General features: G+C 59.6%; 102 protein-coding genes and 1 tRNA gene. 67 read left to right on the top strand and 36 right to left on the bottom strand.

The annotated features are described in order from the left end of the window. The first annotated feature begins 220 nt into the window (after positions 1 to 220). From T424_RS0101120 to rsmA, 3 genes are read left to right on the top strand one after another with little or no spacing between them, the layout of a single operon-like run. On the top strand, positions 221 to 1,162 hold the full coding sequence (locus T424_RS0101120; protein WP_027486084.1) for a SurA N-terminal domain-containing protein: 942 nt from the start codon (positions 221 to 223) through the stop codon (positions 1,160 to 1,162). Positions 1,163 to 1,173: 11 nt separating this feature from the next. Further along, a complete protein-coding gene (gene pdxA / locus T424_RS0101115) occupies positions 1,174 to 2,202 on the top strand; it encodes a 4-hydroxythreonine-4-phosphate dehydrogenase PdxA (protein WP_407921370.1) in 1,029 nt (342 codons plus the stop codon). Next, complete coding sequence (gene rsmA / locus T424_RS0101110; protein ID WP_027486082.1) at positions 2,202 to 3,029, top strand: 16S rRNA (adenine(1518)-N(6)/adenine(1519)-N(6))-dimethyltransferase RsmA; 828 nt, start codon at positions 2,202 to 2,204, stop codon at positions 3,027 to 3,029. The genes pdxA and rsmA overlap by 1 nt, the downstream gene beginning before the upstream one ends. Positions 3,030 to 3,144: 115 nt before the next feature. Here the strand turns inward: rsmA and gmk are convergent, their stop codons facing one another. The 7 genes from gmk to fabD form a co-directional block, all read right to left on the bottom strand. Further along, the gene (gmk, locus tag T424_RS0101105) at positions 3,145 to 3,807 is read right to left on the bottom strand and encodes a guanylate kinase (protein ID WP_027486081.1); all 663 of its coding nucleotides are present in this window, start codon (positions 3,805 to 3,807) and stop codon (positions 3,145 to 3,147) included. 3 nt (positions 3,808 to 3,810) lie between these two features. Further along, entirely contained in the window at positions 3,811 to 4,701 is an 891-nt protein-coding gene (locus T424_RS0101100; RefSeq protein WP_027486080.1) for a YicC/YloC family endoribonuclease, read from the bottom strand. Positions 4,702 to 5,072: 371 nt separating this feature from the next. Further along, complete coding sequence (mltG, locus tag T424_RS0101095; protein WP_051558709.1) at positions 5,073 to 6,278, bottom strand: endolytic transglycosylase MltG; 1,206 nt, start codon at positions 6,276 to 6,278, stop codon at positions 5,073 to 5,075. A gap of 190 nt (positions 6,279 to 6,468) precedes the next feature. Beyond that, the gene (fabF, locus tag T424_RS0101090; RefSeq protein ID WP_027486078.1) at positions 6,469 to 7,731 is read right to left on the bottom strand and encodes a beta-ketoacyl-ACP synthase II; all 1,263 of its coding nucleotides are present in this window, start codon (positions 7,729 to 7,731) and stop codon (positions 6,469 to 6,471) included. Positions 7,732 to 8,095: 364 nt separating this feature from the next. Further along, positions 8,096 to 8,332 carry an acyl carrier protein gene (locus T424_RS0101085; RefSeq protein WP_027486077.1) on the bottom strand — a complete coding sequence of 79 codons (237 nt, stop codon included), beginning with the start codon at positions 8,330 to 8,332 and terminating at the stop codon, positions 8,096 to 8,098. Positions 8,333 to 8,610: 278 nt separating this feature from the next. Continuing rightward, positions 8,611 to 9,348, bottom strand: a complete 738-nt coding sequence (fabG, locus tag T424_RS0101080) for a 3-oxoacyl-[acyl-carrier-protein] reductase (RefSeq protein ID WP_027486076.1) — start codon at positions 9,346 to 9,348, stop codon at positions 8,611 to 8,613. A 26-nt stretch (positions 9,349 to 9,374) separates the two neighbouring features. Next, positions 9,375 to 10,319, bottom strand: a complete 945-nt coding sequence (gene fabD / locus T424_RS0101075; protein ID WP_027486075.1) for an ACP S-malonyltransferase — start codon at positions 10,317 to 10,319, stop codon at positions 9,375 to 9,377. A gap of 208 nt (positions 10,320 to 10,527) precedes the next feature. On the opposite strand from fabD, the gene T424_RS0101070 reads away from it, so the two are divergent. The 11 genes from T424_RS0101070 (at position 10,528) to T424_RS0101015 (ending at position 20,405) form a co-directional block, all read left to right on the top strand. Then, positions 10,528 to 11,571, top strand: a complete 1,044-nt coding sequence (locus tag T424_RS0101070) for an aldo/keto reductase (protein ID WP_027486074.1) — start codon at positions 10,528 to 10,530, stop codon at positions 11,569 to 11,571. Between the two features lie 266 nt (positions 11,572 to 11,837). Beyond that, positions 11,838 to 12,731, top strand: a complete 894-nt coding sequence (locus T424_RS0101065; protein WP_027486073.1) for a hypothetical protein — start codon at positions 11,838 to 11,840, stop codon at positions 12,729 to 12,731. A gap of 263 nt (positions 12,732 to 12,994) precedes the next feature. Beyond that, entirely contained in the window at positions 12,995 to 13,408 is a 414-nt protein-coding gene (rpsF, locus tag T424_RS0101060; RefSeq protein WP_027486072.1) for a 30S ribosomal protein S6, read from the top strand. 12 nt (positions 13,409 to 13,420) lie between these two features. Further along, positions 13,421 to 13,669, top strand: a complete 249-nt coding sequence (rpsR, locus tag T424_RS0101055) for a 30S ribosomal protein S18 (protein ID WP_027486071.1) — start codon at positions 13,421 to 13,423, stop codon at positions 13,667 to 13,669. A 156-nt stretch (positions 13,670 to 13,825) separates the two neighbouring features. Beyond that, entirely contained in the window at positions 13,826 to 14,785 is a 960-nt protein-coding gene (locus tag T424_RS0101050; protein WP_027486070.1) for a DUF2232 domain-containing protein, read from the top strand. Positions 14,786 to 14,846: 61 nt separating this feature from the next. Further along, complete coding sequence (gene rplI, locus T424_RS0101045; protein ID WP_027486069.1) at positions 14,847 to 15,422, top strand: 50S ribosomal protein L9; 576 nt, start codon at positions 14,847 to 14,849, stop codon at positions 15,420 to 15,422. Between the two features lie 231 nt (positions 15,423 to 15,653). Then, entirely contained in the window at positions 15,654 to 17,150 is a 1,497-nt protein-coding gene (locus T424_RS0101040; RefSeq protein ID WP_027486068.1) for a replicative DNA helicase, read from the top strand. A 350-nt stretch (positions 17,151 to 17,500) separates the two neighbouring features. Continuing rightward, the gene (locus tag T424_RS0101030) at positions 17,501 to 18,238 is read left to right on the top strand and encodes a GntR family transcriptional regulator (protein WP_027486067.1); all 738 of its coding nucleotides are present in this window, start codon (positions 17,501 to 17,503) and stop codon (positions 18,236 to 18,238) included. Continuing rightward, complete coding sequence (locus tag T424_RS0101025; protein ID WP_027486066.1) at positions 18,238 to 19,023, top strand: transporter substrate-binding domain-containing protein; 786 nt, start codon at positions 18,238 to 18,240, stop codon at positions 19,021 to 19,023. The genes T424_RS0101030 and T424_RS0101025 overlap by 1 nt, the downstream gene beginning before the upstream one ends. Positions 19,024 to 19,080: 57 nt before the next feature. Next, complete coding sequence (locus tag T424_RS0101020; protein ID WP_027486065.1) at positions 19,081 to 19,752, top strand: amino acid ABC transporter permease; 672 nt, start codon at positions 19,081 to 19,083, stop codon at positions 19,750 to 19,752. After that, positions 19,749 to 20,405, top strand: a complete 657-nt coding sequence (locus tag T424_RS0101015; protein WP_027486064.1) for an amino acid ABC transporter permease — start codon at positions 19,749 to 19,751, stop codon at positions 20,403 to 20,405. Before T424_RS0101020 ends, T424_RS0101015 begins: the two co-directional genes overlap by 4 nt. Before the next feature lie 58 nt (positions 20,406 to 20,463). Here the strand turns inward: T424_RS0101015 and T424_RS0101010 are convergent, their stop codons facing one another. After that, the gene (locus T424_RS0101010; protein WP_027486063.1) at positions 20,464 to 21,327 is read right to left on the bottom strand and encodes an AraC family transcriptional regulator; all 864 of its coding nucleotides are present in this window, start codon (positions 21,325 to 21,327) and stop codon (positions 20,464 to 20,466) included. Positions 21,328 to 21,765: 438 nt separating this feature from the next. Here T424_RS0101010 and alr point away from each other — a divergent pair, with 438 nt between their 5' ends. From alr to T424_RS0100985, 5 genes are all read left to right on the top strand, one after another. Next, on the top strand, positions 21,766 to 22,929 hold the full coding sequence (alr, locus tag T424_RS0101005; RefSeq protein ID WP_027486062.1) for an alanine racemase: 1,164 nt from the start codon (positions 21,766 to 21,768) through the stop codon (positions 22,927 to 22,929). Positions 22,930 to 23,131: 202 nt separating this feature from the next. Further along, complete coding sequence (gene radA / locus T424_RS0101000) at positions 23,132 to 24,523, top strand: DNA repair protein RadA (protein WP_027486061.1); 1,392 nt, start codon at positions 23,132 to 23,134, stop codon at positions 24,521 to 24,523. A 320-nt stretch (positions 24,524 to 24,843) separates the two neighbouring features. Further along, positions 24,844 to 25,419 carry a CvpA family protein gene (locus tag T424_RS0100995; RefSeq protein ID WP_027486060.1) on the top strand — a complete coding sequence of 192 codons (576 nt, stop codon included), beginning with the start codon at positions 24,844 to 24,846 and terminating at the stop codon, positions 25,417 to 25,419. A 133-nt stretch (positions 25,420 to 25,552) separates the two neighbouring features. Next, entirely contained in the window at positions 25,553 to 27,043 is a 1,491-nt protein-coding gene (gene purF, locus T424_RS0100990) for an amidophosphoribosyltransferase (protein ID WP_027486059.1), read from the top strand. Positions 27,044 to 27,057: 14 nt separating this feature from the next. Beyond that, on the top strand, positions 27,058 to 27,798 hold the full coding sequence (locus T424_RS0100985; protein WP_027486058.1) for an SDR family NAD(P)-dependent oxidoreductase: 741 nt from the start codon (positions 27,058 to 27,060) through the stop codon (positions 27,796 to 27,798). Positions 27,799 to 27,920: 122 nt separating this feature from the next. Here the strand turns inward: T424_RS0100985 and T424_RS0100980 are convergent, their stop codons facing one another. Next, the gene (locus T424_RS0100980; protein WP_027486057.1) at positions 27,921 to 29,045 is read right to left on the bottom strand and encodes a glycosyltransferase family protein; all 1,125 of its coding nucleotides are present in this window, start codon (positions 29,043 to 29,045) and stop codon (positions 27,921 to 27,923) included. Further along, positions 29,039 to 30,919, bottom strand: coding sequence for a glycosyltransferase family 2 protein (locus T424_RS21645; protein WP_161712498.1), 1,881 nt, complete (start codon positions 30,917 to 30,919; stop codon positions 29,039 to 29,041). The genes T424_RS0100980 and T424_RS21645 overlap by 7 nt, the downstream gene beginning before the upstream one ends. A gap of 302 nt (positions 30,920 to 31,221) precedes the next feature. Between T424_RS21645 and cysS the strand changes: the two genes are divergently transcribed. The 6 genes from cysS to rarD all read left to right on the top strand — a co-directional run bounded on the left by cysS (position 31,222) and on the right by rarD (position 37,304). Beyond that, positions 31,222 to 32,619: a cysteine--tRNA ligase gene (gene cysS, locus T424_RS0100970; RefSeq protein WP_027486055.1), complete on the top strand. Its 1,398-nt coding sequence runs from the start codon at positions 31,222 to 31,224 to the stop codon at positions 32,617 to 32,619. Positions 32,620 to 32,667: 48 nt separating this feature from the next. Further along, complete coding sequence (locus T424_RS0100965; RefSeq protein WP_027486054.1) at positions 32,668 to 33,156, top strand: GFA family protein; 489 nt, start codon at positions 32,668 to 32,670, stop codon at positions 33,154 to 33,156. Between the two features lie 9 nt (positions 33,157 to 33,165). Next, positions 33,166 to 33,633, top strand: a complete 468-nt coding sequence (locus T424_RS0100960; protein ID WP_027486053.1) for a GFA family protein — start codon at positions 33,166 to 33,168, stop codon at positions 33,631 to 33,633. Continuing rightward, on the top strand, positions 33,630 to 34,592 hold the full coding sequence (pip, locus tag T424_RS0100955) for a prolyl aminopeptidase (RefSeq protein ID WP_027486052.1): 963 nt from the start codon (positions 33,630 to 33,632) through the stop codon (positions 34,590 to 34,592). Before T424_RS0100960 ends, pip begins: the two co-directional genes overlap by 4 nt. A 92-nt stretch (positions 34,593 to 34,684) precedes the next feature. Next, the gene (cimA, locus tag T424_RS0100950) at positions 34,685 to 36,301 is read left to right on the top strand and encodes a citramalate synthase (protein ID WP_027486051.1); all 1,617 of its coding nucleotides are present in this window, start codon (positions 34,685 to 34,687) and stop codon (positions 36,299 to 36,301) included. Positions 36,302 to 36,401: 100 nt separating this feature from the next. Further along, positions 36,402 to 37,304, top strand: coding sequence for an EamA family transporter RarD (gene rarD, locus T424_RS0100945; protein WP_027486050.1), 903 nt, complete (start codon positions 36,402 to 36,404; stop codon positions 37,302 to 37,304). A gap of 557 nt (positions 37,305 to 37,861) precedes the next feature. On the opposite strand, the gene T424_RS0100935 is transcribed toward rarD, so the two are convergent. Continuing rightward, positions 37,862 to 38,482 carry an LOG family protein gene (locus tag T424_RS0100935; RefSeq protein ID WP_027486048.1) on the bottom strand — a complete coding sequence of 207 codons (621 nt, stop codon included), beginning with the start codon at positions 38,480 to 38,482 and terminating at the stop codon, positions 37,862 to 37,864. 346 nt (positions 38,483 to 38,828) lie between these two features. On the opposite strand from T424_RS0100935, the gene T424_RS0100925 reads away from it, so the two are divergent. The 5 genes from T424_RS0100925 to T424_RS23120 all read left to right on the top strand — a co-directional run bounded on the left by T424_RS0100925 (position 38,829) and on the right by T424_RS23120 (position 45,205). After that, positions 38,829 to 40,880 (top strand): Ig-like domain-containing protein, encoded by a 2,052-nt coding sequence (locus tag T424_RS0100925; protein WP_084268355.1) that lies wholly within the window; start codon positions 38,829 to 38,831, stop codon positions 40,878 to 40,880. 230 nt (positions 40,881 to 41,110) lie between these two features. Further along, entirely contained in the window at positions 41,111 to 42,997 is a 1,887-nt protein-coding gene (locus T424_RS0100920) for an ABCB family ABC transporter ATP-binding protein/permease (RefSeq protein ID WP_027486045.1), read from the top strand. A gap of 221 nt (positions 42,998 to 43,218) precedes the next feature. After that, the gene (locus T424_RS0100915) at positions 43,219 to 43,917 is read left to right on the top strand and encodes a phosphatidylserine decarboxylase (RefSeq protein WP_027486044.1); all 699 of its coding nucleotides are present in this window, start codon (positions 43,219 to 43,221) and stop codon (positions 43,915 to 43,917) included. A 9-nt stretch (positions 43,918 to 43,926) separates the two neighbouring features. Beyond that, positions 43,927 to 44,772, top strand: coding sequence for a CDP-diacylglycerol--serine O-phosphatidyltransferase (pssA, locus tag T424_RS0100910; protein WP_027486043.1), 846 nt, complete (start codon positions 43,927 to 43,929; stop codon positions 44,770 to 44,772). Between the two features lie 298 nt (positions 44,773 to 45,070). Continuing rightward, on the top strand, positions 45,071 to 45,205 hold the full coding sequence (locus tag T424_RS23120) for a hypothetical protein (protein WP_269076416.1): 135 nt from the start codon (positions 45,071 to 45,073) through the stop codon (positions 45,203 to 45,205). Positions 45,206 to 45,271: 66 nt separating this feature from the next. On the opposite strand, the gene T424_RS0100900 is transcribed toward T424_RS23120, so the two are convergent. Then, positions 45,272 to 46,075, bottom strand: coding sequence for an SOS response-associated peptidase (locus tag T424_RS0100900; RefSeq protein ID WP_027486042.1), 804 nt, complete (start codon positions 46,073 to 46,075; stop codon positions 45,272 to 45,274). 54 nt (positions 46,076 to 46,129) lie between these two features. On the opposite strand from T424_RS0100900, the gene T424_RS0100895 reads away from it, so the two are divergent. From T424_RS0100895 to T424_RS0100865, 7 genes are all read left to right on the top strand, one after another. Continuing rightward, positions 46,130 to 46,546, top strand: a complete 417-nt coding sequence (locus tag T424_RS0100895; RefSeq protein WP_027486041.1) for an NUDIX hydrolase — start codon at positions 46,130 to 46,132, stop codon at positions 46,544 to 46,546. A gap of 41 nt (positions 46,547 to 46,587) precedes the next feature. Then, a complete protein-coding gene (locus tag T424_RS19890; protein WP_407921369.1) occupies positions 46,588 to 47,007 on the top strand; it encodes a TIGR02301 family protein in 420 nt (139 codons plus the stop codon). A 102-nt stretch (positions 47,008 to 47,109) separates the two neighbouring features. Then, on the top strand, positions 47,110 to 47,367 hold the full coding sequence (locus T424_RS0100885) for a hypothetical protein (protein WP_027486040.1): 258 nt from the start codon (positions 47,110 to 47,112) through the stop codon (positions 47,365 to 47,367). Between the two features lie 11 nt (positions 47,368 to 47,378). Then, the gene (locus T424_RS0100880) at positions 47,379 to 48,098 is read left to right on the top strand and encodes a hypothetical protein (protein WP_051558707.1); all 720 of its coding nucleotides are present in this window, start codon (positions 47,379 to 47,381) and stop codon (positions 48,096 to 48,098) included. Between the two features lie 32 nt (positions 48,099 to 48,130). After that, positions 48,131 to 48,967: a CAF17-like 4Fe-4S cluster assembly/insertion protein YgfZ gene (ygfZ, locus tag T424_RS0100875; protein ID WP_027486038.1), complete on the top strand. Its 837-nt coding sequence runs from the start codon at positions 48,131 to 48,133 to the stop codon at positions 48,965 to 48,967. Positions 48,968 to 49,003: 36 nt separating this feature from the next. Continuing rightward, a complete protein-coding gene (locus T424_RS0100870) occupies positions 49,004 to 49,591 on the top strand; it encodes an HD domain-containing protein (protein WP_037066322.1) in 588 nt (195 codons plus the stop codon). Then, positions 49,588 to 50,112 (top strand): tyrosine phosphatase family protein, encoded by a 525-nt coding sequence (locus tag T424_RS0100865; RefSeq protein ID WP_027486036.1) that lies wholly within the window; start codon positions 49,588 to 49,590, stop codon positions 50,110 to 50,112. The genes T424_RS0100870 and T424_RS0100865 overlap by 4 nt, the downstream gene beginning before the upstream one ends. Before the next feature lie 110 nt (positions 50,113 to 50,222). Here the strand turns inward: T424_RS0100865 and T424_RS0100855 are convergent, their stop codons facing one another. Further along, on the bottom strand, positions 50,223 to 50,870 hold the full coding sequence (locus tag T424_RS0100855) for an EF-hand domain-containing protein (protein ID WP_027486035.1): 648 nt from the start codon (positions 50,868 to 50,870) through the stop codon (positions 50,223 to 50,225). Between the two features lie 310 nt (positions 50,871 to 51,180). Here T424_RS0100855 and T424_RS0100850 point away from each other — a divergent pair, with 310 nt between their 5' ends. Then, positions 51,181 to 52,404, top strand: a complete 1,224-nt coding sequence (locus T424_RS0100850; RefSeq protein ID WP_027486034.1) for an MFS transporter — start codon at positions 51,181 to 51,183, stop codon at positions 52,402 to 52,404. Between the two features lie 377 nt (positions 52,405 to 52,781). Then, a complete protein-coding gene (locus tag T424_RS19885; protein ID WP_037066224.1) occupies positions 52,782 to 53,027 on the top strand; it encodes a hypothetical protein in 246 nt (81 codons plus the stop codon). Here the strand turns inward: T424_RS19885 and recO are convergent. Continuing rightward, on the bottom strand, positions 52,967 to 53,728 hold the full coding sequence (recO, locus tag T424_RS0100840) for a DNA repair protein RecO (protein ID WP_027486033.1): 762 nt from the start codon (positions 53,726 to 53,728) through the stop codon (positions 52,967 to 52,969). The two genes, T424_RS19885 and recO, sit on opposite strands and share 61 nt — an antisense overlap. Before the next feature lie 286 nt (positions 53,729 to 54,014). Here recO and T424_RS0100835 point away from each other — a divergent pair, with 286 nt between their 5' ends. Next, positions 54,015 to 55,064 carry an AbrB family transcriptional regulator gene (locus T424_RS0100835; RefSeq protein ID WP_027486032.1) on the top strand — a complete coding sequence of 350 codons (1,050 nt, stop codon included), beginning with the start codon at positions 54,015 to 54,017 and terminating at the stop codon, positions 55,062 to 55,064. A 41-nt stretch (positions 55,065 to 55,105) separates the two neighbouring features. Here T424_RS0100835 and era read toward each other — a convergent pair whose 3' ends face one another. The 6 genes from era to rpoZ all read right to left on the bottom strand — a co-directional run bounded on the left by era (position 55,106) and on the right by rpoZ (position 60,932). Further along, positions 55,106 to 56,047 (bottom strand): GTPase Era, encoded by a 942-nt coding sequence (gene era, locus T424_RS0100830; RefSeq protein WP_027486031.1) that lies wholly within the window; start codon positions 56,045 to 56,047, stop codon positions 55,106 to 55,108. A gap of 22 nt (positions 56,048 to 56,069) precedes the next feature. Beyond that, positions 56,070 to 56,783 (bottom strand): ribonuclease III, encoded by a 714-nt coding sequence (rnc, locus tag T424_RS0100825; RefSeq protein WP_027486030.1) that lies wholly within the window; start codon positions 56,781 to 56,783, stop codon positions 56,070 to 56,072. After that, positions 56,780 to 57,523 (bottom strand): signal peptidase I, encoded by a 744-nt coding sequence (gene lepB, locus T424_RS0100820; RefSeq protein WP_027486029.1) that lies wholly within the window; start codon positions 57,521 to 57,523, stop codon positions 56,780 to 56,782. Before lepB ends, rnc begins: the two co-directional genes overlap by 4 nt. A 350-nt stretch (positions 57,524 to 57,873) precedes the next feature. Further along, positions 57,874 to 58,026, bottom strand: a complete 153-nt coding sequence (locus tag T424_RS21925; RefSeq protein ID WP_084268345.1) for a DUF3563 family protein — start codon at positions 58,024 to 58,026, stop codon at positions 57,874 to 57,876. A gap of 178 nt (positions 58,027 to 58,204) precedes the next feature. Beyond that, entirely contained in the window at positions 58,205 to 60,442 is a 2,238-nt protein-coding gene (locus T424_RS0100810) for a RelA/SpoT family protein (protein WP_027486027.1), read from the bottom strand. A 94-nt stretch (positions 60,443 to 60,536) separates the two neighbouring features. Next, positions 60,537 to 60,932, bottom strand: a complete 396-nt coding sequence (gene rpoZ / locus T424_RS0100805; RefSeq protein WP_027486026.1) for a DNA-directed RNA polymerase subunit omega — start codon at positions 60,930 to 60,932, stop codon at positions 60,537 to 60,539. A gap of 288 nt (positions 60,933 to 61,220) precedes the next feature. Here rpoZ and T424_RS0100800 point away from each other — a divergent pair, with 288 nt between their 5' ends. Together T424_RS0100800 and T424_RS22385 are read left to right on the top strand one after the other, a co-directional pair. After that, entirely contained in the window at positions 61,221 to 61,802 is a 582-nt protein-coding gene (locus T424_RS0100800; RefSeq protein WP_027486025.1) for a LabA-like NYN domain-containing protein, read from the top strand. Between the two features lie 458 nt (positions 61,803 to 62,260). Continuing rightward, complete coding sequence (locus tag T424_RS22385) at positions 62,261 to 62,506, top strand: hypothetical protein (protein ID WP_154664761.1); 246 nt, start codon at positions 62,261 to 62,263, stop codon at positions 62,504 to 62,506. A 66-nt stretch (positions 62,507 to 62,572) separates the two neighbouring features. Here the strand turns inward: T424_RS22385 and smpB are convergent, their stop codons facing one another. Beyond that, positions 62,573 to 63,049, bottom strand: coding sequence for an SsrA-binding protein SmpB (gene smpB / locus T424_RS0100790; RefSeq protein WP_027486023.1), 477 nt, complete (start codon positions 63,047 to 63,049; stop codon positions 62,573 to 62,575). Between the two features lie 226 nt (positions 63,050 to 63,275). Next, entirely contained in the window at positions 63,276 to 64,160 is an 885-nt protein-coding gene (dapA, locus tag T424_RS0100785) for a 4-hydroxy-tetrahydrodipicolinate synthase (RefSeq protein WP_027486022.1), read from the bottom strand. 346 nt (positions 64,161 to 64,506) lie between these two features. Here dapA and T424_RS0100780 point away from each other — a divergent pair, with 346 nt between their 5' ends. Together T424_RS0100780 and T424_RS0100775 are read left to right on the top strand one after the other, a co-directional pair. Further along, positions 64,507 to 66,573, top strand: coding sequence for a lytic transglycosylase domain-containing protein (locus T424_RS0100780; protein WP_027486021.1), 2,067 nt, complete (start codon positions 64,507 to 64,509; stop codon positions 66,571 to 66,573). 70 nt (positions 66,574 to 66,643) lie between these two features. Continuing rightward, positions 66,644 to 67,510 carry an alpha/beta fold hydrolase gene (locus T424_RS0100775; protein WP_027486020.1) on the top strand — a complete coding sequence of 289 codons (867 nt, stop codon included), beginning with the start codon at positions 66,644 to 66,646 and terminating at the stop codon, positions 67,508 to 67,510. A 228-nt stretch (positions 67,511 to 67,738) separates the two neighbouring features. On the opposite strand, the gene T424_RS0100770 is transcribed toward T424_RS0100775, so the two are convergent. Further along, positions 67,739 to 68,770, bottom strand: coding sequence for a porin (locus T424_RS0100770; RefSeq protein ID WP_027486019.1), 1,032 nt, complete (start codon positions 68,768 to 68,770; stop codon positions 67,739 to 67,741). Positions 68,771 to 68,880: 110 nt separating this feature from the next. After that, a complete protein-coding gene (locus T424_RS0100765) occupies positions 68,881 to 69,918 on the bottom strand; it encodes a porin (protein ID WP_027486018.1) in 1,038 nt (345 codons plus the stop codon). A gap of 582 nt (positions 69,919 to 70,500) precedes the next feature. Here T424_RS0100765 and T424_RS0100760 point away from each other — a divergent pair. After that, positions 70,501 to 70,591, top strand: a tRNA-Ser gene (locus T424_RS0100760). Positions 70,592 to 70,713: 122 nt separating this feature from the next. On the opposite strand, the gene T424_RS0100755 is transcribed toward T424_RS0100760, so the two are convergent. The 3 genes from T424_RS0100755 to T424_RS0100745 all read right to left on the bottom strand — a co-directional run bounded on the left by T424_RS0100755 (position 70,714) and on the right by T424_RS0100745 (position 75,256). Then, positions 70,714 to 72,156, bottom strand: a complete 1,443-nt coding sequence (locus T424_RS0100755; RefSeq protein WP_027486017.1) for a glycosyltransferase family 4 protein — start codon at positions 72,154 to 72,156, stop codon at positions 70,714 to 70,716. 121 nt (positions 72,157 to 72,277) lie between these two features. Then, the gene (locus tag T424_RS0100750; RefSeq protein WP_154664760.1) at positions 72,278 to 73,681 is read right to left on the bottom strand and encodes a hypothetical protein; all 1,404 of its coding nucleotides are present in this window, start codon (positions 73,679 to 73,681) and stop codon (positions 72,278 to 72,280) included. Between the two features lie 357 nt (positions 73,682 to 74,038). Then, positions 74,039 to 75,256, bottom strand: coding sequence for an NAD(P)/FAD-dependent oxidoreductase (locus T424_RS0100745; protein WP_027486015.1), 1,218 nt, complete (start codon positions 75,254 to 75,256; stop codon positions 74,039 to 74,041). Positions 75,257 to 75,489: 233 nt separating this feature from the next. Between T424_RS0100745 and T424_RS0100740 the strand changes: the two genes are divergently transcribed. The 3 genes from T424_RS0100740 (at position 75,490) to T424_RS0100730 (ending at position 77,631) form a co-directional block, all read left to right on the top strand. Next, entirely contained in the window at positions 75,490 to 75,837 is a 348-nt protein-coding gene (locus T424_RS0100740; protein WP_027486014.1) for a hypothetical protein, read from the top strand. A 129-nt stretch (positions 75,838 to 75,966) separates the two neighbouring features. Then, the gene (locus tag T424_RS0100735; protein WP_027486013.1) at positions 75,967 to 76,374 is read left to right on the top strand and encodes a PilZ domain-containing protein; all 408 of its coding nucleotides are present in this window, start codon (positions 75,967 to 75,969) and stop codon (positions 76,372 to 76,374) included. Positions 76,375 to 76,521: 147 nt separating this feature from the next. After that, positions 76,522 to 77,631, top strand: coding sequence for a pyridoxal phosphate-dependent aminotransferase (locus tag T424_RS0100730; RefSeq protein ID WP_027486012.1), 1,110 nt, complete (start codon positions 76,522 to 76,524; stop codon positions 77,629 to 77,631). 47 nt (positions 77,632 to 77,678) lie between these two features. Here T424_RS0100730 and T424_RS0100725 read toward each other — a convergent pair whose 3' ends face one another. Beyond that, positions 77,679 to 77,945, bottom strand: a complete 267-nt coding sequence (locus tag T424_RS0100725; RefSeq protein WP_027486011.1) for an SEL1-like repeat protein — start codon at positions 77,943 to 77,945, stop codon at positions 77,679 to 77,681. 620 nt (positions 77,946 to 78,565) lie between these two features. Here T424_RS0100725 and T424_RS0100720 point away from each other — a divergent pair. The 3 genes from T424_RS0100720 (at position 78,566) to T424_RS0100710 (ending at position 80,711) form a co-directional block, all read left to right on the top strand. Continuing rightward, a complete protein-coding gene (locus T424_RS0100720) occupies positions 78,566 to 78,904 on the top strand; it encodes a DUF2147 domain-containing protein (protein ID WP_027486010.1) in 339 nt (112 codons plus the stop codon). A gap of 103 nt (positions 78,905 to 79,007) precedes the next feature. After that, entirely contained in the window at positions 79,008 to 79,166 is a 159-nt protein-coding gene (locus T424_RS22380) for a hypothetical protein (protein WP_154664759.1), read from the top strand. Positions 79,167 to 79,208: 42 nt separating this feature from the next. Beyond that, on the top strand, positions 79,209 to 80,711 hold the full coding sequence (locus tag T424_RS0100710; protein ID WP_027486009.1) for an AMP nucleosidase: 1,503 nt from the start codon (positions 79,209 to 79,211) through the stop codon (positions 80,709 to 80,711). A 145-nt stretch (positions 80,712 to 80,856) separates the two neighbouring features. Here T424_RS0100710 and T424_RS0100705 read toward each other — a convergent pair whose 3' ends face one another. Beyond that, complete coding sequence (locus T424_RS0100705) at positions 80,857 to 81,816, bottom strand: lysylphosphatidylglycerol synthase domain-containing protein (protein ID WP_027486008.1); 960 nt, start codon at positions 81,814 to 81,816, stop codon at positions 80,857 to 80,859. An 86-nt stretch (positions 81,817 to 81,902) separates the two neighbouring features. On the opposite strand from T424_RS0100705, the gene T424_RS19880 reads away from it, so the two are divergent. Continuing rightward, on the top strand, positions 81,903 to 82,898 hold the full coding sequence (locus T424_RS19880; RefSeq protein ID WP_051558706.1) for a glycosyltransferase family 2 protein: 996 nt from the start codon (positions 81,903 to 81,905) through the stop codon (positions 82,896 to 82,898). Positions 82,899 to 82,900: 2 nt separating this feature from the next. Continuing rightward, on the top strand, positions 82,901 to 84,388 hold the full coding sequence (locus T424_RS0100695; protein ID WP_027486007.1) for an ArnT family glycosyltransferase: 1,488 nt from the start codon (positions 82,901 to 82,903) through the stop codon (positions 84,386 to 84,388). Here T424_RS0100695 and T424_RS0100690 read toward each other — a convergent pair. Next, entirely contained in the window at positions 84,376 to 85,746 is a 1,371-nt protein-coding gene (locus T424_RS0100690; protein ID WP_027486006.1) for an aspartate aminotransferase family protein, read from the bottom strand. The genes T424_RS0100695 and T424_RS0100690 overlap by 13 nt on opposite strands. 132 nt (positions 85,747 to 85,878) lie before the next feature. Between T424_RS0100690 and T424_RS0100685 the strand changes: the two genes are divergently transcribed. The 5 genes from T424_RS0100685 to T424_RS0100665 all read left to right on the top strand — a co-directional run bounded on the left by T424_RS0100685 (position 85,879) and on the right by T424_RS0100665 (position 92,897). Then, entirely contained in the window at positions 85,879 to 87,234 is a 1,356-nt protein-coding gene (locus tag T424_RS0100685) for a glutamine synthetase family protein (protein WP_027486005.1), read from the top strand. Positions 87,235 to 87,580: 346 nt separating this feature from the next. Next, entirely contained in the window at positions 87,581 to 89,179 is a 1,599-nt protein-coding gene (locus T424_RS0100680) for a peptide ABC transporter substrate-binding protein (protein ID WP_037066213.1), read from the top strand. Between the two features lie 61 nt (positions 89,180 to 89,240). After that, the gene (gene oppB / locus T424_RS0100675; RefSeq protein ID WP_027486003.1) at positions 89,241 to 90,164 is read left to right on the top strand and encodes an oligopeptide ABC transporter permease OppB; all 924 of its coding nucleotides are present in this window, start codon (positions 89,241 to 89,243) and stop codon (positions 90,162 to 90,164) included. Further along, the gene (locus T424_RS0100670) at positions 90,157 to 91,290 is read left to right on the top strand and encodes an ABC transporter permease (RefSeq protein WP_027486002.1); all 1,134 of its coding nucleotides are present in this window, start codon (positions 90,157 to 90,159) and stop codon (positions 91,288 to 91,290) included. The genes oppB and T424_RS0100670 overlap by 8 nt, the downstream gene beginning before the upstream one ends. Positions 91,291 to 91,292: 2 nt before the next feature. After that, positions 91,293 to 92,897 carry an ABC transporter ATP-binding protein gene (locus tag T424_RS0100665; protein WP_027486001.1) on the top strand — a complete coding sequence of 535 codons (1,605 nt, stop codon included), beginning with the start codon at positions 91,293 to 91,295 and terminating at the stop codon, positions 92,895 to 92,897. Between the two features lie 51 nt (positions 92,898 to 92,948). Here the strand turns inward: T424_RS0100665 and T424_RS0100660 are convergent, their stop codons facing one another. Next, complete coding sequence (locus tag T424_RS0100660) at positions 92,949 to 93,854, bottom strand: diacylglycerol/lipid kinase family protein (protein WP_027486000.1); 906 nt, start codon at positions 93,852 to 93,854, stop codon at positions 92,949 to 92,951. Between the two features lie 260 nt (positions 93,855 to 94,114). Between T424_RS0100660 and T424_RS19875 the strand changes: the two genes are divergently transcribed. Together T424_RS19875 and mgtE are read left to right on the top strand one after the other, a co-directional pair. Then, positions 94,115 to 95,356, top strand: a complete 1,242-nt coding sequence (locus tag T424_RS19875) for an MFS transporter (RefSeq protein ID WP_037066210.1) — start codon at positions 94,115 to 94,117, stop codon at positions 95,354 to 95,356. Positions 95,357 to 95,640: 284 nt separating this feature from the next. Then, on the top strand, positions 95,641 to 97,017 hold the full coding sequence (gene mgtE, locus T424_RS0100645) for a magnesium transporter (protein ID WP_027485999.1): 1,377 nt from the start codon (positions 95,641 to 95,643) through the stop codon (positions 97,015 to 97,017). 175 nt (positions 97,018 to 97,192) lie between these two features. Here mgtE and T424_RS0100640 read toward each other — a convergent pair whose 3' ends face one another. The 3 genes from T424_RS0100640 to T424_RS0100630 form a co-directional block, all read right to left on the bottom strand. Further along, on the bottom strand, positions 97,193 to 100,324 hold the full coding sequence (locus tag T424_RS0100640) for an efflux RND transporter permease subunit (protein WP_027485998.1): 3,132 nt from the start codon (positions 100,322 to 100,324) through the stop codon (positions 97,193 to 97,195). After that, positions 100,321 to 101,598: an efflux RND transporter periplasmic adaptor subunit gene (locus tag T424_RS0100635; protein WP_027485997.1), complete on the bottom strand. Its 1,278-nt coding sequence runs from the start codon at positions 101,596 to 101,598 to the stop codon at positions 100,321 to 100,323. The genes T424_RS0100640 and T424_RS0100635 overlap by 4 nt, the downstream gene beginning before the upstream one ends. Positions 101,599 to 101,849: 251 nt before the next feature. Next, on the bottom strand, positions 101,850 to 102,635 hold the full coding sequence (locus T424_RS0100630) for an SDR family oxidoreductase (RefSeq protein ID WP_027485996.1): 786 nt from the start codon (positions 102,633 to 102,635) through the stop codon (positions 101,850 to 101,852). 237 nt (positions 102,636 to 102,872) lie between these two features. Here T424_RS0100630 and recQ point away from each other — a divergent pair, with 237 nt between their 5' ends. The 6 genes from recQ (at position 102,873) to T424_RS0100595 (ending at position 110,672) form a co-directional block, all read left to right on the top strand. Next, positions 102,873 to 104,702, top strand: coding sequence for a DNA helicase RecQ (gene recQ, locus T424_RS0100625; protein ID WP_027485995.1), 1,830 nt, complete (start codon positions 102,873 to 102,875; stop codon positions 104,700 to 104,702). 168 nt (positions 104,703 to 104,870) lie between these two features. Beyond that, entirely contained in the window at positions 104,871 to 106,532 is a 1,662-nt protein-coding gene (locus T424_RS0100615) for an electron transfer flavoprotein-ubiquinone oxidoreductase (protein WP_027485994.1), read from the top strand. 357 nt (positions 106,533 to 106,889) lie between these two features. Then, positions 106,890 to 107,993: a branched-chain amino acid aminotransferase gene (locus T424_RS0100610; protein WP_027485993.1), complete on the top strand. Its 1,104-nt coding sequence runs from the start codon at positions 106,890 to 106,892 to the stop codon at positions 107,991 to 107,993. A 149-nt stretch (positions 107,994 to 108,142) separates the two neighbouring features. Next, a complete protein-coding gene (locus tag T424_RS0100605; protein WP_027485992.1) occupies positions 108,143 to 109,438 on the top strand; it encodes an Hsp70 family protein in 1,296 nt (431 codons plus the stop codon). A gap of 53 nt (positions 109,439 to 109,491) precedes the next feature. Further along, complete coding sequence (locus T424_RS0100600; RefSeq protein ID WP_027485991.1) at positions 109,492 to 110,358, top strand: uracil-DNA glycosylase; 867 nt, start codon at positions 109,492 to 109,494, stop codon at positions 110,356 to 110,358. A gap of 26 nt (positions 110,359 to 110,384) precedes the next feature. Next, positions 110,385 to 110,672 (top strand): hypothetical protein, encoded by a 288-nt coding sequence (locus T424_RS0100595; protein ID WP_154664757.1) that lies wholly within the window; start codon positions 110,385 to 110,387, stop codon positions 110,670 to 110,672. Positions 110,673 to 110,953: 281 nt separating this feature from the next. Here T424_RS0100595 and T424_RS19870 read toward each other — a convergent pair whose 3' ends face one another. After that, positions 110,954 to 111,814 (bottom strand): hypothetical protein, encoded by an 861-nt coding sequence (locus T424_RS19870; protein ID WP_154664756.1) that lies wholly within the window; start codon positions 111,812 to 111,814, stop codon positions 110,954 to 110,956. A 770-nt stretch (positions 111,815 to 112,584) separates the two neighbouring features. On the opposite strand from T424_RS19870, the gene T424_RS19865 reads away from it, so the two are divergent. Further along, positions 112,585 to 113,841: an MFS transporter gene (locus T424_RS19865; RefSeq protein WP_051558704.1), complete on the top strand. Its 1,257-nt coding sequence runs from the start codon at positions 112,585 to 112,587 to the stop codon at positions 113,839 to 113,841. Positions 113,842 to 113,864: 23 nt separating this feature from the next. Here the strand turns inward: T424_RS19865 and T424_RS0100575 are convergent, their stop codons facing one another. Continuing rightward, positions 113,865 to 114,806, bottom strand: coding sequence for a DMT family transporter (locus T424_RS0100575; protein WP_027485989.1), 942 nt, complete (start codon positions 114,804 to 114,806; stop codon positions 113,865 to 113,867). Positions 114,807 to 115,343 lie beyond the last annotated feature (537 nt).

Here is a 115,343-nt window from a genome sequence, read left to right as displayed (position 1 = left end):
AGGCTGACTGAAAAATCTGACACCCGGGATCATGATGATGAGTCCGGGTGTTCTGTTACAGGCCCCTCAGGCATTGAAACTGCGGTTTGCGGCAAGGCGCATTTGCTTGCCGCTGAAAAAAGTCATTGTTTCGCCTTAGGCTTTGTGCAAACGATCCGAAACATGAATGCTTGAGATGCGCGCGGGCCGGGTGCCTGCGCTGCGGGAAAAGGGACTGACGATGACGTTCGCCAATAAGATCTTGCGCGCAGTTGTACTGGGGACGGTTGCCTTTGCTGGCGTCAACGGTTTCGCGCCGGCATCGCTGGTTCCGGCCATGGCCGCGACGGAAGTGGCTGCCGTGGTCAACAAGGTGGCTATCACCAGTGGCGACGTTGCCCGCCGCATGGCTTTCATGAAATTGCGCCGCGAAACGGGCAATCTGGCGCCGAAGGCCAAGCAGGAACTGATTGACGAGCAGTTGAAACGTCAGGAAATCGCCCGCGTCGGCATGTCCGTCAGCACCGACGATGTCGATGCAGCCTTCGGCCGCTTCGCCGCTTCCAACAAGCTTTCCGTGCAACAGATGACCGAGATCCTCGAAAAATCGGGTGTGGGCGTCGAGCATTTCAAGAACTACATGGCCGTGCAGATGAGCTGGCCACGTCTGGTCAATGCCCGTTACGGCCGCAACAAGATGAGCAATCAGGAAGTCGTCACCAAGATGCTGCAAAGCAAGGAAAAGCCGGTTACGACCGAGTATTACCTCAAGCAGGTGATTTTCGTGGTGCCGCCTGCCAAGCGGGCCGCAATCGGCGCCAAGCGCAAGGCCGAGGCCGATGCCTCCCGCGCAAAATTCCCCGGCTGCGATCAGGCCATGGATTTCGCCCGCAATTATCTCGATGTTTCCATTCGCGATCTGGGCCGCGTCATGAAGCCGGAAATGCCGCCGGAATGGGCGCCGCTGGTGGATGCCGCCCAGGGCAATACGACCGCCAGCCGCGTGACCGATCGCGGTGTCGAATATCTCGCCATCTGCAACAAGCGTCAGGTCAATGACGATCTTGCCGCCGAAGCCGTGTTCAAGGCCGAGGACATTGGCAAGGTGAAGCAGGACGGCGATCCCAATTCAGACAAGTATCTGGCTGAATTGAAGGCCAAGGCACAGATCATCGAACATTGACGGGCAGGCGTATGGCTGAAACCGAAGGCATGGCGCCGCTCCTGGCGCTTACGCAGGGCGATCCCGCAGGGATCGGGCCGGATGTCACGCTGGCCGCCTTTCTGCGGCGCAGGGAGCTTGACCTGCCGCCCTTCCTGTTTATTGGCGACCCACAGGTTCTGGCCGCCCGCGCGCGCCAGCTGGACATGAAGGTAGAGATCCGGCCCTCCAATCCCGACCGGGCTCGCGCCGATTTTGCCGATGCCCTGCCTGTTCTGGCCATCCCCGCAGGCCTTGATGTCGTTGCGGGCCAACCGCACAAGGCAAGCGCTCCTGCGACGATCAAGGCGATCGAGACTGCCGTTTCCCTCTGCATGGCTGGCGATGTCGGTGCAGTCGTCACCAACCCGATTGCCAAATCCGTGCTGTATGAAGCCGGTTTCGGCTTTCCCGGACATACGGAGTTTCTGGCTGATCTCGCAGCGAAAGCGACCGGAAAGCCCGTGCGCCCCGTGATGATGCTGGCAGGCGAAAAACTGAAGGCCGTGCCGCTCACCATCCATATCCCGCTGAAGGATGTGCCCGCAGCCATTACGCACGAGCTTATCATGGAGACCTGCCGCATCATCCAGAACGACCTCAAGGATCGTTTCGGCCTTGAGGCGCCGCGTCTGGCGGTCTCCGGCCTCAATCCCCATGCTGGCGAGGGCGGCGCGTTGGGCCACGAGGATGGCGATGTCATTGCGCCCGCCCTTACCGCATTGCGCGCCGAGGGCATCGATGCCTTTGGCCCCCTGCCCGCCGATACGATGTTCCACGACGATGCCCGCAAGCGCTATGACGTGGCTGTCTGCATGTATCACGATCAGGCGCTTATCCCTGTCAAGGCGCTGGATTTCGATGGCGCGGTGAATGTCACGCTGGGCCTGCCTTTCGTGCGGACCTCACCGGATCATGGCACCGCCTTCGGCATTGCCGGCCAGGGCGTGGCGCGGGAAGACAGTCTGGTGGCGGCATTGAAGCTTGCCGGCCGGTTGCGTTCCAAAGCCGGTGCGGCCTGATGGCGGCGCTCGACGGCTTGCCTCCGCTGCGCGAGGTCATCCAGACGCATGGACTGGATGCCAAAAAGGCTCTGGGCCAGAATTTCCTGCTCGATCTCAACATCACCCAGAAGGTGGCGCGCACGGCAGGCGACCTGAGCGAAGCAACCGTGTTCGAGGTCGGTCCGGGACCGGGCGGCTTGACACGGGCCCTGCTGGCGCTTGGCGCCAAAAAGGTGATTGCCGTGGAGCGGGACAGCCGATGCCTTCCTGCCCTTGCGGAGATTGCACAGCATTATCCGGGCCGTCTCGAGGTTATCGAAGGCGATGCACTGAAGACGGATTTCGAGGCCCTGGCGCCGGAAGGGCCGGTGAAGATCGTTGCCAACCTGCCCTATAATGTCGGCACGCAATTGCTGATAAACTGGTTGATGCCGCGCCGCTGGCCGCCATTCTGGCAATCCCTCACGCTGATGTTCCAGAAGGAAGTGGGGCAGCGCATCGTCGCCCAGGCCGATGACGACCATTACGGACGGCTGGGCGTTTTGTGCGGCTGGCGTGCCAATGCGCATATGGCCTTCGATCTTTCGCCGCAGGCCTTTACGCCGCCGCCAAAGGTGACATCCACGGTCGTGCATCTCACGCCCAAGGCCGAGCCCCTGCCCTGCGATCTCGCCCGGCTTGAAAAAGTAACCCAGGCGGCATTCGGTCAGCGGCGCAAAATGCTGCGCGCCAGTCTGAAGCCCCTTGGCGGTGAAACCTTGCTGAACAAGGCCGGGATCGATCCGGCCCGGCGGGCCGAAACCCTCTCCGTTGCGGAATTCTGCCAGCTCGCCAATCTGTTGTGACGGCCGGTTTGTTTTTCCAGCCTTTTATAAAAGGCGCGCGGCTTTAATTCAGAGAACCGGATTTGCTGTGGAACGCCTCCGGTGAACACCGGTTTCCCCTTTTTCTGAAAATGCTTTAACGGAAGGGATCTTCCGTGACGAGCGTGGTGACGAAATCGAACAGGCCGTGGCGGCGATCCCGGCGCAGGCGCTCGGCCCGGACAATGGCCTGAACGGCATTGAAGGCCGTATCGAGGTCGTCATTGACGATCACATAGTCATATTCACGCCAATGCTCGATTTCGGCGCGGGAATTCTTCAGCCGCGTCTGGATGACCTCTTCGGTATCCTCGGCGCGGCGGTGCAGGCGTGATTGCAGCTCGCGCATGGTCGGCGGCAGAATGAAGATCGAAACCACGTCGGCAGGCATTTTTTCCTGCAATTGCTGGGCGCCCTGCCAATCGATGTCGAACAGCATGTCGCGCCCTTCGGCCATGGCCTGCTCCACGGGCTCGCGCGGGGTGCCGTAAAAATTGCCATGCACCTGCGCCCATTCCAGCAGGGATTCGGAATCACGCAGGCGCTCGAATTCCCGCTGGGAGATGAAATGGTAGTGGACGCCCTCGATCTCGCTGGGACGGCGTTGCCGCGTCGTGACGCTGACCGACATGCCAATCTGCTTGTCCTTTTCCATCAGTGTCCGGGCAATGGTCGATTTTCCCGCCCCTGAAGGCGAGGAAATGACCAGCATCAGGCCCCTACGGGCGATGGTAACGGGCAATGTTACGGCCGTGTTCATGCTCTACTCCAGATTCTGAACCTGTTCCCGGAACTGGTCGATCACGACCTTCAGTTCGATACCGGCAGCAGTAACAGCAGCTGCATTGGATTTGGAACAGATGGTATTGGATTCCCGATTAAATTCCTGTGCAAGAAAGTCGAGCTTGCGCCCCACCGGCCCACCCTCCATCAGCAGCGTGCGGGCTGCTGCCACATGCGTCTTGAGCCGGTCGATTTCCTCGCGCAGATCCGCCTTGGTGGCGAGCAGCGCGGCTTCCGCATGAAGCCGGTCACGGTCAAGCGATGGCGCCGCCGCCATGGTGAGGGCGATCTGCGCCTCAAGCCGGCGAATGATCTCCTCCGGGCTGCGCGAGGGGTCCACTTCCACGACATGCGCCAGTTCCGCGATGCGCGCTACCTGTGCCAGCAAAACCGCGCCCAGCGCCTCACCCTCTCGCCTGCGCATATCGGCCAATGCCTGCACTGCCGTGCGCAACCCCTCCAGAATGGCGAAATGGCGGGCCGCCAGACTTTCGGCGTCGTCTTCAGCTTCCCGGAATTCCACGAGGCCGCGCACAGACATCAGCGCATCGAGCGACAAGGGCGCTTGCGACACGATGGAAGGGCCAAGCTTTTCCCGCAAGGCCAGCACGGCGGCCAGCGCGTCCTCGTTCACCACCGCATCCATGCGGCTCTCGGCGGCGGTCATGTTCAAGCTGATTTGCAGATTTCCACGGATGATCGCCTCGCCGACAATGGCGCGAATTTCCGCCTCAAGCGAATCCATGCCGGAGGGAAGGCGCAAACGCAGATCAAGCCCTTTGCCATTCACGGAGCGCAGCTCCCATGCCCAGCGATAACGGCCAGTCGTGCCTTCGCTGCGCGCAAACCCGGTCATGGATTGAAGTGTCATGCGGCTTTCCGTTTTTGCTCATGCGGCCAGCGGCGCGTGGCGGGCCTGCATGTCATGTCTTTTCCTGTCGCTGCCGCGGTCGCAGTCTCCCTCCGTGGAGCGTTTCATTGCTTCAAGGAAACAATGAAACCCTCTGACTGTCCGGCTTTACGCATTTTCGGACGGAAAGCCGGTATCCGTCTTTCCTGAAAATGCTCCAGCCCCAGCGCAGGATTTGACAACCGTCAGCAAGCCCTCCTGAATTTCTCTAACGTATAATTGCCTACACAGGAATTGGCGTGAAGAGAAATCACGCGGGAAATCCGCAAGGGGCCATGAAATCAAGGCCCGCTTTTGATGTTTTCCACGGACTTGCCAGAGGGATGCCGCCCTCAGTTCCGCTTTTGCGTTTGCGGCTGGCTCGCCGGATCGGCTTCGGGCTGGCCATCCACGGCCACGCTCGGATCCTGTCCGCGCTCCGCCTCGATCTTGCGCCAGCGCCGCACATTGGCATTGTGGTCTTCAAGCGTTGCGGCAAAAACATGCCCGCCCGTACCATCGGCAACGAAATAGAGATCGCTCGTGCGCCATGGATTGGCCACCGCTTCCAGCGCCGCGCGACCGGGATTGGAAATCGGCCCCGGCGGCAGGCCGCGAATGACATAGGTGTTGTAGGGCGTCTGCTTTTGCAGGTCCGATTGGTAGATGGGACGGTCAGCCGGCTTGCCCTCGCCACCGAACAATCCATAGATAATCGTCGGATCGGATTGCAGCCGCATGTTCTTCTGCAAGCGGTTGAGGAAGACGGAGGCCACATGCGCCCGCTCGTCGTCCTTGCCGGTTTCCTTTTCCACAATGGAGGCCAGCGTCAGAAATTCCTGCTTGCTCTTGAGCTGGAGATCAGGCGCCCGCCGTTCCCACAGCTGGTCTACAAGCTTTTGCTGGCCTTCGCGCATTTGCGCGAGGATTTCCGTGCGCTTGGTGCCGCGTGAGAATTTATAGGTATCCGGCCTCAGACTGCCTTCCGAGGGCAATTGCTGCGGCAGTTCGCCCTCCAGCACCGGGTCTTCGTTCAACCGGTCGAAGATCTGCTTGACCGTCAGCCCTTCAGGCAGCGTCACCGAATAGAGGATGGACTTGCCGGAACGCAGCAGGTCCAGAATGTCCTTCATCGAGGCTCCGGCCTTGATTTCATACTCGCCAGCCTTGAGCGTGTCGCCATCCTTGAGATAGGTCGCGCTCATATAGCGAAAGATGCGGCCATCGGAGATCATGTCGTTGCGTTCGAGATTGGCGGAAATCTCCGACAGGCCGGAGCCGTTGCGCACAACGAAATTGGCATTGGTCTGCAAGGGACCGGGCGCCTGAAAGGCGGAGACGACGTAATAGAAAGCGGCAACGGCCAATCCGCAGCCGAAAACGGCAAGCGTCATCAGGAAATTCAGGAAAATCACGATTTGGCTGCGGGCGCGGCGCGAACGTCTCGGCGGGGCTGGCACCCGTTCGGGACGCAGCGCCTCGGACGGCGATTTCGGCAGGAACGGCCCCTTGCCGGAGGCGCCGGTGGCCTCGTCACGCTTCAACGCTTCGTGATCCATACTGTCCTTCACCGCCACTCCCCTTCGAATCGAACCGCCGCTTTTGAAAGAGCTTTACGGCAAAATGGGGGTAGCGGGTAAGACGTATTGCCCTTACGGCTTCGCAAAGCCGTGAAAACCTGGAGCTTTCCAAGGGTTTTTCAGTGGTGCAAGCCGGGCGCGCCAACCGCGCCCGGCTTGCACGGATTATTCAGCCTTCGTATCGGCGCAGCACCAGCGATGCATTCGTGCCGCCGAAGCCGAAGGAATTGGAGAGCGCGATGCGCACATCCTTCTTTTTCGCCTTGTGCGGCACGAGGTCAATGCGGGTTTCCACATCGGGATTGTCGAGGTTGAGCGTCGGCGGCAACATGCCATCGCGAATGGCAAGGGCCGAGAAAATCGCCTCGACGGCACCTGCTGCACCGAGAAGGTGTCCGATGGCCGATTTGGTCGAGGACATCGAAATCCTGTCTGCCGCCTCGCCAACAAGCCGCTCCACCGCGCCAAGCTCGATGGTATCGGCCATGGTCGATGTGCCATGGGCGTTGATATAGTCGATCTGGTCCGGGGTAATTCCGGCGCGCTTCAGCGCCATGGTCATGCAACGGAAGGCGCCATCGCCGTCTTCGGAAGGCGCGGTAATGTGGAAGGCATCTCCCGACAGACCGTAACCGACCACTTCCGCAAGGATCTTTGCCCCGCGCGCCCTGGCATGTTCCAGCTCTTCCAGAACCACGATGCCCGCACCTTCGCCCATCACGAAACCGTCGCGATCGCGGTCATAGGGGCGTGAGGCCTTTTCAGGCTCGTCGTTGCGCTCCGTCGAGAGCGCCTTGCAGGCGGCAAAACCGGCAAGCGAAATACGGCTGATCGGCGATTCCGCCCCGCCAGCCACCATCACATCCGCATCGCCAAGGGCAATAAGACGCGAGGCATCGCCAATGGCATGGGCGCCGGTGGAGCAGGCCGTCACCACGGAATGGTTGGGGCCGCGCAGCTTGTGGCGAATGGACACATGGCCCGACGCCAGATTGATCAGGCGGCCGGGAATGAAGAAGGGAGAAATACGGCGCGGGCCCTTGTCGCGAAGCGTATAGCCCGCCTCGACAATGCCTTCGATACCGCCAATGCCCGAACCGATCAGCACGCCGGTCGCACACTGGTCTTCGTCGGTTTCAGGCTTCCAGCCGGCATCCGCCAGCGCCATTTCGGCAGCAGCCACGGCATAGACGATGAAAGGATCGACCTTGCGCTGTTCCTTGGGCTCCATCCAGTCGTCGGCGTTGAACGTGCCGTTCGTGCCGTCGCCAAAGGGAATACGGCAGGCGATCTTGGCAGGAAGATCCTCGACCTCGAAATCGGTCACTTTCTTCGCTGCACTTTCACCGGCAAGGAGTCTCTGCCAGGTGACTTCGGTTCCGCAGCCAAGAGGAGATACCATGCCGGTACCCGTGATAACGACACGTCTCATGCGTCTTTTCACCCCACTAGCTAGAGCATTTGCGAAAGAACCGGTCCCCGGCTCGTTTCCTGTCAATGCTTAAAAACAACGATATTGACGACGTCAAGTGAATTGCGGCACCCGATGCCCTGCACTGCCCCGGACCAAACGCCTTTTTGCGCCAGCCAGCCGGGGCGAGTTCATCTACAGCTTTCCCCGCCTTTGAACAATCCCGGAAAAATGACCTCCGCCCCCGTAAAAATCCCGCCTGCTGGCAGGAAAACCATGAAAGCGAGGATGGGATCATACGAAAAAGCCCGCGTGAGCGGGCTTTCCCAGGCGTGAAAACAATCACCCCGTCAAAATGAACGGCCTGACAATCAGGCCTTCCCGATCAGGCCTGCGCCTTCTCGATGAACTTGACGGCATCGCCGACGGTCAGGATCGAGTCGGCAGCGTCATCGGGGATTTCAACGCCGAATTCTTCTTCGAAAGCCATGACGAGCTCAACGGTATCCAGCGAGTCCGCGCCCAGATCGTCGATGAAGCTTGCACCTTCAACAACCTTGTCGGCTTCAACGCCCAAGTGATCAACAACAATTTTCTTTACGCGTTCTGCGATATCGCTCATGTCGGTATCCTCGACCTCTTCTTCATGAGGGAGCCATAATGGCATCCCCACCCTGTTTTTCACCAGCCAGGCATACAACCGGACTGGCATTTCCCGTTGAACCCGCTCTTCGCACGTTCGTTCCGTGCTAACGGGCAGGCGAGGCCTGCCGCTTCCGGGACGACTGCTCACAGTCAACGCCCGCTTAACATGGTTTAAGTTCGCCGCAAAGCCAGAAAATTGCCGGGTTTGCGGCCCACCCACAACCGGCGGACCAGGTTCTCCCGCTCCTCGATGGCTCAGATCATGGCCATGCCGCCATTCACGTGCAGCGTCTGGCCCGTGACATAAGCGGCTTCGTTGGAGGCGAGATAGAGAACGGCGGATGCGATTTCCGCACCGGTTCCCATGCGCTTCATGGGGATAGCCCCCATAATGCCTTCTTTTTGCTTGTCGTTCAGCTTGCCGGTCATGGCGCTTTCGATGAAGCCCGGCGCCACGCAATTGACCGTGACATTGCGAGGCGCGATTTCCTGCGCCAGCGACTTGGAAAAGCCGATCATCCCGGCCTTGGAGGCGCAGTAATTGGCCTGACCCGGATTGCCCGTCACGCCGACGATGGAGGTGATGTTGATGATGCGGCCATAGCGGCGGCGCATCATGGGATGGGTCAGTTCCCGCGTCAGCAGGAAGACCGAAGACAGGTTGACTTCCAGAACGGCATCCCAGTCGGCATCCGACATGCGCACGAAAAGACCGTCCTTGGTGATGCCGGCATTGTTGACCAGAATGTCCACGCCTTCCAGCTCGGCTTCGGCCTTCTGGCCGAGCGCCTTCACCTCGTCGCGGCTGGAGAGGTTGGCCGGGAAGATCTTGACGCGATCGCCAAGTTCGCCCGCCAGCGCTTCCAGCTTTTCAACGCGCGTGCCGTGCAGGCCGACAATGGCGCCCTGCGCGTGAAGAACGCGGGCAATTTCTTCGCCAATGCCGCCGGTTGCGCCGGTCACGAGGGCCTTGCGGCCGGTCAAATCAAACATGTCGGATCCTCTCGATCGTCTTTATGTCAGGCCAGCAGCGCCGTCAGCGCCGCCTCGATATCTGCCGGGGCATTGACTGCCGTGCCGGTCAGGTTCTTGTCAATGCGCCGGACAAGCCCGGTCAGAACCTTGCCCGCGCCGATTTCATAGAGCACGGAAACGCCGTTATTGCCAAACCATTCGACGGTTTCGCGCCAGCGGACCTGGCCCGTGACCTGCTCCACCAGAAGGCTGGCGATCTCGGACGGATCGCTGACGGGGGCGGCGCGCACATTGGCGATGAGCGGCACGATCGGCGCCTTCATCTCCACGGCGGCAATCGCCTCGCGCATGGCCTCAGCCGCAGGTCCCATCAGCGTGGAATGGAAGGGGGCGGAGACGGGCAGCATGATCGCCCGCTTGGCGCCCTTTTCGCTGGCAAGTGCAGCGGCCTTTTCCACCGCCGCCTTTTCGCCGGAAATCACGAGCTGGCCGCCGCCATTGTCGTTGGCGATCTGCACCGCGCCGGACGCCGCCGCCTCGGCGCAGACAGCGGCCACGTCAGCATGTTCAAGCCCGAGAATGGCGGCCATGGCGCCCGCGCCCACGGGCACGGCGGCCTGCATGGCATTGCCGCGAATGCGCAACAGCCGCGCCGTATCGGCAAGGCTGAACGTGCCTGCCGCGCAAAGGGCGGAATATTCGCCCAGCGAATGGCCCGCCACATAGGACACCTTGTCCTTCAACTGAAAGCCGCGCGCTTCCATGACGCGCAGAACGGCGATGGACACGGCCATCAGCGCGGGCTGCGCATTGGCCGTCAATGTCAGCGTTTCGGCCGGGCCTTCGAACATCACGGCGGAAAGCTTTTCGCCGAGCGCCTCGTCAACCTCTTCGAAAACGGCACGTGCTTCGGGAAAAGCTTCGGCAAGATCCTTGCCCATGCCAACGACCTGGCTGCCCTGGCCGGGAAATGTAAATGCCACGCTCATCGGGAACTCCGTTGAATTTTTCTCACTCCAATTCACAAACTGTCCGTGAGAGTCAACCCATGTCTCCTCCCTTAGCACAGCAGGAAATGCGCACTATCCGGGGTTTATACGGTTTCCGGCCTCTTGCCCTGTGTCATATTCAGGCTACATTGGCGCGCCACATCTGCGCGCCTTTCGCCGCGACTTCCCCCTGCACAGAGAAGACAAGATGAAATACAGAACGCTTGGTCGCACCGGTCTTTCGGTGTCTGAAATCTGCCTCGGCACCATGACCTGGGGCAGCCAGAACAGTGAGGCGGAAGCCTTCGAACAGATGGATTACGCCCTTTCGCAGGGCGTGAACTTCTTCGATACCGCCGAGCTTTACCCCACGACGCCGCTTTCGGCAGAAACCTATACCGATACGGAAAAGCTGATCGGCAACTGGTTTGCAAAGACCGGACGCCGCAAGGACGTGATCCTTGCCAGCAAGGTGGCGGGCGCGGGCCGCCCCTATATCCGCGGCGGTGCACCCATCACGGCGGCAACCATCCGCGCAGCCGTGGATGCCAGCCTTGCACGGCTGAAAACCGATTATATCGATCTTTTCCAGATCCACTGGCCCAATCGCGGCCATTACCACTTCCGCGCCGCATGGAGCTACGATCCCTCACGCCAGGATACGGCCACGGTCATGGCAGAGATCCTGGAAAAGCTGGAAGCGCTTCAGGATTGCGTGAAGGCTGGCAAAATCCGCGCCATCGGCCTTTCCAACGAAACCTGCTGGGGCACGCAGCAATTTCTGGCGCTGGCCGAAAAACACGGCCTGCCCCGCATCGCCACAATCCAGAACGAATATAACCTGCTTTATCGCAGCTTCGATCTCGATCTGGCCGAGCTTGCCCATCATGAACAGGTTTCGCTTCTGGCCTATTCGCCGCTGGCGGCCGGCCTGCTGAGCGGCAAATATCTGAATGGTGAAAAGCCCGAAGGCTCGCGCGGCTCCATCAACGGCGATCTTGGCGGCAGGCTCACCCCGCACCAGGAACCGGCCACCCGCGCCTATGTGGAGCTTGCCCGCGCCCATGGGCTGGACCCCGCGCAGATGGCGCTGGCCTTCTGCCTGACGCGCCCTTTCATGGGCTCCGTCATCATTGGCGCCACCTCCATGGATCAGCTCAGGACCAATATCGGCGCAGCCGATCTGAAATTGAGCGAGGACATCATGCAGGCAATCGCCGCAATCCATCGCCAATATCCCATGGCGATCTGAAGATTTGCCGCAAAAGGGCTGGCAGCAGGTCGATCTTAACCATTGGCTTACCGCATTTGCGGGCAGTGCTGGCCCTTTTCAGACCTTGCTCATAGATTGGCCTTCTGGAACCTCATGGCGTGTGGGATGGCGTGAGCGTTCGGGTACAGCGCCCTGCGTTTTACCAAAATGCACAAAGGACGCTGTAACACTCTAAATCTGCTGGATAATTCCTTAAGTCGATTTCGATTTGAGGAATGATCCAGGAGCGGGGCAAGTGCGCGGCCATGACCAGCATCAGCGGTTTTTATCGTGATCCGAATGCGGCAAGCTATGCCGCAACCCTGTTTTCCGGGAAAACGGCCACACGCGCCGCGACCTCCTCCAGCGTGCCGGACCAGAATGCCGAGATTACGGGCGGCTTTTCCGCAGGCCAGAGGGCGCTTGCCCGTATCGTCGAAATCCTCAGCCTTGCCGATGGCGAGGGCAGTGAAGCGGCCGATGTCACCGAAACAATGGGCTATGTCACCGGCGTTTCCGGAACGGAGGGCGACGATAGCCTGACCCTGACGGGCCGGGCTCTTTATAATGTGGAAACGGGCCGCGGTAATGACAGTCTGATGGTCAAGACCGGGGCGCTGGCGGCCGTTTCGACCGGCGACGGCAATGACAGGCTGCAAGCCGAGGCGAGCGCCGTGACAGACGTCGATGCGGGCGAAGGCAATGACAGCGTGGAGCTGCTTGGCAGGTTGTTGATGAATATCGGCGGCGGCGAAGGTGATGACACGATGAAACTCTCCGGTGCTGCCCTTATCGGCATTGACGGCGGCAGCGGCAAGGATAGCCTCTATCTGGAGGGTTCGCGCATTTTCGCCAGCGGCGGTGAAGGCGATGACACGCTGGACATTCACGCCACCGACGCGCGCACCAGCGTGGAACTGGCCTTTGCCGCCGGTGACGGCAAGGACAGCATCACCACCGATACCGGCCTTGCGATCCGTTTCAGCGGCTATAGCGCCGCCGACATCACGGTGACGACCGCAAAGAACAGGCTGACGCTGACCTTCAAGGGATCCGATGACCGGATCACCATCAATCTCGAAGGTGCGGCGGCATCCGGCACGGCCCCCGCCTATCAGTTCGGCGATGATGAAGGGCAAACCCTGCTGCGGATCCTGTAAAAATTGCCTGCCACTCTTGCCTTTGGCGAGAAAGCGCGTATAAGCCGCGCTGTTCGCAACACCCGGTCAACTGGCTGGTGGCTGAACGGAGGGCCGGTTCCGATAGGGAACCGCAGGAACCACAAGGGTTCCGGCCTCCCGTGTCTCCGCTCTCGACCGTCTCGTACAAACGCTTTTCTTGCCTCGGTCTTGCCGATCAGGAGCAGTCGTTGAGGCTTAGCGCCAAGTCCGGGTGAGACAATCGCAAGAAAGGCAAGATCACCATGGCTCTTTATGAACATGTATTCCTTGCCCGGCAGGATATGTCCGCACAGCAGGTCGATGCCCTCGTAGAACAGTACAAGGGCGTTATCGAATCCTTCGGCGGCAAGGTCGGGCGCGTAGAAAACTGGGGCCTCAAGTCCCTCACCTACCGCATCAAGAAGAACCGCAAGGCTCACTACGCTCTCATGGACATCGATGCTCCGGCAGCCGCCATCCATGAAATCGAGCGCCAGATGCGCATCAACGAAGACGTTCTTCGTTACATGACCATCGCCGTGGAAGCTCACGAGGAAGGCCCGTCTGCCATGATGCAGAAGCGCGACCGTGATGACCGCCCGCGCCGCGATGGCGACCGTCCGGCCCGCGAAGGCTTTGGCGACCGTCCGCGCCGTCCGCGCGAAGACCGTGCATAAGGAGATTTGACCATGGCTGAAGTATCTTCTTCCCCGGTTCGCCGCCCGTTCCATCGCCGTCGCAAGACCTGCCCCTTCTCCGGCGCCAACGCTCCGAAGATCGATTACAAGGACGTGCGTCTGTTGCAGCGCTACATCTCCGAACGCGGTAAGATCGTGCCTTCGCGCATCACCGCCGTTTCGCAGAAGAAGCAGCGCGAGCTGGCAAAGGCCATCAAGCGCGCCCGCTTCCTGGGCCTGCTGCCCTACGTGGTCGCCTGATCACATGATTTCGACCCTCCGGCCCCGCCGGAGGGTTCTCCCTTTCGTGATGGGCACGAATCGGAACCGGGTCGCAAAAGACCCAGACAAACCCCATGTTGAGAAGCGCCGCCCCGACGCGGACTTTTCTAACTGCTTGCCAGCAGGACAGCGAACGTGAAGAAACTGGATGGAAAATTGCTGCTGATCGGCTTTCTTGCCGGTGTGACTGCCGTCTTTCTCGTGATGGCAGCCAGTGGACAGCCGTCGCTGTCAGCCCTTTTCTATGCGGCTTCTGCCCTGCCCGTCCTCATCGTTGGCCTGCGCTGGGGCAATGTGGCCACCATAACCGCCATTGTCACCGCTGCCGTGATCGGCGCTGTTGCGGTTTCACCGCTCTTTTCCGTGGCTATGGCCATCTTCACCCTGCTTCCGGCGGGCTGGATTGCCCATCTTGCCAGCCTTGCACGTCCGGCAGGCGAAATCGGCGGTCCGGACCATCTGCTGGCATGGTATCCGCTTTCCGACATTCTCATGCATCTGTGTGCGCTGGTCACGCTGGGCTGCGTCTTTCTGGGCGCGATGATCGGTTACGATGCCGAACTGGTCGGCACCATGGTCGATGCCATGATGCAGGCGCTGCAAAACGAACAACCCGGTTTTGCTATGCAGCAGACGGCCAGCCTGAAATCCAGCCTGTTGCTGACCCTGCCTATCGTGCAGGGGGCCATGTGGGTTCTGCTGCTGTTTACCGCCTATTACATCGCAACCCGCATTGTCAGCGCCTCCGGCCATGGCCTTCGCCCGCGTGAGGACATTCCCTCCGCGCTGCGCATGAACCGCAACACGCCCTTCATTTTTCTGATCGGCCTGATTGCCTGCTTCATCGGCGGCATTCCGGCGCTGGTGGGGGCAACGGTTTGCGGCACTTTTGGCGCGGGCTTTCTGCTCTCCGGCTTTGCCTCGCTGCACCAGCGTACACGAGGCCGCGAATGGCGCGTTCCGGCGCTGATCCTGGCCTATATGGCCGCCGCCATGACGCTGCCGGCCATTTTCATCGTCATTCTGGGTCTCATCGACACGCGGCGCACGGTGGCGCTTACACCGCCCCGCCAGGGCGATGGCCAGAACCCCTGATACCGCGCTTCTCAAGAACGGCGCATCCGAAATATCGAACTTGAACTGAAAGGAAACCACAATGGAAGTCATTCTTCTCGAACGCATCTCCAAGCTTGGCCAGATGGGCGAAACCGTCAAGGTTCGCGATGGCTTTGCCCGTAACTACCTGCTGCCGCTCGGCAAGGCGCTGCGCGCCAACGAAGGCAACAAGAAGCGCTTCGAAGCCGAACGCGCCACGCTGGAAGCCCGTAACCTCGAGCGCAAGTCCGAAGCCCAGCAGGTTGCCGGCGTTCTCGACGGCAAGACCTTCGTGATCGTTCGCGCCGCTGGCGAAACCGGCCAGCTTTACGGTTCCGTTGCCGCCCGCGACATCGTGGAGGCACTGGCCGCCGAAGGCTTCAACATCGCCCGCAACCAGGTTGAGCTGAACACGCCGATCAAGGCCATCGGCCTGCACAGCGTGACCATGCACCTGCATTCCGAAGTTGAAATCTCGGTTCAGGTCAACGTTGCCCGTTCCGCCGAAGAAGCCGAGCGTCAGGCCAAGGGCGAAAGCCTCACCTCTGCCGACGCCATCTACGGCGTTGACGAAGACGCCCTGCGTCCGGAAGACTTCTTCGATCCGGAAGCAGACCGCGACGGCGACGAGGAATAAGCTCCAGCCGAAAGGCAGGATGAGAACGCCCGGTTTATCCGGGCGTTTTTTTGTGCGTGTTGCTGTAAAATACCCACTGATTCGGGGGATGTAACAGTCAACCGAAATCGGCGTGTCACGGCACTCTTTGTGAACCTGCCTGTGAATCACTGTGTGAATCGCAGCGCGGCATTTATCCGCCTGCCGCCTGGGGTAAGATGGCCCCTCATCTGACGAAATGGAAAGACGACCATGAATGACGCTGCGCGCAGGCTTTCGCCTGCACCATCGGCCGAGCCGCATTACCGGGAAGCGCCGAACAATATCGAGGCCGAACAGGCCCTGCTTGGCGCTATTCTGGTGAACAACGACGCTTATTACCGCGTCTCGGACTTTCTCAAGCCCCCGCATTTTCACGAGGCCCTGCACCGCAAGATCTTCGAGGTGGCGGGCGACATCATCCGCATGGGCAAGACGGCAAATCCCGTCACCATCAAGACCTTCCTGCCTTCCGATGAGAAGGTGGGCGAGCTGACGGTTGCGCAATATCTGGCGCGGCTTGCGGCCGAAGCCGTCTCAATCATCAATGCCGAGGATTATGGCCGCGCCATCTATGACCTGGCGCTTCGCCGCGCGTTGATCCAGATTGGCGAGGACATGGTCAACATCGCCTATGACGCGCCGCTGGACATGCCGCCGCAGGCGCAGATCGAAGATACCGAACGCCGTTTGTTCGACCTGGCCGAAAACGGCCGCTATGACGGCGGCTTCCAGTCCTTCAACGATGCCGTGGCGCTGGCCGTGGACATGGCGGGCGCGGCCTTCGAGCGAGATGGCAATCTCTCCGGCATTTCCACCGGCATTGTCTCGCTGGATGGCAAGATGGGCGGCTTGCAACGCTCCGACTTGATTATCCTCGCCGGACGTCCGGGCATGGGTAAAACCTCGCTTGCCACCAATATTGCCTGGAACATTGCCGCCTCCTACGACCCCGAAGTCATGCCGGACGGCTCTTTCAAGGCGAAGAATGGCGGCGTGGTGGGCTTCTACTCGCTGGAAATGTCCTCCGAACAGCTCGCCACCCGTATCATGTCCGAGCAGACGGAAGTGTCATCGTCGAAAATCCGGCGCGGCGATATTACCGAGCATGAATTCGAGAAGCTGGTGGGCTTTTCCCAGACCATGCAGAAAGTGCCGCTGTTCATCGACCAGACCGGCGGTATTTCCATTGCCCAGCTTGCCGCCCGCGCCCGCCGCCTGAAGCGTCAGCGCGGCCTGGATTGCCTGGTGGTGGACTATGTGCAGCTCATGACCGGCTCGAAAAAATCCGGCGAAAACCGCGTGCAGGAAATCACCGAGATCACCACCGGCCTGAAGGCATTGGGCAAGGAGCTGAATGTTCCGATCATCGCTCTCTCCCAGCTCTCCCGTCAGGTGGAAAGCCGCGACGACAAGCGCCCGCAGCTTTCCGACCTTCGCGAATCGGGCTCTATCGAGCAGGACGCCGACGTGGTGCTTTTCGTGTTCCGCGAAGAATATTATGTGAAAAACGCCGAACCCCGCGATCCGGCCGATCCCAAATATACCGAGTGGGAAGCGCAGATGGAAAAAGTGCGCGGCACGGCCGATGTCATCATCGCCAAGCAGCGTCACGGACCGACCGGCACCGTCAAGCTGGCCTTCCAGGCCGAATTCACCCGATTTGCCGATCTGGCCGATCCCACCTTCATTCAATATGAAGAACCGTGAAGGCTCGTCCTCCTGTCATGCCATTGCAGCCGCGCATTTCCCGATGCGCGGTTTTTTCATTTTCTGATTGCATAACCGTCAGGCAGTGACTGCTTAAAGAAGCATCATTTTGGCGACGGGCCTCTGCGGCGGGATACCATCCTCAAGGATTTGACCGGCATTCGGCCTTATACCACGGCAGCAAAGATAGGACCGCATCCTCACCTTGCCGGAATTTCGAAGATCTCGACTGCGGCAAAAGCTTGATAAACAAGCGGTAAAACCAGCAGGCCTGCGGCGGGATGGATCATATTTTTGCACTCCGTGCATATTTCCTTCGATCTGGCACGCCTGTTGCTTACCAATCTTGTATGCAAGATGAACCGATCCCGAACCGCCAGACGTCAGACAGTATCGATAGCGCGATCTTGAACAGTATTCTGTCGGCGCGCATCAAGCCGGGTGCGCGCCTTGGCGAAAGCCAGCTGGCAGAACTGTTTTCGGTGTCGCGGACCCGTGTTCGCGAGGCGATGATGCGGCTTGAGGCGCGCGGCATCGTGCATGTCAGCCCCAAGCGCGGCTGGTATGTGCATGAACCCTCGACAAAAGAGGCCATGCAGGTTTATGCCGCCCGCCGCATCGTGGAATTTGGCCTGCTGAAGACCATGACGCCTTTGACGGCCGTGCAAAAGCAGGTGCTGCGCGACCATCTGGCTGAGGAAAAGGCCGCCATTGCCGCAGGCGACCGGCAGACCCTCACCTATCTGATGGGCGATTTCCATATCCGCATTGCTGAACTGGCGGGCAATCCGATTGTCACCGGGATACTGCAAAATCTGACGGCCCGCACCATTCTGATTTCCATGCTCTACCAGTCGGAGTTCCACGCACTGGAATCGCATAAAGGTCATTGCCGGATAGCCGAGGCAATCGAGCGGGACGACTTTGCCGCCGCTGCCGCCATGTCCCTTCGCCATCTCGACGAGGTTGAAACCGGCCTCGACCTGACGCGCCGCCCCGATCCCCTTGCCGATCTCAGGCAATCGCTTTCCCTTTCCTCCATCCCCCGTCCACCGCTTTCGAACAGTCAGAAAAGGACCATGCCATGATGTTTTCACGCCGCCTTCTGCTTGCCGCAACGTTGTTTTCGGCGGCCCTTGGCGCAAGCCACGCCGCCAGGGCCGATGCTCTCACCGACATCACCGCCCGCGGTACGATCCGCGTTGCCGTGCCGCAGGATTTTCCGCCCTTCGGCAGCGTTGGCCCGGATATGCAACCTACGGGCTATGATATCGACATGGCCAACCTCATCGGCGAAAAGCTGAAGGTGAAGGTGGAACTGGTTCCCGTCAGCAGCGCCAACCGCATTCCCTACCTCCAGACCAACAAGGTCGATCTGGTGATTTCCAGCCTTGGCAAGAATGCCGAACGCGAAAAGGTCATCGATTTCACCGAGCCCTATGCGCCCTTTTATAACGGTGTGTTTGCACCTGCCGATGTGGCCATCAAGGATGCTGCCGGTCTTGCCGGCAAGACGGTTGGCGTAACGCGCGGCGCCATCGAGGATCTGGAACTGACGAAGATCGCTCCGGCGGATGCCACCATCAAGCGCTACGAGGACAATAACGGCACCATCTCCGCCTTCCTCTCCGGACAGGTCGAAGTCATCGCCACCGGCAATGTCGTGGCGGCCGCCATCGTCGCCAAGAACCCGCCCAAAAAGCCGGAGCCGAAATTCCTCATCAAGAATTCTCCCTGCTATATCGGCCTCAACCAGAATGAGGCCGCGCTCAAGGGCAAGGTCAACGACATCATCAAGGGCGCCATGGCCGATGGTTCGCTGAACAGGATTTCGGAAAAGTGGCTGGCCATGCCGCTGCCGGAAAAACTCTGATCATCATTCAAATCCCTTCCGCCGTCCCCACGGCGGAAGGGATTGCGGGGATTGCCCATGCATTATGTTTTTCAATTTGGCTGGCTTCTTGATTATTATCCCATCATCCTCAAGGGCGTCGGCGTTACGATCGAGCTGATCGCCGTGGGCGGCATTGTCGGCATCGCACTTGGCGTGGTCTGCGCCTGGTGCCGGGCGCTCGGGCCGAAATGGGTGCGTCCGCCGGTGGCGCTTTATGTGGAATTGATCCGCAACACGCCTTTCATGATCCAGCTCTTCTTCATCTTTTTCGGCCTGCCATCCATTGGTTTCAAGATGAGCGAAATGGAGGCGGCCAACCTCGCCATGATCATCAATCTCGGCGCCTATAGCTGCGAAATCATTCGCGCAGGCATAGAAGCCACACCCAAGGGCCAGTTCGAGGCGGGGGCTGCGCTGGCATTGCGGCCCATGCAGGTTTTCCGGCTGGTCATCCTGGTGCCCTCGCTGCAAAGGATCTGGCCTGCACTCTCCTCGCAGTTGGTCATTGTCATGCTCGGCTCCGCGGTCGTTTCGCAGATTGCCGCCGAAGACCTCAGCTATGCGGCCAACTTCATCCAGTCCCGCACCTTTCGCGCCTTCGAGGCCTATCTGGTTTCCACCCTCACCTATCTTTTCCTGTCCATTCTGTTGCGCCAGCTTCTGGCCATGATCGGCAGACGACTCTTTCCGCAGGTGACATCACGATGATGCAGTTCACGCTCTGGGACATAGCCCGCAACCTGCTTCTTGCCACGCGCTGGACGCTGCTTTTGTCGCTGGTTTCCTTTCTTGGCGGCGGCGTCGTGGGACTGGCGCTGTTGATGCTGCGCATCTCCGCCCTCAAGGCAGCCCGGCTGATGGCGCGCGCCATTATCGAGTTTTTCCAGGGCACGCCGCTGCTCATGCAATTGTTCATCGCCTTTTTCGGCCTTGGCCTGTTCGGCATCGATGTTCCGGCCTGGCTTGCCGCAGGCGTGGCACTGATCCTGTGGACGGCGGCATTTCTCGCCGAAATCTGGCGTGGCTGCGTGGAGGCCGTTCCGAAAGGCCAATGGGAAGCAGGTAAAAGCCTGGCGCTGACCTATGCCCAGCAAATGCGCCTCATTATTCTGCCGCAGGCGTTGAAGATCGCCATTCCCCCGACCGCCGGATTTTCGGTGCAGGTGATCAAGGGCACCGCCCTCACCTCGATCATCGGCTTTGTCGAATTGTCCAAGGCTGGCACCATCGTCACCAATGCCACCTATCAGCCCTTTACGGTCTATGGACTTGTGGCGCTGCTCTATTTCGTGATCTGCTATCCGCTGTCGCGCACGGCCAAATATCTGGAACGGCGCATGGCTGCGGCCCCGGTGGGGTAAGAGGGCGACGCAACCGTGCGGAAGCACGGCAACGCCTCCCTCGCAGCGCGGATTGCGATCATAACGCCCGGCTGCGGTAAAGTCCGGGCGTTATGCCGTTCACAGCCTTGAAGGTGCGGGTAAAATGCGCCTGATCGGCGAAGCCGCACTGAAAAGCGGTTTCCGCCGGTGCCTCGCCCCGGCGCAGCAGGGCCTTGGCGCGGCGTATGCGCAAATGCGTCTGATAGGCATGAGGGGTGATGTGGAAGGCCTTGCGGAAACTGCGAATGAGATGAGCCCTGCTGACCTCGGCCATGGCAGCCAGATCCTCAAGCGCGATGTCCTCGCAGAAATGCGCATCGATATATTCGCGCGCCAGTTCTGCCGCCCGCGACGACACCGCGACCGGCCGGTTGACCAGCACGTTGGAATGGCGCGCCATCAGCGAGGCCATGATGCAGATCATCGCCTCCTCCGCCTCCAGCGTGCCCGCGCCTGCCTCCAGTCGCCGGTGCATTTCAAGGAAGGCTTCCGCCAGCGCCGGATCGGTCAGCTTCTGCTGCGGGAAAAAAGGCGTGCCGCGCAGCGGCCTGTCGGATACTTCCTCCATCAGCCGCATCAGGAAGCTCGTATCCGGATAGATCATGCGGTAACGGAAGCATCCGTCATAGGGGCCGCCGTCGTGAATGGCTTCCGGATTGATGAGATAGAGATCGCCGGGCCTGGAATATTCCTTCACGCCGCGAATGGTGGCCACCTTTCGGCCCGTCTCCATGGCGCCAATCCCGAAGCTTTCATGCGAGTGCGGAGAAAAGCGGTGGGTCACGAAGCTGGCGCTCATGCACTCCATGCCGCCCAGGCGGGTATCGCGCCAGAACCGCACGGTCTCGTTACCGGGTGCCACGGCTATCGTTTCGATCGGCTGTATGAGCGCATTTGACATGGCGTGATCCTGAAGCATTTTCTGAGAAAAGCGGAATCCGGCCTTCTATCCGAAAATGCGTAGAAACAAAGAGTTAGACTCGTCCCGTGCATCCGTGAGGCACGGGGAGAATTCTAAGGCAATCGGGATGCCCCGTCTCCCTCAATTTACAGATTCTTGCTGAAAAACGTCCCAAAAAACGAAAGATCAGGAAAATTCCGTGCAAAATGTCGTGAAGCTACCAGCGTCCTTGCATAAAACTGGGCAAGAACCGTCTTTTGCACCCTCTTGACCTCAACAGCGGGCGGCAAGCGATGATACAGCGTCCTTCGTGCGTTTTATCAAACGCACGAAGGACGCTGTAACACTTTAAATCTGCTGCATAATTTTCACCTTAAATCGATTCCGATTTAAGGAATTATACAGTAGAATGCCGTGACAACGTGATTGGGCGCCTGAATGACTGATTCCCCCGCATTGACAGATCCTGACGACATGTTCGATGCCGCATCGCTGCGCCTGACCATCGATCTACAGGCGCTTGCCGACAACTGGCGCGACATGGCGCGCCGCTCCGGCAAGGCGCGCACGGGTGCCGTGGTCAAGGCCGATGCCTACGGCCTTGGCATAGAGGATGCCGGGGAAGTGCTTTACCGCGCCGGAGCCCGTGATTTCTTCGTGGCCCAGCCGGAAGAAGGCGCGACCTTGCGCCACTATGCGCCGGATGCGCGGATCTTCGTTCTGTCCGGCGTCTGGCCGGGCATGGAGAGCGCCATATTCCAGCACGATCTGGTGCCGGTGATTGCCTCGGAAGAGCAACTGGCCTTCTGGATGTCCACGGTGGCCGATTACGGCGATCACCCCTGCGCACTGCAAGTGGATACAGGCTTCAACCGGCTGGGTCTGCCGCTGGAGGAGGCGCTTGAGCTTGCATCGGACGTCTCGCGTCCGGCGAGTTTTTCGCCGCAACTCATCCTCAGCCACCTCGCCTGCGCCGATGATCCGGCCTCGCCGATGAACCGGCGGCAGATGGAAACCTTTCGCCAGCTCAGCGCCGCTTTCGAGGGCGTTGAAGCCAGCCTCTCGGCTTCGGCAGGCATTTTCCTGGGGCCGGATTACCACTTTGACCTCACCCGTCCCGGCATTGCGCTTTATGGCGCACTGGCATCACGAAGCCAGCCAATGGCCACAAGGCCGGTTGTCACCGCGCAAGCGCGCGTGCTGCAAATCCGCGAGGCGCAAGCTGGCCAGTCCATCAGCTATGGCGCAACCCACAGTCTTTCGCGCGACAGCCTTCTGGCCATTGCCGCCGTTGGCTATGCCGATGGCTATCTTCGCAATCTCTCCGGTCATGGCGTGAGCCTGCGGCAGACGGGTCTGCCCGGCGCAAACGGCTTCATCGCGGGCCGGAACGTGCCGGTCGTCGGGCGCATCACCATGGACATGACGATCTTCGACATAACCGATCTGCCACGCGGCACCGTTCAGGCCGGTGATTATATCGAGCTTTTCGGCGCCAATATACCCATCGATGAGGTGGCCCATGCCGCGGGCACGATAGGCTATGAAATGCTGACAGGCCTTGGCCTGCGCTATCAGCGTCGCTATATCGAAGCGGAATAAGGCAAACAGGCAAGAGCAAGAGCAAGAGCATGTCGCGCAAAAGTGTGAAACGGTTTTGCGATGACGACATGCGTTAATACAAGAAATTAAAGCACGTTGCTTGAGCCTGATAAGCTGCAACGTGCTTAAATGCGGGGCGCGGACGATTGTATAATTGAAGGCCTGGGGGCGAAACTCGTCACCTCGCTGCGGAAGGAAGAGCATGGCACGCGCCAAAACCCAGTTCGTCTGCCAGAATTGCGGCACGGTTCACAGCCGCTGGGCCGGCAAATGCGACGGCTGCGGCCAGTGGAATACCATTGTCGAGGAAGACCTGCTGGGCGGCGTCGGCGGCGGTCCGGGCAAAATGGCGCCCAAGAAGGGGCGGCCTGTCACCTTGACCACGCTTTCGGGCGAGATCGAGGAAGCGCCGCGCATCGCCACCGGCATGGGAGAGCTGGACCGCGCCACGGGCGGCGGTTTCGTGCGCGGCTCGGCGGTGCTGATCGGCGGTGATCCGGGCATTGGCAAATCCACCCTGCTGATGCAGGCCGCCGCCGCGCTTTCGCGCAAGAAGCAGCGGGTCATTTATGTATCCGGTGAAGAAGCGGTGGCGCAGGTGCGGCTGCGGGCGCAGCGGCTGGGCGCGGCCGATACCGACGTGCTTCTGGCGGCGGAAACCAATGTCGAGGATATTCTGGCCACGCTCTCGGAGGGCAAGCGGCCCGATCTGGTCATCATCGATTCCATCCAGACGCTGTGGAGCGACAGTGCCGATTCCGCTCCCGGCACGGTCACGCAATTGCGCACCGGCGTGCAGGCCATGATCCGCTTTGCCAAGCAGACGGGCGCCACCATGGTTCTGGTCGGGCATGTCACCAAGGAGGGGCAGATTGCCGGTCCGCGTCTGGTGGAACACATGGTGGATGCCGTTCTTTATTTTGAAGGTGATCGCGGCCATCATTACCGCATTCTGCGCACGGTCAAGAACCGCTTTGGTCCCACGGACGAAATCGGCGTTTTCGAAATGTCGGACCGGGGCTTGCGCGAAGTGGCCAATCCATCTGAGCTTTTTCTCGGCGAGCGCAATGAAAAAGCGCCGGGGGCGGCGGTGTTTGCCGGCATGGAAGGCACCCGGCCCGTGCTTGTGGAGGTGCAGGCGCTGGTGGCGCCCACCTCGCTCGGCACACCGCGCCGCGCCGTGGTCGGATGGGAGCCCAGCCGTCTTGCCATGGTGCTTGCCGTGCTGGAGGCCCATTGCGGCGTGCGCCTTGGTCAGCACGATGTCTATCTCAACATTGCAGGCGGCTACCGGATTACCGAACCGGCGGCCGATATTGCCATAGCCGCGGCGCTGGTCTCCTCGCTGGCAGGCGTGGCGCTTCCGGCAGATCGCGTCTATTTCGGCGAGGTCAGCCTTTCGGGGGCGGTGCGGCCCGTTTCGCAAACGGCGCAACGGCTGAAGGAAGCCGAAAAACTGGGCTTTTCCGGTGCCGTCCTGCCGGGCGCCTCGGCTGACCTGCCCAAGGCTGTCGGCAAGGTCAGCAAGCTGGAAAGCCTGGCCGATCTGGTGGTGCAGATTGCTGGCCGCAAGCTTAAAGCGCCGGAAGAGTGACGGAATAACCCGACCGCGCCTCGCCAGTCCATTCTGCGGAATCTCCGGCTGCTTCAACAAAGAACAGGCGCCTTCATAATTTTGATAGAATTGCCTGTCCTTTGCGCCTTCCGCTCGGCCCAATCGTGGTGTAAGGAGAAGCCGCTTCCGCAAGGGAGCCGCACATGACGGAAAACTGGACGCCGCATGAGCGGCGACTGCATAATTCCTTAAACCTGGCCCGGTTCAAGGTAAAAAATTATGCAGCACATTTAAAGTGTTACAGTGTCCTGTGTGCATTTGATAATACGCACGGCGCTGTAGTCCCGGAGTAGAACTGGATGCCCATTACGATTTTCGACGGTATAGTCATCGGTGTCGTGCTGTTTTCGGCGGTGCTGGCGATGATCCGCGGTTTTTCCCGCGAGATCCTGTCGATTGCAAGCTGGGTTGGCGCAATCGCCGCCGCCTATTATTTCTACCCGCTCGTCCTGCCCTATGCGGAAAAATACACCGCCGATCACCGCATCGCCATGGCAGGCTCCGCCGGCGCCATCTTCATTCTGGCACTGATCGTGATCTCGCTGATTACCTCGCGCATTGCCGATTTCATCATCGACAGCCGCATCGGCGCGCTCGACCGGACGCTCGGCTTCCTGTTTGGCGCGGCGCGCGGCCTTTTGCTGCTGGTCGTGGCGGTCGCCTTCTGGAACTGGCTGATCGACGTGAAGGGGCGCCCGGCCTGGGTCAACAATGCCAAGTCCAAGCCCTTCCTCGACGCCATGGTCCTGAAAATGGAGGCCCTGCTGCCGGAAGACCTGGAGCCGCAACTGCGTGCCCGTATTCTCGGCAAGGAACAGCCCCAGTCCCAGGAAGGACAGGCGCCTGCCGAAGATGCGCCAGCCACCGGCAATTGAAAGCTTACCTTGCCACAGCGGCAAGTCATGAAAATCGGCGGCGGGACATATTCTCCCTGAACGGTCTCGCGGCCCGCACATCCCATTTCAAACCCGGGCGCCTCGTGAGCCAAGTGAGCAAAGGCCTGCTGTGATGATTCAGTCCTCCTCCTCGACATTCCTCGATGAAATTGACGGCGATACGCTGCATGAAGAATGCGGCGTTTTCGGTATTCTCGGCCATCAGGATGCCGCAACGCTGACGGCGCTTGGCCTCCATGCCCTCCAGCATCGCGGTCAGGAGGCGGCGGGCATCGTCTCCTTCGACGGTAAGCAATTCTATACCGAAAAGCATATGGGGCTGGTGGGGGATCACTACACCAACCCGGTCACGCTGGCCAAGCTGCCGGGTGCTGCCGCCATTGGCCACACCCGCTACTCCACCACGGGGGAAGTGGCGCTGCGCAATGTGCAGCCGCTGTTTGCCGAGCTGGAGGAAGGCGGGATCGCCATTGCCCATAACGGCAACTTCACCAATGGCATGACGCTACGCCGCCAGATCATCGCAACCGGCGCCATCTGTCAGTCCACTTCGGATTCGGAAGTGGTGCTGCATCTCATCGCCCGCTCCCGCCATAGCTCCACCGCCGACCGCTTCATCGACGCCATGCGCCAGATGGAAGGCGGCTATGCGATGATTGCCATGACGCGCACCAAGCTGATCGCCGCGCGCGACCCCGTCGGCATCCGCCCGCTGGTCATGGGCGAGCTGGACGGCAAGCCGATTTTCTGCTCGGAAACCTGCGCGCTGGACATTATCGGCGCAAAATATGTGCGCGACGTGATGAATGGCGAAGTCATCATCTGCGAAATCCAGCCGGATGGCTCGATCAGCATCGACAGCCGCCCGCCCGCCCGCCCGCAGCCGGAGCGCCCCTGCCTGTTCGAATATGTCTATTTCGCCCGGCCGGATTCGGTCGTCAGTGGCCGCAATGTCTATCAGACGCGCAAGAATATGGGCATGAACCTGGCACTGGAAGCCCCTTGCGACGGCGATGTCGTGGTGCCGGTGCCCGATGGCGGCACGCCTGCGGCTCTGGGCTATGCGCAGCAAAGCGGCATTCCCTTCGAATACGGGATTATCCGCAATCACTATGTCGGGCGCACCTTCATCGAACCCACGCAGCAGATCCGCGCCTTCGGCGTCAAGCTCAAGCATTCCGCCAACCGCGCGATGATCGAAGGCAAGCGCGTCATTCTGGTGGATGATTCCATCGTGCGTGGCACGACCTCGCTGAAGATCGTGCAGATGATCCGCGATGCGGGCGCAAGCGAGGTGCATATCCGCGTTGCAAGCCCGATGATCTATCACCCGGACTTTTACGGCATCGATACGCCGGACGCCGACAAGCTGCTGGCCAATCAATATGCCAATGAAGAGGCCATGGCGAAATATATCGGCGCGGATTCGCTGGCATTCCTGTCCATCGACGGGCTTTACAAGGCCGTGGGCGGCGAGCCGCGAAATCCGGAAAATCCGCAATTCACCGATCATTACTTCACCGGCGACTATCCGGTGCGGCTGCTGGACAAGGAAGGCGAAAAGGTGGGCCGCAAGGTCTCCGTTCTCGCCAGCAACGGCTGAGAGGCAGGCAGAGCATGACTGTGGATTTGAAGGGCCGGATTGCGCTCGTTACCGGCGCCTCACGCGGCATCGGCTATTTCACGGCGCTGGAACTGGCCCGTGCGGGTGCCCATGTCATTGCCTGCGCCCGCACCGTTGGCGGCCTTGAAGAACTGGACGATGCCATCCAGGCGGCTGGCGGCTCGGCAACGCTGGTGCCCTTCGACCTTGCCGATATGGGCGCAATCGATGCGCTGGGCGGCTCGATTTTCGAGCGCTGGGGCAAGCTGGACATTCTGGTGGCCAATGCCGGCGTGCTGGGGGTTATCTCCCCGGTTGGCCATGTGGAAGCCAAGGTGTTCGACAAGGTCATGGCAATCAATGTCACCGCCACCTGGCGGCTGATCCGCTCCATCGATCCGCTCATCACCAAGTCCGATCAGGGCCGCGCGCTGATCCTGTCTTCCGGCGCGGCTCACAAGTGCAAGCCCTTCTGGGGCCCCTATTCTGCCTCCAAGGCTGCGGTGGAAGCGCTTGCCCGCACCTGGGCCGCCGAAAGCCAGCGCCTGCCGCTGAGGGTTCTGTCGGTCGATCCGGGCGCGACCCGCACCGCCATGCGCGCTCAGGCCATGCCGGGCGAAGACCCCGATACGCTGCCGCATCCTTCCGAAGTGGCAAAGGCCCTGTTGCCGCTGGTCGGCCCGGACCAGACCGAAACCGGCAAGCTCTTTCTCGTGCGCGAAAACCGCATTGTGGATTACCATATGCCCGCGTGACGTCGGGCGCAGAGCCTCTGCGCCTTTTTTCACTGGCCGCAAGCTGCCCCTCTCCAACCGGTTGCTGTTACGCATTTCCGGACGGAAAACCGCTATCGCACTTTTCCTGGAAATGAGTCTTCTCACGCATTTCCGGACGGAAAACCGCTATCGCACTTTTCCTGGAAATGCTTTGCAATCTCCGGCAGCCCCACGCTGGCAAGTGCCGTCATGGCCGCCACTTCCGCCCGCGTTGCTGCCGCAACAGCCTGACGCTCGGCCGGATTATCGATCAACGCCAGAATGGCGCGCACCCATTCTTTCGCATCGTGGGAAAGATGGATTTCGCCGCGATCATGACCGAAGCCATAACTGAGCGATGCCGAATAAAGCCCCGCCGCATCGAGCCGCGCCACATCGATGCGTTTGGTTGGCGAGCGGCAATCATTGACGGCGGAAGGCGTCAGCGGCACGAGGAAAATATCCACACGCGCCGAGGTCATGCTTTCGAGATAGCTGTTCCACGAGGTCGGCAGCCTGACGTCGCAGCGCTCCAGACCTTTCCAGATGCCGGAAGCGCCGGGCCCGGCCACCACTTCGAAGCGGGCCTGCGGCCGGGCCGCAAGCACTTTCTCGATGATTGGCCGCAAAAAGCGATGTTCGGCCACGTGAACGCCGGTGGCGTGATAGGCAATCACCACCTCATCGCCGCAGTCTGCCGCCTGCGGCCTTTGCCAGAGCTTTGCAGGTGGCGCGGGCGGCAGCAGGCGCGCTCCCGTTTCGCCTATGGCGGCAGCCAGCCTCGGCGTGGACAGCCACAGGCAATCGAGCTGCCGGTTCAGCCGCCGCAGCGGAAAAACCGCCCGGTACCACAGAAACAGCCGATAAGGCAGATCCGCATCCTCGCCGGTAATCACCGCCGGTATGTCGTCATCGAGAAACAGGCCCACACCGGCGAGAACCTCGCTGTGGCGTTCGATCCAGCTTACCAGCGCGGGGGATGCGTAGCGGCAGATCAACACGAAACTGCCCTCCGCCTCCAGCTCCGCGGCGCGGAAATTGCGAATATCGCAAAGCTCGAAAGGCGGCATACCGGCAGCTTCAAGCCGGGCCACGAGATAATAATCGACAGTGGGATTGGGAATGCGGCCAAAAACAAGGATGCGCCTGACCGCACGGCGCGGACTACCCCGGCCCGGCCCCAGAAGCCGGGGCCGCGTGAGACATCTGTCGATCAGGCGGGACAGGATCGAGCTCTGCTTCAACATTCGCCGCTCCGGGCCGTGGTTTGGCGCGGCGCACCTGCCAGCACGAATTCTCCTGCCGAAAGCGAAAGATTCGGATTATGGAAGGGATCGTTCAGCAGCAGATTGCCCCAGGTTTCGAACATATATTTTTCTTCAGCCGCAAAGCGCTGGCGCTTGGCCTCGGTATTGTCGCGCCCGCGTGAAACGGATTCCCGATGCAACAGCTGCGCATGAGGGGTCCAGCGGATCAGGGCTCCTTGTCTGCGCAATTTGAGGCAATAATCCACATCGTTGAAGGCCACGGGCAACATTTCTTCATTCATGCCGCCCACGGCCTGCCAAAGACTGCGGCGCGTCAAAAGACAAGCCGCCGTAACCGCAGAAAGGTTGCGCCGCAGCGATAAAAGCCCGCGATCCTCCCCGCCATCGGGGTGGTAGAAATGAAAGCCGTGCCGGGCAATGGAGCCATGGCCGAGAATGACCCCGCCATGCTGGACATATCCATCGGGAAACAGCAGCAGCGACCCCACCGCCCCGACATGCGGGTCTTCCATCTCGCCCAGCATCTCCGCCAGCCAGCCGTCTTCAAGCGGCTCCACGTCATTGTTCAGCAGCAGCACCGCCTCATGCCGCGCCGCGCTTATGCCAAGGTTGCAGGCACGTGAAAAATTGAACGCCCCCGGCATGGCCACGCGCCGGATCTGCCCCGCCGCCTCGTGTCGGGCCATCAGCTCCAGCGTCGCCTGCTCACGGCTGTCATTATCGATAACGAGAATATCGAGCCCCGCATGACGGGTTTTTTCCAGAAGCCCCTCCAGACAGGCCGCGAGAAGATCGGCCCGGTCACGGGTGGGAATGATGACGCTGACCGGCTTCAGCACCGGCAAAGGGCGCTTTATCGTCAATGAAGGGCTTGGCAGCGCCTGGCGATGCACCAGCACACGCGGCAGATGCAGGATCGTCCCCCGTTCGGCAAGCCGGGCAAGCAGCGCGGCACTCTCAAGGCCGATGACATCTTGCGCCTCAGGCAGGGCGCTGGCGCGCATCAGGGCGGCATCGGGCCGCAGCCATCCGGCCTCTGCCAGAAGCGCGTCCCAGGCGGGTTTGAAAAAGGGACTGTGCCGCCGCCCGTTCTTTTCCATCACATCCTCATCGGCATAGACGGCAGCGGCGGCGGGACAGTCGCTCAGGCTTTGCACCATGTCGGCAATAGCGCTGGCGGCAAGCCGCGTTCCGGCGGGCAGGCGCAGCCAGAACCCCCGCCCGTCCTCAGGCGGGCCCTTGCTTTCGCGGATGGCCGGATAGGTCTGCCCTGCAAGGCTTTGGCGGCTCAGCGCAGCAAGCGCGCCATTCCCGGCAATCGTCACCGTCACCGGCGGCGTTTCGGTCAATGCCGTCACCGGCTCCACGCCGCGCCGAGCAGCCTCGGCCCATATCCAGTCGCGGTAGGAGGGTTCGCTGAGGCCCTCGAAAAAACGGAGGAAGCGGAAGACCGCGCCCTTGCTGTTGCCTGCCAGAAAAAGCCGGAGCAGGCGGCTGAGCGCCCTGGGGCTTGCCCAGCCAATCCGCACGCCGATTTCCACGAGGCTCAACCGGCGCAGTCTGATCACAGGCCTGCGCCCGCCCGGCCTTGCGGCAGCGCAGGCCACAATGCGGATGGTGGCCAGATCATCCGGCGTCCACCCGAAAAACCGCCCCCTGCCCCGAACCACCAGCCTGCGGCACAGGCTTTGTGGCACGCGGCCATGGCGCAGGAATTCCAGAACGGGCGATGGTCCCAGCACCCCATCGGGGTCGGAAACGGTCATCGCAATCGGCCGATCCGACAAAAGCCGGGCCGCCTCACCAACCGCAATCTCGAATTCCGGGCTTGCGCCTTCCACGTCCCCTCGCATTTTTCGGCCAGTGCCTTCCACCTCCGGCCTATCGCAAAGAAGCCGCATGAAGGAAAGAGCTTTGATACGACAAAGCCTGAAAAGCAAATTTTTCCCATAAAAACGGCGTCTTCGGGTTCATCCATCCCCTTGACCGCCGCCGGAGAGCGCGCCATAACTCGCAACCATGAAAACGAGCCTCTGCATTATTTGCGGCACCATTATTCGCTAGCGCTTCGCTGGCCCGGCCGTTTTCGTCTCCTGAAAGCTCCAGATGACAAACGACCCGGTCCAGCCGGGAATGTTCATTTCGGGAGTAGACCATGGCCGCAGGCCTCAAGCTTTACAATACATTGACGCGCGAGAAGATGGCGTTCGAGCCCATCGATAAAGACAATGTGCGCATGTATGTCTGCGGACCGACCGTTTATGATTTCGCCCATATCGGCAATGCCCGGCCCGTCATCGTCTTCGACGTGCTGTTCAGGCTGCTGCGGCATATCTATGGTGAAGACCACGTCACCTATGCCCGCAACATCACCGACGTGGACGACAAGATCAACGCCCGCGCGCTGCGCGATTACCCTGACCTGCCGCTGAACGAGGCGATTGCGCATGTGACGCGCAAGACGGCCGACCAGTTCCATGCCGATGTAGCACGCCTTGGCTGCCTTGAGCCGACGGTGGAGCCCCGCGCCACCGACAATATCGCCCAGATGATTTCGATCATCGAAACGCTGATCGCCAAAGGCCACGCCTATGTGGCGGCGGGCGAAGTGCTGTTCGACACCCGCTCCATGGCCAGTTACGGGCAATTGTCGAAGCGCAATCTGGATGAGCAGCAGGCAGGAGCCCGCATTGCCGTGGAGACGCACAAGAAACATCCCGGCGATTTCGTGCTGTGGAAATTGTCGAGCGACAACGAGCCCGGCTGGGAAAGCCCATGGGGGCGCGGCCGTCCGGGCTGGCATATCGAATGCTCGGCCATGTCGCGGCGCTATCTGGGCGAAATTTTCGACATTCACGGCGGCGGGCTGGACCTGATCTTCCCGCATCATGAAAACGAGATTGCCCAATCCTGCTGCGCCAACGGCACGGATGTGATGGCGAATGTCTGGATGCATAACGGCTTCGTGCAGGTGGAAGGCCGCAAGATGTCGAAATCGGACGGCAACTTCTTCACCATCAACGAGCTGCTGGAGGCAGAAACCTTCGGCGGGCGCAAATGGCCGGGCGAGGTTCTGCGCCTTGCCATGCTGATGACGCATTATCGCGAGCCGATCGATTTTTCGGTGAAGCGGCTGGAGGAGGCCGAACGGCTGCTGGCCAAATGGCCTGCCATGAACATTGCCGATTTCGACCCGCAGACGCGGCCTGACCCTTGCGTGCTGGAGGCGTTGCATGACGACCTCAACACGGTGGCCGCCATTCAGGCCCTGCACGGGCTTGCGGGCGAAGCGCAGGCCAATGCTGAAAAACGCGCCGTCTTTGCCGTCAGCGCCGCTTTGCTTGGCGTTTTGCCGCAGAAGGCCGAGGTGAGCGACGATCTCGCCGCCGCCGTCGAAGCGCTGGTTGCCATGCGGCTGGAAATGCTGAAAGCGAAGAATTTCGCCGAGGCCGACAAGATCCGCGACGATCTTGCCGCCAAGGGCATACAGCTGAAGGATGGCAAGGACAAGGAAACCGGCGAACGGGTGACGGCGTGGGAGTTGAAGCGCTGAATGTGCAGCGCCGCTGCCACGCGGCAAGAGAGGGAAGCTGACATGGCCATGCAATTCTATACCGGCGGATGCCAGTGCGGTGCCGTGCGCTTTCGCCTGCACGGCAAGCCCAGGGATGTCTCCATCTGTCATTGCCGCATGTGCCAGAAGGCTTTTGGCAATTATTTCGCACCCTTTGTCGCCTGCCATCCGGCGGATGTGGAATGGACGCGCGGAGCGCCGAAACAGTTTGCCTCTTCCAATTTCGTCACGCGCGGCTTTTGCGGCGATTGCGGCACGCCGCTGACCTATGAGGCGCCCGACGGGCTTTCGCTGGCAGCCGGCGCCTTCGACGATCCCGCCACGCTGCCGCCCACCCTGCAATATGGCACGGAGGGCAAGCTGCCCTTCACCGATCATCTGTCGCGGCTTCCGGGCCACCACACCGATTTCGACATTGAAAGCGCACCTTTTCTGGCGGACATTGTTTCGAACCAGCATCCGGATGAGGAAATGCCCTTCTGGCGCGGTTCGCTTTCCCAACCCGGCGATGAATAGGAGCTGAGCATGAGTGAGGCCTTTACCGGCGGATGCCAATGCGGTGCGGTGCGGTTTCGCGCCGAAAAGCTTGGCCGCCCATCCATCTGCCATTGCCGCATGTGCCAGAAACAATTCGGCAGCTTTTTCGCTCCGCTGGTCAGCGCCGATCAGGCGCATCTGACCTGGACGCGCGGCCAGCCGACGCTTTACCGCTCTTCCCCCAAGGTCAAGCGCGGTTTCTGCAACAAATGCGGCACGCCGCTTACCTTCCAGTCGGATGGCGGCGTGGAACTGGCCATTGGCGCCTTCGACCATCCGGAGCGCATAGAGCCGGAAATTCAGGTCTATCACGACAAGCGCCTGCCCTATGTGGACCGGTTGTTTGACAAGCCTTCGCTCTCGACGGAGGTGCAGCAGGAAAGATGGGCCAGCATCGAAAGCTGGCAGCATCCCGATCACGACACCGATCGCTGGCCGCCGGAGGATGAGGCATGAGCGAGACCCTGCGCGGCTTCTATCCGGAAATCGAACCCTTCGAGACGGGTTTTCTCGATGTGGGCGATGGCCACCGCATCTATTGGGAAAGAGTGGGCACGAAGGGCGCAAAGCCCGCCGTTTTCCTGCATGGCGGCCCCGGCGGCGGCATCAATGCCAATCAGCGGCGCGTGTTCGATCCGGCGCTTTACGACGTGATCCTTTTCGACCAGCGCGGCTGCGGCCGCTCCACGCCCCATGCGCATCTGGAAGCCAACACCACCTGGCATCTTGTGGCCGACATCGAGCGGTTGCGCCAGATGATCGGGGTGGAGAAATGGCTGGTCTTTGGCGGCTCCTGGGGCTCCACGCTGGCGCTGGCCTATGCGCAGACCCATATCGAACACGTCAGCGAACTGGTGGTGCGCGGCATCTACACGCTGACCAAAGGCGAGCTGGACTGGTATTATCAGTTCGGCGTTTCGGAAATGTTTCCCGACCGCTGGCAACACTTCATCGCGCCCATTCCAGCCGAAGAGCGCCATGAGATGATGGCCGCCTATCACCGCCGCCTGACCGGAGACGACAAGGCCGTGCAGATGCAATGCGCCCGCGCCTGGAGCCAGTGGGAAGGCGCGACGATTTCTCTGATGCCCAATCTCCAGCAGATCGAGGATTTCGGCGAGGATAGATACGCGCTGGCCTTTGCCCGCATCGAAAATCATTTTTTCATGCATGGCGGCTGGCTGGAAGAGCGGCAATTGCTGAACAATGCCCACCGCCTCAACGGCATTGCGGGCGTGATCGTGCATGGACGTTATGACATGCCCTGCCCGTTGCGCTATGCCTATGAGCTGTCGCAGGCGTGGACGGATGCCGAATTTCACATCGTCGAGGCTGCGGGCCATGCCATGAGCGAGCCCGGCATTCTCGATAGACTGATCCGCGCCACCGACCGTTTTGCCGGAAAGCCGGTCTGACTTTCGTTGTCACGCATTCTGTGGCGAAAATCATGATCCGGTTTTCTCCACGCAATACTCTCATCTTCTATCCTGCCTTTAAGGAGGCAAGCATGACCCTTGAAAAAATCTACCTCTTCGACACCACGCTGCGGGATGGCCAGCAGACGCCGGGCATTGATTTTTCCGTCGAGGACAAGATTGCCATTTCGGCCATGCTCGACAATTTCGGCATCGATTACGTGGAGGGCGGCTATCCCGGCGCCAACCCCACGGATACGGCGTTTTTCTCGAAAAAGCGCACGGGCCGCGCCGGTTTCGTCGCCTTCGGCATGACCAAGCGTGCCGGTATTTCCGCCTCCAACGATCCCGGCCTCACCGCGCTTTTGCAGGCAAAAAGCGATGCCGTCTGTCTCGTGGCCAAGAGCTGGGATTATCATGTGAAAGTGGCCCTTGGCTGCACCAATGCCGAAAATCTGGAGGCGATTGCCGACAGTGTTCGCGCCGTGGTGGCTGCGGGCAAGGAGGCCATGGTCGATTGCGAGCATTTCTTCGACGGCTACAAGGCCAATCCCGACTATGCGCTGGCCTGCGCGAAGACAGCCTATGAAGCGGGCGCCCGCTGGGTGGTGCTGTGCGACACCAATGGCGGCACGCAGCCGCCGGAAGTGCGCGACATTGTCGAGACGCTGATTGCCTCCGGCATTCCCGGCCACTGTCTTGGCATTCATGCCCATAACGATACCGGCCAGGCGGTTGCCAATTCGCTGGCGGCGGTGGAGGCGGGCGTGCGCCAGATCCAGGGCACGCTGAACGGCATTGGCGAACGCTGCGGAAATGCCGACCTGACCACGCTGATCCCGACCCTGATCCTGAAGGACACCTATTCCAGCCGCTTCGAAACGGGTATCGACCGGGAAAAGCTGGTGGAACTGACCGGCCTTTCCCACGCCTTCGACGAGTTGTTGAACCGTTCTCCCAACCATCAGGCACCCTATGTCGGGGCTTCGGCCTTTGCCACCAAGGCTGGCATTCATGCCTCGGCCCTTCTCAAGGATCCGAAGACCTATGAGCATGTCGAGCCCGGTTCGGTGGGCAATTTCCGCAAGGTCATGGTGTCGGATCAGGGCGGCAAGGCCAATTTCATCAACGAACTCAAGCGGCGCGGCATCGAGGTTGCCAAGGATGATCCGCGCCTCGACACGCTGATTGCATTGGTCAAGGAACGCGAAGCCTCCGGCTATGCCTATGAGGGGGCCGATGGCAGTTTCGAGCTTCTGGCGAGGCGCATACTGGGCATCGTGCCGGATTTCTTTGCGGTGGAAAGCTTCCGCGTCATGGTGGAGCGGCGCTTCGACAGCCACGGCAAGCTGAAGACGGTGTCGGAAGCGGTGGTGAAGATCCTCATCGACGGCGAGACGGTGATGTCGGTGGCCGAGGGCGATGGCCCCGTCAACGCGCTCGACATTGCGCTGCGCAAGGATCTGGGCAAGTTCCAGGCCGAGATTTCCGATCTGGAACTCAAGGACTACAAGGTGCGCATTCTCAACGGCGGCACCGAGGCCATCACCCGCGTGCTGATCGAATCCGGCGATGCCAGCGGCGCGCGCTGGTGGACGGTCGGCGTTTCGGAAAACATCATCGACGCCTCCTTTCAGGCATTGATGGATGCGCTCATCTACAAGCTGATGAAAAACCGGGCCTTGGCCGGGCGGATCGCGGCGGAGTGACATCCATCCCTTGAACCATGCTTCAACGGAATGAATTTGTGTATCACGGACTTTGGGCCTAACCCCGGTGCGACAGGAACAAAACGGGTGGAGGCCCTCCATGGCGGACATGACGGCAGCGACGGAAAATCGCGATAGCCTGAAAGGCTTTCTCTTCGCGCTTTCCGCCTATTTTCTGTGGGGCTTCCTGCCGCTCTACATGAAGGCCGTGGCGCATATTCCACCCACGGAAGTCATTGCGCATCGCGTGCTATGGTCCATCCCCATCGCGGGGCTCGTTCTTGTCGCTCTCCGGCGGGTTGACGACCTGAAGCTTGCCTTTCGCACGCCGAAAATGCTGGGCATGGCCACGGTGACGGCGGCGCTGATCAGTGTGAACTGGGGCATTTATGTCTGGGCTATCGGATCGGGCCATGCGCTTGACACAGCGCTTGGCTATTTCATCAATCCGTTGTTCTCGGTATTTTTAGGAGCGGTTTTGCTGGCTGAAAAGCTCAAGCCCGCACAAATGGCTGCATTGTCGCTGGTCATGGTCGCCGTGGTCATTCTCACCGTCGATGCCGGGCGCCTGCCTTTCGTGGCCCTCAGCCTCACGCTTTCCTGGGGACTTTACGCCTTTTTCCGCAAAACACTGCCCATCGGCCCCAATCAGGGCTTTCTGCTGGAAGTGCTGCTGCTTGCGCCCTTTGCGCTTGCCTATCTGGTCTATCTCGGCATGACCGGTCAGGCGCATTTTCTTGGAGGCAGCACCATGGACAACCTGCTTCTCGCCTCAAGCGGGCTGGTGACAGCCGTTCCGCTCATTCTCTACGCCAATGGCGCAAAATTGCTGCGGCTTTCCACCATCGGCATCATGCAATATATCGCGCCGACAATGATTTTCCTCATCGCCGTCTTCCTGTTCCATGAGGATTTCAGCACCGCAAAGGCCATTGCCTTTCCGCTGATCTGGCTGGCACTGGTGATCTACACCCTGCCCATGCTGCGCAGACGCAAGGCCTGAGGCAAAGGACCACAGTACACGACGCTTAGGCATGTGGCGTGGCCTACCCCCCTCTGCCTTGCCAGGCATCTCCCCCTCAAGGGGGGAGATTGCAATACGAACAAAGCGCCATTCTTCAATGAATAGGTGTGGTTACGGCCTTTTTCAGGAATGTAGGCAGGGCCTTGATCTTGCCGATCTCCCCCCTGGAGGGGGAGATGTCCGGCAGGACAGAGGGGGGTAAGCCACACGCAAAACCGTAGCGTCGTGTACTGTGGCAAAGGACAAAGCCTTCGCTTCAACGTGTTTACCCAAGCATCGGATTATCCGAAAACCGGTGCCCACTTTTCGGTCCGATGGTTTTTTCCAAGCATCGGATTGCCCGAAAACCGGTGCCCACTTTTCGGTCCGATGCTTTTTTCATGCATCGGATTATCCGAAAACCGGCATCCACTTTTCGGTCCGATGCTTTTTTCATGCATCGGATTATCCGAAAACCGGCATCCACTTTTCGGTCCGATGCTTTTTTCATGCATCGGATTATCCGAAAACCGGCATCCACTTTTCGGTCCGATGCATTATAACCGAGCGATAACCTCTCCATCCCCCTCGGCAGGCGGCAATTCGGCCCAGCGATCCATGATGGCGGGGATGATAGCGTCGATCTCGTCGATCACCAGTGGCTGAACCTTGTGCGCCGTGTGGACGAAACCTTCCTCGCCCATATGCCCGAGAAGGTCTAGCATAGGCTTCCAGAAACCGTTCACATTGGCAAAGACCATGGGCTTTTCATGCCGGCCGAGCTGCGCCCAGGTCATGATCTCGACGATCTCTTCCAGGGTTCCGATCCCGCCGGGAAGCGTAACGAAGGCATCGGCGCGCTCGAACATCTTGTGCTTGCGCTCATGCATGTCGCGAGTAATGATCAGCTCATTGAGCTGACCCAGAGAATGGCGGGTTGCTTCCATATCCACGAGAAATTCGGGAATGATGCCCGTTACCTGACCACCTGCGGAGAGAACGCCGCTGGCGACCGCCCCCATGATGCCCTTGGTGCCGCCGCCATAAACCAGCCGCAGCCCATGGGCTGCAATGGCGCGCCCGAGTGCGCGGCCTGCGGCAATATAAGCGGGATCACGCCCCGGCCTTGAGCCGCAATAGACGCAAACGGATCGAATCGAACTGTCTTGAGCTTTCATGTTTTCCATGATGGCAGCGACTGAAAGCCAAGGTCAAGCCGTGCTGGCGCGAAGACGGCAAAGCTGGCGATAATCAAGCAATTCCGGACCGTCGCCATGCTGCCTTGCGGCATGAAACACGCGCGCCGTGGCGCTCCAGCGCCGTGCATTTTGTCAAACGCACAAAGGACGCTGCAATACTCTCTATCTGCTGCATGATTTTTGCCCTCCATCGGTTCCGATTCAGGGAATTTTGCAGTAGAGCAGTTGCGGGGAAGGTGTCATCGCGGGTTTCCGTCCGGAAACAGGTAAGACGAAAGGCACTGCCAGGGGATATGGCGGAATGACCCGCCCGGAGACGCAAGTGATGAAAAATCGTGCCGGTTGGCTGGCGCTTGGCGTGCTGGCCATTGCGACAATCCTGATGGTTTTCTTTGTGCTGCCGCAGATCGGCGACAAGCAGCAGAGCAGGCAGGATGATGCCGCCCGGCAGGCAGAACCGGCGCAAACGCCGCCTGCACCCGCCGCGCCGGAATCGGCAGGCGCCAAAATGGCGCGCCTCAAGGCCGATGCCGAAAAGCAGATGGATACGCTCCAGTCGCTGTTTGCCGATGGCAAGACGCCAAGCTCGGAAACCTTCGCCGCCGCAAAACTTGCCGCAATGTCCGCGCTGAAGGCGCTGGCTGACCAGGATGTTCCCGCAGGCCTTGAAGCTGCTCTCGCCGAAAGCGCCACCAAGGCCCGCAGCCAGGCGGCCCGTGCGCTGGCGCTCATGGCAAATCTGCCCGCATCTCCCGCAGATGCCGTCAGCATGATTGCAAATATCGGCCGCGTGCTTCGCGGTGAAGCTCCGGCAAAGCCCGAACCCGTCAAGCCGCGCTTCGATGTGCTTCGCGTCGAAAAGGACGGTTCCACCGTCATTGCAGGCCATGCGGCGGCAGGGGCCCGCATCGAGGTGATGGAAGGCGATGCCGTGATCGCCAGCACCACCGCGTCGCAAAACGGCGACTTTGCCATCGTTCTCGACCACCCCCTTCCCGCGGGCGATCATGCGCTCAGCCTGCGCGCCACCACAGCCGATGGCGCGGTAACGGGTTCGGAAGAACAGGCAACCGTTTCCGTGCCGCAAAACAGCCAGGGCGACGTTCTGGCCATGGTCAGCAAACCGGGCGAAGCCAGCAGACTTCTGACCGTGCCGGACCAGATCAATGATGCGGCAAAACAGGCCCGTGTTCCCGCCGCACCCGAGACAGCCCCCGGCTCTGCCCAGCCTGCCGCCCAAGCGCCGGCACCGGCCGCCGCCGCCAGCGCTGACGGCTCCGCGCCCGCTGCACGGATTCCGGCACAGGCAAGCCCGGACGCGGCAAGCACGGCGGCTCCCGCCCCGGCACAGGCACAACCCCAGACACAGGCACAGCCACAGGCCCCCGCAGCGAACCCGCAATTGCAGATTACGGCGGTCGAGGTGGAGAACGACAAGATTTTCGTGGCGGGCAATGCTCCGAAGGGCCGCTCGGTTGCCGCCTATGCCGACAACCGCAAGATCGGCGAAGCCGTGGCCGACGATAATGGCAAATTCGTCGTGGACGGCACGCTGGAACTTTCCGTGGGCCAACATATCATCAGCGTCGATCTGAAGGACGCCAATGGCAAGATCACCCTGCGCCTCTCCGTGCCGTTCAACCGTCCGGAAGGCAACCAGATGACCGTGGTTGCCCCGCCAGCAGCACCGGCTGCGGCCAGCGGTGCCGCGGTCGGGCAGGATCGCGCCTTCTTCGACAGGCAGCGGGAGACGCTGGCCAAGTCCTTCGCGCTTCTGACCAATCTGTTTGCCGAGGGCCGCAAGCCCGCTCTCGATGCGCTGGCAGCGGCCCGCTCGGCCACGCAATTTGCGCTGAAGGGCGTTGCCGATTTCCGCCCCGCCGCCGATGGCAATCCGGAGGATGCAGCCTTCATGAAGCAGATGGCCGCCAATGCCGCAAAGGCAATGGAGGCGCTGAAAGCCGTGCCTTCAGGCTCGGCTTCCGCCATGGCCGAAGCCCTGCCGAAGATAAGGCCGCTTGTGGAAGCAGCGCTTGCGCCGCGTCCCGCTTCCCCGTCCGCCCCGCCTGCTGCGGAAATGCCGGCAATCGCATCCGGCACCGCTCCATCCAATGAGCCGCCGACCATTTCGCAGGCTCCGCTGACGGCTTCACCCAATACGGTCATCATCCGTCGCGGCGATACCCTGTGGCAGATCTCGCGAAGGGTTTACGGTCAGGGCGTGCGCTATACCACGATCTACATGGCCAATTCCGAGCAGATCGACAATCCCGACCTGATCGAACCCGGCCAGACCTTCGCCGTTCCCGATCAGAGCCTGCCCGATAGCGAAGCGGAAGCCATTCACCGGAAATGGATGCGCGAACACAAACGCTAAAGTATGCCGCGCAAAACTGTGCAGCGGTTTTGCGATAACGACATGCGACAAAACAAAGACGTAAAGCGTCAGGAGCGAACCTGAAAGATCGCGACAGGCTTTAACTTTGGAACCATTCCAGAGATTGAAACAAACGCGGTTTGTTGATTAGATAGTCAAAAGCGGCTCGGTCGGGCCGCTTCTTTTTTTGCCGTGCAGGGTTGGCGCGCGGCGCATTCAATGGACAGATCATGCAACGGCAAGGCAAGACGGTTTCGGCCGATTCCAGCAATCCATGGCGCACCATCGTCAATCTCTGGCCCTATATGTGGCCCTCTGAACGGCAAGATCTCAAAAACCGCGTCATCTGGGCCAGCCTCTTTCTGGTCATTGCCAAGCTGGTGCTGATGCTGGTGCCCTATTTCTTCAAATGGGCAACCGATGCGCTGAACGGGCGAATGGATGCAAAGGATCTTCTGCCGGGCTTCATGCTTTCGGCAACCATGCTGGTCATTGCCTATAACCTGGCGCGCCTCGTGCAATGGGGTCTGAACCAGCTTCGCGATTCGCTGTTTGCCAGTGTCGGGCAATATGCCGTGCGGCGGCTTGCCTATAAAACCTTCGTGCATATGCACGCGCTTTCGCTGCGCTTTCATCTGGAACGCAAGACCGGCGGCCTGTCACGCATTATCGAGCGCGGCACCAAGGGCATTGAAACCATCGTGCGTTACACGATCCTCAATTCCATTCCCACCGTGCTGGAATTTGCGCTGACGGCTGCGATTTTCTGGTGGGCCTACGGGCTTTCCTATCTGCTCGTCACCGCGCTGACTGTCATTTTCTATTGCTGGTACACCGTAAAGGCATCCGACTGGCGCATTGCCATTCGCCGCTCGATGAATGACAGCGATACCGATGCCAACGTCAAGGCCATCGATTCCCTGCTGAATTTCGAAACCGTCAAATATTTCGGCAACGAGACCATGGAAGCCAGCCGCTTCGATGCCTCGATGGCGCGATATGAGAAGGCGGCAACCCAGGTATGGACCTCGCTTGGCTGGCTGAACTTCGGCCAGGGGCTGATCTTTGGCGTCGGCATGACGGTGATGCTCGTCATGTCCGGGCTCGCGGTGCAGCAGGGCCAGCAGACGGTCGGCGATTTCGTCTTCGTCAACGCGCTGCTGTTGCAGCTTTCCGTTCCGCTGAACTTCATCGGTATGCTCTATCGCGAAATCCGCCAGGGCCTTACCGATATTGAGCAGATGTTCGATCTTTTGAACGTGGCTCCGGAGGTGCAGGACAGGTCAGACGCCGCACCTCTCGCTGTTGCCCAGGGCGAGATCGTCTTCACCGACGTGCGTTTCGCCTATGATCCGGCCCGCCCGATCCTGAAAGGGATTTCCTTCACCGTCCCGGCGGGAAGGACAGTGGCGGTCGTCGGGCCGTCGGGGGCTGGAAAATCCACCATTTCCCGGCTGCTTTACCGCTTCTACGACGTACAGCAAGGCATGATCACCATCGACGGACAGGACCTTCGCACCGTAACCCAGGCCTCGCTTCGCGCCGCCATCGGCATGGTGCCGCAGGATACGGTGCTGTTCAACGATACAATTGCCTATAATATCCGCTATGGCCGCCCGGATGCCAGCGACACGGACGTTGAAGCCGCCGCCGACATAGCCCAGGTCGGCCGCACCATTCGCGAATTGCCGCAGGGCTTTGCGACACTCGTGGGGGAAAGGGGCCTGAAGCTTTCCGGCGGCGAAAAGCAGCGTGTTGCCATTGCCCGCACCGTGCTGAAAGCCCCGCCCATTCTCATTCTGGATGAAGCCACGTCCGCGCTCGACACCACGACCGAGCAGGAGATTCAGGCGGCACTCGATGTCGTTTCGAAAAACCGCACGACGCTGGTGATCGCCCACCGTCTGTCCACCGTCGTCAATGCCGATCAAATCATCGTGCTGAGGGCGGGAGAAATCGCCGAACGGGGCACACATTCGGAACTTCTGGCGCAAAACGGCCTTTACGCCTCCATGTGGAACCGGCAGCGCGAGGCAACAGAGGCAGAGGAGCATTTGCGGCAGGTGCGTGAGAGCGACGATCTCGGCATCGTCGTTCGCCAACCGCCAGCCATGTGAAGCACGCAGTCAGCTCTATCGACCCGAGGCAAATTCAGGGAATCGCGAAGGCTGCGCCATTGCCCGCCGGACTTTTTCGGGTTACTCACCCTGAGGCGGGCCTTGTGCCCGCAATCATTCCTGCCGGTATCTGCCCTGAACGGGCTGGCCTGCCGGAGACGTCATTACCGCAGCCTCACCGACCGTGAAGCCTTGCGGCGCTATCAGGAGAAATCGGACTGATGTCCTTGTTCGACACCATCAGAAACACCATCGTTCCCGTCCACAAGGAAGGCTATCCCTTTGTCATCGCCTTCTTCCTTGCGGCGGTCGTGCTGGGGTGGCTTTTCAAGCCGCTGTTCTGGATCGGGCTGATCCTGACGCTGTGGTGCGCATATTTCTTCCGTGATCCGGAGCGGGCAACCCCGCAGGACGACGATCTGGTGATCAGCCCTGCCGACGGCCGGGTATCCTCGATCCAGATGGTCACGCCGCCGGAAGAATTGCAGCTTGGCGCAGAGCCGATGCTGCGCGTTTCCATTTTCATGAATGTCTTCGACGCCCATATCAACCGTGCCCCCGTGCGCGGCCGCATCTTGCGCAGCGTTTACCGCGAAGGACAATTCGTCAATGCCGAACTGGACAAGGCAAGCGCCGATAACGAGCGCAACAGCCTCGTCATCGACGGTCCGCGCGGGGAACTCGGCGTGGTGCAGATTGCCGGACTGGTGGCCCGCCGCATCGTCTGCTGGAGCGAAAGCGGCCAGTTGCTGGACGCCGGTGAACGTTTTGGCCTCATCCGCTTCGGTTCCCGGCTCGACATATACCTTCCGGCTGGTGCGGAACCGCGCGTGTCCATCGGTCAGCGTTCGGTGGGCGGTGAAACGGTGATTGCCGAATATGGCTCGTCGAAGGGGCCGATCATCAGCCGCCGTAGCTGAGGAAGTTTCATGACGCCGGATACGCCCGATACCGCCGCAAGCGCTGCAAGCGATGCCTCCCGTGGGCCGCGCCTGAGGGAAATACCCCTGCGCCTCATGGTGCCGAACCTCATTACGGTTCTGGCCATTTGTGCCGGGTTGACGGGCGTTCGGCTGGCCTTTGAGGGACGCTTCGAACTGGCCGTCGGCATGGTTCTGGTGGCCGCCTTTCTCGACGGCATTGACGGGCGCATCGCAAGGCTGATGAAGGCAACCTCGAAATTCGGCGCGCAGATGGATTCGCTGGCCGACATCGTCAATTTCGGCGTTGCCCCCGGCCTTGTTCTTTATATTTTCATTCTCGATCAGGCCCGCTCCTTCGGCTGGATTGCCGCGCTGATCTTTGCCATTGCAGCAGGCCTGCGCCTCGCCCGGTTCAATGTCATGGAAGAGCGCGGCATCAAGGCGCCCTGGCAATCAGCCTATTTTGTCGGCGTACCGGCACCGGCCGGTGCCCTTCTTGTCATGCTGCCGGTCTATCTGGGCTTTCTTGGCCTGCCGATTACGCCAGCCGTTGGCGTTGCCTGTGCTGTTTATACCGTGCTGATCGCCGCTTTGCTGGTCAGCCGTCTACCGGTATGGTCCGGCAAATCCGAAAAGAAGGTGCGCCGCGACCTCGTGCTGCCGCTCACCCTTTGCGTGGTTCTCTATGTGGCACTGCTGATGAGCTACACATGGGAAGTCCTCTCCGCCACCGCCATCCTCTATCTCCTCTCCCTGCCCCTGGGAGCGCGCGCCTGGAAGCGCAAATACGGCACGCTGACCGTGGAAGAGCCGCATGACAGCAACGGCGCAGCGATGGACCGCGGACTTTAGAGCATTTTCAGGAAAAACGGATCCTGTCGATCCTCGGCTCACTCCGGTCGGATTATGGTCTGGCGCCTCAGAGGTTGCACAGGCAGGCGCCCTATCACAAAAGATGTATGGCTTTGATTTAAATTAAGTTGCCTCGGCCCGATTTCAGGCATCACTCTTCCCGCATGTCACAGAACCGTTACCGGAGATGCGCAGCGATTCACCCGCTTCCGGCAATGGCAAAAAGAAAAGCGATATGAGCCTTTCCTCCCCTTGTGACCGGCAGGAAAGGAACGAGGAAACCTTGAGGAGCCCGACAATGACAAACCCGAGCCAGCAAGACACCGCACCGGCAAAGCCCGAACTGGACAGCCAATACCACCCGATCGGCCTCAAGGCCGTGATCGCCGCAGCCTTGATGCTGAAGCGCAAGCCCGCGAAAAAGGCGGCATGACCGCTTGAACTGTTTGTTTTTACGCATTTTCGGACGAAAACCGGTTTCCACTTTTCCTGAAAATGCTCAAAACAGGGAAAGCTGGTCATCGCTCTTGCCTGATGTCCCGACGGCGGGTGGCGCATCAACCGCCGTGACGGGCGCCTGAACGTCCGGGCCCATATTCGCGACCTTGTTGATGCGATCGGAAACCGGAATGGCCTCGAAAACATCATCCGGCGGCGGGCGCATCAAAGCCTGCACATCGCGCGGCTCAAGAGTGCGGCAATCAAGCCAGCGGCTGAAATCCTCCGGCTCGATCACCACCGGCATACGGTCATGGATCGGCCGGAATGCCTCGTTGGCCGCCGTGGTGATGATGGCGCCGGTATCCAGTTGCGAGCCGTCGGCGGATGCAAAGCTTTCCATCAAGCCTGCAAAGGCAACAAGCCCGCCGCTTCGCGGGCGTATCCAATAGGCCTGCGGCTTGTTCCCGCTTTCCTTCGGCGGCCGCCGCCATTCATAAAAACCGCTGGCGGGAATGAGGATGCGCCGATGCCGCATGGCGGCGCGGAAAGAGGCTTTTTCCTGCGCCGTTTCCGCGCGCGCATTGATGATGAGCGGAAAATCGCGGGGGTCCTTGACCCAGGCCGGCAGAAAACCCCATCGCAACAGGCAGGCCTGCCGGTCCGGCAAATTGCTGCCGGGCAGGCGTGAGGGCGCTTGCGCGACGGCCAGAATGGGCTGGGTGGGCGCGATATTGTAGCGGGCAGCATAGCCCTTGAAAATATCGCCCACGCCGTGGGCAGACATGCCGATTGGCCCGTCCATCAGGTTGAAGGCTTCGCGCACTTGATCGACTGGCGCTATCAGGGCAAAACGTCCGCACATAAGCCTTGTGTGGCAGCCACCCCGGCATGGGTCAAGGAATTTCACAGCATGGACATGACACTTCCCCGACCGGCCTCTTCCGCCATTGTGGTTCGCGATGGCCGTTTTCTGCTGGTCAAACGATCAGCACCCCCCTCTGCCGATCTCTACGCCTTCCCCGGCGGCAAGGGGGAAGCAGGCGAAACGCCCGCTGAAACGGCCCTGCGGGAATTACAGGAAGAAACCGGGCTGATCGGCCATAATCCTGAACTGTTTGCCACATATGAGTTGAAACCTGACACAGCCGAAAATGTGAATCACCATTTTCTTTTGTCCGTCTTTCTGGTTTCCGTTGCAGATGACGGCACGCAAGCCATGGCGGCAAGCGATGCCGGTGCGCTCGGCTGGTTCACGCTGGAAGAGGTGAGGCAATTGCCCATGCCCGCCAGCGTCCTGGAATGTTGCGAGGTTCTGGCAAGGCGCAAGTCATGATGCAGGCGCGGATGGCCCACCTGTCACTCGATGGATAGATCGTGAAGAAACTTATTGTCATGCTGTTTGCCGCTACAGGCCTGATGTCTGCGACGATACCGCCCACGGCTGTGCAATCGCCCGTTCCCGATTCGGCGCCTACGGAAAGTCCGACCGCGACACCCTATGATTCGCAGCTCAACCGGCTGGCGGAAGTGCTCGGAACCGTCACCTATCTGCGCAATCTCTGCGGCGCGGATTCCGAGCCGCAATGGCGCGCATCCATGGAAAAACTGATCGAGGAAGACGCCGAAAACGAACCCCTGCGAAAGGAAGCGCTGACCGCCTCCTTCAACCGGGGATACAGGGCTTTTGCGGCGGTGCACACCACTTGCACATCGGCAGCGCGGATGGCAGAAAGCCAGTATCGTGCCGAAGGCGCAACACTTGTTGATGAAATGACCGCGCGCTTTGGGAATTAACCAATAATTCACCTGTTCCAGCTTCGGGCCATGTCGTTTTGGTAAAAGACTGATAAAGTCTTTAACGGTTGAGTAATTCGAGACGCTTCGAGGAATGCAGTAATGGAACCACGCCGCAACGAGATTGACGACATGATCGTTCATGAAAAGATGCAGGCTGCCCTCGAATATCAGAATGAGGCCTGGGCCGACGGCATGGCCGACGGTATCGAGCCGGAGATCATCGCGGATGCGGCCATTGCGCTTGCCATGCGTGAAACCATTCGCATCCATGGCGAAGATGGCGCGGAAGCCATGCTCGAATCGTTGCGCGCGCGTATGCTGGCCGGTGAGTTCTCGCCGCCGCGCATCATCCAGTAAGAGGCAGTTCCATGCTCCGTTCACGATTGAAGGGCCTTGCAAGGTCCGGTTCCATGCTTTTGTCCGCCGGGCTGGTATCCGCCCTTCCGCTGTTTTGCGCCACGCCCTCCATGGCGCTTTCCGAGCTTCAGGGACAGAACAAGCCGCCGGAAGCCCCTGCCGAAAAGCCTGCCACCGGCGCCACCACCCTGCCCGCGCCTGAGCCGGTGCAGAACAGCCAATCCGGAAGCAAACCGGCTGCCGACGCCAAGGCCAATCCGCCGGTCGAAGTGATCTACGACATCAGCAAGGCGCCCGAGCCGGTGCGCAAGATGCGCGAAAAGCTGGTGGAAGCCGCTGCATCCGGTGATCTGGAGCAATTGCGCGCGCTGATCACCCCCGGCAGCGGTGGCACGGAACTGGCGCTTGGCGAAGATGGCGGCAACGACCCCATTCAAAACATCAAGAGCGTTTCCGGCGATCCGGATGGGCTTGAAGTGCTTGCCATCATTCTGGACGTCCTGTCCACCGGCTTTGCCCATGTCAATCCCGGTACGCCGGATGAAGCCTATGTCTGGCCCTATTTTGCCGAAAAGCCGCTGAACACGCTGAGCGCACCGGAAAAGGTGGAGCTTATGCGCCTTGTGACGGCTGGCGATTTCGAAAACATGCTCGAATATGGCAATTACAATTTCTTCCGCATCGGCATTGCTCCGAACGGCCAGTGGAAATTCTTTTCCGCCGGAGATTGAGGCAGCACAGATCCCTTCAGGAGCGACATGCCATGCCAGCCATCGTCTTGCGTGACAGAGCGCTGATTCGCCTTTCCGGGCGGGACGCAGCGCATTTTCTCAACAATCTTGTCACCGCCGATCTTGCCGGTCTTGTGCCCGGTGAGGCCCGGCCCGCTGCCCTGCTGACACCCCAGGGCAAGATCCTGTTCGATTTCCTTGTCTGGCGTAACGGCGAGGATTTCCTGATCGAGGTAACGGCTGGCGAGGTCGAGGCGCTTGTTCGCCGGTTGACGCTGTACAAGCTCCGCGCCGATGTGACCATTACCCCGGAACAGTCAGATGGCATCACCGTGGTATGGAATGAGAAAGCGGCGGAAGGAGCGGTGCAGGATGCCCGTTTTGCTGCCGCCGGCATGACGCTTTACCGTCTGGCCGGGGCGCATGGGGATGAGGATACCAGCCCCTACACTGCCCTGAGAATTGCGCATGGTATTGCCGAAGCGGGGCGTGATTATCCGCTTCAGGATGCCTTTCCCCATGATGCCCTTCTTGATCTCAATGGCGGCGTGTCGTTCCGCAAGGGCTGCTATGTCGGGCAGGAAGTGGTTTCCCGGATGCATCACCGCAAGACGGCGCGTCGTCGCGTAGTGGTTGTCACCGGCGAGACCGACCTGCCTGAAACCGGCACGGTCCTGACCGCCAAGAACCGACCGCTCGGCGCGCTCGGCAGTGTGGCGGGCAAACAGGGCCTTGCGATCCTGCGCATTGACAGGGCGGGAGAAGCAATGGCATCCGGCCAGGCCGTGCTGGCTGGCGATGTGGCTGTGACGCTTGCCCTGCCCGACTGGAGCGGATTGTCGTTTCCGCTGGCGGCGGAGGAGGAATAAGTGGCCGGTTCCGTGCCGCCACGCGCCTGGCAGCGGATGTTGTCCGGGCGCAGGCTTGACCTTCTGGATCCCTCGCCGCTCGATGTGGAGCTTTCCGACATTGCCCACGGCCTTGCCCGCGTGGCGCGCTGGAATGGCCAGACCCATGGCGACCATGCCTTTTCCGTAGCCCAGCACTGTGTGGTGGTGGAGGAGATTTTTACCGCCACCAATCCCCGCGCAGGTGCTGAAGAGCGGATGATGACATTGCTGCATGACGCGCCGGAATATGTGATCGGTGATATGATTTCGCCCTTCAAGGCGGTTGTCGGCGGTGGTTACAAAACGGTGGAGAAACGGCTGGAAGCCGCCATCCACCTGCGCTTCGGCCTGCCATCCCATCCGTCTGCAACGCTGAAATCGCTTATCAAGAAAGCCGATTGCATCGCAGCCTTCTTCGAGGCAACGGAGCTTGCCGGCTTCACGCCGGAAGAAGCGCGGAGGTTTTTCGGGCAACCGCGCAATATCAACGGCTCCATGCTTTCGATTACCCCGCTTCCCGCAGTGGAGGCGCAAGCGCTGTTTGCCAGCCGCTTTGCCATGCTCGAAGCCATGCGGCAACAGCAGAAAGCCGGCACCGCATGAGTTTCATCATTGTCAGCCCGCTGGCGAGAATTGCCGAAATGGCCGTACGCCACGGCGCACGCGACATGCTGAGCCTCATGGCGGAAAACCATGATTTTCACCGACCCGCCGTCATCGATGCCGCGCGCCATCTCAAACTTCACATGAACGACATAAGCTTTGCGGGAACAGGAAAGCTGATCGCCCCGCAGCAGGACCATGTGCGGCAGATCATCGCCTTCGCCGAAAGCTGGAATCAGGCCACGCCGCTGCTCATTCATTGCTGGATGGGGGTTTCGCGTTCTCCGGCGGCTGCCGTCATTGCCAGTCTTTGCCTTTATCCAAAGCAGGATGATGAAGAGATCGCGCAGCGTTTGCGCCGGTCATCGCCCTTTGCCACGCCCAATATCCGCCTGATCGAATTTGCCGACGCGATGCTGGGACGGCAGGGGCGGCTTGTTGCGGCCATTCGGGCTCTGGGCCGCGGGCAGGATGCAGACGGCAATGCGCCCTTTGTGTTCGCCCTGCAAGAAAACCTATGAAAATCAGGAAATGGATGCCCCACGAGTTCATCGCGTGGCGCATCGAACAGGAATGGCGGGATCCGGCGCAACACATCCGTGATTGCCGAACCGTCGGTAACAAACCCTGATCAGGCCGCCTGCTCGGACGTCGCCGTGCTTGCAGCCGTGCTGCTCGTGCTTTCATTGGCGCGGTAAGCATCGATGACAGCGCGCATATGCTCGAACACGTCATCCATGGAAATGGTATCGCTATCATCGTCGCTATCGCTGGAAGACAGCGTTTCGGCAAGCGACATGCCCTGCATCATCGGCGGGCCGGGAGGGCCCTGCGGCTGGTCGGCGGAAAGCTGGTCCTGCGTCAGATAGCCGGCGTCGCTGGTGTCCAGCTCAGCAAACAGCTTGGCCGAATCCTCTTCCGAAACGCCTTCGGGCGCTGCGGCGGTGAATTCGCTTTCAGTAACCTTGCCGTCGCCATCGGCATCCATCTCGTTGAAGCGATCTTCAGCAGACGGCATGGCTGGCATGGACGATTGCGAGGCGCTGGTGGAAGACGAATCTTCGGCCAGCAGCAAGGCGAGGCCGCCGGAAAGCTGCGAACCGGCGCTGGTGGCCGCATTTTCCGTCAGGACGGTCGGATCCTGCGTGCGGCTGACACCTGCCGCTGCAAGCTCGGTTGCGGAGACGACGCCGTCGCCATCCGTATCGAGGCTGGAGGAAGATGAGGAGGACGTATAGGAAGAGAGAATGGACGCTGCGGTAGAAGACACGCTCGTCATGGAAAACCCCTGTCTGACCTGGTTATTGTTTGTGCGTCCGATACACGGCACAGGCGAGACGCAATTCTCTGGCTAAACTGATTTGTGCCCTGCGTCAAAAACCAATTGTTATGGATAATAATTTGTAAACGAACGAACGATTTACCATCAAAACCGCATGGCCTCTCGCCGTATGCACCGGCCATGGAAAAGCGCCCTGCGCACTTTCTCCCTCCATTCCGGGGATATAAGCGCCATTGATGGACCGTTGAAAAAATTGCATTTGCCGCGATCGCCGCTTGCCGCCATGGTGGCGCCAGGGAGTACCACCATGCGCAAGACCGAAGCCACCTCACTGCCGCTGCCACTGATTATCTGCGGCTCGCTGATTGCCATGCTGACCTTTGGGCCGCGCTCTTCCATGGGCTTTTTTCAATTGCCCATGTTGCAGGATACCGGCTGGGACCGTTCGACCTTCGGACTGGCCATGGCGCTGCAAAATCTTGCCTGGGGTCTGGGGCAACCGTTTTTCGGCGCCCTGGCCGATAAATACGGCACAGCCAGGGTTTTGATACTATCGGCCCTTTTATACATGGCGGGCCTGATGGTCATGGCCCATGCCACCGCACCCCTGTGGCTGCATATTGGCGGAGGCCTGCTGGTGGGGCTTGGCGTAGCGGCAGGCTCCTTCGGTATTATTCTTTCGGCTTTTGCCCGCCACGTTACACCACAGCAGCGTTCTCTGGCCTTCGGCATCGGCACGGCGGCCGGTTCGGCGGGCATGTTTCTCTTCGCCCCGCTCTCGCAGGCGCTGATCGCGCATGTGGGCTGGTCGGATGGGCTGACCTGGCTCGGCATCCTCATGCTGCTGGTGCCGCTCCTGTCCTATCCCCTGCGCGGCAATGCCGCATCCGGCAAACGCTCCGCCAGCGAACGCGAGCAAACCATGCGCGAGGCCCTGCACGAGGCCTTTGGCCACCGCAGCTACCTGTTGCTGGCCAGCGGATTTTTCGTGTGCGGTTTCCAGATTGCCTTCATCACCGCGCATTTTCCCGCCTATCTGGGCGACATCGGCATTGAGCCCCGCTATGCGGTGATCGCCATGGCGCTGATCGGCATTTTCAACGTGGTCGGGTCGCTGGCGGCTGGCGCTCTTGGGCAGCGGCTTCCAAAACGTCTCATTCTCGCAGCCATCTATCTGGGGCGTTCCATTGCCGTCACCGCCTTCCTGCTCTTGCCGCAATCGCCCGTTTCCGTGGTGATCTTCGCGATCATCATGGGGCTGTTCTGGCTCTCGACAGTGCCGCCCACCAATGCGCTTGTCGCGGTGATGTTTGGCACCCGCCATCTCGGCCTGCTGGGTGGACTGGTCTTCCTGTCCCATCAACTCGGCTCTTTTCTGGGCGTGTGGATGGGCGGCTTTCTCTATGACCGCATGGGAACCTATGACGATGTGTGGTGGTTCGGCGTGGGACTGGGGCTGTTTGCCGCATTGGTTCACCTGCCCATTCGCGAAGAGGCTGCGCCGCAACCTGGGACAACTGTGCAATTGTGAGCCTTGGGCGAATTCTGTTTTAAGAATGGCATTCTCAGGGATTTTTTTTGCCTTCGATCAAGCAAAGATGCGGTGCAACAAAATTTTATTTTATTTTCGACATTACCCCCATTGACGGAATCCGCCACAGCACCTACCTTCGTGCTTGTCTAAAAGACGGATTGTTTCATGGGTCAGCCAGTCTGACTCGCCACTCAAGGAGGTAAAGCATATGCGTTTTTCATCGCACCCTGCCGCGCGCTCCTGGCATCGTTGCCCGCTGGGCGTGTCCAAACGGACCGCTTTCGACATCTGTCGAATGTGAAGCGTTAAACTTTTAACGATCATCACAAACGCAAATCTGTTGACCTGCATTCGCTGCGGGCGGGATATATATTATGGAAAAGCAAGTTATCGAATATGCTGGCGTGCCCGTTGGAATTGGTGTTCCGGAAGGCAATCGCATCAAGTTTATCGCCGTGAAGTTTCCGGTGATCGACCTCGATGGCGGCCTTTACGGCAACATTACCGAATTGCGCCGGGCAATTGGCCAGCATTTGAAAATGACCGGCGGCGAGGATGCCTATTCGCTGGGAGGCGTTTCATCCGGCGCCACCCGTTCCAAAGCCTTGAGCGTCGCCTGAAGAAAGCCCTGGCGGGCCGCGCCGCTTTGCAGCCCGCGCGGTTCATAGACATGGCGATCCAGAAAATAGCCGGTCAACCGAAAGGCTAGCGTCAGGTCTGCCTGGCTTGCCGCAAGCCGTGAGGCGGGCGCAAGAAACTGCGGCAATGGCAAAAGCCGGTCAGCATAGGGCTGGCCGGAAGGAAGACTGACCGCCCTGCCCGTTCTGGGGGAGACGAAAGCCAAAGCCTCCGTCGTGCCGGTCGCCGCGCATTTACTCAAATCCAGTCCGAATCCGAGATCGTTCAGCACCGCCAGTTCGAAACGGATGAACAGCTCGCCCGCCGTGGACGGTTCATGCAAATTGTCGAGAATGATGTCCAGCGCTTCGTAGAGATGCCCGTGCGGCTCCCGCTCCGGCAAAAGCCGCAGCAAGGCGCCGAGTGCCTGAACGCCGTAAACGGCGGTGGCGCTTTCCATCAAATGACCGGCCCGCAACCGCAAAGGCTCAAGGCGAAGCTCGCCCAGATGCTCTTCCAGCCGGGCGCGCCAGACGGCCTCGACGACATTTCCCGGTTGTAGCACCGGCTGCATGGCGCGTGAACGTCCCGCCCGCACCATGCCGAGATGGCGTCCCCGGTCGCGCGTCATCAGTTCGGCGATAACACTGTTTTCGCCGTGGCGGCGCACCCCCAAAATGATTGCCTGATCCGTCCATTCCATGCCCGGCTTATAAAACAATTCTGCCCCGCCGCAAACATCGCCGACCCCGGTGATGCCGCGTGCATCCTCATCATGTAGGGGCTTGTGTTTTTTGTTGAAAAACAAATTCCGGTTTCGGGCTCTATCCGCTATGTGTCGGAGAGCAATTACACGTCTGCGCATATCCCGAGAGGAGCATACCCCTTATCGGTGAGCCATTTGCGCAGACCGGAAGCCCTTGATGACAGATCCGCACAGCCTACCCCCATCTCCGCCCGCAAAAGAACACTCCCTTCCTGACGGCCGCTTGACGGCTCTTCCCGTCACCGTGAAATGGCTGCTGCTGGCTTGCCTTTCATTGGCATTGGGTGCAGCGCTCGAATATGCCGGATTGCCTGCCGCGCTGCTGCTTGGCCCGATGATTGCCGCCATCCTGATGGGCACCAATGGCGCGCGCCTTGCCCTGCCCAAAATGCCCTATATGGCGGCGCAGGCCCTGATCGGCTGCCTCATTGCCCAATCGCTCGACAAGGCCATTCTTCAGCGGTTCATGCAGGAATGGCCGATCTTTCTCGGCTCGGTGCTCTCGGTCATCCTGCTGAGTTCGCTGATAGGCTATATCATGGCACGGCGTCAGGTTCTGCCCGGAACCACGGCTGTCTGGGGAACGTCAGCGGGCGCGGCATCCGCCATGGTGGTGATGGCGGACGCTTACGGCGCCGATGCACGCCTGGTCGCCTTCATGCAGTATTTGCGGGTGGTCTGCGTTGCCTCGACGGCGGCGATCATGGCTGCCTTTGTCTTTCAGGTGCCCGGTGGCCATCCGCCCGCCTTTGTCCTGTTTCCGCCGGTGGATTGGCCGGATCTCGCCCTCACGATCCTTGCCGTGGCAATTTTCGCCATGATCGGCAACCGGCTGCGGATCAATGCCGGCACCATGATCGGCCCGATGGTCGGCATGGCGCTTTTGAACGGTACGGGTCTTTTGACGATCGAACTGCCGGAATGGTTGCTGGCCCTTGCCTATACGATGGTAGGCTGGCGCATCGGCCTTGCCTTCACCGGGCGGCTGCTGCGCCATGCTGCCAAGGCATTGCCGCGGGTCTTTCTTTCCATCGTCATACTGATCGGGTTTGGCGGCATCCTTGCCGCGCTGCTCACGCATTTTCTCGGCATCGACCCGTTGACGGCCTATCTTGCCACCAGCCCCGGCGGACTGGATTCCGTTGCCATCATTGCCGCCAGCACAAAGGTGGACATGTCCTTCGTGATGGCGCTGCAAACAGTGCGCTTCCTGCTGATACTGGCGCTTGGCCCCAGCATTTCCCGCTTCATCGCCAACCGCATAAAGACGTAACAGGCCGCATCATTGCACGCACGGCCTGTTGCACAGCGATCTTACTGCTTGGGAAATTCCAGGCCCATTTCGCGGAAGCGTTCCGGGTCGTCGCCCCAGTTTTCGCGAACCTTGACGAACAGGAAGAGATGCACCGGCTGCTCAAGGATTTCCGACAACTCCTTGCGGGAGGCCGTAGAAATAGCCTTGATGGCATCGCCACCCTTGCCCAGAACAATCTTCTTCTGGCTGTCGCGCTCGACATAAATGACCTGCTCGATCCGCACGGAGCCATCCTTGCGCTCTTCCCACTTTTCCGTCTCGACATGCGAGGAATAGGGCAGCTCCTGATGGAGCCGCAGGAACAGTTTTTCGCGGGTGATTTCGGCGGCGAGCTGGCGCATGGGCAGATCGGAAATCTGGTCTTCCGGGTAATACCACGGCCCTTCCGGCAAGGTTTGCGCCAGATAGTCCATCACGTCCTCGCAACCGGAGCCGGTGGAGGCGGAAATCATGAAAGTTCGCTCGAATTTCACCTGCTCGTTGGCGGCAGAGGCAAGCTTCAGCAACTGTTCCGGCTGCACGCGGTCGATTTTGTTGAGAACGAGGATTTTCGGCTGCGGGACATCCTTCAAACCTTCCAGAATAGCCTCCGCGTCACCGCGCAGACCGCGCTCGCTGTCGATCAGCAGCAGGATGAGATCGGCATCCTTCGCGCCGCCCCAGGCGGACGTGACCATGGCGCGATCCAGCCGGCGGCGCGGCTTGAAAATGCCGGGCGTATCCATGAAGACGATCTGTGCCTGCTGGTGGATGGCAATACCACGCATGACCGCCCGCGTCGTCTGCACCTTGTGGCTGACAATCGAAACCTTGGCCCCGACAAAACGGTTGACCAGGGTGGACTTGCCCGCATTGGTCGGCCCGATCAGCGCGACGAAGCCCGAATGGGTCGGCAAAGCCGCATTCTCATCGGCAGCGGTGGTGTTTTCAAGGTCCGTCATAAAAATCCGTTCGGTTTGCGGGTCAGGAGCCTGCGGCTTCCCAGACACCCTCTCGTTCCAGCAGCCTCTGGGCTGCCGCCTGTTCTGCCGCCCGCTTCGAGCGATCCATTCCCACTTCCGGGGCAAGCCCGGCAATATCGACTGTCACCGTGAAACAGGGATCATGATCCGGTCCGGTTCGATCGGCAATGCGATAAACCGGCGTGACCGCAAATTTCGCATGGGCCCATTCCTGCAATTCGGTCTTGGCATCACGCCGTCCGGCATTCGCGCCCACGGCACGCTTGGCCCAGTAACGCAGCACGAAGCTGCGCGCCACCTCAAGCCCGGCATCCAGATAAAGGGCTGCGATCAGGCTTTCCACCACGTCGGCGCGCACATTCAACATGTTCTTGCCGGTCAGCTTTTTCACATCGGCGCCCGTGCGGATATAGCGGTGCAGCTCAAGCTCGTCGGCCACCGCCGCACAGGTTTCGGCGCTGACAAGCTGGTTCAGGCGCACGGAAAGCTCACCTTCGGTAGCGGTCTTGAACTGGCCGAACAAATGCTCGGCAATGCACAGGCCCAGCACGCGATCGCCCAGAAACTCCAGCCGCTCATAATCGCTGCCCTTGGAAGGGCGGGCGCTTGCATGGGTCAAGGCGCGGTCCAGCCGCTCCTTGACTTTAAAATGATGACCAATCGCCTCTTCGATCTTCAACCGATCTTCTGGCAGAAGAACCTTCGGCACCTTCATCGAACCACCCGGAAAATACGGTCCCAGCGCATATTCGTCGGCCACTTCCAGATTTCGCGGAAAGAGGTGTCGTTGCCGAGCGAGAAGAAGATGACCGAGGCGCGGCCCACAAGATTTTCCGCCGGCACGAAACCAACATCGAAGCGGCTGTCGAGCGAATTGTCGCGGTTGTCACCCATCATGAAATAATGACCGGCCGGAACGAGGAATTCGCGCGTATTGTCACCATTCGAGAACTGCGTGAGGTCGAGTGTGTCGTAATTCACGCCATTATCCAGCGTTTCGCGAAACACGGGCACGTTCACGCCGGGGTCCAGACGGTAGTCGGAGGTGAAGCTTCCGTCCGGCACCTTGGGCACCGGCTGGCCGTTTACATGCAGCACGCCATTGATAACCTGAATACGATCACCCGGCAGGCCGACGAGACGCTTGATGTAATCCACATCCGGATTGGGCGGAAAGCGGAACACTACAACATCGCCCCGCTTTGGTTCCGACGCAAGCACGCGGCCCGAAAACAGATCAAGCGAGCCCGGCAGCGAATATTTGGAATAACCGTAAGCAAACTTGTTTACGAAGATATAATCGCCGACCAGAAGCGTCGGCATCATCGAGCCTGACGGAATCGTGAAGGGCTGAAACAACAGCGTGCGGATGACCGCGGCCAGCAGCAAAGCCTGAATGATGACCTTGATGTTTTCCCACAGAACGCTCTGCGTCTTCTCAGTCTTGTCTTTCACGCCAGTCTCTTTCTTTCTTCATCAGCCCACGCTTCTCTAGTCCCTAAACAGGGCGTCGGCAACGAAAAATCAGTGGAGTTGCGTGAATGACTGAGCAAAGCAACCGGCGGCGCCGCACACGACAGCGCCGTGCGTATCATTAAACGCACAAGGGACGCTGTATCATTCTGAAATCTGCTGCATAATTTTTGCCTTGGACTGGTTTCGATCCAGGCAATCATGCATCTGACCCGCAAAGCGGGTTAACTTCTTTCATTCATCTCCGCCCGAAACCATTGCCCGGACAGAATGGCAGACACAAGCGGATCCATCCATTTCGGCGCGGATCAGCCATGCAAAATCTAATGGGATCAACGGCCGCGGCGGAAAGCGCCGTTATCGATCTGACGCTGACGGAACTCAAGATCGAACCGATCCTGCGCTGCGTTGAGATAAGCCATTTCCCGGTCCTGGGCACTGGGAACGCGAAGAGCGCGGGCAAAATTACGAATCTGACCGAACATGACGGTGTTTCCTTTCCTTCGTTTGCAAGGAAAAGATAATACTGCACCGCAAAATGCACCAGTTCAAACACACCGCGTCAGCCATGCGCAAAACGCATACCACTAGAAAAACAGACGAAAATCAACGGCTCATCCGCCTGTTTTTTGACCAAATGCAAGTTCACCAATCAGAACCACGTCAGTCGTAGACGCGCTTGACGGTGGCAATGCAATCCAGCTCTTTCATCTGGGTCATCATCTGGTTGAGCTGGCGCAAATCCCAGACCTCCAGATCGAAGGCCATTTCGGTGAAGTCGGCGGCAATGCGCATCATCGTCAGCAGGCGGATATTGATATCCAGTCCGGCCACGAGCTGGGCGACCCGCGCAAGCGTGCCCGGCTCGTTTATGGCATTGACCAGCACGCGCGCCGAGAAACGCGACTTGTTGGCCTCGTCGAGGTCCCAGCGCACATCGATCCAGCGCTCCGGCTCGTCGTCGAATTTTTGCAGGGCGGAGGCCTGGATGGGGTAGATGATAATCCCCTTCCCCTCCTCCATGATGCCGACGATCCGGTCGCCCGGAACAGCGCCCGCCGGGGCAAAATGCACGGAGATATTGTCTGCCAGACCACGGATCGGCAAAGGATCGGCGCCCTTGTCATCGCCGCCGTCTTCGGCAGGTGTCTTTTTCGTTGCATTCGGCAGCTTGAACATCATGCCATTGGCCGAGCGCATGTTGAACCAGCCCTGATCCATGGCCGGCTTCACGGTGACGCGCTCATCCTGATAATCCGGAAACACGGCGCGCAACACATCCAGCGAAGACATTTCGCCGCGTCCCACCGCGGCAATCGCATCCTCGACATCGCGATGCGCAAGCCGGTGCAGAACCGGCTTCAAGGCCTCGCGCGAGAAGACCTTGCCGGCCCGTTCGAAGGTGCGCTCGAGAATACGGTAGCCCAGGCCGGAATATTGCTTGCGGATTGCCATGCGCGTCGCACGGCGAATGGCAGCGCGGGCCTTGCCCGTCACCACGATCTCTTCCCAAGCCGCTGGCGGCACCTGCACGCCGGAGCGGATGATCTCCACCTCGTCGCCGTTATTCAGGCGCGTGACCAGCGGCATGATCCGGCCGTTGATCTTCGCGCCCACGCAGGTATCGCCAATATTGGTGTGAACGGCATAGGCAAAATCGATCGGCGTCGCACCCCGCGGCAGGGCAATGAGCTTGCCCTTGGGCGTGAAGCAGAAGACCTGATCCTGAAAAAGCTCGAGCTTGGTATGCTCCAGAAACTCTTCCGGGTTGTTGGCCTCCGCCAGGGCCTCGATGGTGTGGCGCAGCCAGGAATAGGCGTTGCTTTCCCGTGGCAGCAGCTCGCCCTCGGCGCTCGTCGGCGTTTCGCCATCCTTGTACAGCGAATGCGCGGCAATACCGTATTCGGCAATTTCATGCATACGGCGCGTGCGAATTTGCAGCTCGATACGCTGGCGCGACGGACCGACAATGGTGGTATGCAGCGAACGGTAATCGTTCTGCTTGGGGGTGGAGATGTAGTCCTTGAAACGGCCCGGCACGACCCGCCAGCGCGTGTGGACAATCCCCAAAGCCCGGTAGCAGGAGGCGACGTCATCGACCAGAATGCGGAAACCATAGACATCCGACAGCTGCTCGAAAGACAGCGACTTCGACTGCATCTTGCGGAAAACCGAATAAGGCTTCTTCTGCCGGCCTTTGACCTTGGCGTTCAGCAGGCCATTTGCCACGAGCAGCTCGCGCAGTTCATCCTCGATCTTGGTAATCAGGCCTTCATTGCGGCGGGAAAGCTCTTCAAGCCGCCCTGTAACGGTCTCGTAGGCCTCGGGATTGATATAGCGGAAGGAAAGGTCCTCCAGCTCGTCGCGCATATCCTGCATACCCATGCGCCCGGCCAGCGGCGCATAGATTTCCATGGTTTCTTCGGAAATGCGGGCGCGCTTGTCATCACGCATATGTTCCAGCGTGCGCATATTGTGCAGCCGGTCGGCAAGCTTCACCAGCAACACGCGAACATCGTCGGAAATGGCCAGCAGCAGCTTGCGGAGATTTTCCGCCTGCTTGGCCTTCTTGGACACGAGGTCAAGCTTCTTGAGCTTGGTCAGCCCTTCGACGAGCCTGCCGATGTCTTCGCCGAAAAGCTCATCGATTTCCTGGCGGGTGGCCGTGGTATCCTCGATCGTATCATGCAGCAGCGCCACCGCAATGGTCGATTCATCGAGATGCATGTCGGTCAGGATGGCTGCGACTTCAAGCGGATGCGAAATGTAGGGATCGCCGCTGGCCCGCTTTTGCTGACCATGCTTCTGCATGGCGTAGACATAGGCCTTGTTGAGCAGCGCCTCGTTTGCGTCGGGTTTGTATTTTTGCACCCGCTCCACGAGTTCATATTGCCGCATCATTCCAAGGCTACTCCATAAAAGAAAAAGCGCGCCAATCCACGGTATGATTGACGCACAAAAGTCGATCGATCAAGAGCGGCGATGCCGCTCGAAATCAGTAGTCGTCGCTCTTTTCCGGCGGAACGAGGCCCTCGATACCGGCCAGAAGCTCTTCTTCCGACATCTGGTCGAAAGTCAGGGTCTCCGGCATATCGTCGTCCTCGTCGTCGCGGCCAAGGGCGGCACTTGCTGCGGGCGCAGCTTCCTGCTCAGGCTCGTCCACCTCGACATGCTTTTGCAGCGAATGGATCAGGTCTTCCTTGAGATCGTCCGGCGAAAGCGTCTCGTCGGCGATTTCGCGCAGCGCAACAACCGGGTTCTTGTCGTTGTCGCGATCCACGGTGATCTGCGAGCCCTGCGAAATCTGCCGGGCGCGGTGGCTTGCCAGGAGAACCAGCTCGAAGCGGTTGTTTACCTTGTCGATGCAATCTTCAACGGTGACGCGGGCCATAGCCTGTCCTTCTCATTCTTCAATCTCTTTGAGCTACGGCGATACTAGGAATGGACCGTAAATTCAAGCTTTTCCTTGACACCCTCAAAAGAGGGAGATGCCCCCAAATCCCAAAAAAGGTCAACCCGAAAGCCCTTCTCAACTGACGGGCGGTTGGAATAAGCACTATCCTGCTTTAAATGAATCGTATATGATTAACTCATAATACATCGATTTGATTATCGAGTCTGATGTACTGCGGATGCGGTTTTAAAAGCGTCCGGAACACTGAGTAAGGATAGTTGGAAAATGTTTGATCCAAGGGAAAAGATCGCGCTTTTCATTGATGGCGCAAATCTCTACGCAGCATCGAAAAGTCTCGGCTTCGACATTGATTATCGTAAGCTTCTCAAGGCCTTCCAGAAGAGAGGCTACCTGCTTCGGGCCTATTATTATACCGCTCTCATCGAAGATCAGGAATATTCGTCCATCCGCCCGCTGATCGACTGGCTGGACTATAACGGCTACAAGGTCATCACCAAACCAGCCAAGGAATTTACTGATTCCATGGGGCGGCGAAAAGTAAAGGGAAACATGGATATCGAGCTGGCAATCGATGCCATGGAGCAATCAGAAACTGTGGATCACCTCGTCCTCTTCTCCGGAGATGGTGATTTTACAACCCTGGTTGAAGCATTGCAGCGAAAAGGCCGCAAGGTGTCGGTTGTATCAACAATGTCAACGCAACCTCCTATGATCGCCGACGACCTGCGCCGGCAAGCAGATCACTTCATCGATCTTCTGTCTCTGAAGGCCGAAATCGGCCGGGATCCGAGCGAGCGGCCAATGCGCCCCGCAGAGCCGGCCCTTGCCACAGACCCTGCGCTGTAAGCCGCAGGTTTACTTCCCATCCTTACCTCATGAGAGAGCATGACCCGAACGGGTCTGCTCTTTTCGTCTTTATGGCCTTCGGGTGAGCCGGAAAAACGGCCATAACAATCTCTGATGGCACTCATTTCACATATTCGTTAGACGCGCGCTGGCGCCTGCGGCATTCTGAAGCAGCTTCAAGGCAAGCCAGTCAGGAGCTCATCGTCCGCCAACGCGGTTAAAGCTCCCGTCTGGACCTCGCTTCGGCCCCTGCCGCATGGGCAGATTTCGGCTTGTCAGAAAGCAGTCATCCGGGCATCCGCCTGCCTTTCAACCCCCAAACCGCCTGCGCACCACGACGGATACGTTCCGTTTACGAAAATTTACGCAGGTAATTCAACATGTTGACAATGACCCGTTTGCGAAGTGGCAATCAGGGATCGCAAACGCTTGTCCTGATCACAAGGAGACCAGATAGAATGAACATAGAAGGCGAAAAATCCCGTGGAGTTTTGCACAGGCTTCTTCTTTTATCAGCAAAGCTAATCAGCGCACCATACTGGCCGCGCTGGCGGCCCCGGCGTAACCGGCTTGAGGAGATGAACGTACACCAACTGCGTGACCTTGGCCTGCAAGCCCACGCTCCCCCTTTTGATCAGGATGAGCATCTGATGCAGGCAAAACTCAAGGCCAGCCTTTTGCTCACCGGCCTGAATGGCAAGTAATACCAAGGGTCATTTTCAATGTCCCTTGCCAGGGACTGGAGGCCAACCTGGAAACAGGAAAGAGACTCATCCCGTCTTCAGCAGGCGGCTTTTCTGGCGGTTCCAGTCCCGTTCTTTTTCCGTTTCCCGCTTGTCGTGCAGCTTTTTGCCCTTGGCCAGCGCCAGCTCCAGCTTGGCACGGCCCTTGTCGTTGAAATAGATCTTCAACGGCACCAGCGTCATGCCATCGCGGTTGATCGCAGCGCGAAGCCGGTTGATCTCCCTTTTGCTCAGCAGCAGTTTCCTGCGGCGGCGGGGCTCATGGTTGAAGCGATTGGCCTGAAGATATTCCGGAAGATGCGAATTGATGAGCCAAAGTTCATCATGCTCGTCGGAGGCGTAGGATTCGGCAATATTGGCCTTGCCCTCGCGCAACGATTTGACCTCCGTGCCTGTCAAAACCAGACCCGCCTCATAGGTATCGACGATCTCGTAATTGAAGCGTGCCTTGCGGTTTTCCGCGACAATCTTCTTTACGACACGTTGGCTGCCTTTGGGGGCCATGATCTCATTCCGTTTTTTTGCCGCAAGGCAGGCCGCGACCTGCTTGGCAGTGACCGCATAACTCCTTGAATCGGGACCGATTTATAGAAATTACGCAGCAGATTTAATGTGTTACAGCGCCCTTTGTGCATTTGATAAAACGCATGGCGCTGTAATGTGAAAAGGAGCCGAAAACTTCCTTCGGCTCAATATAAGATCTGCGCGGCCCGAAGAAAGGGGCCAATCTTCAGTTCAGCAGACCGGCATGTTTCAAGGCGGCATCGACGGCCGCTTCCGTTGCCGGTTCCAGCGTGGAAAGCAGCGGCAGGCGGCTGGTGCGGCCCATGCGCCCCAGGCGATGCAACGCATATTTGGCGCCACAGAGGCCCGGCTCCATGAAGATTGCCTTGTGCAGGGGCATCAATCTGTCCTGAAATTCCAGCGCCGTCTTGAAATCCCCGGCCAGCGTTGCGGCCTGGAACTGCGCACAGAGGCGCGGCGCGACATTGGCCGTCACGGAAATACAGCCGACACCACCATGCGCGTTGAAGCCAAGGGCGGTGGCATCCTCGCCGGAAAGCTGCACGAATTCCTTGCCGCAGCTCATGCGCTGCTCGGAAACGCGCTCTATCTTGCCGGTAGCATCCTTGACGCCGACGATGTTCTTATGCGCCTTCGCAAGCGCGCCCATGGTTTCGGGGCTCATGTCGATCACCGAGCGCGGCGGGATATTGTAAATGATGATGGGAAGCGAGACGGCCTCGGCCACGGCCGCGAAATGGGCAAAAAGCCCCTTTTGCGTCGGCTTGTTGTAATAGGGGGTCACGACGAGAATGGCGTCCGCACCGGCCTTTTCGGCGTGCTGGGCAAGATCGATAGCCTCGAGCGTATTGTTGGAGCCGGCTCCTGCGATAACGGGTACGCGCTTTTTGGCCACCTCGATGCACAATTCCACGACACGCTTGTGCTCGGCATGGGAAAGGGTGGGCGATTCACCCGTCGTGCCAACGGGCACCAGCCCCGAGCTGCCTTCCGTGATCTGCCAGTCCACATGGGCGGCAAAAGCGACTTCGTCTACAATTCCGTTATCCGTAAAAGGGGTAACAAGTGCGGGAATGGATCCCTTGAACATTATCGACTCCTGACGGCCGACCTTGATGTCGTGTCCGTATCTTCCACCATGGCTTCTGCCGAAAGTCCTGACGCGGCTTGTCAGCAGGCGCAACAGACTCCAACACCCGGAGCGGGACGGCTGTGATTCCAGTGGCGCCCGCCGCTCTACGGGGCTTGCACAATACTTCGCCGCCTTGGGCCATACAAGCGCAGTTGCGCGCCTTTTCGCCCGGTGCCCCCCCGGCAGAGGCCATCTTTCAACCGGCCTGTGTTGAAACACGCGATTGTCAACATTATCGTAAGGTTTCATTAAGCAACGATAGCCCCTAATGGAGGATATGACGTTTTCTGATCCGAGAAGCCCGATGAGACGGTCCCTGTTGCTGCGCACCGCCATATCCTTTGGTGTTCTGGCGCTGACGAACGCCCATGCCCCGCAAGCAATGGCCGAGCCACCCTTGCCAAGTGAACGCCCTCCGGCGCTGGCGCAGGCTTCTGCAACCCCTTCCTATGAGATCACCGGCGCAATACCCCGCACATCGGCTCGTCCGGCGCAAAGCTCGGCGCTCAAGGCGGGGCTGGACGCGCTTTCAGACAAGGACGGCCTGAAAGCGCTTGCCATTCGGGACGCGATGGCCAATGGCCTGGACCGGCATATGCTGACCTGGTCCATTGCCATGTCCGGATTGCCGGGCATCCCCTCCTCGGAAATTGCTCGCGCCCAGCGCGAGCTGGTTGGCTGGCCGGGCCTCACCGCCTTCCGGGCAAACTCGGAAAGGGCGTTGTTACGCGAAAACCCCGATGCCGCAACGGTAATTGCCGCGTTTGGCGGCAGCAGACCCGAAACGACCGAAGGCTCGATCATTCTCGCGCGCGCTTTCATGGCTCGCGGTGAAAGCGGCAAGGCGCTCCAGCTTCTGCGACCGCTGTGGCGCAAGGATGCCTTGGAAGTGCCGGTTGAAGACCGCATCCTCAACGAATTCGGCACACTCCTTTCACCGGCCGATCACAAGGCCCGGATGGACATGCTGATGTATCGTGGACGGGTGGCGCAGGCAAAGCGGTTTGCCCCTCTCGGGCAGGCGCAATCTCTTTATGCCGCCTGGGCTGCCGTGCTCAGCAAGTCCCCCAAAGCCGCACAACTCGTCAAGACTGTCGATGCACGCTGGGCATCGGACCCTGCCCTCCTGTTCATGAAGATCGAACAGCAGCGCCGCCTGGAAAATTACGAGGCCGCCGCCGCCCTGCTTGCGCAGGCGCCGAAGGATGCCACACAATTGGTCAATACTGCGGAGTGGTGGAACGAACGCCGCATCATCGCTCGCGGACTGGCCGATGCCGGCAAATTCAAATCCGCCTATCAGGTCGCGGCGCGGCACGTGGCGACCGATCCCGTCGATGTTGTCGATGCGGAATTCCATGCAGGTTGGTACGCCTTGCGTGGCCTCAACGATCCGCGCACCGCCAGCCAGCATTTCCGCCGCATTCTTTCAGCGTCAACCCGGCCCCTTTCCGCCTCCCGCGCCTATTATTGGCTGGGCCGCAGCGACGAGGCCATGGGCAATGTCGCGGCGGCGCGCGAAAATTTTGCAAAGGCTGCCGATTATCCCGGCACGTTTTACGGCCAGATTGCTGGCGCGCGCATGAAACGCAGCAAGCTGGACATTCGCTACCCCTCCCCCACGCAGGAGGAGCGCAACCATTTTGCCAATCGTGAAGCCGTTGAGGCCATCGACCGTTACGAGGCCGCTGGCCATGGCTGGCGGGCAGCCAGCCTTTACCGCGCTCTGGCCGAGCAACTTGACAGCCCCGCGGAACTGGCAATGCTGGCGGCAAAGGCCGAGCGAACCGGCAACCACCAGCTTTCCCTGCAAATCGGCAAGACCGCCTATGGTCGCGGCATCAATGTACCTGCATTGGCATTTCCAGTTGGCGTCATTCCGGCCAGCGCAAATATTGCGGGCTCCGGCAAGGCACTCGCTTATGCAATTGCACGTCAGGAAAGCGCCTTCAATCCGGCTGCTGTATCGGCAGCCAATGCGAAGGGCCTGCTCCAGCTGATGCCCGCAACCGCCAAGGCCGTGGCACAACGCCATGGACTGGCCTTCGCACCGGACCGTCTTACCCAGGACGCTGCTTACAACGCCACCCTCGGCGCCCATTATCTTGGCGAGCAAATCGATGCTTTCGGCGGCTCCTATATCCTCACCTTCATTGCCTATAACGCCGGACCGAAGCGTGTGCCGGAATGGATAGGCCGCTATGGCGATCCGCGCGGAATGCCGTTGGACGATGTGGTGGATTGGATCGAACGCATTCCCTTCCCGGAAACACGGGGCTATGTTCAGCGCGTCATGGAAAATTACGAAATCTACAAAACGCGCCTTGGCCAGCAGGCTGATATAGAACATGACTTGCGTTATGGACGGTGATTGACCGCAGGGAAGCCGCAGCCTCCAGCGCCATTGGCCCGTTGTGATCCTGCGAGCAAGGAGTGCCGACATGCCGGACACGAAGATTCTGGAGCAGTGGATCGAAACCGATGATGGCCTGCGGCTTTATCTACGCAGCCATGGGCGCCCGACAGAATTGCCGCCTGTTATCTGCCTTGCGGGCTTGACGCGAAATCATCGCGACTTTGAAGCCTTCGCCATTCGGCTCGCCAGCATGGAGCCAAAGCGTCAGATTATCTGCCTCGATAGCCGGGGCCGTGGTAACTCCGATCGAGACGGGAATATTGCCAATTACAATGTCTGGCGAGAAATGCTCGACGTTGTGCACATGCTCGATCAGATGCAGATCGCCAGGGCCGACTTTATCGGTTCATCTCGCGGCGGCCTCATTTTACACTTTCTGGCGCAGCATCGGCCCGATGTGATCGGCAAACTGATCTTCAACGACATTGGACCGAGGATCGAGACAGCGGGCCTGCAACAGATCAAGGCCTATCTGGAAGCGAAACCAGCGCTTCACAGTTTTGACGATTGCGCAAAATGGTTGAAAACAGTGCATGGCGCCGCCTTCCCCGCCCTTGAGGACAATGATTGGCGGGAAATGGCCCATGCCATCTATAGGCACGACGCCGGGATCTTCACACCCGATTATGATGTCGCGATCGCCAAACAGATCACGGCGATCGACTTCGACCAGCCAGTTCCCGATCTCTGGCCGCAATTCCAGGCCGTAACGCAGTTTCCCCTCCTTGTTATCCGGGGCGAGAACTCCAGCCTACTTTCCGATGAGACGGTTAGCCTCTTGCGGGAGCAGCACCCGCAATGCACCTCGCTGATTGCAGAAAATCAGGGCCACACACCGCTGCTGCATATCGATGGCGTGTTCGAAGCCACCGTCGCATTCCTTAACGTATAACTTCCCCACGCTATTTTCCGGTGCAAGGCTGAACCATTTTTAGGGGAATCCTACGTCCCTTTTTGTCGCTAAGCCCTTCCTGAGGAAAGAAAGCGCCATCCAAGTGATACCAAGAGCCATTTTCAGTAATCCTTGCTATGGGGAGGCGCGAAATCATGTCCGCTGGCAAAGCACCAAACGCAAAAAAGCCCGGCAAAGCCGGGCTTTTCCTTTAGACGCAAGCCTAAATTAGAACGAGCGCTGGAGGCGGACGAAGCCAGCCCAGTAGTTTTCAGCGTCGGTCTTGTTGTACTGAACCGAAAGCTTCGTGGTCAGGTTTTCTACGAGCTTGTAGTCAACCGTCAGACCAGCGCGCAGGGCGTCGCCGTCGGTGTAGTCACCGTTGGCGTCAACATTGGTGTTCTTCCAGTACTGAACGCCAGGCGTCAGGCTAACCTTGTCGGTGATCTTTGCCGCGTATTCAGCAGCAACAGTCCACTCAGAGAGGTCGTAGTAAGCGGATGCGCCGGTGGAGTAGATGCCAGCAACGCTCAGCGTGCCCGGACCAACGTCAGCGGAAGCGATCAGACGAACGGCAGCATCGTCAGCAGCGAAGTCGTAAGCGCCGAGCAAGGTAGCCGTTACCGGACCAAAGGAGCCGCCAACCTGAGCTTCAATACCAACGCGGTTGTTGTCGCCGTAGGGGTTGCCGCCGTTAGCTGCGGTGCGGCTGTAGAAGCCGGTCAGCTCGTCAACCATAACGCCAGCGAAGAAGGCGTCAGACTTGTAATCGTAACCGATAGCGTTCAGACGGTTGGAACCCAGGTCATCGGTCTCACCCGACAGATCCGTATCCCAGTAGTTGTACATCTGACCGGCCTTGAAGCCGCCGACGGTGATGAAAGCTTCGTCGAGCTCAACAGAGTTCGAGCTTTCGTCAGCCCAAGAGCGAACGGTGATGGTAGAACCAATCGTACCGAGTTCGGAATCGCTCTTCGTGTCGAAGGTTACGAGACCACGCGTACGAGCATTCCAGGCGCGGTCGTCGCCGTTGAAAGCGCCGTCCTGGCCGCTGGCCTGGACTTCAAAACGAACATAGCCCTTCACGCGGAGGCAGGTTTCGGTGCCGGGGATGTAGAAGTAGCCCGTGCCGAAAGCGTCGCAAACGCGAACATATTCTGCCGGTTCGGGAGCAGCTGCAACGATAGCGTCGGCAGCCTGTGCGCCAGATACTGCTGCGAGGGCAGCAGCGGAGCCGAGAAGAAGGCTCTTGATGTTCATTTGGATCTCCTTAGTTATCCAGGGCTCACACCAAAGCTTCTAAACTTCCTGTGACGTCCCTTACCAAATACCAGGTCCCGCCGGAACGACGGGACCCGATCTGTTAAATATTAGAACGAACGCTGCAAGCGAACGAAGCCAGACCAGACTTCCGAGCCGTTCTTCGTGTCGGTGTACTGAACGGACAGCTTGGAGGTCAGGTTTTCTACGAGCTTGTAGTCAACCGTCAGACCAGCGCGCCACTTTTCGCCGTTGGTGTATTCACCAGCCAGATCGACATTGGTGTTCTTCCAGTACTGGAAGCCAGGCGTCAGGCTCAGCTTGTCGGTGATCTTTGCAGCGTATTCAGCAGCAACAGCCCATTCAGCGGCGTCGTAGTAAGCGGAAGCGCCGGTGGAGTACAGGCCAGCAACGCTCAGCGTGCCCGGACCAACGTCAGCCGATACGATCAGGCGAGCGGCAGCGTCGTCAGCCTGGAAGTCATAACCAGCCAGCAAGGTAGCGGTGATCGCACCGAACGTGCCGCCAACCTGACCTTCGATACCAACGCGGTTGTTGTCGGTGTAGGGGTTGGTTGCGAGAGCGCCCGTACGGCTCTGGAAGCCGGTCAGCTCGTCAACTGCAACGCCAGCGAAGAAGGCGTCGGACTTGTAGTTATAAGCGATAGCGTTCAGACGGTTCGAACCGAGGTCGTCGGTTTCGCCGGAAAGACCGGTATCGAAGTAGTTGTAGAACTGACCGATCTGGAAGCCACCAACCTTGATGAAGGCTTCATCGAGATCAACCGTGTTGGAGCTTTCGTCAGCCCAAGAACGGATGGTGATCGTGGAACCGATCGTGCCGAGTTCGGAATCGCTCTTCGTGTCGAAGGTTACGAGGCCACGCGTACGGGCGTTCCAGTTGCGATCCTGGCCGGAAGCCAGAGCGCCGTCCTGGTCGTTATACTGAACTTCGAAACGGACATAGCCCTTAACGCGAAGGCAGGTTTCGGTGCCGGGGATATAGAAGTAGCCCGTGCCGAAAGCGTCGCAAACGCGAACATATTCTGCCGGTTCGGGAGCAGCTGCAACGATAGCGTCGGCAGCCTGAGCGCCGGATACTGCTGCGAGGGCAGCAGCGGAGCCGAGAAGAAGGCTCTTGATGTTCATAATGACCTCCAGTCAAGTTTCTTTGGTCTGCTTTATCGGCTGAAGGCAGCGTCCCCTGCCCCATCCCATTTTTATGAAGTCAAACAGCCTCTGATCGACTTCTGATGCTGAAAATACAAAAGGCTGCGGCCCATGCAATTGGCAAACGCTCGCTTGGCGCTTTTCCAGCACCCCTTCCCGTCGCAATGTTGCTTAAAGGACACAAAACCGGGGTCGCAGGTCGTTAAATTTTTACCTTTCATTAAGAAAGGCTTTCAAAAACAATAGATAAGCCATGGCACCGCGGCCCACGCCGAAACCTTTTTACGGCCAAATTCCCCGCAACATGTGCGATTCTTCCGTTAAGCGGGCTGACTCATGGCGCCTCAGGGCGGATGGCGAGCGGCTTTTCGTTAACGGGAGAAGGTAAAAACATTCTCAAGAATCACACTCGCGAGCTGTGATTCTGCGCTGTGGGCGAGTCGATTCTCTCCAGCCTTTTTCGCAGCGAGCCGCCACCGGCATTACGCTTTCATCTTTCTATTGGGAAAAATCAGAAAACCGCTTGCAATCGATGCGGCTTGGACATAATCAGACCGCACCGGAGAGGTGGCCGAGTGGTCGAAGGCGCTCCCCTGCTAAGGGAGTATACGTCAAAAGCGTATCGAGGGTTCGAATCCCTTCCTCTCCGCCATTTTCCTTCTGATTTCCTCAGATTTCGTCTGTTCACGTCTACATTAGGCATTGCGCGTCGGTGTGCCGAATTTTCTGCTCAGACGCGACCGGTCTGGGTGCTTTCCCTATAATGCAGCCGGATCATTCCAATGTTTTGGTGATGACGCTCCGCACAGCGGTTTCCAAAGCATTTTCCAAGGCTGAAGGGGCAAAATTCGCGGTTACGAAATCGCGGCCAGCCTGCCCCATGGCATTAATGCGCTCGGGATTGGCGACAAGATATTCAATCTTGCGCACCACATCCTCCACCGCGCCGGGCTCTATCAGGTAGCCGCTCTCTCCGTTTTGCAGCAGTTCCGGCACAGCCCCTCGTGCATAGGCGATGACAGGACGCCGTGCCGCGAGGCCTTCGGCAACCGTTCTGCCGAATGATTCCGAAAAATGCGAAAGCGAAAGCACGACATTCATCTGTGCAACAGCTTCCCTCGGCGTGGCCGCATAGCCTGTGAAACGCAGATTTTGAGGAAGGCCAGCCTCGATGAAGGCTTCTACATAGTCGTTCAGCGGACCTACGGCCACAAAGCAGGCCTGCGGCACGCAAACCTCGCAGAGCCTCGCGATCTCGATGAGGTCATGGATGCCCTTTTTCGGTAGATTACTGCTGATCATTCCAAAGACGATTCGCTCGCCGATTGTGTTCGGAATATCGAAGATGCTGGAATCGACGACATTCGGCGCATAAATCACATCATTACCAGCGAACATGGAGGCCGTAAGACGAGAATTGGCAATGATATGAGTTGAGCGGGCGCGCACGGCGGCGGCGATTTCCTGGGCGCTCATGCGGATTCGCGCCATAAGGTGTTCATCGTCCTCAATCAGTTCCCGCACATGGCAGAAGCTTGCCACCCCAGCTCGACGCGCAGCCACCTGAGGCTCCACCAGCATGATCGTGTTGACATAGACAATGTCGATTCCGAGCTCACGGATCAAAAGCTCGAAGGCTGCAACAACCTTTTCCATGCAGGGAACCTGACCGCGCCACATGGGATATTTCAATATACGGATTTCAGAACACAGGCTTGCGAGATGATCGATATAAGCCACATTGTTCTTCTGCGGCAGCGTGACAATGACATTTACGCCGATTGCATAAAGGGCTGCGGCCATGTCGAGAAAGCTGCGCTCGCCGCCGAAGAGCTGTTGCTGGGCATCATGGGCGCACAGCAGCACGTTGGGCGCGCCCGGCTTCAAAGGTATGCGGCCGGCAATTCTTTCCGCCGTCACAATATCTTCTTCAAGACTGATGAATCGTCCTTCTCGCTGCCCGACTGTCACATAATGCAGCAGTGGATTGATGCCCGCGAATGCCACATCGTCATTGATAAAAAGATAGTCCCTCGTCGAAAATTTCGGACTTGGATCTCTTTCCAGGAAAGCGCCCAGGCGGAGATAATGCTCGACAGGATCCATCTCCAGCATCGCAACGTCCCGGTAGGTGCGCAAATACCAGCGCTCATCGAAAAGCCCGGAACGACGGATGAGCTGAATATGCGTTTCATCTACTGAAATAATCGGGTTCATGAGGCTCCCGGATGAAATCCTATGCTTGGGATGTTGATCGCCTCGAAGCAACCCGGCAAGCCCAAGCGACCATCGATCATCCCTTACCCGTGAAAAGAGGGGCAGAAAACCGCAAAATCATTCAACCAAGCAAAGAGTTAAAATCCGCCCTGCCGGCTCGTCCTTCACGGCGACCGAAGCGAATGAAATGCTCGACGGGATCGCCCCCCGCAGCTCGCACGTCCTGATTGTTCTCCAAATACCAGGACACATCCACCAGTCCAGCCATGCGGGCCAGACGAATACCTATCCGATCGCGAAGGGGCGATGGCAGAGGCAGGCCATCGATAAAAGCAAGCGTCCCTTGCACGGCATTTTCCATCGCCGAATACATTATTGTAAACTGGTCACGAAAATGTTGATTGCTTCTGGACACGCGGATCAACTCGCTTGTCAGGCGCGCCAGTTCCTTGAAGCGATCCGTCATGTCGGTTTCGGATTGCTTCAGGGCTTGCGTCAATGCCTCGGCCGATCTTTCACTTTCGGCGACAAGCGCACGGGTTTGTGCGTGCAACTCCTTCTCGTGCTGCAACTGCATTTTGAGATCGGCGATTTCTGTTTCCAATGCCGTCAAAGCGTCTGCCTTTTCCCGCTCACGCTCTTTCAATTCACCTATCTTGCGAAGAGCCCCACTCATCTCCCTCGATTTGGCATCCAACTCCTGAAAAACGGGGCCAATTGGCTGCTCGATTTCAGCAAATGAACCATAGACGCGATCAAGCGCAAGCCTGCCCTGCTCGTCCTCTCCGTCCCTGGCCCATCGGCTTAACGTATCATAAACCTCTGTAATCCAGGGAGCCAGATATGGCGGGACAGATTTCGCGTCAGTCATATCATGATGCCGATGATCACGCGACAAAAACGCGGCAGCGTCCTTCAATGCTTGTTCAGGGCTTCGCGGCCACGCCAACCCCAGCGCTTGGCCGAAATAGTCAGGAAGACGTTCGTAATTTTGCAGAACCTCGTCATAGGACGTGAAAACGCGCGGGAGCCCGCGACTGAACCGTTCCGCATCCAGCGTGTAACGTAGCCACAGCAAAAGGCTTTTGAGGGCTCCGAAGCCATTTCGCCGGGCAAGCGAGGCCGCAACCTCCAGCGGATTGCGGAGCGTCAGCACGCAATGGGGTGCAATTGAATTGACTTCGAATGTCTGTCGCCAGAAGGGCAGAACGATACAGAGACGGGGATCCTTCAACAAAATCAGGCTCGCGTCGTCGAACTCCTGCACCAGTAGTTCTGCGGCTTCGCACATGAGGCCCGCTATGAGCGATGTATCGAAAGAGGCCGAATCCAATCGGCGCCACTCCTGCCAGTTTGCCGTGGCGAGTTTCAGAACACGATCATTTAATCGCGCGATAAGCGGCGATTCCCAGTAGCCCGTAACGTTGAATTCACTTTCAGGCATCAGCGTTCCGGGCGTCGCACAACCCAGCAGGCTCAGGAAGCGGGTTAAAGCACTGGTGCCGGAGCGATGCATACCCAGCACGAAAATTGCCTTTTTTCCCCCGAGAGAGCGTCGATCCGACAGGATTAGCCCATCATGCCCCTGCGGCCTCCCGCCGGCATCGTTAGCGTACGCCACACGCTCAACGTCATTACAAAATGTCAAACCGCCCCCCACACTCTGCGAAACAGAGATATGCGAAAATCCTTAAATTCATCACGTCTGGCCGCCGCAGTCGCCACGCCGTCTGAAGACGCCCCCACCACAACCCAAGCAAAGGAAAATCCTTTACATCCGCAACCTCAAATAAGGCGAACTAACAATTTCATGAAATATCTGGAAGCAGAAAAGGCAGCTTTTAATCAACCTAATCTGGGCTTATCCGAAGCCGAAGAAGTCTCAGCTCAACAGGCTCTTCAATTCAACAGCGGGGTCGTGGATCACCGCCTTATCGACGGTCAAGCCGCCATCGATCAGCTTTTTGCCGGTCACATAAGCCTTGGCGTCGTTGATGGCATCGACGGCAATGAGCCTGTCTGCCCGGTAATACCATATTGAAAGGCTACCCGGTCGCGCGCCCGGTCGCACCACGGTTTCGTCATAGCCGAGGTTGAGGCCGGCGATTTGCAGCTTCACATCATACTGATCCGACCAGAACCAGGGCTTCGGCACATAGGCGGCCGGCTGCCCGGCCAGCGTGGCGGCTGCGGCCTCTGCCTGATCCACGGCATTCTGCACGGATTCCAGCCGGATGAGCCCGCCCTGAAAGGGCAGAAGCGTACAATCGCCCACTGCCAATATGTCCGGATCGGATGTGCGGGTGCTGTCATCCACAATCACACCATTGCCCACGGCCAGGCCGCAATCGCGCGCCAGACGGTCATTTGCCGTCACGCCGATACCGACGATGACGAGATCGACATCAATCAGACTGCCATCGGAAAGTTCCGCGCCGACAACCTGTCCGTCCCTGCCGATCAAGCGGCGCAGACCGGTTGCTTCGCGGATCGATACGCCATGGGCAAGATGAATTTCGCGCAGGAACTGCGCCGTGGCGGGCGCGGCAACACGTGCCAGAATCCGCTCTGCCATTTCAATCAATGTCACCTCAAGGCCCATATTTCGGGCAACGGCGGCGGCCTCGAGGCCAATATAGCCACCGCCGACGATCAGAAGGCGCTGGCTGGGCTTAAGCGCAGGCGCAAGCCGGTCTGCATCGAGCTTGCTGCGCAGGCTATAAATTCCGCCAAGATCGCCACCCATGGCGGCAGGCAATGTGCGCGGGCTGGCGCCAGTGGCCAGCACCAGCTTGTCATAAGCAAGCCGCCTGCCATCCTGAAGCGTGACAAAGCGGCCCTGCCGGTCGATTTCCTCCACCCAGCTCGAAAGCAGCAATTGCACCTTCTGCTCTTCATACCAGGAGTGAGGGCGAAGCAGCAATCTGTCGAAGCTCATTTCGCCCATGAGATATTTCTTCGACAGTGGCGGCCGCTGGTAAGGCGCCTCATCCTCAAGCCCGATCATCACGATGGGCCGGTCGGCCTGCAAGGAACGCAGCTTGCTGGCCAGCGAAAAGCCCGCCTGACCGGCACCGACGATAATGACTGGATCTGCCATGAAGCCTCCACCCGACCTGCATTTTTTGCTTCAACATATTGCCGGAAGAAATCCGTCTTCCGGGTTTGCTGGACATGCACTCTTTTCCAGCGCAGCGGTAATCAGTCGGCGCGACAGCGTCAAGCTGACGGGGCCTTGCCGCCTGAAATTGCAATTTTACGCGCCGATGAAGATAAAGCATTAGGAAAACTGCGATAAATTAAGGGTATGACACGAAGAAAAGGAGGGATGTCATGTCTATGCAGCGCATTCCCGACGTAAAAAAGGATATTCCGCGCGATCAGGTCTTTCGGAAATTCACCGTGGACCGGCCGGGACGTATTGTCTTCGTTGGACACCATCTGAGTACGCGCACCACCGTGCGCTGCCTTGTCCGCACCATTTCCCTGCATGGGGCGGAGCTGGAGGTGAGCCGTTTTCTGCCGGTTCCCAAGAATTTCTTTCTGGAAATTCTGGGCATTCGCGACGAGATCGGCTGCACCCTGATGCGCCGGGAACAGGAAAAGGCGGTGATCGGCTTCAACATGCTGATCGATCCCGAATTCCTGCATCACGTCGTGAAGCTTTCCTTCGAAGTCTGAGCCCCAACCCGAGGCTGTATGGCGTTCAAAATTCGCACGATCACCTAAAATTCGAACATTCTACTTTGCTCAAACTTCAGATTTCCTTAGCAAACTGCATTTTATACCGTTCCTTTTGATGGAGAGGCCATGCAGCCCGGCACGCATTTAGGCACAGTTACCTCGGAGATGTATGAGCGGCGATGGGAACGTTACCAGGTGCGGCGTCCCGCGCGCATCATGGCGGTTCGGCCGGGCTTGAGCGGGATTACCATGCGCAGCGCCACCGTTCTGGACATTTCGCGCGGCGGTGCGGGTCTGGAAATGGATACAGGCGTTGGCCTTGCGGAACATTATTATCTGGAGATCCTCGGACTTGCCACGCGCATCGGCTGCGCGGAGGCTTATCGCAACGGCAACCGTGCCGGGGTGAAATTCATCATGCCGATTTCCGAGCAATTACTGCAAAAAATCATTCGCACCGATTTTGTCATGGGAAACCCGGCCGAAACGGCTGCGAAGACGATTCTGCCCGGCACGGGCAAGCTGCACCGCTGAAACCGGCAGGTCCTCGCGGGTTTTGCCCGTGATTGCTTGAATCACAATTCTATTGGCGGAGATCGGGCGCGGTAAAACCCTGTCTTGAGCGGCTCTGCGCATCGTTTATGCTTGGCGCATTGATTGAGAGAATCGACGCAGGTTTCCATGTCTTGTTTTTCGCGGTTCACCCCGCTTGTTGCCGCCCTGCCCGCCACTGTGCCTTTCGTGGGGCCGGAAGCCATCGAGCGGCAGACGGGAAATGCCGTCCTGGCGCGCATCGGCGCCAATGAAAGCGGCTTCGGTCCATCGCCGCTTGCCTTGCAGGCCCTCAAGGAGGCTGCCTCCGGCATCTGGAAATACAGCGATCCGGAAAACCACGATCTCAAGGCCGCTCTTGCGGCTCATCATGGCCTTGCGGCTGAAAATTTCGCCATTGGCGAGGGTATCGACGACCTTCTCGGCCTGACCGTGCGGCTGGTGGTAGAGCCCGGCTTGCCGGTTGTCACCTCGCTTGGCGGTTATCCCACCTTCAATTTTCATGTGAACGGTTTTGGCGGGCGGCTGGTGACGGTCGCTTACGACAATGATCGCGAAAACCTGCAAGGTTTGCTGGAAGCGGTGCGGCGGGAAAATGCACCGCTGGTCTATTTCGCCAATCCGGACAATCCCATGGGAAGCTGGTGGGATGCGCCGGACGTTATCGCTTTTGCGCGTGCGCTGCCATCAACCTGCATGCTGGTGCTGGACGAAGCCTATGGAGAAACGGCGCCAGCCTCTGCCATTCCCGCCATGGACGCGCTGACGGATCTGCCGAATGTGCTGCGAATGCGGACCTTCTCCAAGGCCTATGGACTGGCTGGCGCCCGCATTGGCTATGCCATCGGCACGCCCGGCACGGTGGCCGCCTTCGACAAGATCCGCAACCATTTCGGCATGGTAAGAACCTCGACGGCGGCAGCGCTCGCAGCTCTTGGCGATCAGGCCTATCTTCGCGAGGTCATTGGCAGGATTGCCGCGGCCCGCGAAAGAATTGGCAACATCGCCACGCAGAACGGGCTTTTGCCCCTGCCATCCGCCAGTAATTTCGTAACGATCGACTGCGGGCGCGATCAGACCCATGCACGGGCCATTGTCGATGGGCTGATGCAACGGGGCGTCTTCATCCGAATGCCGGGCGTGGCGCCGCTCAATCGCTGCATCCGGATCAGTGCCGGCCTGGAGCCGGATCTCGACCGGTTGGCGGAAGCGCTGCCAAAGGTGTTGCAGATGCTGTGAAGGCTAAGGATCTTCGCCTTTGAAGGCTGGGGCGCAGCCGAACCGTGTCAATGAATGGTCATCCATTCACGGGCCTCGCGCAGCGCCTCGGCAAGCTGGTCCTTGCGCATGGCGCCGGCAAGGTCGGCCCGCAATTTCGCGGATTTTTCGCAGCCCTTGATGGCGGCAATATTCAGCCACTTGTGCGCGGCCACCAGATCGCGGTCGCAGCCCTTGCCGGTGGCATACATAAGGCCAAGCATACGGAAAACATCGGTCTGGCGCTCGCCCTTCCCGGCGATAAGGCTCTCGGTCATCATGTCCAGCTGTGCCATCGATCTATCCTGTTTCAAAGTCCTGCCGGGGAGCCGCTCTTGCGGCGGCTTCCCCGCACAGACATTTTTCTCTCTGTTTTGAAATGGCAGGTTTTCCTGCTCTCTTTCGAAGCGGGCGACTGGAGGAAAGCCCTTGCTTCTTGACCTCCATAATGCCACCCGCCCGTCAAAAACCGTTTAAAACGCATGATTAACACCCTGAAAACGCGGCGAAAACCTTTTGTAAACCTGTGTTTCCAGTCCTGGCGGAAGCCCTGCTTTGCCGGGCCTGAAGATTAATTTTACCGGATGTAAACGAGATGGCGGAAAGCCTTTGTTTACCCTGAAAAGCTTTGCCCCTGCGCGATTACGGCACAGGATTGCCGAAAATTCTTACGCTTACGTGCGCGTCATTTACTTTTGCCCGCTCCTGTCACAAGATGCGGCCGCACGCTTTTCAGCGGCTTTGGCTTTGGCACACGCCGAAGCCAGCCATGCTACTGCATAATTCCTTAAATCGGAATCGATTTAAGGTGAAAATTATGCAGCAGATTTAGAGTGTTACAGCGTCCTTTGTGCGTTTGATAAAACGCACGGCGCTGTAAGGGCGCGCGCAAAAACGGGAGGAAGAGGAGAAACGCATGAAGACATTGACACTACTGGCCGCAGTCTTGGCCTCCTTGGCCACAGCCGCGATGGCGGCCGAACCGATTGAAGGAAGCTGGAAAACCGAAAGCGGCGAAACGGCTGCCATCGCACCCTGCGGCACCGCCTTTTGCATAACGCTCAAGACCGGCAAACATGCAGGCAAGACGATTGGCAAGCTTTCGGGCGCGGGCGCAAGCTACAAGGGAGAAATCACCGATCCGGCCAATGACAAGACCTATACCGGGTCCGCAGACGTTGCCGGATCGTCACTGCGACTCAAGGGCTGCGTGCTGGCGGTGCTTTGCAAGAGCCAGACCTGGACGAAGCTATAGATTCCGTTCGGATTTTATGTAAAGTTATGTGAATTCGACCATGCGTTCAGGCTGGCTTCAGCCTGAACGGCTTAAGTCTTCTTATCGAACCGGGGAGACGCCGATGGGGTCCATTGCACTGCGACTGACAGCCTTCACGCTGTTGATGATGATGTTTGCCCTGATGTTTTCAGCCGTTGTCAACGGCAGCCACGGGCACCGCAGGCTGCAAGCGGTCAATTATCAGACCGCGCCGCTGATCGCCCCTGCCAGCCCCGGTTGAAGCTGTCGTTTGCTTGTCAGAGAGACCGTTATATAAAGTCTCATGAACACACGAATCGCACCCACCACACCGCTGAATTTCGTCAGCCCCACGCCTTACGAGGCCCGCTATTTCACCGATGCCGCCGCTGCGGTGGATGCCGTAACGGAAATTTACGAGCGCAACACCCGCTTTCTGATCGGCGCCTTCACGGGCCTTGCCAAGGGCGCGCCCGTTTCAGGCCGCTACCGCGCCTTCTATCCGCAGGTCAGCATTGAAACGAACAGCTTCGGCCATCTGGACACACGCCTCTCCTATGGCCATGTCACCTCGCCGGGTGTTTATACCACCACGCTGACCCGCCCGCAGCTTTTCCGCCATTACCTGGAGGAGCAACTGGGCCTTTTGATGAAAAACCATCAGGTGCCGGTCAGGGTGTCGGAATCGGCCACGCCCATTCCCCTGCACTTTGCCTTTGGCGAGGGCGCGCATGTGGAAGCCGAAGGCACCGGCCTTGCCGACATCACCTTGCGCGATATTTTCGACACGCCGGATCTTTCGACCACGGATGACGAGATTGCCAATGGCGATTATGAGCCCGCGCCCGACCAGCCCCTGCCGCTTGCGCCTTTCACCGCCCAGCGCATCGATTATTCGCTGGCGCGCCTTTCCCATTACACGGCAACCGGGGCGGAGCATTTCCAGAACTTCGTGCTGTTCACGAACTACCAGTTCTATATCGATGAATTCTGCGCCTATGCCCGCTCGCTGATGGCCAATGGCGGCGATGAATATTATGCCTTTGTCGAGCCCGGCAATATCATCACCAAGAGTGGCGAAAGCGCTCCTTCTTCCGGCGCGCCGTTGGCAAGGCTGCCGCAAATGCCCGCCTATCACCTGAAGAAAAAGGGTCATGCCGGCATTACCATGGTCAATATCGGCGTCGGTCCCTCCAACGCCAAGACCATTACCGACCACATTGCCGTGCTGCGCCCCCATGCCTGGCTGATGCTGGGCCACTGCGCCGGGCTGCGCAACAGCCAACGGCTTGGCGATTACGTGCTGGCGCACGCCTATGTGCGCGAAGATCACGTGCTGGATGACGACTTGCCCGTCTGGGTGCCGATCCCTGCCCTGGCCGAGGTGCAGGTCGCGCTTGAGGCGGCAGTGGAAGAAGTCACCGGCTATGAAGGTTTCGAGCTGAAGCGCATCATGCGCACCGGCACGGTTGCCACCATCGATAACCGCAACTGGGAACTGCGCGACCAGCGCGGGCCGGTCAAGCGGCTGTCGCAATCACGCGCCATTGCGCTCGATATGGAATCGGCGACGATTGCCGCCAACGGTTTCCGCTTCCGTGTACCTTACGGCACGCTGCTTTGCGTATCGGACCGGCCCCTGCACGGGGAGCTGAAGCTTCCGGGCATGGCCAGCGCTTTTTACCGCACCCAGGTCAGCCAGCATTTGCAGATCGGCATTCGCGCCTTGCAGAAACTGGCCGACATGCCGCAGGAAAAGCTGCATTCGCGCAAGCTCAGAAGCTTCTTCGAGACCGCCTTCCAGTAAGGCCGTGGCCCCGCATTTCCAGACGGAAAAACGTGACTACACTTTAGAGCATTTTCAGGAAAAGTGGAAGCCGGTTTTCCGTCTTAAAATGCGTAAAAACAAATAGTTAGAACGGTTCAATGTTTCCGTGAAACAATGAACCGCTCTAGCGGCGCCTTGATGGACGGATATGGCTCAGCACCAGCGACAGAACCGTGCTGGTCAGGGCGGAAATAATCACGATGATATGCAGGTTGACGGCGGCGCGCGCCAGTTCGCCACCGGCGGAGGCGCCGAAGGCGACCGCGCCTGCGACGATGCCCGCCGGATAGGTTCCGACCCCTGCCGGCGCATGAAAGGGCAGGACCGAGGAAAGCTCACCGCCGGAGGCGCCGCCAAAGGCCGCCATCAAGGGGTAAACGCCCATGAGGCTCAGTACCCAGGCAAAGACCACCACCTTGGTGGCCCAGTTCACCACCGTCATTGCCCAGGCGCTGAGAAAATCGCCAAGCCGGGCGGGAAGCCCCGCCTCCACTTCCTCGATCAGTTTCAGCGCCTTGCCGGAAAGCCGTGGCCGCAGAAAAGCAAGCATCCGGCCCTTGAGCAGATAGGCCAGAACCGGCAGCAGCAGGAAGGCAAGCCATAGCAGCAGTGCGAAAGCGGTATCGGCCCGTTGCAGCACCATGCCAAGGCCTGCGGCACTCAACAGGGCATGAAGATCGAGAAGCCGCATGACCAGAAGCGCCGATGTGGCCCGCAGCAGCGGCACGGCAAATTCCGAGCGCATCAAGAGCGGAAAGCTGGTTTCGCCGCTGCGAAAGGGCAGCATGATATTCAGCAGGTTATGCACCTGCGCCAGATGAAACAGCGCAATATAGCGGCCTCTGGTTTCAGCCGGAAAATAATCGTAAATGCGCCATGCCCGCACAAGCGCCGTGGACACAAGCAGCGTCAACGCCAGCGCCACCGTGCCAAGCCCCACATGCCGCCACTCGGCCAGCACGGAGGCCCAGCCCCAGATCCATTGCACGAAGGCGATATAGGCCAGAATGGCAAAAAACGCGATCAGCGACACGCCATGGCGGCGGATGAAGGATTTTTGCGTGTCTTTGTCGATGACCGTCATGGCGTCCACGAGTTGCGAATTGCGCGCAGGCGCCGCTTCCTATAACACCCCTTCCAGCAAAGACCAGTATTTTCCGGAGTGCCCGCGTGCCGACCGATCCTTCGAATGCCCCAGAGACCGCCGCTCACACTGCCATCGAATTGTCGGTGGTGGTGCCCTTCATGAACGAGGAAGACAATGTCGGCCGCATGATCGAGCGCATTGCCGAAGCCTTGAAGGATTTCGGCAAGCCGTGGGAACTGATCCTCATCGATGACGGCTCCACCGACCGCACGCTGACGCGGGCAAGGGCCTATCTCGACCAGCCGGGCCTCAACCTGACGATCATCGAGTTCCAGCGCAATTTCGGCCAGGCCGCCGGTCTTCAGGCCGGGTTCGATGCCGCGCGCGGCCGCCTGATCGCCTCGCTGGACGGCGACCTGCAAAACGATCCGCATGACATTCCCTCGATGATTGCCGAAATGGAAAGCCGCGATCTCGACCTGCTCTGCGGCTGGCGCAAGGCGCGGCAGGATGCGCTGGTGCTGCGAAAAATCCCTTCCTGGTGTGCCAACCGCCTGATCGGCAAGGTAACAGGCGTGCGCATCCATGACTATGGCTGCGGGCTGAAGCTTTACCGCGCCAGCATCATCAAGCAGGTGCGCATCATGGGCGGTATGCACCGCTTCATTCCGGCCTGGGTGGCCAGCGTCATCCCCTCCTCGCGCATTGGCGAAACCGTGGTCAACCACCATGCCCGCCAGTTCGGGGAATCGAAATATGGCATTTCCCGCACGGCCCGCGTCATTCTCGATCTTCTGGCCGTGCTGTTCTTCATGCGGTTTCGCCAGAGGCCGGGGCACTTTTTCGGCATGATCGGCTTTTTCATCGGCGCCATCAGCGCGCTGATCCTTTTCTATCTGTTCATCGTCAAGCTGATGGGTGAAGACATCGGCACGCGCCCGCTGCTTCTGGTCGGCGTCATGCTGTTTCTTGCCGCCATCCAGATGATTACCACCGGCATCGTGGCGGAAATGCTGACGCGCTCCTATGACGAGCCGCGCGCCTATATCGTGCGCAAAACCTACGGCAAGGACGGCTGAGGATGCTGACGGCGCTGAAGGAGCGGCCATCGGCACTTTACCTGCTGCTGGCGGCCTATTTTCTGGCGAATATGGCGGTGCGGCTGATGCTGCCTGCCTCGCTGGAACTGGATGAGGGCCAGCAGCTCTATTATGCGCAGTGGCTTTCACTGGGCTATGACAGCCAGCCGCCCTTCTATAACTGGATCCAGTATGGCGTGGTGCAGCTTCTCGGCCCCACCGTTCTGTCGCTGACCCTGCTGAAAAACCTGATGCTGTTTGCCAGCTACGCGCTGATGGCAGCCACGGGTTTCATGCTGCTCAAACGCCGCGATCTTGCGGTGATTGCCGCGCTTGCCATTCTGACCATGCCGCAGGTGAGCTTCGAGGCGCAGCGCGATCTCACCCATACCGTCGCACTGATTTTTTGCACGGCCCTGTTTGTGTTTGCCCTTCTGGGCACGCTGAAATCGCCAAGCCTTGCAGGCTATGCGCTGACCGGGCTTGCCATCGGCTGCGGCACGATTTCCAAATATAATTTCGCGCTCATCCCGCTGGCTGCCGTGCTGGCGCTGTTGTGCGAGCCGCAATGGCGCCGCCGCCTTTTCGATTGGCGCATTCTCGTCACGCTGGCCATTGCCGCGCTGGTGGTGCTGCCGCATGGGCTGTGGTTTCTCGACCATATGGAAGAGGCCACCCGCAACACCATCGGCAAGATGACCGATACGAAGCTGAAGACCTTGACGGGCCAGATCGCCGTTGGCCTTCGCTCGCTCACTGCGGCAGCTCTTGCCAGCGCCGCACTCACCACGCTTCTGCTGCTCATTCCCTTTGGCGCAAACCTCAAGGCAACGCTTCGAAGCGGCAATGAATGGAGCCGCCTGCTGGGCCGGATCATGATGTTCGTCGTGGTCTTCCTGGCGCTGATGGTGCTGTTCGGCGGCGTCAGCTTCATCAAGGACCGGTGGCTTGCGCCCTGCTTCCTGATGCTGCCGCTCTATCTCTGCCTCAAGGTGGAGGCGGCGAATTCGGCACCGGATACCGCGCTCAAGCGCTTCCTGCCGGTGGCGCTGGTCATCATGGTGCTGGTGCCGCTGACGCTGACGCTGCGGGTTTTTCTGGCTGGCAGCTATGTGGAATATCAAAAGCAGAACGTGCCCTATGAGAAGGCCATAGACGGAGCGCTTGCCGCCCTGCCGCAAAGGCCCGCCCTGGTCCTGACCGTGGACCAGCAACTGGCGGGCAATGTGCGCCTGCACGCCCCCGATCTTGCAGTTGCCGTGCCGGGAAACCGCGCCACGACATCAGCCACCTTTCAGCATCCACAGGCCGTCTTGCTCCTGTGGCGCGACAAGGGTCGCCCACAGCCGGAATTGCCGCAAAACCTGCAAGACTGGCTGGCAACACAGCCTGACATGAAACAGCAGACGGTGGGCTCGCTGGCTCTGCCCTATATCCACGGCAAGGCGGGGGATTTCTACCACTTCCATTATGCCTTCTATACGCCCTGATTTTGCAGCAGCCAGTCCAGCGCGGCGCGCAGCGCCGCCACGGCCTGATCCACTTCCGAACGTGCAATGACCAGCGGCGGCGAAAACAGCATCCGGTCGCCGGTGGCCCGCACGATGACGCCATTTGCAACGCAGTGATTGCGCACCGCCGTGCCAATATCGTCGGGTTTTTCATAACGGCGGCGGCTTGCCTTGTCGGCGGTGATCTGTACCGCACCCATCAGGCCAACGCTTTGCACTTCCCCCACGGCCGGGTGATCGGCAAGGGAGGAAAGGGCCGCGCCGAAATAGGGGCCGATGTCGTCGCGCACCCGCTCCACCAGCCCCTCTTCCTCGATGATGCGCAGGTTTTCAAGCGCTGCGGCCGCCGCTGCCGGATGGCCGGAATAGGTATAGCCGTGATAGAAATCACCCACCTCGTCGCGCAGCACCTCGGCCACGCGGTCGGCCACCAGCACGCCGCCAATCGGCAGATAGCCGGAGGAGAGGCCCTTGGCGATAGGGGCTAAATCGGGCTCGAAATCGTAATATTGATGACCGAACCAGGTGCCGAGCCGGCCGAAGCCGCAAATCACCTCATCGGCAACCAGCAATATCCTGTATTTCGCGCAGATGCGCCGGATTTCCGGCCAATAGGTCTCGGGCGGAATGATGACCCCGCCCGCCCCCTGGATCGGCTCGGCCACGAAGGCTGCAACATTGTCCTCGCCAAGTTCGATGATCTTGTCTTCCAGTTCCCGCGCCACCTTCAACCCGAACTCGGCAGGCGCAAGCGTTCCGCCTTCGGCGTACCAGTATGGCTGGTTGATGTGGACGATACCATCGATGGGCAGATTGCCCTGCTCGTGCATCCACGTCATGCCGCCAAGCGAGGCGCCCGCCACCGTCGAGCCGTGATAGCCATTCTTGCGGGCAATCACTTTGGTTTTCGTCTCGTAACCCAGCGCCTTCCAGTAGACGCGGGCGATGCGGAACCAGGTATCGGAGGCCTCCGAACCGGAATTGGTGAAAAAGACGTGGTTGAGCTTGGCTCCGGCCTTGGCGGCAATCTTCTCTGCAAGCAGCGTGGTGGGGGGCGTGGTCGTGCCGAAAAAGCAATTGTAATAAGGCAGTTCCTGCATCTGGCGATAGGCGGCCTCGGCAATGGAGCGGCGGCCATAGCCCACATTGACACACCAGAGCCCGGCAAAGGCGTCGAGATATTGCTTGCCGGTACTGTCCCAGATGTAAACGCCCTCGCCGCGTTCAATGATGCGCGTGCCCTCGGCATTCAGCTTGTGCATGTTGGAAAAGGGATGGATATGATGGGCGGCATCGATGGCCGCGAGGTTGGAGAGGTTAGCAGCGGGCTTATCCATGCGGGCATTCCTTGAGCGCAATCCTCCGCCTTGCGGCAGGAGAATTGAAACGGCGTGTTTTATCCTTTACGAGCATGAAGGGCGCGCCACGCTTTGGCAAGCGCCCGGCTTCACCATCCAGCGGACCTTTCCATGACACAGACCGGCCATAGCGACCCTTCCTGCGACACCGACCCGAATGCCCGCATCGAGGTGCTGCTGGTTGGCATGAACGGTGATCTGCGCGGCAAGATGATCCCGCTTTCGGCGGAGGAAAAGGTCTGGAAAAACAGCGTGCGCCTGCCCTCCTCCACCCAGTCGCTGGACATCTGGGGCGATGACAATGACGACATTACCGGCATTTCGCTGACGCTGGGCGATCCCGATGGCATTTGCGTGCCGGACCGCCGCTCGCTTGCCGCCCTGCCCTGGGGCCCGAAGGGCTCGAAACAGGTGCTGGCCACGATGCACGATCTTTCAGGCGCGCCTTATTTCGTCTGTCCGCGCGCCATTCTGGCGCGGGTGCTGGACCGCTTCCGGCAACGGGGCCTGACGCCGGTGGTGGCAACCGAGCTTGAATTCTACGTGCTGGACGGAAACTGGCGCGAGCTTGGCCGCCCCATGCCGCCCAAACCGCTGACCTATCGCGGTGAGGCCAATGGCTTCCAGCTTTACGACATGCGCGCCACCGCCGCCATGGAGGCCTATCTGGACACGGTGCGCGACTATTGCAACGCCATGGGCCTGCCTGCGGATGCCACCACGGCGGAATTCGGCCCCGGCCAGTTCGAGGTAAACCTGCTGCACCGGCCCGATGCCATGGCGGCAGCCGATGACTGCATCTACCTCAAGCGGGTGGCCGAATTCGCGGCGCTGCGGCATGGCCTGAAATCCACCTGCATGGCCAAGCCCTATACGGGCGAGGCCGGTTCCGGCCTGCATGTGCATGTCAGCCTGATCGACAGCCAAGGCCGCAATATTCTCGATGCCGCCGGGGGCGATCCGGTGATGCTGAAATCCGTGACAGCCGGATTGTTGCAGACCATGGCGGAAACCCAGCTGATCTTCGCGCCCTTTGCCAATTCCTATCGCCGCTTCCAGCCGGGCTCCTTTGCGCCGGACAAGATCAACTGGGGCTTTGGCCATCGCGGCACCGCCATTCGCATACCCGAGCGCGATGGTCCGGCTGCGCGGGTGGAACACCGCGTGGCGGGGGCGGATGCCAATCCGCATCTGATGCTGGCCGCCATTCTCGGCGGCATATTGCGGGGGCTGGACGAAAATCTCGATCCCGGCCCGCAAACCGCCCCCGGACAGGAGCCGGATTGCCCGCTTCTGACCCATGACTTCCTGACCGCCGTGCGCCGTTTCAACAACTCCGCTTTCATTGCCGATATTTTCGGCGCCGATTACCAGCGGCTCTATGGCGAAACGAAGCACAAGGAGGCGCTGGCCTACCTGCGCACCGTATCTGACTTCGATTATCGCAGCTATCTGCCGCGCATCTGACCTTCACCCCGCCCTATCGCCGAAGTTGCACCGTGAAGACGCAGCGATGCATCGTCCTGTCCGCAGCGCGCACGGGCCTGCGTCGGGCGTGCTTGCGTCGTCGCGTCGCACTCATGCTTACGTAAGCCCCACAAACTGTATACACTTGTGTGGAAAACATGTTTTCCAACCGGTAAAATTTCGCGATCATGCGGTTAAGCCGCGAAAAAAATCGTTTGAATGCCGCATGATAGCCAAAAACGCGCCGCTTTTTGACGAAGTTTATTTGAGGCAGGGGTTGTTTTTTGGGCAGAATTCAAATTTGTTCGGCTCCCGAACCCTATCCAGAAGGGGAAGGAGAACAAAAATGAATCACTTTAAATCCCGATTGGCTACAACCCTCCTCGCCGGTGCGCTATTGTTCGGCGCAAGTCAGGCACTCGCAGAAGCTGTATTGCATCGCGGCAATGGGGGAGAGCCCAAATCGCTGGACCCCGCCCATATTTCAATCGATATCGAAGGCTTCGTCATTTACGACCTGTTCGAAGGCCTGACCGTCCACGATGCGAACGGCAACATCATTGCAGGGGCCGCCGAAAGCTGGAAGCTTTCCGATGACGGCACCGTCTATACCTTCAAGATTCGTGACAGCGCCAAGTGGTCGGATGGCTCGCCGGTCACGGCTGAAGACTTCCAGTTTGCCATGCGCCGTCTGGAAGATCCGAAAAACGCCGCCGAATATGCAAACCTGCTTTACCCCATCAAGAATGCCGAGGCCGTCAACACCGGCAAGATGCCGCTGGATCAGCTTGGCGTGAAGGTGATCGACGCCAAGACGCTGGAAATCACGCTGGAGCGCGCCACGCCCTATTTCCTGCAACTGATGGCGCATTACACCGCCCTGCCGGTCAACAAGGCCAATGTGGAAAAATTCGGCGACCAGTGGGTCAAGCCGGGCAATATGGTCAATAACGGCGCCTTCAAGCTGCAATCGCATGTGCCGAACGACAACCTGACCGTCGTGAAGAACGACCAGTACTGGGACGCCAAGAACGTCAAGCTGGACAAGGTGATCTTCTACCCGATCGAAGACGATGCCGCCGCCGTGCGCCGCTTCGAAGCCGGCGAACTGGACGTGACCTACAACTTCTCCGCCGACCAGTTGAAGCGCCTGCGGGATCTCTACAAGGATCAGGTCCATGTCGATCCGGGTCTTGCGACCTATTACTATGCCTTCGACACCCGCCAGGAGCCGATGAGCGACGTGCGCGTGCGCAAGGCGCTGTCCATGGCGATCGACCGTGACTTCCTGTCGAACGAAATCTATTCCGGCGCGCAGCTACCGCTCTATTCCATGGTGCCTCCGGGCATGGAAGGTTATGAAAAGCCGCCGCAGCCCGATTTCGCCGGACTTTCGCAGATCGACCGCGAAGACAAGGCCGTGGAGCTGATGAAGGAGGCCGGTTACGGCAAGGGCGGCAAGCCGCTCAACCTGGAAATCCGCTACAACACCAACACCAATCATGAGCGTGTGGCCACCGCCATTGCCGATATGTGGAAGACCACTTTCGGCGCCAAGGTGTCGCTGGTAAACCTCGACGTGGCCTCGCACTATTCCTACCTGAAGGAAGGCGGCAAGTTCTCCGTGGCCCGCGCCGGCTGGAGTGCCGACTATGCCGATCCGGAAAACTTCCTGGCGCTGACGCTCAGCACCAATACCAGCTTCAACTACGCGCACTGGAACAATGCGGAATTCGACGCGCTGATGAAGAAGTCCTATGACGAAAAGGACGTGAAGGCGCGCATGGAGCTGATGCACAAGGCCGAGCAGATCCTGGTGGACGAGCAGCCGGTGGCGCCGTTGATGAACAGCGCAAATCTGTGGCTGGTTTCCAGCAAGGTTTCCGGCTGGGGCAACAACCCCGTCAACGAGCATTATTCCAAGTATCTGAGCGTTTCCAGGTAACAGCGAACGGGAGATGACGCGCGATAGGTCAGATAGACCTGTCGCGCGTCTGCTATTATCCATGATCAATTTCGTTCTGCGAAGACTGGCGAGCGCGGTGCCAACGCTGTTTCTCGTCATTACCATCTCGTTTTTCCTGATGCGCATGGCGCCGGGCGGTCCGTTCGATCTCGAACGTCCGCTGCCGCCAGACATCATGGCGAACCTGATGAAGACCTATCAGCTCGATCAGCCGCTGTGGAAACAGTATATCACCTATGTTTCCAATGCCGTGCAGGGCGATTTCGGGCCAAGCTTCATCTATAAGGACAATACGGTTTCCCAGTTGATCGGCCAGGCGCTGCCCTATTCCGTGCAGCTTGGCGGCACGGCACTGCTTCTGGCGCTGGTGGGCGGCGTGATCCTTGGCACGATTGCCGCGCTTCGGCAAAACGGCATTATCGATTTCGTGCTGATGACCTTTGCCACCATTGGCGTAACTGTGCCCAATTTCGTGATGGGGCCGGTGCTGACGCTGATCTTCGCGCTGATGCTGGCCTGGCTGCCCGCGGGCGGCTGGGGGGACGGCTCGCTCTACTTCCTCGCCCTGCCCATCACCGTGCTCGCCCTGCCGCAGGTGGCGGTGATTGCGCGGCTGACACGCGGCTCGATGATCGAGGCGCTGCACACCGACCATATCCGCACCGCCAAGGCTTACGGCCTGCCATCGCGGGTCGTCGTCATCACCCACGCGCTGCGCGGCGCCATGCTGCCGGTCGTTTCCTATCTGGCGCCGGCGGCGGCCGCCCTTCTCACCGGTTCCGCCGTGGTGGAAAGCATTTTCACCATTCCCGGCGTTGGCCGCTTTTTCGTGATCGGCGCGCTGAACCGCGACTATCCGCTGGTCATGGCCACCGTGGTTCTGGTTGCCGTGTTCGTCATCGTCTTCAACCTGTTGGTCGATATTGCCTATGGCCTTCTCGATCCGAGGGTCCGCCATGACTGATATTTCCACCTCCGCGCCTGCCGCTGCGCCGCAAATTGAAGGCCGCAGCCTGGGCCAGCTTGCCCTGCTGCGCTTCCGCCGCAACAAGGCCGCCATGGGCGGCAGCGTCATGCTGCTGCTGATCGCGCTGTTCTCCTTTGTCGGGCCGCTGTTTTCCTCGCACGCCTATGACCAGGTGTTTCCGTCCTATGTATCGGTCGCGCCGAGCCTCAAGCCCTTTCCCAACCCGGAAACCCTGCATGACGTGGCCGATAGCGCCGCCAAAAGGGCACGCCTGCTGCTGGAAAGCTTCGAGGTCAAGGCGGGAATCTTCACCGCCAAAGTGTCCTCCAACCGCCCGATCGACGAGCGCAGCGTGCGCTATTTCGACCGGGTGAACGAGTTCAAGGATACGAAAATCGCCGAGACCGCGCCCGATCAGCTCTCCATGGTGCTGACGGGCCATGTGTCGCAGGAATATTTCCCCTTCGGCACCGACAGCAATGGCCGTGACCTTCTGGTGCGCGTCATGCTGGGCGGGCAGATTTCCATTGCCGTCGGCCTTGCAGCCAGCCTCGTTTCGCTTGGCATCGGCGTGGTCTATGGCGCCACCTCCGGCTATCTCGGCGGTCGGGTGGACAATGTGATGATGCGCATTGTCGAAATTCTCTATTCCCTGCCCTTCGTTTTTCTCGTCGTGGTCATGGTGGTGTTTTTCGGCCGGTCGATCTGGCTGATCTTCATTGTCATCGGCGCGGTGCAATGGCTGGAAATGGCCCGCATCGTGCGCGGCCAGACGCTCTCCCTCAAACGCCGCGAATTCGTGGGCGCCGCCCAGGCGCTGGGATTGACCGATTGGCAGATCATCCGCCGCCACATCATTCCCAACACGGTGGGGCCGGTCATCGTGTTCGTCACCGTGGTGGTGCCGCATGTGATCCTGACGGAAAGCTTTCTTTCCTTCCTTGGCCTTGGCGTTCAGGCGCCGCTGGCAAGCTGGGGCACGCTGATCTCGGAAGGCGCGCGCAACATGCAAAATGCGCCATGGCTGCTGATCTTCCCGGCGATCTTCTTCGTTCTCACGCTGTTTTCGCTGAATTTCGTTGGCGATGGCCTGCGTGACGCGCTCGACCCGAAGGACCGATAAGCATGGACAAGACACAGAACGACACCGTCCTTGCCGTCAAGGATCTCAAGGTCAGCTTCACCACGCCGGATGGCGAGGTGCAGGCGGTGAAAGGCGTGAGCTACGAGGTGAGAAAGGGCGAAACGCTTGCCATCGTCGGCGAATCCGGCTCCGGCAAGAGCCAGACCATGATGGCGATCATGGGCCTTCTGGCCGCCAACGGGCAGGTTTCCGGCTCTGCCCGCTATGGCGAAACGGAAATGGTGGGCGCCAGCCTCCAGACCCTGAACAGCGTGCGCGGCGCAAGGATCACCATGATCTTCCAGGAGCCGATGACCTCGCTGGACCCGCTTTACACGGTCGGCAAGCAGATTGCCGAGCCCTTGATCCACCATCGCGGCATGAAGAAGGCTGAGGCCCGCAAAAGGGTTCTCGAACTTCTGACGCTCGTGGGCATTCCCGAACCGGAACGGCGCATCGACAGCTATCCGCACGAGCTTTCCGGCGGCCAGCGCCAGCGCGTAATGATTGCCATGGCGCTCGCCAACGAGCCGGACCTGCTGATTGCCGACGAGCCGACCACCGCGCTGGATGTTACCATTCAGGCGCAGATCCTCGACCTTCTTGCCGATCTGCAAAAGCGTTTCGGCATGGCCATCGTGTTGATCACCCACGATCTCGGCGTGGTGAAACACGTCGCCGACCGGGTGATCGTCATGCGGCGCGGCGAGGTGGTGGAACAGGGCAGCCGCGACGATATTTTCGAGCGACCGCAGGCCGACTACACGAAAATGCTGCTGGCAGCCGAACCGAGCGGTGAAAAACAGCCCCCTGCCCCCACCGCACCCGTGGTGCTGGAAGGCAGGAATGTCGTGGTGGATTTCGACATCAGCTCAGGGCTGCTGTTCAAGACGGCCAGACAGTTCCGGGCAGTGGATCACGTCAACCTGACGCTGCGGCAGGGCCAGACCATTGGCATTGTCGGTGAATCGGGATCGGGAAAATCCACGCTTGGCCGGGCGCTGCTCAAGCTTCTGCACGCACAGGGCCGTTTCAGCTTCGAGACCACGGATATTTCCGGCCTCGACCGTGCGGGAATGCGGCCCTACCGCAAGCGGATGCAGCTTGTGTTTCAGGATCCCTATGGGTCGCTTTCGCCCCGCCAGACGGTGGGCGAGATCATCACCGAAGGGCTTTACGTTCACGAACCGCAGCTTTCCAAGGCCGAACGCGACCAGCGCGCCATCGCCGCACTGGTGGAGGTGGGGCTGGACCCGGCCGCGCGCAACCGCTATCCGCACGAGTTTTCCGGCGGCCAGCGTCAGCGCATCGCCATTGCCCGCTCGATGATTCTCAAGCCGAAGGTGGTCATTCTCGACGAGCCCACCTCGGCGCTGGACCGTTCCGTCCAGCGGCAGGTGATCGAGCTGTTGCGCGACCTGCAACAGAAACACGATCTTTCCTATGTGTTCATCAGCCACGACCTTTCGGTCATCAAGGCGATTTCAGACCATGTGATCGTGATGAAGAATGGCAAAATCGTTGAGGAAGGCCCGACGCGGGAGATTTTCGAAAGCCCGGCCCAGGACTATACCAAAGCGCTGATCGCCGCCGCCTTTACCCACTGAGATTCGGACACCCTGTGAAGGTGCGGGGCGCCGTGAACCATGGCGTCCCGCTCAACTACCGGCTGGAACCAGCACTTTCAGCTCGCCCGGATGGCTCCTGATTTCGATGTTGCGGGGCATCCGCAGCAATTCGCCATCGATCACGCAGACCGCGCCTTTTCTGAGCCGTGGAAAATGCAGCTTGAGAAGCGGCGCGGCAGCCGCCGTCACGGCCTCGTTCTCATGCAGGCGACCGCGTAAAATATCCACCGCCAGCCCCACCACGCCCACCGTGTCCAGCGGCGCGGCCAGATAGATGCCGAGCTGGCCGGTGGTGACATCATCGGCATAAAACAGCGGATTGCTGCCAATCGGATTATTGGAAACAGAGATGGCCGAAACCTCGCGCTGATCCACCTTGCCATCGGCATTGATGTCGAAAGCCACGTCGAAGCGCGGCGGGTTGAGCATGACGCTCAATGCCGCGCTGGCGCTGGCGCGCATCTTGCCAAGGCGGGAGGCGAAATCCATGCGGTTTCTGAGGCGCACCATGCGCGCGTGCATACCGGCGGAAAACTGGTGGACGAAGGGATGGCCATTGGCGGAGGCGATGTCCACGGATTTGATCTCGGCGCTCGAAAGCGTCTCCAGCACCTGCCAGATGTCGAGCGGCAATTTCAGCGTGCGGGCAAAAAGGTTCATCGTTCCGGCAGGCACGATGCCCAGCGGAATGCCCGCCTTCCAGCAAATGGCTGCCGCGCCTGAAATCGTCCCGTCGCCGCCGCCTGCAATCAGCGCATCGTAGCCACCATGGGTGGCCTCTTTCAAGGCACCCGTTATGTCCTTGCCAGCCACGACGGCGCAGTCCAGCTCATGCCCGGCCTGACTGAACACGGCGTGCGCCCGCTCACAATAAGCCTGCATATCCGTGGTGCGAAACGTACCACCATCACGATTGAGAACGGCCTTGATCTTCATCTGTCCTCGCGTTTCGGAACCTTGCGGTACACATTGCACCAATCATCTTTCGCCTCCGGTGCATCAAGGGCAAAACGCCGCTTGGCTGCAAAAGTTGCAAACCTGCCATGCAGCGCCAGGGGCGGGGTTACTGCGCTGCATATAAGCATGATAAAAGGCAAAAACAGATGCAACCCTCACAGATATGATTCGCCTTTCCCGGCGCCTGCGGATGCCTGGCGAAACAGAGGGAGGGCCAGCCCCATGCAAAGGACCACCGAATGAATGAAAGCTTCCGGCAGGAGAAGGCGGCTTTGCCCGATGCGGCCGAAAACGCCGATGCCGCGCCAGTGAGCGGGAAAACCGCGGCCCTGATCGAGCTTGCACTGGCGGTGGGCGGCTTTGGCATCGGCACGGGTGAATTCGCCATCATGGGGCTTTTGCCGGATGTGGCCGCAAGCTACGGGGTCAGCGTGCCGGAGGCGGGTCATGTCATCAGCGCCTATGCGCTGGGTGTGGTGGTGGGCGCGCCGATCATCGCCGTGCTTTCCGCGCGGCTGCCGCGCAAGACGCTGCTGATCGGGCTGATGAGCCTGTTTGCGCTGGGCAATCTTGCCAGTGCGTTTGCGCCCGGCTTTTTGAGTTTCACGCTGCTGCGTTTCATCACCGGCCTGCCGCATGGCGCCTATTTCGGGGTGGCCTCGCTGGTGGCGGCCTCCATGGCCGCGCCCAACCGGCGGGCAAGCGCCGTTGGCCGCGTCATGCTGGGGCTGACGGTCGCGACATTGCTCGGCACGCCGCTCGCCACCTTTTTCGGCCAGATGCTGAGCTGGCGATCCGCCTTTGTGCTGGTGGGGACGATTGCCGCCTTGACCGCCCTGCTCATCGGTCTGAACCTTGCGCGGGACAAGGTGGAGGAAAGCGCCAGCATCCGCCGGGAGCTTGGCGCTTTCACGCGGCCGCAGGTCTGGTTCAACCTGGCCATTGCCGCCACCGGCTTTGGCGGGCTCTTTGCCATTTTCAGCTATATCGCCCGCACCACCACCGATACGGCGGGCCTGCCCGCCTCTACGGTGGCGCTGGTTCTGGTGGTCTTCGGCATTGGCATGAATGTCGGCAATATCCTGGGATCGCGGCTGGCCGATTACTCGCTGAAAGGCACGATCGGCGGAATGCAGGTGTTCAACATGGTGGTGATGACCACGTTTTCGCTGACAGCGGCCAATCCCGTCATGCTGTTTATCTGCGTGTTTCTCACCGGCTGCGGCTTTGCCGCCTGCCCGGCGGTCCAGACAAGGCTGATGGATGTGGCAGCCGACGCGCAGACCCTGGCCGCCGCCTCCAACCACTCCGCCTTCAACATTGCCAATGCGCTTGGCGCATGGCTTGGAGGACTGGCTGTTGCCCATTACGGCTATGGCTCCACAGGGTATGTGGGCGCCGCACTTTCGGTGCTCGGCTTCTGCGTCTTCATGATTTCGCTTTTGGCCGAACGCAGATCCATCACGGTTAACAAAGCCTGAAATCAACAGCTTACGAGAGATGTCACGATCCCGGTCCAGCCTTTGATTGTGCAATGCGGCAGAAAAACGTGATCGACCGCAAAGCACTTGACAATTGCCGGAAAGAGTCGCAGCTAATCATCACGCCCACACATTTTCGGGGGGCGGATTTCAACGGAGTCATCGTTTCGATGCCAAGCGACAGTAGCAGTCGATTGTCTTTGCCGTACGCGGCCATCGCGCTCTGACGTCTCCGTCAGCCTGCCCGATCGGTCGCTACGGCGGATCGACGGAAAGGCAAGCTAATGAACATCCAGCGCCTTCAAGGCCGGGCTGGCCATGCCGCCCGCGCCCTTCTCAATGACAGCCTCAATGTTGTCACCATTGCCGAACGGATCGAGCAGCTAAACCAGCTCGACATCGAAGAGGCAGCCGATGCCGTTGCACATTTGCCGCAGCCAAAGGCGCTTCGCGTCATTGCCCGGCCAGAGCTGCACAATGCCGGAAAAATCCTTGCCGCCATGCCGGTGGATCAGGCCGTGCGTCTGCTGAAAGCAACCGCCCACGACCGCGTGGCCGATATTTTTCAGGAGATGGAGGACCGTCCCCGCGCCATCATCTTTTCGCGGCTCGATCCGGCCACGGCGCACGCCGTGGAACATCTGATGGCCTATCCGCAACGCACGGCAGGCTCCATCATGACCACGGAATATGTGGCCGTGCCGGATGACTACACCGTTGCCGAAACGCTGGCCCATATCCGCCGCGTCGAAAGCCACAGCGAAACAGTCTATGCCATCTATGTTCTCGACCGGGAAAGCGGCGCGCTGACCGGCGTGGTTACGCTGCGCCGCCTGGTGACGGTGCCGGGAGAGGCCGATATTCTCTCCGTTGCCCGCCGCGACGGTATCGAAACCGCCGGACCGCTGATGGCACAGGAGGATGTGGCCCGGCTGATCCGCCGCAACAATCTTCTGGCCCTGCCGATCGTCAATGACGAAGACCGGATGCTGGGCATCGTCACCGTGGACGACGTGATCGACACGATGATTGCCGACACCACGGAAGACGCCCAGAAATTCGGCGGCATGGAAGCGCTCGGCAAGCCTTATAACCAGATCAGCTTTGCCGGCATGATCCAGAAGCGTGCGGGCTGGCTATGCGCCCTGTTCGTGGGAGAAATGCTGACGGCCAGCGCCATGCAATATTTCGAAAACGAGCTGGAAAAGGCCATTGTGCTCACCCTCTTCATGCCGCTCATCATGAGTTCCGGCGGCAATTCCGGTTCGCAGGCCACGTCGCTCATCATCCGGGCGCTGGCGCTTGGCGAGCTGAAATTGTCAGACTGGTGGCGGGTTGGCCTGCGCGAATTGCCCACGGGCGTGACCTTGGGCGCCATTCTCGGCGCCGTCGGCTTCATCCGCATCATGATCTGGCAGAAGCTGGGCTTTTACGATTACGGCGAGCACTGGGTGCTGATCGGCTTTACCGTCTTCTCGGCCCTGATCGGTATTGTCACCTTCGGCTCGATGGCGGGCTCCATGCTGCCCTTCATCCTGCAAAAGCTGCGGCTCGATCCGGCCAGCGCCTCCGCCCCCTTCGTCGCCACGCTGGTGGATGTGAGCGGTCTGGTCATTTATTTCAGCGTCGCGCTGCTGATTTTGAGCGGAACGCTGCTGTAAAGGCGTGGATCGGCTACTGCATAATTCCTTAAATCGGAATCGATTTAAAGTGAAAATTATGCAGCAGCTTTAAAGTGTTACAGCGTCCTTTGTGCGTTTGATAAAACGCACGGCGCTGTAAGGCAAGCAAAGGCCCGCATCGCTGCGGGCCTTTTTCATTTCCGCCCTGCGGTGCTTATTCCGCCGCCATGGCGGAGCGCGGCGGCTCGGCGTCGCGGTTGGCGGCATTGTCGTGGTGTTTGCGGCGGAGCAGCCTGCCGAGAAACTTTTCGAAACGGTCCATTTCAAGGAAGATCACCGGCGTGATGAACAGCGTGAGAAGCTGCGACACCACCAGACCGCCCACCACCGCCACGCCCAGCGGCTGGCGAAGCTCGGAGCTTGCGCCCTCGCCCATGGCGATCGGTAGCGCACCGAGAAGGGCACAGAACGTCGTCATCATGATTGGACGGAAACGGCGCACGCAGGCCTCGTGAATGGCTTTGGCGGGCGTTTCGGCGTGATCGCGGATCAACTCTATGGCCACGTCGATCATCATGATGGCGTTTTTCTTGACGATGCCGATCAGCATCAAAAGGCCGATCAGGGCAATGATCGACATGTCGAAGCCGAGAAGCTTCAGCGAAAGCAGCGCCCCGAAGGCGGCCGCCGGCAGGCCGGACAGGATGGTGAGCGGGTGGATGAAGCTTTCATACAACACGCCCAGCACCACATAGATCGTCAGCACCGCCGCAAGGATCAGCAGGCCGGTGCTGCCTTGCGAATCCTTGAAAATCTGCGCCGTGCCGCCATAGGTGGTGAAAACATCGGCCGGCAGGCCTACTTCCTTCTTGATCTCATCGATCCGGTCCGTCGCCTGGCTGAGAGAAACCCCTTCCGGCAGGTTGAAGGAAATGGTGGTCGCAACAAGCTGGCCGTTCTGGTTGATGGCGACGGGTGCCGATTTGCGCACGACATTGGCGAAGTTGGACAGCGGCACCAGCGTGCCGGTGGAGGCTGAGCGGATGCGAATATCCTTCAGGAACTCATCCGTCCACTGGCGGCTCTTGTCGAATTCCACGATCACGTCATAGCTGTCGCCGGTGGACTGGATTTGTGCCGCCGTATAGCCGCTGAAGGCCATTTCCAGCGTCTTGCGCAACTGGTCGCTGGTAATGCCGAAGGCCGCCGCCTTTTCCATGTCCAGATTGATGGTGGCGGAAATCGCATCGTTCTGCGCATCCGACGTCACGTCGGTAAACAGGTGGTCGCGGCGCATGACCTTGAGGATCGTGTCCGACCACTGGTTGGTTTCCGTCGAGTTCAGGCCCTGCACCACGAGCTGGTAAAGGCTGGCCGTGCTTCTGCCGCCAAGCCTGAGGCTTTGCTGCGGATTGATATAGGCCCGGATCCCGGCAATCCTGGCGAGATCACGCCGCAGGTCGTTCAGCGTCTGCTGCAAGGGCGGACGCTCATTCTTGGGCTTCAGTTCCACGTTCAGCGAGCCGTTGTTCAGCGGACTGCGGCTGTTGCCGCCCACGATGGAATTGACGTGTTTGACAGCCGGATTGGCCTGAAGAACCGCCGCAACCTGTCCCTGCAATTCCTGCATGGCCTCGTAGGAAATATCCTCCCGCGCGCGGGTGGACACGGAAAGACGGCCAACATCCTCCTGCGGAAAGAAGCTCTGCGGCAGGGTGTAAAACAGCCATCCCGACGCCGCGACCGAGGCGAAGAACACCAACATCACCGTGAAGCGATGGCGGATGCACCACACCACCGAGCGGTCGTAACCGCGCAGCGTCCAGGCAAAGCCCTTGTCGAACTGGCGGATAAGCCAGGGCGGATTGCTGGAATGGGCCGAAATGCGCGCGCCCAGCATGGGCGTGACGGTCAGCGATACCACCGCCGACGACAGGATGGCCATGGTGACGACCATGCCGAACTCGTTGAAGATGCGGCCGATCACACCGCCCATCAGCAGGATGGGAATAAAGACGGCAACCAGCGAGATGGACATGGAGATGATCGTATAGCTCACCTCGGCTGCACCCTTCAGCGCAGCCTCCCGCACGGGCATCCCCTCTTCCACCAGCCGCAGGATGTTTTCCAGCATGACGATGGCGTCATCCACCACCAGCCCCACGGATAGCGTAAGCGCCAGAAGCGAAATGTTGTCGATACTGTAACCCAGCATATACATGCCGCCGCAGGTGGCGATGAGCGACAGCGGCACTGCAAGCCCCGGAATGACGGTGGCGGTGAGGTGGCCGGTAAACAGGTAGATCACCAGAATGACCAGCGCGATGGTCAGCATCAGCGTGAATTCCACGTCATGCACCGCTTCGCGAATGGAAGCGGAGGAATCGTTCATGACATTGATGATGACCGACGGCGGCAATTGCTGGCGCAACGCCGGCAGCTTGGCCATGATCTCATCCACCACCTGCACGGTATTGGCATCGGGCTGGCGCTGCACGGCCAGCACGATGGCGCGCTTGCCGTCATACCAGCTTCCGCCTTGCAGGTTTTCCACGCTATCCTGCACATTGGCGACATCGCCCAGATGAATGGGCGCACCATTGCTGTTGGCAATCACCAGCGACTTGAACTGGTCTGCATTGGTGCGCTGGGTATTGGCCTCGATGGTCAATTGCTGGTTGGCGCTGGAAAGCGTGCCGATCGGCAACTGGCTGTTGGCATTGGCCACCGCCGTCGTCAGCGTATCGACGCCAAGCCCCCTTGCCTGCAATTTGGCGGGATCCACGCCGATGCGCACCGCATAGGTCTGCGAGCCATAGACGCTGACCTGCGCCACGCCGGGCAGCGTGGACAGAAGCGGCGAGATGATATTGTTGGCAATCTCATCCACCTTGCTGCGGGGCATTTCGTCGCTGCGCACGGCGAGAATCAGCACCGGCGCATCGGCCGGGTTGGTCTTGCGGTAGCTTGGCGTGCTGGTCATGTTGGATGGCAATTGCCGCGTGGTGCGCGAAATGGCCGATTGCACATCCGCCGCCGCCGCATCGATATTGCGGTTGAGGTCGAACTGCAACACGATGGAGGTGTTGCCCAGCGTGTTGGTGGCGCTGATTTCCGTAATGCCGGGAATGGTCTGAAACTGCTTGACCAGCGGCGTCGTCACCGAGGTGGCCATGGTTTCCGGCGATGCGCCGGACAGCGAGGCCGAAACGTTAATGGTGGGAAAATCCACCTTTGGCAGCGCTGCCACAGGCAGCAGCCGATAACCCGCAAGCCCTGCCAGCACCAGCCCGATGGCCAGAAGCGTGGTGGCGACAGGCCGGTTGATACAGAATGCCGGGATCATTCCTGTCCTCCCTGGCTCTTGTTTTCAGCAAGTTTCTGGCCGGGCTTGCTCGATGCGGCGGTTTCCACCGTGACGGTCTGGCCGTCTGCAAGCTGCGCCAGACCTTCCACCACCACCTGCTGGCCTTCCTTGAGGCCGGAGGCGATGGCCGTCATGTCGCCATTGGCGCGCAGAACCTTGACGGGGGTGACGCGCACCTTGCGATCACCATCGACGGTATAGACAAAATCGCCATCGGCGCCGGGCCTGACGGCAACCGTCGGCACCACGATATTGCTGTCGCTGCTGGCAAAGCGCACCGTCACGTTCACACTCTGGCCCGGCCAGAGCGTGCCCTTGCTGTTTTCGAAACGCGCCTTGACCGACACGGTACCGGAGGAGGTATCCACCGCATTGTCGAAGAAGCTCAGCGTGCCGCTATCGGCCTCGCCGCCGGTGGAGAGCGGATCGACATCCACCGTTACGGGATGAGCGCCCGCCGCTGCCCGCAACTGCGGCAGATAGCGTTCCGACATCGGAAATTTCACGAAAATCGGGTTGTAGCGGGTGATGGTGACAATGGTGGAACCAGCACTGACATAGGCGCCGGGGCTGACCTGCACGCTGCCCAGCCTGCCATCATAGGGGGCACGGATCTGCATGTGATCAAGCGCGACCTGATCGGCCTCCAGCGTTGCCTTCAGCGCATCGCGCGAGGCAACCGCCGCATCGCGCGTGGCCCTGGCCTGCTCATAGGTCTGCTGCGACTGGGCGTTCTGCTTGACGAGGCTTGAGGCGCGTTGCAGCGCAGCCTCCGCCTCGGCAAGCGTTGCCTCGGCGGCGGCGATATTGGCCCGGTCCTTGTCCACCGTTGCCCGCGCGGACCGGTCGTCCATGCTGGCAATCAATTCGCCAGCCTTGATTTCCTGCCCGTCCCTGGCGGCAATGGAAATGACCTGCCCGGCCTGAAGCGCGGCAATGGTGGTGCTGTCATCGGCCTCGGCCCATCCTGTGGCCCCCGCATCCATCGGCAGGTTTGCGGTGCTGGCCGCCACGGTTTTCACCACCGCCGGGCCGCCATTGCGGCGGTTGCCGCCACGGTTGCCACCGCCAGCGCCGCCGCCATTCTGGCCCTGCGCTGCCGTTGCGCCGCCCCCCGCGTGAGCGGACTGATCCGGCGAGCCTGCCTGCTGCTTGCCCGCAAGCGCATTGAGATAGGGAATTTGGTCTCGATACGTCCATCCGCCAATGGCAATTGCCACCAGCACGCCTGAGGTGATCCAGAATTTATTCATAACGGGCCTAACGAGCTTGGAGCATCCGGCAGAGGGCTGCCCCTGGCGGAAAATTGAGGGTCACGACTGGTCCATCGCGATGGCGACCGCCACCGGATGACCGGCTTCAGCCCGCCGGTCAGCGGGCCGAACACCTTTTCACCATCATCACGTAAATCATGTTACACGCAAACATTCGCGATCGCGCAAATTGATCAACAACAGGTGAGTTCGCCTTAATTTCTCGTAATAATCGCCCTATGCTTGCATTGTCAGAGCGATTTCGCCGCCCCGCCATCCACGCGCACCATGGTGCCGGTCACATAGGAAGCAGGCACCGAGCAGAGAAAAGCAGCCGTTGCCGCAAATTCCTCGACCCGTCCCAGCCGTCCTGCCGGGATGCCGGAAAGAGAGGCTGCACGCACCTCGTCCAGCGTCTTGCCCGACCGTTTGGCATTTGCACCGTCCAGCTCGTCGATCCGGTCGGTATGGATGCGGCCGGGCAGGATCAGGTTTGCGGTCACGCCATAAGAGGCAAGCTCCGAAGACAATGTCTTGTTCCACCCGACAAGCGCCCCACGCAGCGTATTGGACAGGGCAAGATTGGCGATCGGCTCCACCACGCCCGACGACGCAACCGTGAGGATGCGCCCGAAGCCTTGCGCCTTCATCAAAGGCGAAAGCGCATTGGTCAGCGTGATGACCCGCACCACCATGGTCTGGAAGAAGGTATAAAGCTTGTCTGCATCCATCTCCTCAGCCGTTCCCGGCGTGGGACCGCCGGTATTGTTGACCAGAATATCGATGCCACCCAGTTTTTCGCGCACGGCATGAAGCATCGCATCGACAAAATGCGCATCGGCAAGATCTGCCACCACATAATCGGCCTTGCCGCCTGCGGCGGCGATTGCGTCGCAATTGGCCTTCAGCTTCTCTTCCGTGCGCCCGCAAATCAGCACATGCGCCCCTTCTGCCGCCAGCGCGCTGGCAATGCCCGCGCCAAGCCCCCGAGACGCCGCCAGAACAAGAGCGCGCTTGCCGGAAATGCCGAGATCCATGGTTTGAAATCCTTCTTTCACTGTCAATGGCGCAAAGGCTACAGCGTTCCCGCAAAGCTGTGAATTGCTTTTCGCCGCCCGCGCACAACCCCGGCTTCATCCCGATACGCATTTGCCAAGGGAAAACCGGATTCCACTTTTCTCAGGACAATGCTTCCTGTCGCGCATTTCCGGACGGAAAACCGGATTCCACTTTTCCTGGAAATGCTTTATCCCCGCCGCAGAAAGGAACGCCACATGCAGCACCAACATGTCACGCCGCATCCGCTGGAGGTTTTGCAGCGGGTTTACGGGTATAGCGGCTTTCGCGGCAAGCAGGCGCCGGTCATCCAGCGGGTCGTGGCCGGGGGCGATGCGGTGGTGCTGTTTCCCACGGGGGCGGGAAAATCCCTGTGTTTTCAAATTCCCGCCCTTTGCCGCAAGGGAGTGGGCGTCGTGGTTTCCCCGCTGATCGCCCTGATGCGCGATCAGGTAACGGCCCTTGCCCAGCTTGGCATTCGCGCCGCCGCGCTGAACTCCTCCCTCACCCGCGAGGATTATCTCGAGGTGCGCCGCAGCCTTTCCGACGGCACGCTCGATCTTCTTTATGTCACGCCGGAGCGTATGGTAACGCCCGGTTTTCACGAGCTGATGAGCGGCGTGGAGATTGCTCTTTTTGCGATAGACGAGGCCCATTGCGTTTCCCAATGGGGGCATGATTTCCGCCCGGAATATCGGGCGCTGGGCGGGCTGAAGACGCTTTATCCCGGCGTGCCGCGCATGGCGCTGACCGCCACCGCCGATCCCCATACCCGCCAAGACATCATCGACCGGCTGGAACTGCATGACGCGGAGGTTTTCACCACCTCCTTCGACCGGCCGAACATTTCCTACGAGATCGTCGAGCGGGACCAACCGCGCCAGCAACTTTTGCGCTTCCTGTCGCGCCACAAGGGATCGAGCGGCATCGTTTACTGCCTGTCGCGGGCCAAGGTCGAGGAGACGGCCGAATGGCTGAACGAGCAGGGCATTGACGCCCTGCCCTATCATGCCGGCATGGACCGGCAGATCAGGGATGCCAATCAGGATGCCTTTCTGAAGCAGGAGGAATTGTGCCTTGTGGCAACCGTCGCCTTCGGCATGGGCATCGACAAGCCGAATGTGCGCTATGTGGCTCATCTCGATCTGCCAGGTTCGGTGGAGGCCTATTACCAGGAAACCGGGCGCGCCGGACGCGATGGCCTGCCCTCCGAAGTCTGGATGGCCTATGGCATGGCCGATGTGATCCAGCGCGGCCGCATGATCGATGAAGGTGGCGCAAGCGAGGACGTGAAGCGCGTGGAGCGCGCCAAGCTGAACGCGCTGCTGGCCATTTGCGAAACGCCGGGCTGCCGCCGTCAGGCCATTCTGGCGCATTTCGGCGAGGCGCATGGCGGCAGTTGCGGCAATTGCGACACCTGCCTCAAGCCGGTGGAAACCTGGGACGGCACGGACGCCGCCATAAAGGCGCTGGCCGCCATCTATCGCACCGGCGAGCGCTTCGGAACCGGGCATCTGGTGGATGTGCTGACGGGCGAAATCAACGAAAAAACCACCCGTTTCGGCCATGTGGACATGCCGGTTTTCGGAGCGGGCAAGGACCTGCCCGCCAAGACATGGTCTTCCGTCTACCGGCAATTGCTGGCCGCCGGATTGATCTTCGTGGACCACACCGCCTTCGGCGCCCTCAAACTGGATGAAAGCGCGCGCGCCGTTTTCAGGCGCGAGAGGGAGATCCGCTTTCGCAAGGATCGTCCCAGTCGCGGCAAGGCGGCAAAACAGGGCCTTGCCGGTTCCGGCACCAGACAGCGCGCCGAACTGGACGAGGCCGAAACCGCGCTGTTCGAAGCACTCCGAAAACTGCGGCGGGAGCTGGCGCAGGACCAGGGCGTTCCGCCCTACGTCATCTTTCCCGATACCACGCTGATCGCCATGACAAAGGCAAGGCCGCTGACGCCGGATGAGTTGCTGGACGTGTCCGGCGTTGGCCAGACGAAACTCGAACGCTTCGGCGAGGCGTTTCTGGAAGTCATCCACGATCATGCCTGAAGATGATGCGACAGAAAAATTGACGTGAACGTAAACGGAATATATCCTGCCTCTTCATGAGTGCCTGCCGAAATTTCGGGCAAGCGAATGTCGCTGTCCGGCTCGACAAACCCGCGGGCATTTGACAAGGAAGTAAAGACAAGCCGGACTTTCCGAACGGAGACGAAAATGAGCGAGATGGAGCTGCCCGAACGCGAGAGCATGGAATTCGACGTGGTGATCGTCGGTGCGGGACCGGCAGGCCTTTCGGCCGCCATCCGGTTGAAGCAGGTCAATCCCGATCTTTCCGTGGTGGTGCTGGAAAAGGGCGCGGAGGTTGGCGCGCATATTCTTTCAGGCGCGGTGGTGGATCCGGTTGGCGTGGACATGCTGATTCCCGGCTGGCGCGAAGAGGCCGATCACCCCTTCAAGACGCCGGTGACGGACGATCATTTCCTGTTTCTGGGACCGGCCGGTTCGGTGCGCCTGCCCAATGCCTTCATGCCGCCTCTCATGAACAATCACGGCAATTACATTGTCTCGCTCGGCAATGTCTGTCGCTGGCTGGGCGCCCATGCGGAGGCGCTTGGCGTTGAAATCTATCCGGGCTTTGCCGCCAGCGAAATTCTTTATAATGACGCGGGCGCCGTCATCGGCGTTGCCACTGGCGACATGGGCATCGAGAAGAATGGCGAGCCCGGCCCGAACTATACGCGCGGCATGGCGCTTCTGGGCAAATATGTGCTGATCGGCGAAGGCGTGCGCGGCTCGCTTGCCAAGCAGCTGATCGCGCGCTTCAATCTTTCGAGCGATAGCGATGTCCAGAAATTCGGCATCGGCATCAAGGAGCTGTGGCAGGTCCGGCCCGAACATCACAGGCCGGGGCTGGTGCAGCATTCCTTCGGCTGGCCGCTGGACATGAAGACGGGCGGCGGCTCCTTCCTCTACCACCTCGAAGACAATATGGTGGCGGTGGGCTTCGTGGTGCATCTGAACTACAAGAACCCCTATCTCTATCCTTTCGAGGAATTCCAGCGTTTCAAGACGCATCCGGCCATTCGCGGCACGTTCGAGGGGGCAAAGCGGCTTTCCTACGGTGCGCGCGCCATTACGGAGGGCGGTTTCCAGTCGGTGCCGAAGCTTTCCTTCCCCGGCGGGGCGCTGATCGGCTGTTCGGCGGGCTTCGTCAACGTGCCGCGCATCAAGGGCTCGCACAATGCGGTGCTGTCCGGCATCATGGCCGCAAACAGCATTGCCGAGGCGATAGCCGCAGGCCGCGCCAATGACGAGCCGGTGGAGATTGAAAACCAGTGGCGCAACAGCCCGATCGGCACGGACCTCAAGCGGGTGCGCAATGTCAAACCGCTCTGGTCGCGCTTCGGCACGGCCATCGGCGTGGCGCTGGGCGGCATCGACATGTGGACCAACCAGCTTTTCGGCCTTTCGCTCTTCGGCACGCTGACGCATGGAAAAATCGACGCCGAATGTCTCGAACCGGCCAGCAAGCACAAGAAGATCGACTATCCCAGGCCGGATGGCGTGCTGACCTTCGACCGCCTCTCCTCCGTCTTCCTTTCCAACACCAATCACGAGGAAGACCAGCCGGTTCATCTCAAGGTCAAGGACATGGAACTGCAAAAGCGTTCCGAACACGATGTCTTTGCGGGGCCTTCCACGCGCTACTGTCCCGCCGGGGTCTATGAGTGGGTCGAGAAGGACGGCAACGACACCTTCGTCATCAACGCGCAGAACTGCGTCCACTGCAAGACCTGCGACATCAAGGATCCGAACCAGAACATCACCTGGGTGCCGCCACAAGGAGGCGAAGGTCCAGTTTATCCCAACATGTGATGTTGGGATAAAGTGGATCGCGCGGACCTCCGTCATTCAAAAAGCTGGCGAAGGTCCAGTTTATCCCAACATGTAATGTTGGGATAAAGTGGATCGCGCGGACCTCCGTCATTCAAAAAGCTGGCGAAGGTCCACTTTATCCCAACATGTAATGCTGGGATGAAGGGGACCGCACGGACCTGCGCCTCTCAAAAAGCAGGCGAAGGTCCATCTCACCGGAAAAACGGGAGCCTTTGCATGTTGCCAAGGGCGTGTCGAGCAGCGGCGCGGCTGGAATTTCTCCTTTGTAATCCCTTTAAAAGCAGGTAGTAGAGCGGGACAATCTCAGCACAGATCAAGCTTCGGAAATTGAGTGCCATGGCCGTCAACACCGCATCCGTAGAATTCGCCCTCAACCCCAATGCCAATCCCATGCCGGAGGCCGATCGCCTCAAGGCCTTTGAAAATCTGGGTTTCGGCACCCTGTTTTCCGATCATATGGCGGTCATTCGCTGGAATGCGGATCGCGGCTGGCACGATGGCGAGATCACGGCGCGTGCACCCTTTGCCATTGATCCGGCGGCCTCTGTTTTGCATTACGCGCAGGAAATATTCGAGGGCATGAAGGCCTATCGCACCGCCGACGGCCGGGCTGTGCTGTTTCGCCCGGAAGAAAATGCGCGGCGCTTCAACGAGTCGGCCCGCCGCATGGCCATGCCGGAAATTGCCGAGGAAACCTTCCTGGAAGCCATCGAGAAGCTGGTGCAGATCGACGCCAAATGGATCCCCGAGGGGGAAGGCAGCCTCTATCTGCGTCCTTTCATGTTCGCCTCGGAGGCGTTTCTGGGCGTGCGCCCTGCAAAGGATTATATTTTCTGCGTCATCGCCTCGCCGGTCGGACCCTATTTCAAAGGCGGCGCAAAGCCCATCACCATCTGGTCCACGGAAAAATTCACCCGCGCCGCGCCGGGCGGCACGGGGGCTGCCAAGTGCGGCGGCAATTATGCCGCCAGCCTGATTGCCCAGGCCGAAGCGCAGGCGCAGGGTTGCGATCAGGTGGTGTTTCTCGATGCCGCCGAGCATAAGTGGGTGGAAGAACTGGGCGGCATGAACGTCTTCTTCGTCATGGATGACGGCTCGCTGGTCACGCCGCCCCTCGGTGGCACGATTCTGCCGGGCATTACCCGCAAATCGCTGATTACCCTTGCCCGCGACAAGGGGATGACGGTGCATGAACGCCCCTATTCCTTCGAGGACTGGAAGGCGGATGCGGCCAGCGGCAAGCTGAAGGAAGCCTTTGCCTGCGGCACGGCAGCCGTGGTTGCCGGGATCGGCACGGTGAAATTCCCCGGCGGCGCCTTCACGATCAATGGCGGCGAAACCGGCCCGGTAACGCAGACGCTGCGCGAAGCCCTCGTCAGCATTCAGCGCGGCCAGAGCAACGACGCCCATGCGTGGGTAAAGCCCATTTCCGGCGTCTGATCACCGCCCACTTTCGTTAGAGCATTTTCAGGAAAAGTGGAAACCGGTTTTCCGTCCGGAAATGCGTAAAGACAAACAGTTAGAGCCGATGAAGCGAGCCACCGCTTCATCGGCGCTCTGCTTTTTTGACGTTTTGCAGGATAGACAGCATGACCAACGCCCTCGGACTGGATTTCGGCACGACCAATACCGTGCTTGCCCTGGCAGACGATGCCGCCACCACCCATTCGGTGCGCTTCTCCTCTGCCGCCGGAGAGACGGACAGTATGCGCACCGCCCTTTCCTTCATGAAAGATGCGCAGCTGGGCGCAAGGGCGCTGAAGGTGGAAGCCGGTCAGGCGGCGATCCGCCAGTTTATCGACAATCCGGGCGAATGCCGCTTTTTGCAGTCGATCAAGACTTTTGCCGCCTCGCCGCTGTTTCAGGCCACACTGGTTCACGCCCGCCGCTTCGAGTTCGAAGATCTGATGGAAGTCTTTCTCAAGCGGCTCGAAGCCTATGCGGGCGATGGCTGGCCGGGGCAGGCAAAGCGCATCGTGGCGGGAAGGCCGGTGCATTTCGCCGGCTCATCGCCTGATCCGGAGCTTGCATTGCGGCGCTATAACGAGGCCCTGACGCGGCTTGGCTTTCCCGAAATCCATTATGTCTATGAGCCGGTTGCGGCGGCCTTTTATTTTGCCCAGCATCTCACCCAGGATGCCACGGTGCTGGTGGCCGATTTCGGCGGCGGCACCACCGACTATTCCCTGATCCGCTTCGAGCGGCGGGGCGGGCAGCTTTCCGCCGTTCCAGTCGGCCATTCGGGCGTGGGCCTTGCGGGCGACCAGTTCGATGCGCGCATCATCGAGCATCTGGTGGCGCCGGAAATCGGCAAGGACAGCCAGTTCAAGAGTTTCGACAAGCTTCTGGATGTGCCGAGCAATTATTACACCAGCTTTTCCCGGTGGAACCAGCTTTCCGTCTTCAAGACATCGCGGGAATTTCAGGATCTCAAGCAGTTGGTGCGCCAATCGCTGGAGCCGGAAAAGCTCGAACTCTTTATCGATCTCGTCGAGCATGACGAGGGCTATCCGCTCTATCAGGCCGTTTCCGCCACCAAGATGGCGCTTTCACGCGACGACGAGGCAGAATTCAACTTCAGCCCGCTTGGCAAGGCCGGGCGCAGGAGCGTGAAGCGCGCCGATTTCGAAAGCTGGATCGCCAGCGATGTGGCGCGCATCGAAGAGGCGCTGGATGACGTGCTGGCAAAGACCGGCACGGACACAGGCGCAATCGACAAGGTTTTCCTGACCGGCGGCACATCCTTCGTGCCTGCCGTGCGCCAGATCTTCACCCGCCGCTTCGACGCCAGCCGGATCGAAACGGGTGGCGAACTGGTTTCCATTGCCCATGGACTGGCGCTTATCGGCCAACGCGATGACATTGCCATGTGGACGGCGGCATGACACAGGCCGTCAAACCGGTTCCAAGCGGACGCGACGTCCTGTAAGGTGAGCGCATGATCCAGGCCGGTGACATGTCCGCAGCCGAATTGGCGGCACTTCTCTCCTTCCACGCCGATGCGGGCGTGGAATGGCTGCTTGAAGATGTGTCCGTGGATCGCGTGGCGGAATTTGCTGCGGAAAAACAGGCGCGCGGACAGCGCCAGCCCTCCCGTCGCGAGACGTCACCGGCGCAAGCTTCGCCCGGCCCGGCAGCTGCGGAAAAAGCCGTCTCCCGGCCTTTGCCGTCAACGCCTGTTGCCATTCCCGACGACAAGGCCATTGCCGATGCCCGGTTTGCCGCAGAAAGCGCCCGCACGCTGGACGAACTGAAACTGGCGCTTGAAGGCTTTACCAGTTGCAATCTCAAGGTCAGCGCCCGCTCGACGATTTTTGCGCAAGGCAATCCCGCCTCAGGCCTGATGATTGTCGGCCCCATGCCCTCATCCGATGACGACCGCGAAGGCGTGCCGTTTTCCGGCCGGGCTGGCGCCCTGCTCGATCGTATGCTGGCGGCTGCGGGCCTGACGCGGCAGGACGCGCTGCTCACCACTGCAATCGCCTGGCGGCCACCGGGGGACCGCCCTCCCTCTCCGGCGGAAGCGGCCATCTGCCGGCCTTTCATCGAGCGGCAAATTGTCCTGACAGAGCCCAAATCCCTGCTTTTGCTTGGAAACTTCACGGCGCGGTTTTTCTTTGGTGCGAATGCGACCATCCATGCCTTGCGCGGCCAATGGCGCGACGTGGCGGCAGGATCCCACGTCGTACCGGCGCTTGCCACCTTTCATCCGCAGGAATTGCTGCTGGCCCCCGCCACCAAGGCCCTGGCCTGGCAGGACCTCCTCACCTTCCGGGCCGGCGAATCAGCGACCGGCAATTGTTAAATTGCGTTAACCAGGAACTGCCGCGAATGCATAACAGTCATTCGCGGGCGGCAATTGTAAATTTCATGCTGCAATGCAATATTAGAGCTGTCTTGGGAGGAAAAGGTAAAGGACCAGGACAGATGACCCGAAACCGTAATGCCCTGCACAGCAATTTCGAGACGCTCCGGCTTGCATCCGCTTTCCGCGGCAATGACCGCAGTCAGGTAAAAGCTATTTCCCCGGCAGAACAATTGACGGCAATCGCGTGGATGCGTCTGGAACAAATCCGCGGCTCATTGATTTTCGGTCAGGCGGTACGAACCGCACGGTAGAGCTGGTATCGCAAAACTCCGTTCAGTTTTACGACCGGAAATGCGGAAAAACAAAAGCATTTCCTGGAAAAGTTTCAAACAAGCCCGGTTGGCTTTGGCAAAATCCACCGTGCTTTCATCATCAAGGTCCAAAAAACATGCGCGCACGCCCGCTCGAAAGCTTTCGCCAAACTCTCAGCATCATCAGCATGGCGGTCAGCTTTTCCTCGGAATGTCGCCGCGCCGCCCGCGATCATGCGGACGCACGGACATCCTCTGCAATTCCGCTCTGAACCAGACTTTCACGCCTTGCTGGTGAAAGCCACGGCTTCATCGATTGCCGCATCCAGATGCGCAAAGCGTATTGCCTGCCATTGGCAATATTCCTGCACAAATCCCTCTGACAGCAGAAACTGCCCTTTGAGGCCCGGCTTCGGTGCAAGGCAACCCTGATCCACGGCTTTTCGATAGAGCCGCTGTAAATGGGTGCGGGACATGAGCAGCGCCGCCGCCAGTTCCGGCAGATCGGCATCGCCTATATCATACCAGCCATCGACAGGTTCGAGACCGGAGATGCGGCTCAGCAGATCGCGAATGACGAGGATGCCTGCTTCCGTCCAATGAAACAGGCCAATACGCTCTGAAGGCTCCCGCCACCTCTTGTCTTCGATGCAGCGCCGCGACATTTCCACTTGGGTCAGCGTAAAAAGCTCAGGTCTTTCCCGGAAAAGTTTTCGCCGATTGCCATCGTCCACGGCATCCAGCACATCGATCGTCACCAGAAACCAGCATTTCCAGGCCGCCAGACTTTTCTCGGCCAGAACATAGCGCCTCGGACGAACATTTTCGGCCGTCTCCACCACGAGCAGCCGATAGAAAACCAGATGCTGGAGAAAACTCAGCGCGGTGTTGCGGCTGGCGATCCCGGCCTCCACCACCATCTGCTTGAAACGTCCGGCTGTAAGGCCTCCCTTGCCGCCGACGCTTTCGGGCTGGGATTGCAGAAGGAAAATGACCTGCGCGAGCAGCCAGCGGCGATGAGAACCAACCACACGTGTCAGGCGAGGATGACTGTGACAATCCCGCTGCAGCCGCCGCGCCATCTCCACCATGGCTTTTGTAAAATCCGGAGACGAAACAAGTCTCTCTAATGAAACCGCCATTCTGTTTTTGCATTCCCTATGACATTTCGCAGATATTTGGCAAAATATCCTGTCTTCAAGCTTTTTTGTTTTTCCATTCGCGCCTGCCAAATTCTATAGCACGGTTGTCTTGCAGCTTTGAAGCCTCCTATACACTATTTAAGCAAATTGAATATGAAATAGTTGAAATATATCTTGCGGTATTGCTCTTTTTATATATGGATTTTCCAAAAATTTTGAGGCTGTATCCTTTTACAAAAAACGCATCAATAGCATTCATGGGTTGTATTTTCCTCTTGAAATAACCGCCTTTGACCGCATGTTGCAGCACCTGGCGCAGGCGTGGCGTTCGTTATAGTTAATAAACAACCGGAAATTCCGCCTATATTAATCTTCACTACTGAATGCGGAGACTTACGCAACCTATAGGTGCGTCGATATTGCGTGGAGATGCGTATCTGCCGGTTTCGGGGCAGACAGGCTCTCGTCGCAAATCCGTTTGACCGGCGTGCATGGCAGCTATGCGCGGACGCTGCGCTGATTATTTTCTCGCGCAGGGGCCGGATGAGGCATGAGTTCAATCGTTTAGAATGAAGTTTAGCCTTCTGCGCCTTTCATGCAGGCGCTCAATGCTTGCCAACAGAACGCAGGAAAGGGATGGGCCTTGGCAGTTCATCCGTCTCTTGTGTTTTTGCCCTATCGCAGGCAAAGCCTTCTGGCCTGGAGGCCAAACGGGCTCCCGGCCGCCTTCACGACGCCCGGAACCGATACCACGCGGGAATGAAACGCCCATGCTTGCCAGCCTGACGTCCATTGCGACCCTGATGCTTTCCACGCTGCTGATGATGACCGGCTATGGCATGATGAATTACATGCTGCCCATTCGCGCCGTGGCAGAGGGCTGGTCCACGCTGACCATTTCCATGATCGCCACCGGCTACACATTCGGCTTCACCAGTTCCTGCATCATCACGCCTTACCTTGTGCAGCGGGTGGGGCATGTGCGGGTTTTCTCGGCCCTTATAACCCTGCTCACCGTGTCTATCCTTCTGTGCGCGCTGATGGTGGACTGGCGCGCCTGGACGGTGTTTCGCGCGTTGTCGGGCTTTGCCATGGCAGGAAGCTATCTCATCATCGAGAGCTGGCTGAACGAGCGCGTGCAAAACGAACATCGCGGCGCGGTCTTTTCCGTTTACATGATCGCCTGTCTCGTGGGCTCCATTGGCGGCCAGTATATCGTGCCCTTCGGCGATGTCACAAGCCTGACCCTGTTCATGGTCTGCGCGTTGATTTTTTCGAGCGCGATCTTTCCCACCGCGCTTTCCTCGGCCCAGTCACCCTCACCGCTGGGGCAGGCGCGCTTCGATCTTCTCAAGCTTTACCGCCGTTCGCCCATTGCCTTTATCGGCTCTTTGCTATCAGGCGCGCTTTCGGGAACCTGGAGCAGTCTCGGTGCCGTCTACACCCAGAATATCGGCCTTTCGACCATGGAAGGCGCCACGCTTCTGGCGGCCGTGCTGGCCGGGGGCGCGCTGGCGCAAATGCCGATCGGCAAGATCTCCGACCGCATGGACAGGCGCAAGGTCATGGTCGCGGCAGGCGTTTTCGGCGTCCTGTGCTGCGGCATGATGATTGTCATGGGCGGGCTTTCGGCGCTTGCGCTTTACATTTGCGGCTTCTTTGTCGGAACGGTTCTCTATCCCGTCTATTCGCTCAACGTGGCCCATGCCAACGATCTCGCCGAGCCAACGGAATATGTGACGCTTTCCAGCGCCATCATGATTCTCTATGGCCTGGGAACGGTAACGGGGCCGCTGATTTCAGGATCGATCATGGAAAATGCCGGACCGGACGGCCTGCTTTATAGTCTGGCGCTTTCCTTTGCCCTTTACGCTGCCTATGCGGGCTGGCGGATGCGCCGCCGCAGCGGCGACACACCTGACAAGGGCGCCTTCCAGGCCTCCTCGCTTCCCATGCAGGGCACGGAAGGAGTCTCTGCGCTCATGAACGACCAGCCTCCCGCAGGCGATGGCAGACCGGCGGCGTGAAAGGTGGCCACTGGCACACCTCCTTATCCATTCGGTGAGGCGGCCTTCTTTTCTGCCTGACGTTCAAGCCCCAGCTGGCGCTCGCGCAGAATGATGAAAATGCCCGATCCCGCAACAATCAGGGTTCCCGCCAGGGTATGGAGGCTCGGAACATCGCCGAAAAACGCATAGCCCAGCAGGGAGCCGAACAGGATGGAGCTGTATTCGAACGGCGCGACCGTTGAAATATCGGCGTGACGATAGCTCTCCGTCAGGAGAATCTGGCCGAACCCACCGAAAAATCCTGCCAGCGCAAGGTAGAAAAACTGGCTGGAGATGAGTGCCTCCCAGCCGAAAGGCAAAGTCAGCAGCGACATGAGCGCTGCGATGATGGAGAAATACAGCACGATGGTGGCGGTTTTCTCCGTTTGAACCAATTGCCGCACCTGCAACATGGCCCCGGCGGCAAGGCATGCCGAAACCAGCACGGCAACCGTTCCGACGGCTGCCTGCGAGCCAAAACCGTCATGACTGAACATGGTGAGCTTGGGCCAGGAAATGATAATGACGCCAAACAGCCCGAGACCGACCGCCGACCAACGGTAAAGCCGCACCTCTTCCTTTAAAAACACGGCCGCCAGAATGACGGCAATCAACGGCATGGCATAGCCCATCGCGATCGCATCGGGCATGGGCAGGTGGACGAGCCCGTAAAAGCCGCAGCCCATGGACGCTATGCCAATCATGCCGCGCTTCACATGGCCGAACACATGGGTGGTAACGAAACCTGTTCGCAACTCTCCCAGCCAGGCGAGATAGAGAAAAATCGGAAAAAGCGCGAAAGCCGAACGATAAAAAGTGATCTGTCCCGCCGCAACACCCGCCCCTGCCATCTTGATTGCGGCCTGCATGGCCACGAAAAGCGTGACCGAACAGATCTTGCACACTATGCCGCGAAGCGGACCTGCCGGAAGTTGAAATGACATGACATGACCGGTGGGAGGATTGACAGAGTCAAAACGACTGTTGGGGTTGAGTTTTGACCTTAGAGCATAATCCGACCGGAGTGAAACGAGGATCGACAAGATTATGCTTCGAAAAGAAAATCTTGGAGCGCCGATCTGATTCAATCGGATTGGTGCTCCAGAGCATTTTCAGGAAAAGTGGAAGCCGGTTTTCCGTCTAAAAATGCGTAAAACCAAATAGTTAGATCGGTTCAATGTTGCCGTGAAACAATGAACCGATCTAAGGTCGGGTTTGCCCAAATCCATCGCCCGGCGCAAGCCCTTGCAACCTGCAAAGCCGCCTCTTCGTTTACAACTCGACCATGGGTCATGCCACCGCCAAGCGTCCCAAAAAGAAACGTCCGAAAAAAGTCATGGAAGATCTACGGGCGCGCCGTCAGGGGCAGGACAGCTTCAAATGGCGGTGGACTTGTCCAAAACGACCGCCTTTTCCCCGCTTTGGAGCGCGAACAAAGCAATGCAAGATCGAATCGGGGCCACCGTAGCGCCCGGCGGAAG

This window comes from Allorhizobium undicola ORS 992 = ATCC 700741 (genome assembly GCF_000621665.1).
GTDB lineage: Bacteria > Pseudomonadota > Alphaproteobacteria > Rhizobiales > Rhizobiaceae > Allorhizobium > Allorhizobium undicola.
The sequence above is the reverse complement of the archived record's forward strand: the minus strand, read 5'-3'. Positions and strand labels throughout refer to the sequence as shown.

Bases quoted from the DNA above. Each gene is read 5' to 3' on its own strand.
- T424_RS0101120 (WP_027486084.1), top strand. From the start codon at position 221: ATGACGTTCGCCAATAAGATCTTGCGCGCAGTTGTACTGGGGACGGTT.
- pdxA (WP_407921370.1), top strand. From the start codon at position 1,174: ATGGCTGAAACCGAAGGCATGGCGCCGCTCCTGGCGCTTACGCAGGGC.
- rsmA (WP_027486082.1), top strand. From the start codon at position 2,202: ATGGCGGCGCTCGACGGCTTGCCTCCGCTGCGCGAGGTCATCCAGACG.
- gmk (WP_027486081.1), bottom strand. From the start codon at position 3,807: ATGAACACGGCCGTAACATTGCCCGTTACCATCGCCCGTAGGGGCCTG.
- T424_RS0101100 (WP_027486080.1), bottom strand. From the start codon at position 4,701: ATGACACTTCAATCCATGACCGGGTTTGCGCGCAGCGAAGGCACGACT.
- mltG (WP_051558709.1), bottom strand. From the start codon at position 6,278: ATGGATCACGAAGCGTTGAAGCGTGACGAGGCCACCGGCGCCTCCGGC.
- fabF (WP_027486078.1), bottom strand. From the start codon at position 7,731: ATGAGACGTGTCGTTATCACGGGTACCGGCATGGTATCTCCTCTTGGC.
- T424_RS0101085 (WP_027486077.1), bottom strand. From the start codon at position 8,332: ATGAGCGATATCGCAGAACGCGTAAAGAAAATTGTTGTTGATCACTTG.
- fabG (WP_027486076.1), bottom strand. From the start codon at position 9,348: ATGTTTGATTTGACCGGCCGCAAGGCCCTCGTGACCGGCGCAACCGGC.
- fabD (WP_027486075.1), bottom strand. From the start codon at position 10,319: ATGAGCGTGGCATTTACATTTCCCGGCCAGGGCAGCCAGGTCGTTGGC.
- T424_RS0101070 (WP_027486074.1), top strand. From the start codon at position 10,528: ATGAAATACAGAACGCTTGGTCGCACCGGTCTTTCGGTGTCTGAAATC.
- T424_RS0101065 (WP_027486073.1), top strand. From the start codon at position 11,838: ATGACCAGCATCAGCGGTTTTTATCGTGATCCGAATGCGGCAAGCTAT.
- rpsF (WP_027486072.1), top strand. From the start codon at position 12,995: ATGGCTCTTTATGAACATGTATTCCTTGCCCGGCAGGATATGTCCGCA.
- rpsR (WP_027486071.1), top strand. From the start codon at position 13,421: ATGGCTGAAGTATCTTCTTCCCCGGTTCGCCGCCCGTTCCATCGCCGT.
- rplI (WP_027486069.1), top strand. From the start codon at position 14,847: ATGGAAGTCATTCTTCTCGAACGCATCTCCAAGCTTGGCCAGATGGGC.
- T424_RS0101040 (WP_027486068.1), top strand. From the start codon at position 15,654: ATGAATGACGCTGCGCGCAGGCTTTCGCCTGCACCATCGGCCGAGCCG.
- T424_RS0101030 (WP_027486067.1), top strand. From the start codon at position 17,501: ATGCAAGATGAACCGATCCCGAACCGCCAGACGTCAGACAGTATCGAT.
- T424_RS0101025 (WP_027486066.1), top strand. From the start codon at position 18,238: ATGTTTTCACGCCGCCTTCTGCTTGCCGCAACGTTGTTTTCGGCGGCC.
- T424_RS0101020 (WP_027486065.1), top strand. From the start codon at position 19,081: ATGCATTATGTTTTTCAATTTGGCTGGCTTCTTGATTATTATCCCATC.
- T424_RS0101015 (WP_027486064.1), top strand. From the start codon at position 19,749: ATGATGCAGTTCACGCTCTGGGACATAGCCCGCAACCTGCTTCTTGCC.
- T424_RS0101010 (WP_027486063.1), bottom strand. From the start codon at position 21,327: ATGTCAAATGCGCTCATACAGCCGATCGAAACGATAGCCGTGGCACCC.
- alr (WP_027486062.1), top strand. From the start codon at position 21,766: ATGACTGATTCCCCCGCATTGACAGATCCTGACGACATGTTCGATGCC.
- radA (WP_027486061.1), top strand. From the start codon at position 23,132: ATGGCACGCGCCAAAACCCAGTTCGTCTGCCAGAATTGCGGCACGGTT.
- T424_RS0100995 (WP_027486060.1), top strand. From the start codon at position 24,844: ATGCCCATTACGATTTTCGACGGTATAGTCATCGGTGTCGTGCTGTTT.
- purF (WP_027486059.1), top strand. From the start codon at position 25,553: ATGATTCAGTCCTCCTCCTCGACATTCCTCGATGAAATTGACGGCGAT.
- T424_RS0100985 (WP_027486058.1), top strand. From the start codon at position 27,058: ATGACTGTGGATTTGAAGGGCCGGATTGCGCTCGTTACCGGCGCCTCA.
- T424_RS0100980 (WP_027486057.1), bottom strand. From the start codon at position 29,045: ATGTTGAAGCAGAGCTCGATCCTGTCCCGCCTGATCGACAGATGTCTC.
- T424_RS21645 (WP_161712498.1), bottom strand. From the start codon at position 30,919: ATGCGAGGGGACGTGGAAGGCGCAAGCCCGGAATTCGAGATTGCGGTT.
- cysS (WP_027486055.1), top strand. From the start codon at position 31,222: ATGGCCGCAGGCCTCAAGCTTTACAATACATTGACGCGCGAGAAGATG.
- T424_RS0100965 (WP_027486054.1), top strand. From the start codon at position 32,668: ATGCAATTCTATACCGGCGGATGCCAGTGCGGTGCCGTGCGCTTTCGC.
- T424_RS0100960 (WP_027486053.1), top strand. From the start codon at position 33,166: ATGAGTGAGGCCTTTACCGGCGGATGCCAATGCGGTGCGGTGCGGTTT.
- pip (WP_027486052.1), top strand. From the start codon at position 33,630: ATGAGCGAGACCCTGCGCGGCTTCTATCCGGAAATCGAACCCTTCGAG.
- cimA (WP_027486051.1), top strand. From the start codon at position 34,685: ATGACCCTTGAAAAAATCTACCTCTTCGACACCACGCTGCGGGATGGC.
- rarD (WP_027486050.1), top strand. From the start codon at position 36,402: ATGGCGGACATGACGGCAGCGACGGAAAATCGCGATAGCCTGAAAGGC.
- T424_RS0100935 (WP_027486048.1), bottom strand. From the start codon at position 38,482: ATGAAAGCTCAAGACAGTTCGATTCGATCCGTTTGCGTCTATTGCGGC.
- T424_RS0100925 (WP_084268355.1), top strand. From the start codon at position 38,829: ATGAAAAATCGTGCCGGTTGGCTGGCGCTTGGCGTGCTGGCCATTGCG.
- T424_RS0100920 (WP_027486045.1), top strand. From the start codon at position 41,111: ATGCAACGGCAAGGCAAGACGGTTTCGGCCGATTCCAGCAATCCATGG.
- T424_RS0100915 (WP_027486044.1), top strand. From the start codon at position 43,219: ATGTCCTTGTTCGACACCATCAGAAACACCATCGTTCCCGTCCACAAG.
- pssA (WP_027486043.1), top strand. From the start codon at position 43,927: ATGACGCCGGATACGCCCGATACCGCCGCAAGCGCTGCAAGCGATGCC.
- T424_RS23120 (WP_269076416.1), top strand. From the start codon at position 45,071: ATGACAAACCCGAGCCAGCAAGACACCGCACCGGCAAAGCCCGAACTG.
- T424_RS0100900 (WP_027486042.1), bottom strand. From the start codon at position 46,075: ATGTGCGGACGTTTTGCCCTGATAGCGCCAGTCGATCAAGTGCGCGAA.
- T424_RS0100895 (WP_027486041.1), top strand. From the start codon at position 46,130: ATGACACTTCCCCGACCGGCCTCTTCCGCCATTGTGGTTCGCGATGGC.
- T424_RS0100885 (WP_027486040.1), top strand. From the start codon at position 47,110: ATGGAACCACGCCGCAACGAGATTGACGACATGATCGTTCATGAAAAG.
- T424_RS0100880 (WP_051558707.1), top strand. From the start codon at position 47,379: ATGCTCCGTTCACGATTGAAGGGCCTTGCAAGGTCCGGTTCCATGCTT.
- ygfZ (WP_027486038.1), top strand. From the start codon at position 48,131: ATGCCAGCCATCGTCTTGCGTGACAGAGCGCTGATTCGCCTTTCCGGG.
- T424_RS0100870 (WP_037066322.1), top strand. From the start codon at position 49,004: ATGTTGTCCGGGCGCAGGCTTGACCTTCTGGATCCCTCGCCGCTCGAT.
- T424_RS0100865 (WP_027486036.1), top strand. From the start codon at position 49,588: ATGAGTTTCATCATTGTCAGCCCGCTGGCGAGAATTGCCGAAATGGCC.
- T424_RS0100855 (WP_027486035.1), bottom strand. From the start codon at position 50,870: ATGACGAGCGTGTCTTCTACCGCAGCGTCCATTCTCTCTTCCTATACG.
- T424_RS0100850 (WP_027486034.1), top strand. From the start codon at position 51,181: ATGCGCAAGACCGAAGCCACCTCACTGCCGCTGCCACTGATTATCTGC.
- T424_RS19885 (WP_037066224.1), top strand. From the start codon at position 52,782: ATGGAAAAGCAAGTTATCGAATATGCTGGCGTGCCCGTTGGAATTGGT.
- recO (WP_027486033.1), bottom strand. From the start codon at position 53,728: ATGGAATGGACGGATCAGGCAATCATTTTGGGGGTGCGCCGCCACGGC.
- era (WP_027486031.1), bottom strand. From the start codon at position 56,047: ATGACGGACCTTGAAAACACCACCGCTGCCGATGAGAATGCGGCTTTG.
- rnc (WP_027486030.1), bottom strand. From the start codon at position 56,783: ATGAAGGTGCCGAAGGTTCTTCTGCCAGAAGATCGGTTGAAGATCGAA.
- T424_RS21925 (WP_084268345.1), bottom strand. From the start codon at position 58,026: ATGTTCGGTCAGATTCGTAATTTTGCCCGCGCTCTTCGCGTTCCCAGT.
- T424_RS0100810 (WP_027486027.1), bottom strand. From the start codon at position 60,442: ATGATGCGGCAATATGAACTCGTGGAGCGGGTGCAAAAATACAAACCC.
- rpoZ (WP_027486026.1), bottom strand. From the start codon at position 60,932: ATGGCCCGCGTCACCGTTGAAGATTGCATCGACAAGGTAAACAACCGC.
- T424_RS0100800 (WP_027486025.1), top strand. From the start codon at position 61,221: ATGTTTGATCCAAGGGAAAAGATCGCGCTTTTCATTGATGGCGCAAAT.
- T424_RS22385 (WP_154664761.1), top strand. From the start codon at position 62,261: ATGAACATAGAAGGCGAAAAATCCCGTGGAGTTTTGCACAGGCTTCTT.
- smpB (WP_027486023.1), bottom strand. From the start codon at position 63,049: ATGGCCCCCAAAGGCAGCCAACGTGTCGTAAAGAAGATTGTCGCGGAA.
- dapA (WP_027486022.1), bottom strand. From the start codon at position 64,160: ATGTTCAAGGGATCCATTCCCGCACTTGTTACCCCTTTTACGGATAAC.
- T424_RS0100780 (WP_027486021.1), top strand. From the start codon at position 64,507: ATGAGACGGTCCCTGTTGCTGCGCACCGCCATATCCTTTGGTGTTCTG.
- T424_RS0100775 (WP_027486020.1), top strand. From the start codon at position 66,644: ATGCCGGACACGAAGATTCTGGAGCAGTGGATCGAAACCGATGATGGC.
- T424_RS0100770 (WP_027486019.1), bottom strand. From the start codon at position 68,770: ATGAACATCAAGAGCCTTCTTCTCGGCTCCGCTGCTGCCCTCGCAGCA.
- T424_RS0100765 (WP_027486018.1), bottom strand. From the start codon at position 69,918: ATGAACATCAAGAGCCTTCTTCTCGGCTCCGCTGCTGCCCTCGCAGCA.
- T424_RS0100755 (WP_027486017.1), bottom strand. From the start codon at position 72,156: ATGAACCCGATTATTTCAGTAGATGAAACGCATATTCAGCTCATCCGT.
- T424_RS0100745 (WP_027486015.1), bottom strand. From the start codon at position 75,256: ATGGCAGATCCAGTCATTATCGTCGGTGCCGGTCAGGCGGGCTTTTCG.
- T424_RS0100740 (WP_027486014.1), top strand. From the start codon at position 75,490: ATGTCTATGCAGCGCATTCCCGACGTAAAAAAGGATATTCCGCGCGAT.
- T424_RS0100735 (WP_027486013.1), top strand. From the start codon at position 75,967: ATGCAGCCCGGCACGCATTTAGGCACAGTTACCTCGGAGATGTATGAG.
- T424_RS0100730 (WP_027486012.1), top strand. From the start codon at position 76,522: ATGTCTTGTTTTTCGCGGTTCACCCCGCTTGTTGCCGCCCTGCCCGCC.
- T424_RS0100725 (WP_027486011.1), bottom strand. From the start codon at position 77,945: ATGGCACAGCTGGACATGATGACCGAGAGCCTTATCGCCGGGAAGGGC.
- T424_RS0100720 (WP_027486010.1), top strand. From the start codon at position 78,566: ATGAAGACATTGACACTACTGGCCGCAGTCTTGGCCTCCTTGGCCACA.
- T424_RS22380 (WP_154664759.1), top strand. From the start codon at position 79,008: ATGGGGTCCATTGCACTGCGACTGACAGCCTTCACGCTGTTGATGATG.
- T424_RS0100710 (WP_027486009.1), top strand. From the start codon at position 79,209: ATGAACACACGAATCGCACCCACCACACCGCTGAATTTCGTCAGCCCC.
- T424_RS0100705 (WP_027486008.1), bottom strand. From the start codon at position 81,816: ATGACGGTCATCGACAAAGACACGCAAAAATCCTTCATCCGCCGCCAT.
- T424_RS0100695 (WP_027486007.1), top strand. From the start codon at position 82,901: ATGCTGACGGCGCTGAAGGAGCGGCCATCGGCACTTTACCTGCTGCTG.
- T424_RS0100690 (WP_027486006.1), bottom strand. From the start codon at position 85,746: ATGGATAAGCCCGCTGCTAACCTCTCCAACCTCGCGGCCATCGATGCC.
- T424_RS0100685 (WP_027486005.1), top strand. From the start codon at position 85,879: ATGACACAGACCGGCCATAGCGACCCTTCCTGCGACACCGACCCGAAT.
- T424_RS0100680 (WP_037066213.1), top strand. From the start codon at position 87,581: ATGAATCACTTTAAATCCCGATTGGCTACAACCCTCCTCGCCGGTGCG.
- oppB (WP_027486003.1), top strand. From the start codon at position 89,241: ATGATCAATTTCGTTCTGCGAAGACTGGCGAGCGCGGTGCCAACGCTG.
- T424_RS0100670 (WP_027486002.1), top strand. From the start codon at position 90,157: ATGACTGATATTTCCACCTCCGCGCCTGCCGCTGCGCCGCAAATTGAA.
- T424_RS0100665 (WP_027486001.1), top strand. From the start codon at position 91,293: ATGGACAAGACACAGAACGACACCGTCCTTGCCGTCAAGGATCTCAAG.
- T424_RS0100660 (WP_027486000.1), bottom strand. From the start codon at position 93,854: ATGAAGATCAAGGCCGTTCTCAATCGTGATGGTGGTACGTTTCGCACC.
- T424_RS19875 (WP_037066210.1), top strand. From the start codon at position 94,115: ATGAATGAAAGCTTCCGGCAGGAGAAGGCGGCTTTGCCCGATGCGGCC.
- mgtE (WP_027485999.1), top strand. From the start codon at position 95,641: ATGAACATCCAGCGCCTTCAAGGCCGGGCTGGCCATGCCGCCCGCGCC.
- T424_RS0100640 (WP_027485998.1), bottom strand. From the start codon at position 100,324: ATGATCCCGGCATTCTGTATCAACCGGCCTGTCGCCACCACGCTTCTG.
- T424_RS0100635 (WP_027485997.1), bottom strand. From the start codon at position 101,598: ATGAATAAATTCTGGATCACCTCAGGCGTGCTGGTGGCAATTGCCATT.
- T424_RS0100630 (WP_027485996.1), bottom strand. From the start codon at position 102,635: ATGGATCTCGGCATTTCCGGCAAGCGCGCTCTTGTTCTGGCGGCGTCT.
- recQ (WP_027485995.1), top strand. From the start codon at position 102,873: ATGCAGCACCAACATGTCACGCCGCATCCGCTGGAGGTTTTGCAGCGG.
- T424_RS0100615 (WP_027485994.1), top strand. From the start codon at position 104,871: ATGAGCGAGATGGAGCTGCCCGAACGCGAGAGCATGGAATTCGACGTG.
- T424_RS0100610 (WP_027485993.1), top strand. From the start codon at position 106,890: ATGGCCGTCAACACCGCATCCGTAGAATTCGCCCTCAACCCCAATGCC.
- T424_RS0100605 (WP_027485992.1), top strand. From the start codon at position 108,143: ATGACCAACGCCCTCGGACTGGATTTCGGCACGACCAATACCGTGCTT.
- T424_RS0100600 (WP_027485991.1), top strand. From the start codon at position 109,492: ATGATCCAGGCCGGTGACATGTCCGCAGCCGAATTGGCGGCACTTCTC.
- T424_RS0100595 (WP_154664757.1), top strand. From the start codon at position 110,385: ATGCATAACAGTCATTCGCGGGCGGCAATTGTAAATTTCATGCTGCAA.
- T424_RS19870 (WP_154664756.1), bottom strand. From the start codon at position 111,814: ATGGCGGTTTCATTAGAGAGACTTGTTTCGTCTCCGGATTTTACAAAA.
- T424_RS19865 (WP_051558704.1), top strand. From the start codon at position 112,585: ATGCTTGCCAGCCTGACGTCCATTGCGACCCTGATGCTTTCCACGCTG.
- T424_RS0100575 (WP_027485989.1), bottom strand. From the start codon at position 114,806: ATGTCATTTCAACTTCCGGCAGGTCCGCTTCGCGGCATAGTGTGCAAG.